The organism is Salinicola acroporae (assembly GCF_003206615.1).
Taxonomy (GTDB): Bacteria; Pseudomonadota; Gammaproteobacteria; order Pseudomonadales; family Halomonadaceae; genus Salinicola; species Salinicola acroporae.
The window spans coordinates 57,054-172,396 of record NZ_PZJW01000003.1; the positions used below are offsets into that span (position 1 = coordinate 57,054).

Annotated in this window: 98 protein-coding genes and 1 other RNA gene (2 of these 99 cut by a window edge); 57 read left to right on the forward strand and 42 right to left on the reverse strand. The window is 64.3% G+C overall.

What is annotated here, in order from left to right:
* A protein-coding gene (locus DOM54_RS04380) for a S41 family peptidase (RefSeq protein ID WP_110715185.1) crosses the window boundary here: on the forward strand, positions 1-1,072 show its 3' portion. The gene continues 332 nt to the left of window position 1, outside the view; 1,072 of the gene's 1,404 nt are visible here — the last part of the coding sequence; the start codon falls outside the window, past its left edge; it ends in the stop codon at positions 1,070-1,072.
* 63 nt (positions 1,073-1,135) lie between these two features.
* On the opposite strand, the gene DOM54_RS20575 is transcribed toward DOM54_RS04380, so the two are convergent.
* From DOM54_RS20575 to DOM54_RS04405, 5 genes are all read right to left on the reverse strand, one after another.
* A complete protein-coding gene (locus DOM54_RS20575; protein WP_110715186.1) occupies positions 1,136-1,534 on the reverse strand; it encodes a nuclear transport factor 2 family protein in 399 nt (132 codons plus the stop codon).
* Complete coding sequence (locus DOM54_RS04390) at positions 1,531-2,805, reverse strand: FAD-dependent oxidoreductase (RefSeq protein WP_110715187.1); 1,275 nt, start codon at positions 2,803-2,805, stop codon at positions 1,531-1,533. The genes DOM54_RS20575 and DOM54_RS04390 overlap by 4 nt, the downstream gene beginning before the upstream one ends.
* 76 nt (positions 2,806-2,881) lie before the next feature.
* Entirely contained in the window at positions 2,882-4,123 is a 1,242-nt protein-coding gene (gene ubiH, locus DOM54_RS04395; protein ID WP_110715188.1) for a 2-octaprenyl-6-methoxyphenyl hydroxylase, read from the reverse strand.
* A gap of 117 nt (positions 4,124-4,240) precedes the next feature.
* Complete coding sequence (gene pepP, locus DOM54_RS04400) at positions 4,241-5,578, reverse strand: Xaa-Pro aminopeptidase (protein WP_110715189.1); 1,338 nt, start codon at positions 5,576-5,578, stop codon at positions 4,241-4,243.
* An 84-nt stretch (positions 5,579-5,662) separates the two neighbouring features.
* Entirely contained in the window at positions 5,663-6,280 is a 618-nt protein-coding gene (locus DOM54_RS04405; protein WP_110715190.1) for a UPF0149 family protein, read from the reverse strand.
* 238 nt (positions 6,281-6,518) lie between these two features.
* Here DOM54_RS04405 and DOM54_RS04410 point away from each other — a divergent pair, with 238 nt between their 5' ends.
* From DOM54_RS04410 to DOM54_RS04420, 3 genes are all read left to right on the forward strand, one after another.
* A complete protein-coding gene (locus tag DOM54_RS04410) occupies positions 6,519-6,833 on the forward strand; it encodes a cell division protein ZapA (protein ID WP_110601556.1) in 315 nt (104 codons plus the stop codon).
* A 67-nt stretch (positions 6,834-6,900) separates the two neighbouring features.
* Positions 6,901-7,085, forward strand: a non-coding RNA gene (gene ssrS / locus DOM54_RS04415) — 6S RNA.
* 62 nt (positions 7,086-7,147) lie between these two features.
* Entirely contained in the window at positions 7,148-7,768 is a 621-nt protein-coding gene (locus tag DOM54_RS04420) for a 5-formyltetrahydrofolate cyclo-ligase (RefSeq protein ID WP_110715373.1), read from the forward strand.
* Between the two features lie 479 nt (positions 7,769-8,247).
* Here DOM54_RS04420 and ilvA read toward each other — a convergent pair whose 3' ends face one another.
* Positions 8,248-9,765: a threonine ammonia-lyase, biosynthetic gene (gene ilvA / locus DOM54_RS04425; RefSeq protein WP_110715191.1), complete on the reverse strand. Its 1,518-nt coding sequence runs from the start codon at positions 9,763-9,765 to the stop codon at positions 8,248-8,250.
* A 197-nt stretch (positions 9,766-9,962) separates the two neighbouring features.
* On the opposite strand from ilvA, the gene rpiA reads away from it, so the two are divergent.
* On the forward strand, positions 9,963-10,634 hold the full coding sequence (rpiA, locus tag DOM54_RS04430; protein ID WP_110715192.1) for a ribose-5-phosphate isomerase RpiA: 672 nt from the start codon (positions 9,963-9,965) through the stop codon (positions 10,632-10,634).
* Positions 10,635-10,643: 9 nt separating this feature from the next.
* On the opposite strand, the gene DOM54_RS04435 is transcribed toward rpiA, so the two are convergent.
* The gene (locus DOM54_RS04435) at positions 10,644-11,639 is read right to left on the reverse strand and encodes a 2-hydroxyacid dehydrogenase (RefSeq protein ID WP_110715193.1); all 996 of its coding nucleotides are present in this window, start codon (positions 11,637-11,639) and stop codon (positions 10,644-10,646) included.
* 127 nt (positions 11,640-11,766) lie between these two features.
* On the opposite strand from DOM54_RS04435, the gene DOM54_RS04440 reads away from it, so the two are divergent.
* Positions 11,767-12,678, forward strand: a complete 912-nt coding sequence (locus tag DOM54_RS04440; RefSeq protein WP_240613765.1) for a histone deacetylase family protein — start codon at positions 11,767-11,769, stop codon at positions 12,676-12,678.
* Here DOM54_RS04440 and DOM54_RS04445 read toward each other — a convergent pair.
* Positions 12,633-13,628: a glycosyl transferase family 90 gene (locus DOM54_RS04445; RefSeq protein ID WP_240613766.1), complete on the reverse strand. Its 996-nt coding sequence runs from the start codon at positions 13,626-13,628 to the stop codon at positions 12,633-12,635. The two genes, DOM54_RS04440 and DOM54_RS04445, sit on opposite strands and share 46 nt — an antisense overlap.
* A gap of 155 nt (positions 13,629-13,783) precedes the next feature.
* Entirely contained in the window at positions 13,784-14,179 is a 396-nt protein-coding gene (locus tag DOM54_RS04450) for a winged helix-turn-helix transcriptional regulator (protein ID WP_110715196.1), read from the reverse strand.
* A 120-nt stretch (positions 14,180-14,299) separates the two neighbouring features.
* On the opposite strand from DOM54_RS04450, the gene DOM54_RS04455 reads away from it, so the two are divergent.
* Positions 14,300-15,313: a zinc-binding alcohol dehydrogenase family protein gene (locus DOM54_RS04455; protein ID WP_110715197.1), complete on the forward strand. Its 1,014-nt coding sequence runs from the start codon at positions 14,300-14,302 to the stop codon at positions 15,311-15,313.
* 210 nt (positions 15,314-15,523) lie between these two features.
* On the opposite strand, the gene waaA is transcribed toward DOM54_RS04455, so the two are convergent.
* From waaA to DOM54_RS04470, 3 genes are read right to left on the reverse strand one after another with little or no spacing between them, the layout of a single operon-like run.
* Positions 15,524-16,822, reverse strand: a complete 1,299-nt coding sequence (gene waaA, locus DOM54_RS04460; RefSeq protein ID WP_110715198.1) for a lipid IV(A) 3-deoxy-D-manno-octulosonic acid transferase — start codon at positions 16,820-16,822, stop codon at positions 15,524-15,526.
* Between the two features lie 6 nt (positions 16,823-16,828).
* Positions 16,829-18,259 carry a bifunctional D-glycero-beta-D-manno-heptose-7-phosphate kinase/D-glycero-beta-D-manno-heptose 1-phosphate adenylyltransferase HldE gene (gene hldE / locus DOM54_RS04465; protein ID WP_110715199.1) on the reverse strand — a complete coding sequence of 477 codons (1,431 nt, stop codon included), beginning with the start codon at positions 18,257-18,259 and terminating at the stop codon, positions 16,829-16,831.
* Complete coding sequence (locus DOM54_RS04470; protein WP_110715200.1) at positions 18,249-19,358, reverse strand: glycosyltransferase family 9 protein; 1,110 nt, start codon at positions 19,356-19,358, stop codon at positions 18,249-18,251. The genes hldE and DOM54_RS04470 overlap by 11 nt, the downstream gene beginning before the upstream one ends.
* 255 nt (positions 19,359-19,613) lie before the next feature.
* On the opposite strand from DOM54_RS04470, the gene DOM54_RS04475 reads away from it, so the two are divergent.
* Positions 19,614-20,693 (forward strand): glycosyltransferase family 4 protein, encoded by a 1,080-nt coding sequence (locus DOM54_RS04475; RefSeq protein ID WP_110715201.1) that lies wholly within the window; start codon positions 19,614-19,616, stop codon positions 20,691-20,693.
* Between the two features lie 160 nt (positions 20,694-20,853).
* Here the strand turns inward: DOM54_RS04475 and DOM54_RS04480 are convergent, their stop codons facing one another.
* Positions 20,854-21,981 (reverse strand): glycosyltransferase family 4 protein, encoded by a 1,128-nt coding sequence (locus tag DOM54_RS04480; protein ID WP_240613767.1) that lies wholly within the window; start codon positions 21,979-21,981, stop codon positions 20,854-20,856.
* Positions 21,982-22,164: 183 nt separating this feature from the next.
* Between DOM54_RS04480 and DOM54_RS04485 the strand changes: the two genes are divergently transcribed.
* From DOM54_RS04485 to DOM54_RS04510, 6 genes are all read left to right on the forward strand, one after another.
* The gene (locus DOM54_RS04485) at positions 22,165-22,902 is read left to right on the forward strand and encodes a 3-deoxy-D-manno-octulosonic acid kinase (RefSeq protein ID WP_110715203.1); all 738 of its coding nucleotides are present in this window, start codon (positions 22,165-22,167) and stop codon (positions 22,900-22,902) included.
* Positions 22,903-22,908: 6 nt separating this feature from the next.
* Positions 22,909-24,750, forward strand: a complete 1,842-nt coding sequence (locus DOM54_RS04490) for a DUF3413 domain-containing protein (RefSeq protein ID WP_110715204.1) — start codon at positions 22,909-22,911, stop codon at positions 24,748-24,750.
* A 118-nt stretch (positions 24,751-24,868) separates the two neighbouring features.
* The gene (locus tag DOM54_RS04495) at positions 24,869-25,657 is read left to right on the forward strand and encodes a glycosyltransferase family 2 protein (RefSeq protein ID WP_110715205.1); all 789 of its coding nucleotides are present in this window, start codon (positions 24,869-24,871) and stop codon (positions 25,655-25,657) included.
* A 4-nt stretch (positions 25,658-25,661) separates the two neighbouring features.
* Positions 25,662-26,732: a glycosyltransferase gene (locus tag DOM54_RS04500; RefSeq protein ID WP_110715206.1), complete on the forward strand. Its 1,071-nt coding sequence runs from the start codon at positions 25,662-25,664 to the stop codon at positions 26,730-26,732.
* Between the two features lie 110 nt (positions 26,733-26,842).
* Positions 26,843-27,940: a D-alanine--D-alanine ligase gene (gene ddlA, locus DOM54_RS04505; RefSeq protein WP_110715207.1), complete on the forward strand. Its 1,098-nt coding sequence runs from the start codon at positions 26,843-26,845 to the stop codon at positions 27,938-27,940.
* A 125-nt stretch (positions 27,941-28,065) separates the two neighbouring features.
* Positions 28,066-29,628 carry a sulfatase-like hydrolase/transferase gene (locus DOM54_RS04510; RefSeq protein ID WP_110715374.1) on the forward strand — a complete coding sequence of 521 codons (1,563 nt, stop codon included), beginning with the start codon at positions 28,066-28,068 and terminating at the stop codon, positions 29,626-29,628.
* 171 nt (positions 29,629-29,799) lie between these two features.
* On the opposite strand, the gene DOM54_RS04515 is transcribed toward DOM54_RS04510, so the two are convergent.
* From DOM54_RS04515 to rfaD, 5 genes are all read right to left on the reverse strand, one after another.
* Entirely contained in the window at positions 29,800-30,744 is a 945-nt protein-coding gene (locus DOM54_RS04515) for a hypothetical protein (RefSeq protein WP_206019015.1), read from the reverse strand.
* 107 nt (positions 30,745-30,851) lie between these two features.
* The gene (locus DOM54_RS04520; protein ID WP_110715208.1) at positions 30,852-32,024 is read right to left on the reverse strand and encodes a glycosyltransferase; all 1,173 of its coding nucleotides are present in this window, start codon (positions 32,022-32,024) and stop codon (positions 30,852-30,854) included.
* Positions 32,025-32,049: 25 nt separating this feature from the next.
* Positions 32,050-32,937 carry a glycosyltransferase family A protein gene (locus DOM54_RS04525; RefSeq protein WP_110715209.1) on the reverse strand — a complete coding sequence of 296 codons (888 nt, stop codon included), beginning with the start codon at positions 32,935-32,937 and terminating at the stop codon, positions 32,050-32,052.
* Between the two features lie 81 nt (positions 32,938-33,018).
* Positions 33,019-34,065, reverse strand: a complete 1,047-nt coding sequence (gene waaF / locus DOM54_RS04530) for a lipopolysaccharide heptosyltransferase II (RefSeq protein WP_110715210.1) — start codon at positions 34,063-34,065, stop codon at positions 33,019-33,021.
* Positions 34,058-35,026 (reverse strand): ADP-glyceromanno-heptose 6-epimerase, encoded by a 969-nt coding sequence (gene rfaD / locus DOM54_RS04535; RefSeq protein ID WP_110715211.1) that lies wholly within the window; start codon positions 35,024-35,026, stop codon positions 34,058-34,060. Before rfaD ends, waaF begins: the two co-directional genes overlap by 8 nt.
* 181 nt (positions 35,027-35,207) lie before the next feature.
* On the opposite strand from rfaD, the gene glyQ reads away from it, so the two are divergent.
* From glyQ to DOM54_RS04555, 4 genes are all read left to right on the forward strand, one after another.
* Positions 35,208-36,170, forward strand: a complete 963-nt coding sequence (gene glyQ / locus DOM54_RS04540) for a glycine--tRNA ligase subunit alpha (protein ID WP_110715375.1) — start codon at positions 35,208-35,210, stop codon at positions 36,168-36,170.
* A 2-nt stretch (positions 36,171-36,172) separates the two neighbouring features.
* Positions 36,173-38,239 carry a glycine--tRNA ligase subunit beta gene (gene glyS, locus DOM54_RS04545; RefSeq protein ID WP_110715212.1) on the forward strand — a complete coding sequence of 689 codons (2,067 nt, stop codon included), beginning with the start codon at positions 36,173-36,175 and terminating at the stop codon, positions 38,237-38,239.
* 269 nt (positions 38,240-38,508) lie between these two features.
* A complete protein-coding gene (gmhB, locus tag DOM54_RS04550) occupies positions 38,509-39,054 on the forward strand; it encodes a D-glycero-beta-D-manno-heptose 1,7-bisphosphate 7-phosphatase (RefSeq protein WP_420852731.1) in 546 nt (181 codons plus the stop codon).
* A gap of 165 nt (positions 39,055-39,219) precedes the next feature.
* Positions 39,220-41,292: an AsmA family protein gene (locus tag DOM54_RS04555; protein WP_206019016.1), complete on the forward strand. Its 2,073-nt coding sequence runs from the start codon at positions 39,220-39,222 to the stop codon at positions 41,290-41,292.
* 249 nt (positions 41,293-41,541) lie between these two features.
* On the opposite strand, the gene DOM54_RS04560 is transcribed toward DOM54_RS04555, so the two are convergent.
* Positions 41,542-41,940 carry a hypothetical protein gene (locus tag DOM54_RS04560; RefSeq protein ID WP_110715215.1) on the reverse strand — a complete coding sequence of 133 codons (399 nt, stop codon included), beginning with the start codon at positions 41,938-41,940 and terminating at the stop codon, positions 41,542-41,544.
* A 204-nt stretch (positions 41,941-42,144) separates the two neighbouring features.
* Here DOM54_RS04560 and exaC point away from each other — a divergent pair, with 204 nt between their 5' ends.
* Both exaC and DOM54_RS04570 read left to right on the forward strand, forming a co-directional pair.
* Positions 42,145-43,665, forward strand: coding sequence for an acetaldehyde dehydrogenase ExaC (gene exaC / locus DOM54_RS04565; protein ID WP_110715216.1), 1,521 nt, complete (start codon positions 42,145-42,147; stop codon positions 43,663-43,665).
* Between the two features lie 186 nt (positions 43,666-43,851).
* Complete coding sequence (locus DOM54_RS04570; protein ID WP_162302631.1) at positions 43,852-44,160, forward strand: hypothetical protein; 309 nt, start codon at positions 43,852-43,854, stop codon at positions 44,158-44,160.
* 18 nt (positions 44,161-44,178) lie between these two features.
* Here the strand turns inward: DOM54_RS04570 and DOM54_RS04575 are convergent, their stop codons facing one another.
* Positions 44,179-45,153, reverse strand: coding sequence for a threo-3-hydroxy-L-aspartate ammonia-lyase (locus DOM54_RS04575; RefSeq protein ID WP_110715217.1), 975 nt, complete (start codon positions 45,151-45,153; stop codon positions 44,179-44,181).
* 107 nt (positions 45,154-45,260) lie between these two features.
* Between DOM54_RS04575 and DOM54_RS04580 the strand changes: the two genes are divergently transcribed.
* A complete protein-coding gene (locus tag DOM54_RS04580; protein WP_110715218.1) occupies positions 45,261-45,734 on the forward strand; it encodes a GNAT family N-acetyltransferase in 474 nt (157 codons plus the stop codon).
* Positions 45,735-45,832: 98 nt separating this feature from the next.
* Here DOM54_RS04580 and gabT read toward each other — a convergent pair whose 3' ends face one another.
* Together gabT and DOM54_RS04590 are read right to left on the reverse strand one after the other, a co-directional pair.
* Positions 45,833-47,110: a 4-aminobutyrate--2-oxoglutarate transaminase gene (gene gabT, locus DOM54_RS04585; protein ID WP_110601610.1), complete on the reverse strand. Its 1,278-nt coding sequence runs from the start codon at positions 47,108-47,110 to the stop codon at positions 45,833-45,835.
* A 91-nt stretch (positions 47,111-47,201) separates the two neighbouring features.
* A complete protein-coding gene (locus DOM54_RS04590) occupies positions 47,202-48,623 on the reverse strand; it encodes an APC family permease (protein WP_110715219.1) in 1,422 nt (473 codons plus the stop codon).
* Between the two features lie 178 nt (positions 48,624-48,801).
* Here DOM54_RS04590 and DOM54_RS04595 point away from each other — a divergent pair, with 178 nt between their 5' ends.
* Entirely contained in the window at positions 48,802-50,238 is a 1,437-nt protein-coding gene (locus DOM54_RS04595) for an aminotransferase-like domain-containing protein (protein ID WP_110715220.1), read from the forward strand.
* 32 nt (positions 50,239-50,270) lie between these two features.
* On the opposite strand, the gene DOM54_RS04600 is transcribed toward DOM54_RS04595, so the two are convergent.
* From DOM54_RS04600 to dnaA, 8 genes are all read right to left on the reverse strand, one after another.
* On the reverse strand, positions 50,271-51,425 hold the full coding sequence (locus DOM54_RS04600; RefSeq protein ID WP_110715221.1) for an ABC transporter ATP-binding protein: 1,155 nt from the start codon (positions 51,423-51,425) through the stop codon (positions 50,271-50,273).
* Between the two features lie 7 nt (positions 51,426-51,432).
* Complete coding sequence (locus tag DOM54_RS04605; RefSeq protein ID WP_110715222.1) at positions 51,433-52,308, reverse strand: carbohydrate ABC transporter permease; 876 nt, start codon at positions 52,306-52,308, stop codon at positions 51,433-51,435.
* A complete protein-coding gene (locus tag DOM54_RS04610) occupies positions 52,305-53,210 on the reverse strand; it encodes a carbohydrate ABC transporter permease (RefSeq protein ID WP_110715223.1) in 906 nt (301 codons plus the stop codon). Before DOM54_RS04610 ends, DOM54_RS04605 begins: the two co-directional genes overlap by 4 nt.
* Before the next feature lie 54 nt (positions 53,211-53,264).
* On the reverse strand, positions 53,265-54,557 hold the full coding sequence (locus tag DOM54_RS04615; protein WP_240613769.1) for an ABC transporter substrate-binding protein: 1,293 nt from the start codon (positions 54,555-54,557) through the stop codon (positions 53,265-53,267).
* Between the two features lie 441 nt (positions 54,558-54,998).
* The gene (gene gyrB, locus DOM54_RS04620) at positions 54,999-57,413 is read right to left on the reverse strand and encodes a DNA topoisomerase (ATP-hydrolyzing) subunit B (RefSeq protein ID WP_110715224.1); all 2,415 of its coding nucleotides are present in this window, start codon (positions 57,411-57,413) and stop codon (positions 54,999-55,001) included.
* A 19-nt stretch (positions 57,414-57,432) separates the two neighbouring features.
* Positions 57,433-58,518 (reverse strand): DNA replication/repair protein RecF, encoded by a 1,086-nt coding sequence (recF, locus tag DOM54_RS04625; RefSeq protein WP_110715225.1) that lies wholly within the window; start codon positions 58,516-58,518, stop codon positions 57,433-57,435.
* A 220-nt stretch (positions 58,519-58,738) separates the two neighbouring features.
* A complete protein-coding gene (dnaN, locus tag DOM54_RS04630) occupies positions 58,739-59,842 on the reverse strand; it encodes a DNA polymerase III subunit beta (RefSeq protein WP_110601626.1) in 1,104 nt (367 codons plus the stop codon).
* 166 nt (positions 59,843-60,008) lie between these two features.
* On the reverse strand, positions 60,009-61,487 hold the full coding sequence (gene dnaA / locus DOM54_RS04635) for a chromosomal replication initiator protein DnaA (protein WP_110715226.1): 1,479 nt from the start codon (positions 61,485-61,487) through the stop codon (positions 60,009-60,011).
* A 604-nt stretch (positions 61,488-62,091) separates the two neighbouring features.
* Between dnaA and rpmH the strand changes: the two genes are divergently transcribed.
* The 4 genes from rpmH to mnmE all read left to right on the forward strand — a co-directional run bounded on the left by rpmH (position 62,092) and on the right by mnmE (position 65,951).
* A complete protein-coding gene (gene rpmH, locus DOM54_RS04640) occupies positions 62,092-62,226 on the forward strand; it encodes a 50S ribosomal protein L34 (RefSeq protein WP_019019264.1) in 135 nt (44 codons plus the stop codon).
* Positions 62,227-62,237: 11 nt separating this feature from the next.
* Positions 62,238-62,621: a ribonuclease P protein component gene (gene rnpA, locus DOM54_RS04645; protein ID WP_110601631.1), complete on the forward strand. Its 384-nt coding sequence runs from the start codon at positions 62,238-62,240 to the stop codon at positions 62,619-62,621.
* A gap of 105 nt (positions 62,622-62,726) precedes the next feature.
* Positions 62,727-64,415: a membrane protein insertase YidC gene (yidC, locus tag DOM54_RS04650; protein WP_110715227.1), complete on the forward strand. Its 1,689-nt coding sequence runs from the start codon at positions 62,727-62,729 to the stop codon at positions 64,413-64,415.
* 144 nt (positions 64,416-64,559) lie between these two features.
* Positions 64,560-65,951, forward strand: coding sequence for a tRNA uridine-5-carboxymethylaminomethyl(34) synthesis GTPase MnmE (mnmE, locus tag DOM54_RS04655; protein WP_110715228.1), 1,392 nt, complete (start codon positions 64,560-64,562; stop codon positions 65,949-65,951).
* 59 nt (positions 65,952-66,010) lie between these two features.
* Here the strand turns inward: mnmE and DOM54_RS04660 are convergent, their stop codons facing one another.
* Positions 66,011-67,447: an aminotransferase-like domain-containing protein gene (locus tag DOM54_RS04660; protein WP_110715229.1), complete on the reverse strand. Its 1,437-nt coding sequence runs from the start codon at positions 67,445-67,447 to the stop codon at positions 66,011-66,013.
* 193 nt (positions 67,448-67,640) lie between these two features.
* Between DOM54_RS04660 and DOM54_RS04665 the strand changes: the two genes are divergently transcribed.
* The 5 genes from DOM54_RS04665 (at position 67,641) to ggpS (ending at position 73,887) form a co-directional block, all read left to right on the forward strand.
* Complete coding sequence (locus DOM54_RS04665; RefSeq protein ID WP_110715230.1) at positions 67,641-67,874, forward strand: DUF1127 domain-containing protein; 234 nt, start codon at positions 67,641-67,643, stop codon at positions 67,872-67,874.
* A gap of 43 nt (positions 67,875-67,917) precedes the next feature.
* The gene (locus tag DOM54_RS04670; RefSeq protein ID WP_110715231.1) at positions 67,918-68,817 is read left to right on the forward strand and encodes a PhzF family phenazine biosynthesis protein; all 900 of its coding nucleotides are present in this window, start codon (positions 67,918-67,920) and stop codon (positions 68,815-68,817) included.
* Positions 68,818-68,885: 68 nt separating this feature from the next.
* Positions 68,886-69,965 (forward strand): lipoate-protein ligase LplAB, encoded by a 1,080-nt coding sequence (locus DOM54_RS04675; protein ID WP_110715232.1) that lies wholly within the window; start codon positions 68,886-68,888, stop codon positions 69,963-69,965.
* 208 nt (positions 69,966-70,173) lie between these two features.
* Positions 70,174-71,469, forward strand: a complete 1,296-nt coding sequence (locus DOM54_RS04680) for an MFS transporter (protein WP_110715233.1) — start codon at positions 70,174-70,176, stop codon at positions 71,467-71,469.
* 138 nt (positions 71,470-71,607) lie between these two features.
* Positions 71,608-73,887, forward strand: a complete 2,280-nt coding sequence (gene ggpS / locus DOM54_RS04685) for a glucosylglycerol-phosphate synthase (protein WP_110715234.1) — start codon at positions 71,608-71,610, stop codon at positions 73,885-73,887.
* 113 nt (positions 73,888-74,000) lie between these two features.
* Here ggpS and DOM54_RS04690 read toward each other — a convergent pair whose 3' ends face one another.
* From DOM54_RS04690 to rdgB, 4 genes are all read right to left on the reverse strand, one after another.
* On the reverse strand, positions 74,001-74,852 hold the full coding sequence (locus DOM54_RS04690) for a 23S rRNA (adenine(2030)-N(6))-methyltransferase RlmJ (protein WP_110715235.1): 852 nt from the start codon (positions 74,850-74,852) through the stop codon (positions 74,001-74,003).
* 88 nt (positions 74,853-74,940) lie between these two features.
* Positions 74,941-75,624 (reverse strand): YiaD family glycine zipper/OmpA-like lipoprotein, encoded by a 684-nt coding sequence (locus DOM54_RS20515; RefSeq protein ID WP_110715377.1) that lies wholly within the window; start codon positions 75,622-75,624, stop codon positions 74,941-74,943.
* Between the two features lie 108 nt (positions 75,625-75,732).
* A complete protein-coding gene (gene hemW / locus DOM54_RS04700; protein WP_110715236.1) occupies positions 75,733-76,905 on the reverse strand; it encodes a radical SAM family heme chaperone HemW in 1,173 nt (390 codons plus the stop codon).
* Entirely contained in the window at positions 76,902-77,534 is a 633-nt protein-coding gene (rdgB, locus tag DOM54_RS04705; RefSeq protein ID WP_110715237.1) for an RdgB/HAM1 family non-canonical purine NTP pyrophosphatase, read from the reverse strand. The genes hemW and rdgB overlap by 4 nt, the downstream gene beginning before the upstream one ends.
* 432 nt (positions 77,535-77,966) lie before the next feature.
* Between rdgB and DOM54_RS04710 the strand changes: the two genes are divergently transcribed.
* Positions 77,967-78,644 (forward strand): LuxR C-terminal-related transcriptional regulator, encoded by a 678-nt coding sequence (locus DOM54_RS04710; RefSeq protein ID WP_110715238.1) that lies wholly within the window; start codon positions 77,967-77,969, stop codon positions 78,642-78,644.
* Positions 78,645-78,707: 63 nt separating this feature from the next.
* On the opposite strand, the gene DOM54_RS04715 is transcribed toward DOM54_RS04710, so the two are convergent.
* The 5 genes from DOM54_RS04715 to DOM54_RS04735 form a co-directional block, all read right to left on the reverse strand.
* Complete coding sequence (locus DOM54_RS04715; protein ID WP_110715239.1) at positions 78,708-80,270, reverse strand: bifunctional aminoglycoside phosphotransferase/ATP-binding protein; 1,563 nt, start codon at positions 80,268-80,270, stop codon at positions 78,708-78,710.
* A 31-nt stretch (positions 80,271-80,301) separates the two neighbouring features.
* The gene (gene hemL, locus DOM54_RS04720; RefSeq protein ID WP_110715240.1) at positions 80,302-81,591 is read right to left on the reverse strand and encodes a glutamate-1-semialdehyde 2,1-aminomutase; all 1,290 of its coding nucleotides are present in this window, start codon (positions 81,589-81,591) and stop codon (positions 80,302-80,304) included.
* 10 nt (positions 81,592-81,601) lie between these two features.
* On the reverse strand, positions 81,602-82,309 hold the full coding sequence (gene thiE, locus DOM54_RS04725; protein WP_110715241.1) for a thiamine phosphate synthase: 708 nt from the start codon (positions 82,307-82,309) through the stop codon (positions 81,602-81,604).
* Positions 82,310-82,311: 2 nt separating this feature from the next.
* The gene (gene thiD, locus DOM54_RS04730; RefSeq protein ID WP_110715242.1) at positions 82,312-83,139 is read right to left on the reverse strand and encodes a bifunctional hydroxymethylpyrimidine kinase/phosphomethylpyrimidine kinase; all 828 of its coding nucleotides are present in this window, start codon (positions 83,137-83,139) and stop codon (positions 82,312-82,314) included.
* Between the two features lie 132 nt (positions 83,140-83,271).
* On the reverse strand, positions 83,272-85,026 hold the full coding sequence (locus DOM54_RS04735) for a chloride channel protein (RefSeq protein WP_420852730.1): 1,755 nt from the start codon (positions 85,024-85,026) through the stop codon (positions 83,272-83,274).
* Between the two features lie 260 nt (positions 85,027-85,286).
* On the opposite strand from DOM54_RS04735, the gene erpA reads away from it, so the two are divergent.
* From erpA to glmU, 18 genes are all read left to right on the forward strand, one after another.
* The gene (gene erpA / locus DOM54_RS04740) at positions 85,287-85,640 is read left to right on the forward strand and encodes an iron-sulfur cluster insertion protein ErpA (RefSeq protein ID WP_110602104.1); all 354 of its coding nucleotides are present in this window, start codon (positions 85,287-85,289) and stop codon (positions 85,638-85,640) included.
* A gap of 120 nt (positions 85,641-85,760) precedes the next feature.
* A complete protein-coding gene (locus DOM54_RS04745) occupies positions 85,761-86,534 on the forward strand; it encodes a transporter substrate-binding domain-containing protein (protein WP_240613770.1) in 774 nt (257 codons plus the stop codon).
* Positions 86,535-86,670: 136 nt separating this feature from the next.
* Positions 86,671-87,339 carry an amino acid ABC transporter permease gene (locus tag DOM54_RS04750; RefSeq protein WP_110601654.1) on the forward strand — a complete coding sequence of 223 codons (669 nt, stop codon included), beginning with the start codon at positions 86,671-86,673 and terminating at the stop codon, positions 87,337-87,339.
* Positions 87,336-88,127, forward strand: coding sequence for an amino acid ABC transporter ATP-binding protein (locus DOM54_RS04755; protein ID WP_110715243.1), 792 nt, complete (start codon positions 87,336-87,338; stop codon positions 88,125-88,127). Before DOM54_RS04750 ends, DOM54_RS04755 begins: the two co-directional genes overlap by 4 nt.
* Positions 88,128-88,875: 748 nt before the next feature.
* Positions 88,876-90,771 (forward strand): tRNA uridine-5-carboxymethylaminomethyl(34) synthesis enzyme MnmG, encoded by a 1,896-nt coding sequence (gene mnmG / locus DOM54_RS04760; RefSeq protein ID WP_110715244.1) that lies wholly within the window; start codon positions 88,876-88,878, stop codon positions 90,769-90,771.
* Positions 90,768-91,415 (forward strand): 16S rRNA (guanine(527)-N(7))-methyltransferase RsmG, encoded by a 648-nt coding sequence (gene rsmG, locus DOM54_RS04765; protein ID WP_110715245.1) that lies wholly within the window; start codon positions 90,768-90,770, stop codon positions 91,413-91,415. Before mnmG ends, rsmG begins: the two co-directional genes overlap by 4 nt.
* Before the next feature lie 111 nt (positions 91,416-91,526).
* Complete coding sequence (locus DOM54_RS04770; protein WP_110715246.1) at positions 91,527-92,294, forward strand: ParA family protein; 768 nt, start codon at positions 91,527-91,529, stop codon at positions 92,292-92,294.
* A 28-nt stretch (positions 92,295-92,322) separates the two neighbouring features.
* Positions 92,323-93,237 (forward strand): ParB/RepB/Spo0J family partition protein, encoded by a 915-nt coding sequence (locus DOM54_RS04775; protein ID WP_110715247.1) that lies wholly within the window; start codon positions 92,323-92,325, stop codon positions 93,235-93,237.
* 234 nt (positions 93,238-93,471) lie between these two features.
* Positions 93,472-93,882, forward strand: a complete 411-nt coding sequence (locus DOM54_RS04780; protein ID WP_110707372.1) for a F0F1 ATP synthase subunit I — start codon at positions 93,472-93,474, stop codon at positions 93,880-93,882.
* 3 nt (positions 93,883-93,885) lie between these two features.
* Positions 93,886-94,752: a F0F1 ATP synthase subunit A gene (gene atpB / locus DOM54_RS04785; protein WP_110715248.1), complete on the forward strand. Its 867-nt coding sequence runs from the start codon at positions 93,886-93,888 to the stop codon at positions 94,750-94,752.
* A 74-nt stretch (positions 94,753-94,826) separates the two neighbouring features.
* Positions 94,827-95,075, forward strand: a complete 249-nt coding sequence (atpE, locus tag DOM54_RS04790) for a F0F1 ATP synthase subunit C (RefSeq protein WP_011508579.1) — start codon at positions 94,827-94,829, stop codon at positions 95,073-95,075.
* Between the two features lie 67 nt (positions 95,076-95,142).
* Positions 95,143-95,613 carry a F0F1 ATP synthase subunit B gene (locus tag DOM54_RS04795; protein WP_110601664.1) on the forward strand — a complete coding sequence of 157 codons (471 nt, stop codon included), beginning with the start codon at positions 95,143-95,145 and terminating at the stop codon, positions 95,611-95,613.
* A gap of 11 nt (positions 95,614-95,624) precedes the next feature.
* Positions 95,625-96,167 (forward strand): F0F1 ATP synthase subunit delta, encoded by a 543-nt coding sequence (locus DOM54_RS04800; RefSeq protein ID WP_110715249.1) that lies wholly within the window; start codon positions 95,625-95,627, stop codon positions 96,165-96,167.
* A 16-nt stretch (positions 96,168-96,183) separates the two neighbouring features.
* Positions 96,184-97,728: a F0F1 ATP synthase subunit alpha gene (atpA, locus tag DOM54_RS04805; protein ID WP_110707370.1), complete on the forward strand. Its 1,545-nt coding sequence runs from the start codon at positions 96,184-96,186 to the stop codon at positions 97,726-97,728.
* Between the two features lie 81 nt (positions 97,729-97,809).
* Positions 97,810-98,700 (forward strand): F0F1 ATP synthase subunit gamma, encoded by an 891-nt coding sequence (gene atpG, locus DOM54_RS04810; RefSeq protein ID WP_110715250.1) that lies wholly within the window; start codon positions 97,810-97,812, stop codon positions 98,698-98,700.
* Positions 98,701-98,781: 81 nt separating this feature from the next.
* A complete protein-coding gene (atpD, locus tag DOM54_RS04815) occupies positions 98,782-100,161 on the forward strand; it encodes a F0F1 ATP synthase subunit beta (protein ID WP_110601669.1) in 1,380 nt (459 codons plus the stop codon).
* Between the two features lie 176 nt (positions 100,162-100,337).
* Positions 100,338-100,763 (forward strand): F0F1 ATP synthase subunit epsilon, encoded by a 426-nt coding sequence (locus DOM54_RS04820; RefSeq protein WP_110601671.1) that lies wholly within the window; start codon positions 100,338-100,340, stop codon positions 100,761-100,763.
* Positions 100,764-100,924: 161 nt separating this feature from the next.
* The gene (gene glmU, locus DOM54_RS04825) at positions 100,925-102,301 is read left to right on the forward strand and encodes a bifunctional UDP-N-acetylglucosamine diphosphorylase/glucosamine-1-phosphate N-acetyltransferase GlmU (RefSeq protein WP_110715251.1); all 1,377 of its coding nucleotides are present in this window, start codon (positions 100,925-100,927) and stop codon (positions 102,299-102,301) included.
* Between the two features lie 384 nt (positions 102,302-102,685).
* On the opposite strand, the gene DOM54_RS04830 is transcribed toward glmU, so the two are convergent.
* Positions 102,686-103,774: a DUF1615 domain-containing protein gene (locus tag DOM54_RS04830; RefSeq protein ID WP_110715252.1), complete on the reverse strand. Its 1,089-nt coding sequence runs from the start codon at positions 103,772-103,774 to the stop codon at positions 102,686-102,688.
* Positions 103,771-104,943: an acetylornithine deacetylase gene (argE, locus tag DOM54_RS04835; RefSeq protein WP_110715253.1), complete on the reverse strand. Its 1,173-nt coding sequence runs from the start codon at positions 104,941-104,943 to the stop codon at positions 103,771-103,773. The genes DOM54_RS04830 and argE overlap by 4 nt, the downstream gene beginning before the upstream one ends.
* 259 nt (positions 104,944-105,202) lie before the next feature.
* On the opposite strand from argE, the gene kdpA reads away from it, so the two are divergent.
* From kdpA to glmS, 7 genes are all read left to right on the forward strand, one after another.
* Complete coding sequence (kdpA, locus tag DOM54_RS04845; protein WP_110715254.1) at positions 105,203-106,897, forward strand: potassium-transporting ATPase subunit KdpA; 1,695 nt, start codon at positions 105,203-105,205, stop codon at positions 106,895-106,897.
* 74 nt (positions 106,898-106,971) lie between these two features.
* Entirely contained in the window at positions 106,972-109,038 is a 2,067-nt protein-coding gene (gene kdpB, locus DOM54_RS04850) for a potassium-transporting ATPase subunit KdpB (protein ID WP_276309665.1), read from the forward strand.
* Between the two features lie 32 nt (positions 109,039-109,070).
* Positions 109,071-109,667, forward strand: a complete 597-nt coding sequence (kdpC, locus tag DOM54_RS04855) for a potassium-transporting ATPase subunit KdpC (protein WP_110715256.1) — start codon at positions 109,071-109,073, stop codon at positions 109,665-109,667.
* Between the two features lie 70 nt (positions 109,668-109,737).
* On the forward strand, positions 109,738-112,488 hold the full coding sequence (locus DOM54_RS04860) for a sensor histidine kinase (RefSeq protein ID WP_240613771.1): 2,751 nt from the start codon (positions 109,738-109,740) through the stop codon (positions 112,486-112,488).
* Between the two features lie 57 nt (positions 112,489-112,545).
* The gene (locus DOM54_RS04865; protein ID WP_110715258.1) at positions 112,546-113,250 is read left to right on the forward strand and encodes a response regulator; all 705 of its coding nucleotides are present in this window, start codon (positions 112,546-112,548) and stop codon (positions 113,248-113,250) included.
* Positions 113,251-113,493: 243 nt separating this feature from the next.
* Positions 113,494-114,264 (forward strand): DeoR/GlpR family DNA-binding transcription regulator, encoded by a 771-nt coding sequence (locus DOM54_RS04870; protein WP_110715259.1) that lies wholly within the window; start codon positions 113,494-113,496, stop codon positions 114,262-114,264.
* Positions 114,265-114,281: 17 nt separating this feature from the next.
* On the forward strand, positions 114,282-115,343 hold the 5' portion of the coding sequence (glmS, locus tag DOM54_RS04875; protein ID WP_110715260.1) for a glutamine--fructose-6-phosphate transaminase (isomerizing). 780 nt of this gene lie beyond the right edge of the window; the window shows 1,062 of its 1,842 coding nt (coding positions 1-1,062); its start codon is at positions 114,282-114,284; its stop codon lies off the right edge, out of view.

Sequence of the window (115,343 nt, forward strand, 5' to 3'; positions counted from 1 at the left end):
CGATGCCTTCCAGAACCTGCGCGAGACCACCGAGGGCGAGTTCAGCGGCGTCGGCATCGAGGTCGGCCTGCGTGACGACCAGTTGACCGTCATCGCGCCCATCGACGACACCCCGGCCGCCCGGGCCGGCATTCAGCCGGGCGATCGCATCGTGGCCATCGACGGCACGCCGACCAGCAATCTGAGCCTGCAGGAAGCCGTGGACCTGATGCGCGGCGAGGCCGGCACCGATATCGAGCTGTTGCTGTTGCGGGACGGCGATCAGGAGCCCCGCAACCTGACGCTGACCCGCGAATCGATCCAGTCCGAGAGCGTATCCAACCGCGTGCTGGAACCCGGTTACGGCTATCTGCGGATCAGCCAGTTCCAGAGCCGGACCGGCCAGCAGACGCATGACGCGTTGGAGTCGTTGCTGAAACCGGGGCCGCTGAAGGGCCTGGTGCTCGACCTGCGCAACAATCCCGGCGGCGTGCTCTCCAGCGCCGTCGACGTGGCCGACCAGTTCCTCTCCAGCGGCCTGGTGGTCTACACCAAGGGCCGGCTGGTCGATGACGACATGCGCTTTACCGCCCACGCCGATACGACCGCTCCCGACGTGCCACTGGTGGTGCTGATCAACGGGGGCAGCGCCTCAGCCGCCGAGATCGTCGCCGGAGCGCTGCAGGATCAGGGACGTGGCGTGCTGATGGGCACGCGCAGCTTCGGCAAGGGTTCGGTGCAGCAGGTGATGCCGCTGGGCAACGGCGACGGGCTCAAGCTCACCACGGCGCGCTACTACACCCCCAGCGGGCGTTCGATCCAGGCCGAGGGCATCGCACCCGACGTTCGCGTCGTCAGCGGTCGCCTGGAGATCGAGGAGAACAGCGGCTTCCAGCTGCGCGAGTCCAACCTTCGCGGGCACCTGCTGAACGGCAATCCCGACCAGGCGGAGGACAACCCCGACACCCCGGTCGCGGCCAACGACTACCAGCTGGGGGAGGCGCTGAACCTGCTCAAGGCGCTCAACGTGGTGCAGCGACCCCGGGCGGCGGCGGCCCCCGCCACCCAGGAGAGCGCCAAGCCCGCTCCCTGACGAGCCGCGAGCCGGCATCGGTCGGACAAGAACGGCGAGACGGCTGCCCAAACGGCAGCCGTTTCACGATAGGGATCCGATGGGCGCTCCCTGATGGAATCGCAACTGCCAGCCATGTGGCGTCAACCACCACAACGAGCAGCGTCTGGCCCAACGCTCGCACGATCCATCGGCACGAAGATTGGCGGAACGATAGAAAAGCAGCGCGGAGCCTGCCGAAAGACGCCGGCAATAATCTCCTTCTGCATGGATTCTGATATCCAAGCCCGCCTGGTCCTCGTACGCTGATTTGAGCACGTCGTCACGCGTGTAATGCTGCCCGGAGCGACCCACTTCATAGAAATCAGGGTGCAAATACTGGCAAATGGCCTTCGGCGAGCGTCTGACCATTGGCTGATGCAGCCCTCTCTCTCGCGCAGCGAGAACTGTCAGAAGTGTCGAATCTTCGGACCAGCCCTTCATCGACACCGCTCGGGTAGATCGCCGTACTCCCCCAGTGCCTGGCGGATCAGCAACCGCTTCACCGGCATGAAGCGGTTCACGCCGGAGAGCCCCCAATTGCGGGCGAGCCGAAGCGCGGGTTGCCGGCTGCCGAACAACCGCTGGAAGCCCTGCATGGCGGCGAGCATGGCCGCGTTTTCGTTGCGGCGACGACGCTCGTAGCGAACCAGGATTCGCCGATCCCCCGGCGGCGCACCGCGCCGTCTGGCGCGCACCCACTCCTCGGCGAGCACGGCGGCATCCATCAAGCCGAGATTGACGCCCTGCCCTGCCAGCGGGTGCAGGCTGTGTGCGGCATCGCCGACCAGCGCCAGGCCGTCGTCGACGTAACGCTGCGCATGGCGCTGGGTGATCGGAAAGTGCGGCGCGGCATCGATGACCTCGACGTCGCCCAGCCTCTCCCCCAACCCGTGGGCGAGTTCGATGCCCAGTTGTGCGCGCCCCTCCTCGGTGTCGGCCAGGGCCGTCAACCGCCGGGCCTCGCCGGGAGTGGTCGACCATACGATTGAACAGTGGTCATCCCGCCCGTCGACAGTCAGCGGCAGGAAGGCCAGCGGACCGGTGGCGAGAAAAGCCTGGCGCGCAACGGCGCCATGGCCGACAGCGGTGCGCACGGTGGTGACCACGGCAGCCTGGCCGGTCTCGCGTTCGCTGACCGGGATACCAGCCAGGCTGCGCAGCGGGGAGTGGGCGCCATCGGCGCCGACGATCAGCGGCGCCCGTCGCTGGGTGCCACTGTCCAGGGTTATCACGGCATCGCTGGCATGGCAGGCACCGTCGCGAGCCGCGCTCTGCTGGCGCTCGTAGTCGGTCACTCGCACACCCTGCAGCCACTCGACGTTGGGTAGCGATTGCAAGCGTCGGGCCAGTCCGGCCAACAGCAGGTCGTTCTCGACGATATGTCCCAGCGCATCGACACCGACCTCGTCGGCATCGAAGTCGATCTCGCCGCTACCTTCGGCGTCCCAGACCTGCATGCCCCGGTAGGCGGACACCCGGCGGGAGGCGACCCAGGGCCAGACGTCCAGGGCCATCAGCAGACGCTGCGATGCCGCCGTCAATGCGCTGACGCGAAGCGCCGGTTTCCCCTGCCCCAGGCGCGCATCGCCTGCGGGCGCCGGTGCCGCATCGACCACGGCCACCTGCCAGCCGGCTTCGCCCAGGAGCAGGGCCAGCGTGGAGCCGACGACCCCGCCACCGACGATGATGACATCACTCTCGCTCTGGTCCATTACGCGTACTCCTTGTCTCGTCGCATGCCGCGCCACCTGCCGGCCCGTTCATATCCAGGCTCATTCACCGCCAGCGCTAGCGCTCGATGCCCATCGCGTGTCTCGCCAAGGTCCGGCGCAACGGCCCCAGCGCATTGAGGCCGACCAATCCGGCGGCCCGAGCCGACCCCAATGCCACATGATCGATGCCGAATAGCCGGATCAGCCCGTCACTGAAGCGCACGATCCGATGCGTGTCCGCCGTTCGTCTCGCCTCGAAGCTCGCCAGCGTTCGGGGGTCGCCGGCGGCAACGCCGTCCGCGCGCGCCGCGCCGATGGCGCCGGCCAAGTCCATCACGCCACGCAGGGCCAGGTTGAAACCCTGCCCGGCAACCGGGTGCAGCGCATGTGCCGCGTTGCCCAGTATGGCCAGATGCGGGCGAACCGTCTCCCGCGCCGTGATCAACGACAGTGGATAGGTGTGCCGCTGCCCCACCCGCCGAAAGCGGCCCGCCCGATCGCCGAAGGCCTGCTGCAGGCGCTCCAGAAAGGCGCCGTCGGAAAGCGCCAGGGTCTCGTCGAACGCGCCCTCCCGGTGGGTCCAGACCAGTTCCATCCGGCGTCCGTCGAGTGGCAGCAGGGCCATCGGCCCTTCGCGGGTGAAGCGTTCGAAGGCCCAGCCGCCATGGGCACGGCTGACCTCGACGTTGGCGATCAGCGCGGTCTGCTCATAGGAATGATGATCGCTCTCGATACCGAGGCGCTCCTTGAAACCGGCTCGTCCGCCGTCTGCCAGCACGGTCAGGCCGGCGTGAATCACCTCGCCGCTGTCCAGCGCGAGCCGATAGCCCCCGCTCTCGGGCTCCAGCGATTCGACGCGTGCCGGACAGCGCCAGTCGATGGGCAGCGACTCGAGGCGAGCATGCAGCGCTCGCCCCATCCAGGCGTTGGGGATGACATAGCCCAGCGCCTCCACGCCCAGCTCGGCGGCGTGCAGCCGGGTCGCGCCCAGCCGGCCACGCTCGCTGACGTGGATATGGCGGATCGCGGACGCCTCCGACGCCATCGCCGACCACACGCCGAGCCGCTCGAAGTGGCGTCGCGAGCCGTAGGCGATGGCGCTGGCCCGGGCGTCGAAGCTGGGTTGATACGTGCTCGCCTCGACGCTGCTGGGCAGCGGCCGAGGTTCGATGATGGCCACGCGCAGTTGCGCCCGCTCCTCGCCAAGCTCGCGCTCCGCCGCGATGGCCTCGCCTAGGGCGCAGGCGAGACTGGCGCCCACCAGACCACCGCCGATGATGGCCACGTCGACCGTGGTGGATTGCCGTGTCTGAGACATCTGCACCAGCCACTCCCTTACGATTGAAAATTCAGACGCCAGTATTCACGCACCCTACACCTGAATTACATCGGTTACGTAATTTTCTGGCGCGGTTGGCGATAGATCAAAAAATGATCAATCTCGCCCCTGCATCAGCGCCTCGATATCCGCTGGCGCCTTGGGTACCTCCGAGGTCAGGACCTCGCGGCCGGACTCGGTGACCACGACGTCGTCCTCGATACGAATCCCGATGCCGCGATAGGCCGACGGCACGTCTTCGACATCCGGGATGTAGAGCCCGGGCTCGATCGTCAACACCATGCCCGGCTCGAGCCGGCGGGGTTCGCCATCGACCCGATAGCTGCCGACATCGTGGACATCGAGGCCGAGCCAGTGCGAGGTCGAGTGCAGATAGAAGCGGCGGAAGCGCTGGGACTCGATATTCTCCTCCAGCTCGCCTTCCAGCAGGCCGAGTTCGATCAGGCCGGCGGTCAGATCGCGCACCACGCCCTGGTGGATGGCCTCCAGCGTGACGCCGGGTTCCACCGCGGCCACGGCACGCTCTTCTGCCGCCAGCACGACGTCGTACAACGCCCGCTGAGCGTCGCTGAAACGGCCGTTGACCGGAAAGGTACGGGTAATGTCACCGGCGTAGAGGTCGAACTCGCCACCCGCGTCGATCAGTACCAGCTCGCCATCCTTCAGCGGCGCGGCGTTCTCGATATAGTGCAGCACACAGGCGTTGGCCCCGCCGCCGACGATGGTGCCGTAGGCGGGGGCGCGCGCGCCGTGCCAGAGGAACTCGTGCTCGAGCTCGGCCTGCAGCTGGTATTCGAAGCGTCCGGGGCGGCTCGCCTGCATGGCGCGCCGGTGCGCCAGCGCGCTGATCCGCGCGGCGTGTCGCATCAGCGCCAGCTCGGCCTCGCTCTTGGTCAGGCGAAGTTCGTGGATCAAGGCACTGACGTCGGCAAACCGGGTGGGGGCGACGGCACCCCGTCGCGCCCGGGCGCTCAGCTGTCCACGCACGCCCTCGGCGATGCCCATGGCGGCGGTGTCGGCCAGCGGCAGGTAGAGGGTTTGACGACCATCCAGCAGTTCGGTGAGGTTGTGGCGCTGGGTGTTATCGAACGCCTCGTCCATGCCGTAATCGCGCACGGCCCCTTCGGGGCCGATACGAATGCCGGTCCAGGCCTCCTTCTCGGGATCCTTCTCCTGGCAGTAGAGGATGGCCTCGCCGGCTTCCCGGCCGGGCAGCAGCACCAGCAGCGCGTCGGGTTCGGGAAAACCGCACAGATAGTGGAAGTCGCTGTTCTGGCGGAACGCGTATTCGCTGTCGTGATTGCGCGTCTTGAGCGCGGCACCCGGCAACAGCACGGCGCTGTGTGCCGGCAATTCGGCCATCAGGCGCTCGCGACGGGCCGCAAACTCCTCTGGCGAGATGGGGGCGGGACGCGGCAACGGCTCGGGTCGCATGTCTCTCTCCTTGAGCGAAGCGTCTCGGGATTCGCCGGGACGCCTGGAATATCGTCGATCACGCGCCTCGCGGCGCGGGCGGGCTCAGTGCAGCGCCGACGGCATCTCGTCCTCGCCGCCGGCGGTATCGCCACTCTCGTTATCCACCTGCTCTACCTGGGGTTCTCCAGGGTGCTGTTCGGTGTAGAGCAGCATCGCTGCCATCCGGGCATGTTCGGTCAGCGCGAAGAGATCGTTCTCGTTTTCGGGGTCGTCGGCGATATCGACATCGATCGCCGACAGCTGGCCGAGATCCTCCAGCGCCTCTTTCAACGGCGAGGACCAGTTCTCGTAGGTTTCGCCATCCACTTCGTTGACGACCTCGAGAAAGCCCTGGGTCCACTCCTTGAGCCCCTGGGCCCGCTCGGAGAGCGAAAACAGCTCGTCCGGCAACAGCGGCTCGAAATTGAGCTCGGCGGCGGAGAGCGCGTCCAGCGTCTGGCGGCGCCAGCCCAGCAGCACGTCCGCATCCTCACGGTTTTCCGGCTGTTCCACGTTGAGCGACAGGCAGACTTCCTCCAGCCATCCCTCGGCACTCAAATCGTGCAAACCGAGCTCGGCGCACAGTCGGCCGTCGAGAAACGCTGGCGACTGCATGCTGCCATGGGCCAGGAAGACATTGGCGACGGTGGAAAAGTCGAGCTGGTCGTTGATGATCGACATGTCGGCATCCATGATTGGGTGATCGCAAGAGCCGGCGGGCGCGAGGCGGCGCGTTGACCGCCAATAACCGGCTCTCTATAGTGATTCCTCAATCGCGGCGGCACGCTCCCCGGGCCCTCGACCCCGCCCGGCGCAGCCGGTCACCGACCGCGGGCAGGGTAACGAATCCGGACGCGCTCGGCGCGAATGCCTGCCATCTTACCGCATCGATCTTCACCGCCCACCCCGGAGCGACAACATGAGCGACACGTCTCGCCCGACGACCGAAGTCACCCTGCTGGGCAAACCCTACGTGATCGCCTGCCCGCCCGAGGAGCAGGATCAACTGAAGCGCTCCGCCCGCTACCTGGATCGCGCCATGCACGGCATCCATTCGCGGGGCAAGGTGCTGGGTGCCGAAAAGATCGCGATCATGGCCGCCCTCAATATCACCCACGAGCTGCTGACGGCGCTGGACTCGCATCGCGCCGGCGAGCAGAGCCTGAGTGATTTGAGCGAGAGACTGGAACGCGCGCTGGCCAAGGCGGGCGAACCCGGCCGGCAGGCACCGTGATATCGAAAGCGCCACCGGCATCGCAATCCGCCATTGGGCAACGGGGGCCGCTCTGCTACGATGGTGGAGTTTCCTGGAGTGTGCGCCAGTCATTACAAGTCCCTCGAGCCTATGCGCAGTACCCAGGGGGCCAATTGCTAGGCAGGCCCGTGTGCATGTCCGCGCGTCGGAAAGCCTGAAGGCCTGCCTGCGGCCACCCACCTTGAACCAATAGGTTCAGGGCCAGAATGACAGCGGCACTCTGGGGAACTCTCTTGTCGTTCAACAAGCCTACCGCCACGATCGACCCTGACGCAGCCCAGGCTGCCACGACCCTGTCGTCGGCCGTCGATGGCCGTCTCGATCGGCGCGAGCTTCGACGTGAACTGCGTCGTCGCCGTCGCGCACTGACCCCGGATCAACGACGCCACGCCTCCCGCGAGCTCTGCCGCCGCCTCAGGTGCCTGCCCGAACTGCAGCGCGCCCGCCGCGTGGCGCTCTATCTGCCCAACGATGGCGAGATCGATCCGCGCCCGCTGATCGACTGGTTCACAGCCCGTCGCGCCCACGTCTATCTCCCGGTATTACGCCCCCTGGTCGAGAACCGGCTGTGGTTCGTGCGTTATCGCGCCGGCACCCGGATGACCCGCAATCGCTTCGGTATCGCCGAGCCGGACACCCGCTTCGGCGCCCATCGCGCCAACCGATTGCCCGCCTGGGCGTTGGATACCGTGCTGCTGCCACTGGTGGGATTCGACGACGATGGCCAGCGAATCGGCATGGGCGGTGGATTCTACGATCGCACGTTCGCCTTTGCCCGACGCCAGCGCCCCAGGCCCCGGCTGATCGGGCTCGCCCACGACTGCCAACGGGTCGACTCGCTGCCCATCGAGGGCTGGGACGTGCCGCTGGATGCCATCGTCAGCGACCGGCGCATCGTCCGACCCGGTCGCTGAAGCACGAGGCTAGCCGGCACTGAATGGTCGACGGCGGCAGCGCCTGCAACGAAAACGGCCGGCAGCGTTTCCGCTACCGGCCGTTTCGAGCCACACCCCACCAGCCGATCCTCTTCACCACGCCCTCATTCGCCGGCCGTCGCCAGCCGAATGATCCGGCGTGTTCCCGGCCTCAGGCGCCCAGCAGCGTCTGCGCGTAGCCTGTTGCCACCACGCCGACGCCGAAGATCAGTACCAATGCCATTACCAAGTCGGGCTTGCGTCTCATGTCGACTCCGCTGCGTTGGGTTCGGTCGCTGCCCCCCGCAGCGACGCGCACGACTATAGGGTCAGGCCAAAAACTTGACAAGAGTGTTTCCGGCCCGGATGACACCTTTTTTCGTTACCCAATAGTATCGGCACCAACACAAAAAGTTTGAGATCGGATTCAGGGACTTTTAGCGCCTATTTCATCCTTTCACGACGATTACCGACGAAGTCTAGGCCATGAACAGCCGGTAGGCCGTATTGTCAGTCTCCTTCCAGTAACGATAGCCGATGCGATCGAAGTGTTCCTCGGCATGGGCACGGTCGCCATTGGGCATCTGCAGTCCCACCAGCACCCGGCCGTAGGCGGCGCCGTGATTGCGGTAGTGGAACAGCGAGATGTTCCAGTCCGCCGGCAGGTGGGTGAGAAAGTTCATCAGCGCGCCAGGGCGTTCGGGGAATTCGAAGCGATAGACCTCCTCCTCGAAACGCTCCCGGGGTCGACCGCCGCCCAGATGGCGGATGTGAAGCTTGGCCAGTTCGTTGTCGGTGAGATCCTCGACCGGATAGTCTGCCTCGCGCAGGCGGCGGATCAGCTCTTCGCGATCCTCGCCCCCCGGTTTGACCTGAACACCGACGAAGATGTGCGCGTTCTCCGGATCGGCGTAGCGATAGTTGAATTCGGTCACCATGCGCCGCCCGATCACCCGGCAGAACTGCTTGAAGCTGCCCGGCCGCTCGGGGATCTCCACCGCCAGGATCGCCTCGCGCTGCTCGCCCAGCTCGGTGCGCTCGGCGACGTGCTGGAGCCGGTCGAAATTGATATTGGCGCCCGAGTTGATGCACATCAGTGTCTGGTCACGCGCCTGGGTCTGCTGGATATACTTCTTGAGCCCCGCCAGCGACAGCGCACCGGAGGTTTCCGCCACCGCCCGCGTGTCATCGAACGTGTCCTTCACCGCCGCGCACATCTCGTCGGTGTTGACGGTGATCACGCCGTCGACGTGATGACGCAGGATCTCGAACGGCGCCTCGCCGATCTGCGCCACCGCGACGCCCTCGGCAAACACCCCGACCTGCTCCAGCGTCACCCGCTCGCCGGCCTCCATGGCCGCCTTGAGACAGGCGGAGTCCTCGGCTTCGACACCGAACACCTTGATCTCCGGTCGCAGATACTTGATGTAGGCCGCGATGCCCGCCAGCAGCCCCCCGCCACCGACGGGGACGAAGATCGCATCGAGCGGACCGGCGTGCTGGCGCAGGATCTCCATCGCCACCGTCCCCTGGCCGGCGATCACGTCGAAATCGTCGTAGGGCGGGATATAGGTATAGCCATGTTCGGCGATCAGCTCCCGGGCGTGGCTCAGCGCATCACCGAAGGCGTCGCCCTTGAGCACCACCCTGGCGCCCCAGCCCCGGACCGCCGACACCTTGATATCCGGCGTGACCCGCGGCATCACGATCACCGCCTTGACCCCCATCTGCCTGGCCGCCATCGCCAGCCCCTGGGCATGATTGCCCGCGGACGCCGCGATCACGCCGTTGGCCTTCTGCTCGTCACTCAGTTGCGCCATCTTGTTGTAGGCGCCGCGAATCTTGAACGAAAAGACCGGCTGCAGGTCTTCGCGCTTGATCAGAATCCGGTTGGAAAAGCGGCGGGAGAGCGCGGGCAGCGGGGAAATCGGAGTCTCCCGGGCCGCCTCGTAGACACGGGCCTGGAGGATCTTCTTGACGATGTCTTCGAGTTGCATTCGGGTATGTCCTGGCGAACAGCTGGGGTGCAGCGCTCCCGCCTCGAGAGCGGCGGGCTTTGATGGACCCGTATTGTTAGCAGACCCCGGCCCCGAGCGTCCAGCGACATCGGCAGCGTGTGCCGCTTGCTTTATACTGGCCGCGCTCCGAGCGTACCCCAATCGAACCCTTCTCCACTCAGCCTGCCGGAACCGACATGACCCAGGACGATCTCAAGCGCGCCGTCGCCGCCGCAGCCCTAGAAGACATCGACAACCTGCTGACCCCGGATGCGGTGATCGGCGTGGGCACGGGCTCCACGGCCAACCACTTCATCGACCTGCTGGCCGCCCGCCGACACGACTTCCGCGGCGCGGTCGCAAGTTCGGAAGCGACGGCAGCGCGGCTGAAATCCCACGGTATCGACGTGCTGGAGCTCAACCATGTCGGCACCGTCCCGGTCTATGTCGACGGCGCCGACGAGATCGATGCCAGACTGCGCATGATCAAGGGCGGCGGCGCGGCGCTGACCCGGGAAAAGATCGTGGCCGCCTGCGCCGAGCGCTTCATCTGCATCGCCGATGCCAGCAAGCGGGTCGAGGTGCTGGGTGGCTTCCCGCTGCCGATCGAGGTGATTCCGATGGCGCGCTCCTATGTCGCCCGCGAAATGGTCAAGCTGGGCATCACGCCGGTCTATCGGGATGGCGTGCTGACCGACAACGGCAACCGCATCCTCGACGGTTACGACAAGCTGTTCGACGAGCCCGAGGCGATGGAAGCGGCGCTGGATGCGCTGGTCGGCGTGGTCACCAACGGCTTGTTCGCCAAACGCCCGGCCGATGTGCTGATGCTGGGCAGCAACGCTGGGGTGGAGCGCCTGACCCGCTGACCCGGCCCGCTACAGCCGGTTGGGGCACTCGATACCTTCGGCGAAGGCCATCAGGTTGGCGCGGGTCACCTGGGCGATCTCGCGCAGCGCCTCGACGGTGAAAAACCCCTGGTGTCCGGTGATCAGCACATTGGGAAAACTCGCCAGGCGCGCGAACACGTCATCGTCGATGATCTCCGCCGAGTGGTCGCGGAAGAACAGCTCACTCTCCTGCTCGTAGACATCGATGGCCAGCGCGCCCAGTTGACGCGACTTCAGCGCGCCAATGACCGCGGGCGTATCGATCAGCGCCCCTCGCGAGGTATTGACCAGCATGGCGCCCGGCTTCATCGCCGCCAAGGTCCCGTCATCGATCAGGTGATGGGTCTGCTCGGTCAGCGGACAGTGCAGCGAGACGATATCGGAGCGAGCCAGCAGCGCCTCGAGCGGGACCGCTTCCCCGTAGGCCTGGAACGCCTCGGCCGGATAGGGATCATGGCCCAGCACCTCGCAGCCGAGTCCTTTCAGGATGCGTGCCATGCACAGTCCGATCCGGCCCGTCCCGATCACGCCCGCCGTCTTGCCATGAAGGGTGACGCCCAGCAGCCCGTCGAGTGCGAAGTTGCCCTCGCGCACGCGGTTGAAGGCCCGGTGAGTCTTGCGGTTCAGGGTCATGATCATCGCCAGCGCGTGCTCCGCCACCGCCTCCGGCGAGTAGGCCGGCACCCGCGCCACGAACAGCCCGAGCCGATGGGCAGCCGCGAGATCGATGTTGTTGAAACCGGCGCAGCGCAGCACGATCGCACGGATCCCGAGGGTGGCCAGCGTGTCGAGCACGGCGGCGTCCAGGCAGTCGTTGACGAACACGCAGACCGCATCGCTGCCCGCTGCCAGCGTAACGGTGCCGGCATCGAGACTGGCTTCCTGGTAGTGCCACTCGATGTCGTCATCGGCATCTTGAACGGCAGCAAGTTCGTCGAAAAAGCGTCGATCGTAGGGCTGGGCACTGAAAACGGTAACTCGCATGGCGAAAAACTCGCGGCAACGGAGGGCATCTCCCAGCGTAGCGATCCCTGGCGCCGCCGCCAGGGACCAAATGCCGCGGCCCAGTCCCGGCGGCTTTTCCATCGACCCGAGCGGAGGTCACTCGAGCGTGCTCCCTATCGTCCATCATCCCGGCTATAGCATCGAATGGCCCGAGCGCCATCCGTTCCCGATGGCGAAATTCCGAGTCCTGCGCCGACGCCTGTCGACGCTGGCGTTCGACGACCGTGACGACGTTTGCTGGATCACCCCTGCCCCGGCGACAAGTCAAGCGCTATTGCGTGGGCACACCGCCGACTACCTGCAGCGTTTTTATCTGGGCGAGATGGCGACCACGCGGCGTACGCCGAGCGGCTTCCCCTGGTCACCCGCGCTGGTCGACCGCACCCTGCTGGAAGTCGGCGGGACGCTCGCCGCGGTGGACAGCGCCATGGAGACCGGGCTGGCGCTCAACACCGCCGGCGGCACCCACCACGCCTACGCCGATCGTGCCAGCGGCTACTGCCTGCTCAACGATCTCGCGGTAGCCGCCCATCACCTGCTGGCCGAGTATCGTCTCGAGCGGGTCCTGATCGTCGACTGCGACGTGCACCAAGGGGATGGAACGGCCTGGATCTTCCGCGACGAGCCACGGGTCTTCACGCTGTCGCTCCACGGCGAGGCCAACTTTCCGTTCGAGAAGCGCCAGAGCGATCGCGACGTGGCGCTGCCGCGCGGTACCGGGGACGACGCCTATCTGGCGCGGCTCGAGGCGGCGCTGGACCCGATTCTGAACGACTTCCAGCCGCAGTTCGTGCTGTTCGATGCCGGCGCCGACGTCCACGCCGACGATCGGCTGGGCCACCTGGCGTTGAGCGACCACGGTCTCTATCGTCGCGATCACCGGGTGCTGGCGGACTGTCGCAGGCGCGGCATTCCCGTCGCCGGCGTCATCGGCGGTGGCTATGACCGCGACCTCGAGGCACTGGCCGAGCGTCACGCCCAGTTGTTTCTCGCCGCGCTGGCGTTGACCTCCGAATGAAGGGGCAGCGGGGCGTCACGGGGCGAGAGCTGTCCGGAAAGCACGAAATAGCGGTGCATCACCAGCAGCGCGATCAGGTGCTCGAGACGCGTGTCGCGAAATCGATCCACGTGGGCGTTGGCGTTGCGGATGATCGCTTCGGCTTCCCCCGGACGCGCCGTGTAATAGTCCATCTTCTCCTCGAGGTCGTGGCAATCCTCGGCCAGCGGCACGTAGTGGACATAGGGTTCCAGCGTGCCTTCCATGAACCAGGTCTCGTAACGCGGAGGCGGCATCAGGCAGAGCGAGTTCGACGACAGGATCCACTTCAGATTGGTGGCAACGTCCTTGCCCTCGAGACTCAGTACGAACTTGTACTGCAGTTGCGCCTCGATCGACAGGTAGGGACGATAATCCGGTTGATGGTGCCGCCTGGCATGGCTCTGGCCGATATCCATCCGCGGGTGCCGGCATAACTGGCGCAGCACCGCTGCCCGGTGCTCGTGGAAACACTTTCCCCGCCAGACGACGCCGGTCTTCTTGTCGGCGTACCGCAACCGGTCGTTGGCGAAATGAAAGTGGCGCACGCTGTTGAGTTTCAACAGCAGATTGTTGGCGTTGCTCGGCGGGGTCTGGCGACAGATCGGACGGCTCTTGACGATCGTCGGCGTCTCGGCCACCCAGGTCACATCGCCGAAGCGGTAGTTGAAACGCAGCTCGGGGTCGAAATGACGAACCACCCGCTTGGCATCCAGATAGTAGGCGCCGCGTCGTTCGTAGCGGAAATCGCCGATGCGCACCGCGGCCTCGTCGAGATCGAAGGGGCTCTGCTGACGATGGTAGTAGTCGACCCGCGCCAGCACGGCCTGGCGCTGCATGGGAGAGAGCGGCTCCACCAGCCGGTCCAGGCGCAGGCGATACAGACTGTCGGGCAGTAGCAGGCTGGCGATACCGCCAGCGTAGAATCGCAATTTGCGACTCCTGAAGCGCAGGTTCATGGAGTGATACCGGAAGAGGGATTCAGGTCGTCCCACGATTGTCGTCGCCGGCGATGACAAGCGTCTGACACACCGACCCGGCATCCGCCCGACGATTCAGCGCCCGGCGATAGCTCCCGAAGGCACGCTCACGCCTGCCCTGCCGCGCCCCCTTCACGGGGCTCTGCTGGCGTCCCCGACGGCCCGAACAGATCGAGATGCGCATCGCCCCAGTTCTTGAGCGCCATCAGCACCGGCGTCAGCTCGCGCCCCAACGCCGTCAGACTGTACTCCACCCTGGGCGGCACCTCGGCGTGGACCTCGCGATGGATCAGGCCATCGACCTCGAGTTCGCGCAACTGGTTGGTCAGCATGCGTTGGGTGACGCCACCGATGCGCCGCCGCAGCTCACTGAAGCGCAACGTGCCCTCGTCGAGCAGATACCACAGCACGACACCTTTCCATTTACCGCAGATCAGACTCACCGCCGCCTCCACGGCGCAGCCGGGGCTACCATCGAAACGGGAAAATCGCGCTTTGGCCATCCAGGTATCCTTTTTGACACTAGGGTAACGACAGGGAACTAACAGCGTTCGTTGTACGTACGTTGCCTCCGCGATTTTACTCTAGGATTCACGCAGACACCTCATGACTGGAGAACCCGAATGAAAGCCGTCGCCTACCGCAACGCCGGGGCCATCGACCGCGATGACGCCCTGATCGACATCGAACTCGACGAACCCACGCCCGGTGACCGCGACCTGCTGGTCGAGATTCACGCCGTGTCGGTCAACCCGGTCGATACCAAGGTGCGCGGCAATATGGCACCCGAGGCCGGCACGGCCCGGGTACTGGGTTGGGACGCGGCCGGCGTGGTCAAGGCCGTCGGCCGCGACGTGAAGGGCTTCACACCGGGAGACGAGGTCTGGTACTCGGGCGATCTGCAGCGCCCGGGGACCAATGCCGAATATCACCTCGTCGACGAGCGGCTGGTGAGCAGGAAGCCGACATCGCTGAGCTTCGCCGAGGCGGCTGCCCTGCCGCTGACCTCCCTCACCGCCTGGGAGATGCTGTTCGACCGGCTCGACGTGACGCGTTCCGTTCCCGGCGCGGCCAACGCCGTGCTCATCGTCGGCGGCGCTGGCGGCGTGGGTTCGATCGCCATCCAACTGCTGAAACGGCGGACCGATCTCACGGTCATCGCCACCGCCTCGCGCCCGGAAACCCGTGAGTGGGTGGAAAGCCTGGGAGCCGAAGCCGTGATCGATCATCGCCAGCCGCTGCCCGCGCAGATCGAGGCGCTGGGGTTCGGTGCCCCCGGCCTGGTCTTCTCGACCACCCACAGCGACAAGCATCGCGATGACATCATCGCGCTGATGGCGCCCCAGGGCCGGTTCGGATTGATCGATGACCCGGTCGGCTTCGTGATCGACGACTTCAAGCGCAAGTCGATCTCGATCCACTGGGAGCTGATGTACACCCGCTCGCTGTTCCAGACTCCGGACATGCACGCTCAGGGTGACATTCTCGAGCGGGTGGCGGCGATGGTCGATCGTGGCGAGATTCGCACGACGCTGACCGAGACGCTGGGCACCATCGACGCAGCCAATCTCAAACGAGCCCATGCCCTGATCGAAAGCGGGCGGGCACGAGGCAAGGTGGTGCTGGAAGGCTTCTAGGCACTGTCTGAAGAGTAGTGTGCTCGCCCATGTGACGTTAAAAACCGGCTCGCTGAACAACGTTCAGAACGTCCGAAGGGCGAGCGGAGCGAGTCACATGCTCATTGACACCCCGGTAAACGGGTGTGCCAGTCCGGTCCGTTCTCGCCGGTTTTTGCCTTAGCTGCGCGCCCCGGCCTGGCCTTCGCTCGTCGACTTTTCGGACAGCACCTAGGTCTCGTTTGTCGAGGCGACGAGCATCGCCGCCACCGCCCGGCGGGTCTGCCGGAGCGCTCCCCGGTTGGCCTCGACCACGGCCCGCCCGGCCGCGCCAAGGCGGTGGCGGCGATCGTCGTCCTCGAACAGCGAGATCAGCGTGGTGCCTAGCGCTCCACCATCGGCGACCTCGAGCCTGGCCTCGCTGGCCGCCAGGGTGTCGGCGATCTCACGCAAGTTGTCGAGATAGGGGCCGCTCACCACCGCCACACCCAGCGCCGCCGGTTCGAGCAGGTTGTGACCGCCGATCGGCTCGAGCGAGCCACCGACGAAGGCGACGTCGGCGCAGCCGTAGAGCCGCATCAGGTCGCCCATGGTATCGCCCAGCAGTACCGTGGTTTCCGCGGTGACCGGCCGCTGCGCGCCCAATCGCACGACCGACTCCCCTCGCTCGCGGCAGATCGCGTCGACGGCATCGAAGCGCTGGGGATGGCGCGGCACCAGAATCAGCAGCGCATCGGGGAAACGGCGTCTGAGCGCGGCATGCGCGATCAGCGCCTGTTCGTCTTCTCCCGGATGGGTGGAGCCCGCGATCCAGACTGGCCGCGCGCCCCAGCTCGCCCGTAATCGCCGGCTCACGGCCACCGTCTCGTCGTCGACGGCGAGGTCGAATTTCAACGCCCCAGTGACCGTCACCCGCGTCGTCGGGGCGCCCAGCGAGACGAAACGCTCGGCGTCCAGTGGCGACTTGGCACCGATCCAGGCCACCGTTTCGAGCATACCCCGGCTCAGGGCGCCGAAGCGCTGGTAGAGCCGAAAGGCACTGGCGCTCAAGCGGCCATTGGCCACCACCACCGGCACGCCCCGGCGTCGGCACGCCGCCAGCAGGTTTGGCCAGAGCTCGGTTTCGGCGATGACCGCCAGGCGAGGATTCAGTCGGGCGATGAAACGTCGCGCGCTGATCGGAAAATCCAGCGGCAGGAAGTGGTGGGAGACCCGTTCGCCGAACGCCTGGCGAACGCGCTCGGCACCGGTGGCGGTCATGGTGGTGACGACCAGGTCGTGATCCGGGTGATCATCGAGCAGCGAGCGGATCAGGGGCGCCGCCGTGACGACTTCACCCACCGATGCGGCATGCAGCCACAGCCGCGGACGATCACCCTCCACGGTAATGAAGCCCAGCCGCTCGCGACGGGGGTGAGTGGGTAACCACTCACGCCACACCCGCCACCAGATCAGCGGCGACAACAGGTAGGCGGCCAGCGAGTAGAGCCAGCGCGCGAGCCGCGACGGGAGGCCGTGTCGAGCGCGCACCGCGACTCAGCGCTCGCGGTCGAGAATGGTATCGATCATGGTGGTGGTCGAGACGCCATCCTCGAAGCCCAGCACCAGGACCTCGCCGCCATTGGCGATGACCGCCTCGCCGCCGGCGATATCCTCCGGCCGGTAGTCGCCCCCCTTGACCAGCCGATCCGGCAGGATCGCCTCGATCAGCCGCGCCGGCGTGTCCTCGCCGAAGGGAACGACCCAGTCCACCGCGGCCAACCCCGCCAGCACCTGTGCCCGGCGCGCCAACGTGTTGATGGGCCGCTTCGGCCCCTTGAGCCGCGCCACCGAGGCGTCGTCGTTGACCGCCACGATCAGGCGGTCGCCGAGGCGCTTGGCCTGTTCCAGGTACGCCACGTGGCCGGCATGCAGGATGTCGAAGCAGCCGTTGGTCATCACCACGCGCTCGCCACGGGCCTGCGCGGCACGCACCGCCCCGATGAGCGGGCCCTCCCCGATGACGCCGTATTCGGCCAGACTGTCGCCGTGCAGTGCCGTGTAGAGCTCCGCTACCGACAGCACTGCGGTGCCGGGTTTCGCCACCACCAGCCCGGCGGCGAGATTGGCCAGCATCACCGCCTCGCCGAAGCCGTGGCCGGCGGCCAGCGCCAGCCCCAGTACCCCGATCACGGTATCGCCGGCGCCGGTGACGTCGAACACCTCCCGCGCATGGGTCGGCAGGTGGAGCGGGGCGAGGCCCTCACGAATCAGGGTCATGCCGCGCTCGCTGCGAGTGACCAGCAGCGCTTCCAGCGCCAGCGACGCCCGCAGCGCCTCGCCCTTTTCCGCCAGTTCGGCATCGTCGGCACAGGGCCCGACGATCGCCTCGAATTCGGCCAGGTTGGGCGTGATCACGCTGGCACCGCGATAGCGGCTGAAATCGCTGCCCTTGGGATCGACCAGCACCCGCTTGCCCGCCGCCCGGGCCGTGGCGATCAGCGCCTCGACCCGGTTCAGGCTGCCCTTGCCGTAGTCGGAGAGAATCACCACTTCGGCATCGCCCAGCGCGGCCTCGACCTTGGCGATCAGCGGCGCGGTATCGACATTCCACAGCGGCGATTCGAAGTCGAGACGGATCAACTGCTGGTTGCGACTCATGACGCGCAGCTTGGTGATCGTCGGTACTTCCGGGCTACGCTGAAAGTGAGCGCTTACATTCGCGGCTTCCAGCGCCCGTTCGAGATGGTCGGCATTGTCGTCGTGCCCCACCACGCCCGCCAGACTGGCGTGGCCTCCCAGCGATGCGATGTTGAGGGCCACGTTGGCCGCCCCGCCCGGACGGTCGTCGGCATCCTCCACCTTCACCACCGGCACCGGCGCTTCGGGCGAGATCCGCGACGTCGCGCCATGCCAGTAGCGGTCGAGCATGACATCGCCCACCACCAGCAGACGGGCGTGCTCCAACTGCGAGAGATCAACCTTCATGCGGCGGCTCCGTTACGTCATCGGCGTTGGCGGTATCGCGTGTCGCGGTCATCAGTCCATCCAGGTGCTCGACCACGTCGTCCAGCGTGATCAGTGCCATGGCATCGGCGTGGCGCACCCGCGTGCCCCAGTTGACGCTCTCGACGGACTTCTTCAGGTAGCGGCGCACGGCGTCAGGGTAGCGATTGACGACGTGACTGCGCCAGCAGTACGGGGCCGCGCGATCCGGGTTGGTGGTGGCGTATAGCCCCAGCGTCGGCGTGCCCAGCGCATTGGCCATGTGGACCGGGCCGGAGTCGGGTGCGATCACCACGCGCGCCCGATCCAGCAGGGCCAGCAGGCCCTTGAGCGAGGTCCGCCCGATGGCGTCGATGATCTCGACCCCGGGCACCAGCCGGCGGATCTGCTCGCCCATGTCGCGCTCCAGGGGACTGCCGCCGCCACTCATGACGGTTCTCAACCCGTAGCGCTGCCAGGCGTGCTCGATCACGGCGGCGTAGCCCTCGGCGGACCAGTTGCGGAAATTGCGCAGGCGCGGGTTGGCGCAAGGGCTGATCACCAGATAGGGCCGATCGCCGGTCAACTGGCGCGCTTCCTGGTAGGCGGCATCCGGCACCGGTAGCGACCAGTCGAGGCGGGTATCCTCGACCCCCAGCAGGCGGGCGAAATCCATGAAGGATTCGAGCACGTGCGCGCGCGGATGGGGGGCCAGCTGGCGATGGGTGAACCAGTGCTGCCAATCCTTGGCCCGCGCCTTGTCGTAACCCACCCGCACGTCGCATTTCAGTCCCAACGACAGTACGCTTGCGCGCAGCGCCTGCTGCATGTGCAACAGCACATCGAAGCGGACGTCCTCGAGCTGACGCCAAATCGCTCGCATGCCCTGAAAACCGGTGGACTTGTCGTAGGTCACCAGATCGACGCCATCGAGACCGTCCAGCAGGGCATGTTCGGCCTTGCCGACGATCCAGGTGATCCGCGCCTCGGGCCATTGACGCTGCAGCGCGCGCACCGTGGGCACCAGGTTGCAGACATCGCCCAACGCGGAGAGACGCAGGATACCGATATGTCGCGGGCGCTCTGGCAGAGATTGCTTCATGGGCCTGAATGAATTCCCATTGGGTAAAACGCCCATTCTAACGGAAGTTGACCGGGCATGACTCGCAACCCGACCAACGCGCGTCAATCATGGCGCCTCGACCGAACCCTCCAGATAAGACATTCATGATCGAAGAATCTGCTCGCGGCACCACCAGCCGCATCGGCCATCTCGTCAGCCTCAGGAACCTGGGCGGCGTGGAACGCTACTTCACCCGCTTCTACGCCCGTCATACCCCCCCAGCACGACCACCACGTGCTGTTGCAGACCGACGAGGTCCATTCACTGCTTGAGCCGGCTTACGCCCCTCACCGCACGGGGCGGATGCACAGCATCAAGGGCGGGCGCTGGCGGATTCCCAAGTTCCTGCCGAGCGTGCGCCAGCGTTATCAGCTCGCCATGATGCAGCGCCTGGGCCTGGACGCCGTGGTGGTCTGGAACAAGATCGTCAATCATCCGCTGGCGTTCGACGACAACATCCCGCTGATCCACTTCGAACGCGGGAGTGCATGGCTGGCAGCGGATGCACCCGGCCTGAGGCGTTATCTGGCGCGCCTAGACGGCGTGCTATGCAACTCCTACGCCGGCCTGCGGATGCTCCAGCTCAAGTGGCAGCTCGATCCCGATATTCCCTATCGCGTGCTGCAGAACGCCATCCGCCTCCCGGACCAGGCCTCCACTCACCCCGGCGATCGCTTCAGGCTCGGTTTCGCGGGTCGAATGACGGGCCTGAAGGCGCCGATGGTCGCCCTGGAAACCTTTGCCGAACTCAAGCAGCGCTGCCCCGAGGCGGAGCTGTGGATCGCGGGGAGCGGACCGCTGGAGCCGGTATTGAAGCGGTGGACGGCGCAATGGGGATTGAACGACAGCGTTCACTTCAAGGGCCTGGTCGACGACATGTCGGGCTTCTACGCCTCGCTTGACGCCTTCATCTGCCCCTCCTGGCGCGAACCCTTCGGCAACGTGGTCCAGGAGGCCCTGGCTCACGGCCTGCCCACGCTGGTCGGCAATGCCGATGGCCTGCCGGAGCTCGTGCACCACGGCGTCAACGGGGCCGTCCTGACCCCCGGCCGTTCGCGCCAAAGCCTGGCGCGCTATGATCCCCGCTGCGCCCAGGGGCCCGACGAGATCTACGACCCGACCACCGACCGCCTCGTCGAGGCTGGTGTTCTCGAGCCGACGGAGGCCGCCACAGTCCTCGAAGGCTGGGCCCGTGATCCGGCGCTGCGACGGCGCATGGCGCTTGCCGCACGCGAGCAGGTCGCACGCGAGTTCGATCTTGACCGCTACGGGGAGACGCTGGTGGATTTCGTCGACAGCGTAATCCGTTCCTAGGGTTTGTACGAAAAGTCAGCGAGCGAGGGCAAGACAAGGCAAAAATCGGCGAAAACGGACCGGGCTGGCGCACCAGTTTACGGGGTGTAAATGAGCATTTTGAGCCGATTTTTAACGCCGTATTGCCGAGCGCAGCTAGTTTTCGTACAAAGCCCAGCGCTCACAGTGAGGCGAAGGAGTCCCGCAACTTCTCGGTCTGACGGCGATAGGAGTAATCGCTTACCAGCTCGGCCAGCTCGGCGCCAAGCGACTCGAGGTCCGATGTCGTCATCAACTCCTCGAGGCGGTCGACCCAGCCTCGGGTATCGCGACTGTCCAGCATCAGCTCGGCATGGTCGGCCTCGAGCAATTCGGCGGCACCGGTGGTGGACGAAAGCAACACCGGCGTGCCGCAGGCCATGGCCTCGAGCGACACGCGCCCGAACTCCTCGATGTGCGCCGGCAGCACGAACAGGTCGAGCGCGCCATAGATCGTCTCGACATCGCTGACCGTGCTGCGCCAGAGAAACCGCTCGGCGATGCCGGCTCGTTCGGCCTGGCGCTGGTAGGGGGCGAAATCGTCCTTGCCGACGACGAGAAAACGGCACCGCCCCGGCAGGCGTTGCTCCAGCCCGGCGGCCATCTCGATGAAGCCGGCCACGTTGCGCTTGGTGAAATTGCCCGAGGTGATCAGCCCGATCAGGCGGGTGTCGTCCTCGATGCCCAGTTCGCGCCGCCGCGCCGCGCGGCCTGCCGTGGCCCGCTCGAGATTGAATATCTCGGGATCGTAGCCGGGGTAGCTGATCTCGATTCGCGAGTCGTCGATGCCGTAGCGATCGCGAAAATCCTTCGCCATCATTTGCGAATTGACCGCCAGGCGACGAAACCGGGCCCCCGTCAGCACCTGATCGTGAATGGCGGCCACCTCGTGCCCGGCGGGCAGATCGCGGCCATGGATGCGCTGGCTGGCGAGGTGCACGCAGTTGTGCATGTAGACGACATCGGGCGTCTCGACATCGCCGTGGCTGACCAGCATCGCCGGCCGATGACGTCGGCACCAGGCCTGCACGCGGCGGTTGAACCAGAACCGCCGAAAGGGTCCCTTGAATGGCCAGCGCTTGAGCCGAACCAGCTCGGCACCGGCGGCTTCCGCCAGCTCGCGCCGGCCTCGCTCGGCCAAAATCGTCACCCGATAGCCCAGGGTTTTCAGTGCCGCGGCCTGCTCGAAGGCATTGCGGCTGGCGCCGGTGCTCTTCTCCACCTGGCGAATGGCGATCACGGCCAGTGGCGCTTGCGAATCTTCGGTCACGACAGCTTCCTCGAGTTCAATGAACGCCCGACGGGTCGACCAATGCTCGGCGGTCCGAGACGCCGACATGCGACAGCGGGTCCGCCCGGTTACAATGCGTCCCGCGGCTCGTCGCCGCCCTGCATGTCGCCACGCTTTCGGCGCCATGCCAACCCCGCTTCGGCCCTACGTCAAGGATCGGCCATGTCGCTATCGACCTACCATCATCGGGACGCGCATATCTTATACGATCCGACGCGCCTCACTCAGCCCGACCTGCCGATTCTGCCCGAATTCGGCGAGGCCTGGCTCGACCCGGCTGCCTGGGCCGAACGCGGCCTGGTGGTCGGCTCGGCGCCCGGCCGCGGCGACAGCCAGTTCCTGGCCGTCGACGGGGCCGACTGGGTGCTGCGGCCCTATCGCCGGGGCGGCATGGCCGCCAAGGTCAGTCAAAGCAACTATCTCTGGACGGGGCTCGAGCGCACCCGCGGTTTCCGCGAGATGCGCCTGACCCGCGCGCTCCACCAACGGGGCCTGCCCGTTCCGGCGCCGGTGGCGACCATCGTGTCGAGACGCGCCCTGCGCTACCGCGCGGCGCTGATCACCGAGCGCCTGCCTGGCAGCCGGGCGCTGGCGGACCGCCTGCCCGATGCTTCGCCGGCACTGCTCGCCGATGTCGGCGCCACCATCCGCCGGTTTCACGATGCCGGGCTCGACCATGTCGACCTCAATGCGCGCAACCTGCTGGTTTCAGACGACGATAAGGTCTGGCTGATAGATTTCGACCGCTGCCGACTGCGCCCGGGAGGCGCCTGGCGTCAGCGCAATCTGTCACGACTCGAACGTTCCCTCGTTCGTTTCTCGCCCGCCAACGCGGAATCACTCTTCACCGCCATCGTCGAGGGTTACCAAGACACTCCGGTGGATCACCACAAGGCCTGACCCTTCATGCAAGATACGCTGAGGCGCCGTTGGCGTGGCACGCTCCTTTTCGCCCTGGTCCAACTGCCGCTGGTATGGCTGATCGCCCTGCGTTACTCGCCCTACCTCGCCATGCCGCACGACCCCATGGGGATCGCCTATCTGATCCTGACCTGGATCGGCCACTTCGGCATGCTGGTCCTGCTCGGCTGGCTCCCGCTGGCCGTGCTGGCGCTGGTGCTCAAGGCACGCTGGCTGTGGCTGCCGGCAACCCTGCTCGGGGCACTGGGGCTGAGCGCGCTGCTGCTGGACACGATCGTCTACGCCCAGTACCGCTTCCACGTGAATGCTTTCATGGTGTCGCTGTTCCTCAACGACAAGGATGGCGAGATCTTCAGCTTCACCACCACCACCTGGCTGATGGTGGTCGGCAGTGTGGTCGCGGCGCTGGCGCTCGAGGGCTGGCTCGCCCGGCGCCTGATCGTGGCCAACCTTGGCCGCCGCGTGCCGGTGGGTGTCTGCTGCGGGGTAGTGCTGGTAACGCTGCTCGGCAGCCACGGCTTGCACATCGTTGCCGACGCCCGCTACCACCGCAGCGTGACCCAGCAAGTCGGTATCTATCCGCTGCTGTTTCCGGCCACCGCCAAGGATTTCATGGAGCGGCACGGCTGGCTCGACCCCCGAGCCGCACGGGCCGAACGAGCCGACATCGACGCCAAGCAGGCACAGAATCTCGACTGGCCGAAGAACCCGCTGAGCTGCCAGCCCGGCACCAAGCCCAACGTCATGGTCGTCCTGATAGACTCCTGGCGCGCCGACGAATACGGCCCCCAGAACACACCCCATCTATACGCCGCATTGAACGACAGCGGCCGCCGCTATCTCGAGCACTACAGCGGCGGCAATGCCACCCGAAACGGAACCATGAGCCTGTTCTACGGCCTCAGCGGCAACTATTACGCCTATCTGGACGACACTCAGACGCCCCCGCTTCTGATCACGCAGCTGCAGAAACAGGGCTACGCGCTGGGCGTCTTCTCCTCGGCCAGCCTCGACAGCATCGGCTTCGACCGCACGATCTTCAGCTCGGTCGACCCGCTGCGACTGAGCACGCCAGGGGATTCTCCCGCCAGTCGCGACCGGCGAATGACCGAGGACTGGCTGGCCTGGTTCGACCACCAGGCACAGCAGGATGACACCCCCTGGTTCAGCATGCTGTTCTACGATGCGCCCCACGGCTACGACGTTCCCGAAGGCGCCGCCCAGCCCTACCAGCCTTCGGTGAAGGGCATGGATTATCTGGACCTGGGCCCGGACACCGACCCGGTCCCCTACGCCAACCGCCACCGCAATGCCGTGCACTACGACGACGAGCTGCTCGGCCGGGTGATCGACGATCTCAAGGCCAAGGGCGAGTGGGACGACACGATGCTGGTGGTCACCGCCGATCACGGCCAGTCGTTCAACGATTTCGGCAAGAACTACTGGGGCCACAACAGCAACTTCGCCTCGCCGCAGACCCACGTGCCGATGATCGTCACCGGCCCGGGGGTCGAGCCCGGACGCGTCGAGGGCATGACCAGCCATCTCGATGTCGCGCCGATGCTGATGCGCCACGCCCTGGGCTGCACCAACCCGCTCGCCGATTACGCCCAGGGCCAGGATCTGCTGACGCCGGGCATCGATCACCCCTGGGTCGAGGCCAGCAGCTACATCGACTACGGGATCATCGAGCCGGACCGCATCACCGTGGTCGATGGCACCGGCCAGTGGAGCATCGTCGACCGCCAGCTCGATCCCATCGACGACGCCGAGTTCTCGCCGGCGGTGTTCGAAGCGATGCAGTGGTTCCGTCAGTTCTACCGCTGACGAACCCCGCGCTACAATGCCTCAGGCGCCGACCGGCGGCGACGCATCGCGTGGCTCGCGATGCCCCGCCGCCGGTCGCCGAATGACGCTCCACTCCCCCAACGATCCAGGACTGCCCATGGCCGCCATTACCGGCGTGGTGATCACGCTCGACGAAGCCGACAACATCGAGGCCTGCCTGGCCTCGCTCGCGCGCGTCTGCGACGAACTGATCGTGGTCGACTCCGGGTCCCGCGACGACACCGTCGTACGGGCCGAGATGTTCGGCGCCCGCGTGATCCATCAGCCTTACCTGGGCGATGGCCCCCAGAAGCGGGTCGGACCGCAGGCCGCCAGCCACCGCTGGGTGCTGTCGCTGGACGCGGACGAGCGGCTCACCGACGAGGCCGTGGCAACGATTCGCGCACTCGACCTGGACGGCGCCGGCCACGATGCCTATGCGCTGCGCCGACGCAATTTCATCGGCAGTCGCTGGATCCGTCACTGCGGCTGGTATCCGGACTACTGCATCCGGCTGTTCGATCGCGATCGCACCGGCTTCTCCGACAGCCGCCAGCACGCGTCGGTGCCAGCGACGAATCCGCAGCGCCTGGACGCCGACCTGGAACACTATTCGTTCGCCAATCTGGCCGAACTGTTCGGCAAGGCCAGCGGCCGCTTCTCCAATCGCGCGGCCAAGATCATGTACCTCAAGGGCAAGCGAACCAACGGCTGGTCGCCGGCACTGCACGGCGCCAATGCCTTCGTGCGCAAGTACCTGTTCCAGCGTGGATTCGCCGGCGGCCTCGACGGCGTCTCGGTGGCACTGTCGGCGGCGGTCAACGCCTACCTGAAATACGCCAAGCTGCTCGAGCTGCAGCGTGATGCCAAGGTGCGCGACGCCGAAGACTTCGACCGGATCTGGTGAATCGATGGAACGTCACCCGCTGCATATTCGTCACGTCAACCTGGCCCGCGGCTTTCGCGGTGGCGAGCGCCAGACGCTGCTGCTGATCGAGGCACTGGCCCAGGTCGAAGATGCGAAGCTCGAGATCACGCAGAGCCTGGCCTGCCGGCGCGACTCGCCGATGCGCACGGCGCTGGCCGACCGGGCACTCGGCACCGAGATCGAACTGATCGACGCCGATCATGCCCTGGCCGGGCATGGCCGACACCCGCGGGCGACCCTGGTCCACGCCCACGAGGCCAAGGCGGTGCACTGGGCGTGGATCGAGCGTCGCCTGCGCGGCACGCCCTACCTCCTGACACGGCGTGTCCCCCAGCCGGTCAAGGACAAGCGCTTCAACCGTTGGACCTACCGCGCCGCGGCAAGCGCCGTGGCGATCTCGTCGGTGATCGAGCACCATCTTCGCGATCGCGACTGGTGTCCCGTCACGCGCATTCCCAGCGTGCTCTCCGGCCACCCAGGCGATCCCGCCAAGGTGGCCGCACTGCGCGAGCGTTTCGCCGGCCACCGTATCATCGGCCATATCGGCGCGCTGGTGGATCGCCACAAGGGGCAGCGGGTCCTGCTGGCGGCGGCGCGGCGACTGCGCGAGACACACCCGGACGTTCGCTTTCTGCTGCTGGGCGAAGGCGGCGACGGCGCAGCGCTGAAAGCCGAAAGCGCCGATCTGGACAACGTCATCTGGGAGGGCTTCCAGCGCGATGTCGGTGACTATCTCGAGGTGATGACCCTGTTCGCGTTCCCCTCCCGCAACGAAGGGTTGGGCTCCACCCTGCTCGATGCCATGGATCATGGCGTGGCGATCGTGGCCAGCGATGTCGATGGCATTCCCGACCTGATCGAGGACGACGTCAGCGGCCTGCTGGTGCCTGCCGGCGATGCCGATGCGCTGACGGCGGCGCTGGTCGCGCTGCTGGCGGATCCCGTCCGTCGGCAACGGCTGGCGGCCACCGCCAGCCAGCGGCTCGCCGCCTTCACCCCCGAAGCCATGGCAGCGGCCTACCTGGCGCTCTATCGCCGGATCATCGGCCGCTAGCGCGCCCTCGGCGCGGGGCGCAATACTTGCACGGCGGGATCGTGGCATCATGACGCCCGAGTGGCCGCGCCCGAGCGGCACCGAGATCGTCAGCGAAGCGGAGCATAACCATGAGCAAAATTCGGGTCGGCGTCATCTGCGGCGGCAAATCGGCGGAGCACGAGGTCTCGTTGCAGTCGGCCAGGAACATCGTCGACGCGCTGGATCGCGAGCGTTTCGAGGTCACGGTCATCGGGATCGACAAGCAGGGGCAGTGGCATATCAACGATGCCGCGGACTTCCTGCTGAACGCGGACGACCCGAGCCGGATCGCCCTCAATCCGTCCGCCGGCGATCTCGCACTGGTGCCAGGTCGCGAGCGCCAGCAGTTGATCGCCACCGAGTCGTCCCAAGGCACGCTGGGACAACTCGACGTGGTGTTTCCCATCGTCCACGGCACCCTCGGCGAGGACGGTTCTCTGCAAGGCCTGCTGCGCATGGCCAACCTGCCCTTCGTCGGCTCCGGCGTGCTCGGCTCGGCCGCCGGCATGGACAAGGACGTCGCCAAGCGCCTGCTGCGCGATGCTGGTATCCCGGTGGCGCCCTTCGTCACCCTGACCCGTCGTACGGCCGCCGAGGCCGATTTCGACACCCTCAGCGCGACACTTGGCTCGCCGCTATTCGTCAAACCCGCCAACCAGGGCTCGTCGGTGGGTGTCAGCCGGGTCGAGACCGCGCTCGAATTCCAGCAAGCGTTGGCGCTGGCGCTGGCCTTCGACCACAAGGTGCTGGTCGAATCCGCCGTGGTCGGCCGCGAGATCGAGTGCGCGGTACTGGGTAACGACGAGCCGGAGGCGAGCGTCTGCGGCGAGATCGTGGTCGAGAACGGCTTCTACTCCTATGACACCAAATACATCGACGACGACGCGGCCACCGTTGCCGTACCCGCCGACATCGAGGCCGGCGCGAGTGAAGCGATTCGCGAGATCGCGATTCGTACCTTCCAGGTGCTGGAGTGCGCCGGCCTGGCGCGGGTCGATGTCTTCCTCACCCCAGAGGGAAACATCGTCGTCAATGAAATCAACACGCTGCCGGGTTTCACGCGCATCAGCATGTATCCCAAGCTATGGCAGGCCAGCGGCTTGAACTACCCGGCTCTTGTCACCCGCCTGATCGAACTGGCCATGGCGAGACACGCCGGCGACATGGCGTTGAAGAGCGCGCGCTGAAACCGCCGGGAACTCGTCGATAACCTGCTTGTCTCGGATTGGTCATGATAGAGTCATGATGACTCCTCATGCGGTGCCTGGAATCGGCATCGAACGAATACGACGTTCACGGATCGAAGCGCGTCATGACCATCTCTCGCGACACTCGACGTTGGTGTGCACTCACCTACATCGGCCTCTGTATCGGTTACGCCATCATGGTGGTCTGGGTGCTGCCCTGGTGGACACCCCTCGTCATCGCGCTCGCCTGGCTCGCCATCGGCCATCGCTTTCATTGGGGCCACGTCTCCCAGCGCGCCACCCAGCGCAAGGCGTGGCCATGGTCCGCTCTGCCACTGGTCCTGTGGTGGGTCTATATCTACCTCGACGACAGTTTCGGCCAACTCGACCTGGGGGCCGTGATCTTCCATCTCCAGGCCGGCATCGAGGAGAACGGCAGCACTGATCGCCAGATCGCCGGGGTCCTCTACACCGTGGCCGCCATCGCCATGCTGGTCGCCGTGACCTGGCTGGTCCGGTCCGATCATCGCTGGCGCCTGTGGGAACGGGTGCTGAGCCTGTTCCTGCTGGCGTTCAATCCGCTGCTGTTCGGGTTGTCGCTGCGCGGCGCCTCGGTGATCGACGACGACGAGAGCTGGCTCGACGATCGCTACCAGCCACCCGAGATCGTCGCCGAAGCGTCCCAGCCACCCAACCTGATCTATCTCTACATGGAGAGCACCGAGCGCACCTATGGCGATACCCAGCGCTTCGGCAACGCCTACGAGGACCTTGCCAGGCTGGGCCAGGAGGGCGTGGTGTTCCATGGCGTCAAGCAGCTCGACAACACCGGCTGGACGATGGCCGGCATGGTCGCCAGCCAGTGCGGGGTGCCATTGATGCCCGCCGGGCTGATGCACGACAACCAGTTCGAGCCGCTGTCGGACGTGCTGCCGGGGGTCGACTGTCTGGGCGACCTGCTGCACGCACGGGGCTACGATCTCACCTACATGGGCGGTGCCAGCACCAAGTTCGCGGGCAAGGCGAAGTTCTATCATGGTCACGGCTTCGATACCGTCCTCGGCCGCGATGAACTGGAGGACAAGGCACCGGCCGGGTATCTCAACGACTGGGGACTCTACGACGATACGCTGCTCGACCTCGCCGAGAAGCGGATTCGACAGCTGCACGACAGCCGCAAGCCCTACGCCTTCTTCGGACTCACCCTGGCGGGCCACCCACCGTTCGGCAATCCGTCGCAATCCTGTATCGACAACCAAGGCGACTTCGACGGCACCGATATCCTCTATTCGGTCAAATGCACGGGTTGGCTGGTCAGGAATTTCATCGAGCGGCTTCGAGCCGAGGGGCTGCTGGACAACACCCTGGTGGTGGTCGCCAGCGACCATCTCTCGATGAAGAATTCGGCGTGGGAGGACCTGATCGCCGAAGAACGCGAGAACACGCTGATGATGCTGGGCAACGGCCTGCGTCCCCGCGTCATCGAACGCCCGGCAAGCATGGTCGATGTCCTGCCGACGCTGCTGGAAGCCATGGGTTATACCATCCCGAACCATCGGGCCGGGCTGGGCGTCTCGCTGTTCTCCTCGTCTCCCACCCTGATCGAGCGCTACTCGCTGGACGAGATGAACCAGCGCATGCGCAGCGAGAACCGTCTGCAGGAGCAGCTCTGGAACGGCGTCAACTGAGACGCCGGGAGTGATCCGCGTGGCTGGATTGGTCCAGCCACACCCGGGGCCGTCTGGACCATCGACGGCCTGGCCGAAGGCGGCTGAGACCGGCGCGGAGGATCGGGGGAAGCGTCTCCGTTCACGCCGGTAGGGTGAGCCTGGTGACCGGGCTGGCGCGCCAGCCGATGATCAAAGTCGCCCGGGTGAGCGCCGGCGATCTTCGGATGAGGCGTAACGGGGCCGTGGCCACTCGATCGGCCCCAGCTCGTCGCCGGGATCCAGCATCCCCGGTTCGGTTTCCGGCGCACACGAGCCCAACGCCTCGGCCACGCGAGTCAGGGCTTCCTCGCCACGGCAGTCGCCGACCACGCGTTCCCACCACTGCCGATGCACGGCGCGGACGACAACGGGTATCGACGCCAGCCCCAGACGCTGCGCCATCGCCAGCCGGTGGAGCCCCCGGTTTACCTTGAGCAACCGGCCCTCGCGGGTGACCGCAACACCCAGATCGTCCTTTCCCAGCTCGACGTCGAATCCCCGGACCGCCATGTCATCGAGGAAGCCGAGGTAGGTTCGCAGGTAGGCGAGTATCTTCTCTTCCGTGTCGAGCAGGATGCCCTGCTGGTAGGAAGACCAGGGGTGGCCCGACTCGAGCCGGGAGCGGTACTGACGAAAGCGTTCGGTCTGGGTCAGATCGCCCCGGTGCTCGTCGATATCGCTGATGAAGCGATAGCGCGAACCCCGGCGCAGATCGCCACGACTCAAATCCCAGTCACCTTCCCAGAGGAAAGCCGAGGAGGAGGGGCGCTTCCCCCCAACCCCCTTGGCGTTGAGATCGCGGATCAGCTCGCGCGGATCGACGTGGACCACCAGCGCCTCCGCCAGCCTCGCCTCGATCGAGCGCCGCGGCAGGCCGCGGCGCTCGATCCACCGGCCACCGGCCTTGCCTTGGGCCCAGCACCGGTAGAGCGCTTCTTCCAGGGGCACGCCGACGCCCCGTTGGAAACCGTCACGAAACGCCGCCTGCCACCGCGCCCGACGAACGCCCCACTTCATGCGGGGATCGTGCAGTTCGCTGAACGCGTCATCCTCGGCGGGTAGACGCGGGGAAACGGGCGAAGAGGGCCGAGACATGAGCAGTTTACACGGTCGGAGGGAAAGGAATCGGTATTATCAAACACTGTTCGTGATCGATACAGTCTAGCATACCACATTAATAAGCATGCTATGCAATTTCCTGCCTACGGCTCCTGTTCGCTCGTTGCACCAGGCGTCGTCGGCAGGTCGAGAAACTGCTGCATGATCCGGGTATCCCGAAATCGCTCGATCAACTCCGGATCGGCTGCCAGCGATGGCGGATTCGCCAGTCCTTCCCGGATCTTGGCTGCCAGTCCGGTGACGGTGTTATCGGCGATCAGGCGTGCCTGGTCATGAATCAACACGTCGCGCACACCGCCGGGACAGTCGACCGCCACGCAGGGCGTGCCGCAGATCATGCTCTCAGCCAGCACGATACCGAAGGCTTCACTGCGCGAGCTCAACACGAACAGCCGGGCGTGTTTCATCCAGGGGTAGGGATTGGGCCGGCTGCCGACGAAATGGATCCGCTCACCCGCCCCTCGCTCCGCGACCAGCGCCTCCAGGCTCTCTCGCTTGGGTCCATCGCCGACGATGACCAGATCCTCTTCGATCTCCGCCTCGAGATAGGCCAGGATCAGCCACTCCTGGCGCTTGACGTCAGAGAGCCGCGAGACGTGGACGATGAACGGCCTGGCCGGCAGCTCCACCGGCTCCTCGGCCTGGCGACGGATGGCCTCGATATCGCACGGGTTCATGATGGTCGCCCATCGATGAGGCCGAATCCCGTGATGGCCGAGCTGCTTCTCCAACTGCGCCCGCACGTTGGGGGTGTTGCAGACCACCTGCTTGCCCTCATAGAGCCGCCGGAGATAGAACCCCTTCAGCCTGCCCCCCTCGCTTCCGGGCCAGGAGACCGTCACCTGCCACAAGCGCGGATCGCGCCAGGACCAGACTGTCTCGAACGCCCCCTGTCCGCGCATGATGACGCGGTCGATCGGGCCGTGTTCGCCTTCGAGCCTGGCAACGAAACGCTGAAGGTAGCGGCCACCGTAGAAGCCGCGCCACAGGAAACCCGATCCCGGTAGCACGGGTTTCAGCAGCGCCCGCGTGACCAGGTCGTACACCAATCCCAGCCCGGTCTTGCGAAACGCCTTGTCGAAGTCGAGACGATGGACCGTCACCGCGTCGTCCGGGGCGAGTTCGTGCCCCCCCTTGAGCACCAGGACATGCACATCGTGTCCCTCCCGAGCCAGCACGTTGGCCAGATTGACCGTGACACGCTCGATGCCACCGATACTCAATTTGCGTACGACCAGCAATACTCTCTGGGTCATGAAGTCATCATCCGTGTCATGTCGTTCACTCGCGCCTTGGCGACCCACCGAATATCAGCGGCTTGAGCTCAGGATAGCGGGCGAGACAGTTGGCGAACTGCACATCGTTACCGCCGCGCTTGATATTATCTTCATGCAGTGCCGACTCCCCTGCTGCCGGGGTCGGTAGAAAGTCCACATTGTGCGGATTGATTCTGACGCAGCGCGTACCGGCCTTGAGAGAAGCCATCTTGAACCAGATGTCGTCAGCATTGGGCGCCAGAGCCCGAAAGGCCTCGACATCGAACACCATGAGGTCCAGTGCACCGGGCGGGTACAGCACGCCTCCGCTTCCGGTGGGCATCAGCGCGAAGTTGGGATGGATCGCGCCGGGGTCTCGGCGACTCTTGACCATCTGATAGGAAATTTCACCCGAGCCGGGCGAGCTCTCGCAGAGCATATGGCCGCGGTGGCAGACGATACAGCCGGGAAAGCGGGTCGCGCCGTCGACCAGCCGCCGCGCCCAATCCGAGGGATAGAGCATATCGTCGTCGGCGGTGATGATCGTGGCTGCCGGATAAGCTTCCAGCGCATGCACTAACTTGTCGTAGGAGCGGTAGTCTTCCTCGGTCACGACGATTTTCACTCCCCGTCGCACCAGCCGCTGCAACGACCCCGGCAGGCTGCCAATCGTCTCTCTATCGCGACGGGAAAGATAAAGGTGGATGTCGAAGGTGTCGAGATCCTGCTCGCAGAGGGATTCCAGTGTGGCGAAGACCTGAAGAATACGCGGCGGGTGGGTGGTCAATGAAATGATGAGCCGATCACCGCTGGAAGGGACGCGGCGAGATGACCATGGATTCTTCATTCGATAGTGCAGGAAACGAAGCGCTGATCGCAGTTTGCGTTTTCGCTTGGCAGTCAGTAGCGGCATGCTCGCTCTCGATGGATATGACGGACGATCAACGTCACGGACAGTGGACAGTAGCTAGCCGACCGGCCGCCGCTCGCGTCGTCAGCCTTGGATCGCCTGCTGAATGCTGTCAGGCAGCATCTGCTTGAGACAGTTGCGGTGCCCCAGCGGGCAAGTGCGCTCGAAACAGGGCGAGCAGGACAACGCCAGATAGTGGATATCGGCATTGTCGGTCAACGGCGGCGTATAGGCGGGCGACGACGAGCCATAGAGCGCTTGGATGCGGGTGCCGACCGCCGCGGCCACGTGCATCAACCCGGAGTCGTTGGTGACCACCTGCTCGCAGGCGGCCAACAGGTCGACGGCATCCGCCAGCCGGGTCTTGCCGCACAGATTGTGGGCATGATCCAGGTCCCGGGTGATGACGTCGCCAGCCTCGGCATCCTTGGGACCACCCAGCACCCAGACGGCGTACCCCCGCGCGATCAACGATTCGGCCAGCTCGCGGAAATAGTCGAGCGGCCACTGCTTGGCCGGGCCGTACTCCGCGCCGGGCATCATGCCGATGGCGGGCCGCTCGCCCAATGCCAGCTCGCCACGCAGCGCTGCCTGGCGCGCCGTATCGACTCGGAGCCGCGGGTGCGGCGTTTCGAAATCGCCGCTGACCGCCGCGCGGGCGTCCAGCCCCAGCGCGACGAAGCGCTTGACGGTCTGATCGAGCACCGTCTTGTCGAGCCTGCGCCGGTCGTTGAGCAGCACATAGCGCTGTTCGCCGATGAAACCCGTGCGGCGCGGGATACCGGCCAGAAACGGCACCAGTGCCGACTTCAGCGAACGCGGCAGCACGATGGCGTGGTCGAAGCGCCCCCTCAGCGAGCGTGCGACATCGCGCCGTGTCTTCCAGCCGAACTCGCCATGTTTCACGTCCAGCGCGATGGCTTCGTCGACTTCCGGCATGCGCTCGAGAATCGGCAGCGACCAGCCCGGCGCCAGCACGCCGATCGTCGCGCCCGGATGGCGCCGTTTCAGCGTGATGAACAGACTCTGTGCCATGACCATGTCGCCAACCCAGGAGGGGCCGACAACGAGAAACCGTGGCGCGGCGTCGATCTCGACGACCTTGGCGTCGGCGAGCGGCGAATCAACCATTCAGCCATTCCAGATAGGCGGAAACGCCCTCGCGCACGGTCTTGAACTCGGCGCTGTAACCGGCGTCGCGCAGGCGACCGATATCGGCCCGAGTGTAGCTCTGATAGCGCCCCTTGAGCTCGTCGGGGAAGTCGATGTACTCGATCTGCCCCTTGCCGTAGAAGTCGATCGCGGTCTCGGCAATGGCCTTGAACGGCTCGGCGCGTCCGGTGCCCAGGTTGAAGATGCCGGAGACCTCCGGGTTGTCCAGGAACCACAGGTTGACGTCGACCACGTCGCCCACATAGACGAAGTCGCGGCTTTGCATGCCGGCCTCATAGCCGTCCCAGGCGCCGAACAGCCTGGGATTCTCGCCGCGCTGCACTTGGGTGTGATGATGGTAGGCGACGCTGGCCATCTTGCCCTTGTGCTGTTCCCTGGGGCCGTAAACGTTGAAGTAGCGAAAGCCCACGACCTGGCTGTCGAAATCGTCCCAGCGCGCGCGGACATACTGGTCGAACAGCAGCTTGGAGTAGCCGTAGACGTTGAGCGGCTTCTCGTGCTCGGGCGCCTCGACGAATACTTCGCTGCCGCCGTAGGTGGCGGCGGATGACGCATAGAGGAAGGGAATCCGCTTGCTCTGGCAGTACTCGAGCAGCACCTTCGAGTATTCGAAGTTGTTCTCCAGCATGAAGCGACCATCCCACTCGGTGGTATCCGAGCAGGCGCCTTCGTGAAAGATCGCCTCGATCGGGGGCAGGCCGCCGATCCCGCCGCGCATCTCCCCGCTGAGCTCTGCCTTCACCCGGGCCAGGAAATCATCCTTGTCGAGATAGTCACCCAGCGTGCAGTCCGCCAGGTTGACGAACTTGGTGCCATCGCTGAGATCGTCGACCACCATGACGTCCTGATGGCCGCGTGCGTTGAGTGCCTTGACCAGATTGGCCCCGATGAAGCCGGCCCCGCCCGTGACAACGATCATGTCGTAACTCCTCTTCGATCGACCCGGTTATCGGGCATGACGACTCCGACCCCGCGAGTCGCCCGACGTTCGATGACACGCCGCCAACGATAGCGTCCGATCGTCGCCGGTGCCTATAACCGATTGAGCGCTAATTGTATACTTGGCGGCTCACGAATTCATGGGCAACGGTGCGCAGTCAATGACAGACTCGACGGCAGATGCGAAAACCTTTCAGGGGCTGATACTCGCCCTTCAGCAATACTGGGCGGAACGGGGCTGCGTGATCATGCAGCCACTCGACATGGAAGTGGGTGCCGGCACCTTTCATCCGGCCACGTTCCTGCGTTCGATCGGCCCGGAGAGCTGGAATGCCGCCTACGTCCAGCCGTCGCGCCGCCCCACCGACGGCCGCTATGGGGAAAACCCCAATCGTCTGCAGCACTACTACCAGTTCCAGGTGGTGATGAAGCCATCTCCGCAGGACCTTCAGGATCTCTATCTGGGATCGCTGGAGCGGCTGGGGATCGACCCGCGGGTTCACGACATCCGCTTCGTCGAGGACAACTGGGAATCCCCGACCCTCGGCGCCTGGGGACTGGGATGGGAAGTCTGGCTCAACGGCATGGAAGTGACCCAGTTCACCTATTTCCAGCAGGCCGGAGGCATCGAGTGCTATCCGGTGACCGGCGAGCTGACCTATGGACTCGAGCGGATCGCGATGTATCTGCAGGACGTCGACAGCGTCTACGACCTGGTCTGGACGATCGCCCCCGACGGCACCCGAGTCACCTATGGCGACGTCTATCTGCAGAACGAGCGCGAGCAGTCTACCTACAACTTCGAACATGCCGATGTTCCCTATCTGTTCGAGGCCTTCGATCACTGCGAGAGCGAATGCAACAAGTTGCTCGAGGCCAACCTGCCTTTACCGGCCTACGAGCAGGTACTGAAGGCTTCCCACACCTTCAACCTGCTGGATGCCCGCCACGCCATCTCGGTGACCGAGCGCCAACGCTATATCCTGAGGGTTCGCACCCTGGCTCGTGACGTCGCTCACGCCTACTACGGCTCACGGGAAGCCGCCGGCTTCCCGCTGGCACCCGAAGCGCTGCGTCGAGAGCTCACGCAGGCAACCTCGGAAACTCAACAGGGAGACGCATGAGCATGGCAGTCAACACGCTACTGATCGAACTGGGCGTCGAAGAGCTGCCGCCGGGAGCGCTGGCCAACCTCGCCTTCGCCCTGCGCGACGGTGTCGCCAAGGGGCTCGACGAGGCCGAGATTCCCCATGGTACGGCGCACGCCCTCGCCTCGCCGCGGCGTCTTGCCGTGCGCATCGAGGCGCTCGCCGACAAGCAGCCTGATCGGGAGGTCGAAAAGCGCGGCCCGGCGCTGGCAGCCGCCTACAAGGGCGGCCAGCCGACCAAGGCAGCCGAAGGTTTCGCACGCTCCTGTGGCGTCACGGTAGACGATCTGATCCACCTGGAGACCGACAAGGGCACCTGGCTCGGCTACCGTGAACGACAGCAGGGAGACACCGTCGAGACACTGCTGCCTGCTATCGTCAATGCCGCCATCAGCGCCCTGCCGGTCCCCAAGAACATGCGCTGGGGCGCCTCGCGCATCGAGTTTTCGCGTCCGGTCCACTGGCTGGTGCTGCTTTACGGCGATCAGGTCGTGCCGGCCAGCGTACTCGGCCTGGAGTCCGGTCGTACGACACAGGGGCATCGCTTCCACGCCCCGGCCCCGATCGAACTCGCCCACGCCGACGACTATGAGTCCGTGCTCGAGAATGCTTACGTGCTGGTGAGTCTGGAACGCCGTCGCGAGCGTATCCGCGAGCAGGTACTCGCCGAAGCGGAAGTGCACGACGCCCAGGCGGTCATCGACGACGATCTGCTCGAGGAGGTCAATGGCCTGGTCGAGTGGCCGGTAGCGCTCACCGGCAGCTTCGACGAGCGCTTCCTCGAGGTGCCCGCCGAGTGCCTGATCTCCTCGATGAAGGCCAACCAGAAGTACTTCCACCTGCTCGATGCCGACGGCAAGCTCAAGCCGCAGTTCATCACGCTGGCCAATATCGACAGCGAAGACCCGCAGCAGGTCATCTACGGCAACGAGAAGGTGATCCGCCCACGCCTGGCCGATGCCGCCTTCTTCTTCGAGACCGACCGTAAGAAGACACTGGAGGCCCGCCGCGAATCCCTGGCCAGCGTCGTGTTCCAGCGCGAGCTGGGATCTCTCGCCGACAAGGCCGCGCGCAGCGAGGTCGTCGCACGGTTCATCGCCGGCAAGATAGGCGGAGATTCCCAGGCGGCGGCCCGCGCCGCCCAACTGGCGAAGTGCGATCTGGTCACGGAGATGGTGCTCGAATTCCCCGAACTGCAGGGCATCATGGGCACCTACTACGCCCGTCACGACGGTGAATCGGAAGCCGTTGCCGAAGCCATCCACGAGCAGTACCTGCCGCGTTTCGCCAGTGACGGGATTCCGAGCACGCCCACCGGCATGGCGATCGCCCTGGCGGACCGCCTGGATACGTTGACCGGCATCTTCGGTATCGGCCAGCGCCCCACCGGCGCCAAGGACCCGTTTGCTCTGCGTCGTGCCACCATCGGCGTGCTCAACATCCTGATCAAGGGTGAGCTGGATCTGGACCTGCGCGAGCTGCTGGAACTTGCCGCATCCCAGCACCGGGCCCTGCCCAAGGCCGACGGCCTGGTAGACGACGTCATGGCCTATATGCTCGACCGGTTCCGCGCCTGGGCCCAGGACGAAGGCTTCCCGGTGGACGTCTACCTGGCCGTCCGGGCCCGGCCGGTGACGCGCCCGCTGGACTTCGCACGTCGTCTCCGCGCCGTCCACCGTTTCAGCCAGCGCGAAGAAGCCTCCTCGCTGGCCGCCGCCAACAAGCGGGTCTCCAACATTCTGGCCAAACAGGCACACGATGCCGGTGCCAACGTGGATGCCAAGCTCCTCACCGAGGAGGCCGAGATCGCCCTGGCCAACGCCGTCGCCGATTGCCGGAGCCAGGTCGACCCCCTATTCCGCGAAGCAGCCTACGCGGAGGCTCTCGACATTCTCGCCACCCTGAGGGCCCCGGTGGATCGCTTCTTCGACGAGGTCATGGTCGCCGTGGAGGACGACGCCGTGCGGACCAACCGACTGGCGCTGCTGGCCAGCCTGCAGGCGCTGTTCCTCGAAGTCGCCGACATCTCGGAACTGCAGCAGTAGCCGCTGGCTTCACTGTTTCACGTGAAACAGCAGGGCCCGGCGTTCTGATCTAAGATCAGGGCGCCGGGCTTTTTCGTATTCGGGCGGGGTACCGCAAAGTCCAGGCAAAAGTTTGGCCGCCCGGGACCTGAGCCCGTCGGCGCCAAGCTCAAGCCGATGTTTCACGTGGAACAAGTTCGCCATCCAGACGTATCCGTTTTTACGTTATTGTCAGCTGGTAAAATCGTGGACTCAAAGTCCTGGCCCATGGAGGCTGCAGCTTGAAGAAAGTGATCATTCTGGATCGGGACGGCGTCATCAACGAAGACTCCGACGCCTACATCAAGTCAGTGGATGAGTGGCACCCCTACCCCACGGCGTTCCAAGCCATTGCAAGGCTGGGAGCCGCGGGCTGGACGGTCGCGGTAGCAACCAACCAGTCTGGCGTTGGCCGCGGCTATTACAGCGGAGAGACCTTGACGGCCATCCATGAAACGATGCTGGAAAAGGCTCGCCTGGCCGGTGGTGAGATAACCCGAGTGCTTCACTGCCCTCATCGCCCGGAGGCCGGATGCGACTGTCGCAAGCCCAAGCCAGGCATGCTGTTGCAACTGCAGCGGGATCTCGCCATACCAAGCCTCGAGGGGAGCTGGATGGTCGGCGACAGCCTGCGCGATATTCAAGCTGGTATCGCGGCGGGCTGTCGTACGGCACTGGTAGAGACCGGCAAGGGCCAGCGCTACGTGGATCAGGTGCGATCCGCATTCCCTTCGACGTGGATATGCCACGACCTCGATGATTTCGTGACCAGGATCACTCGCGATCAGGCTGGCTAGGACCGGAACCCTTCGTGATGCCCGATCCGAGATGGTGTCCACGGCTTGTTTCACGTGAAACAGGTCACTGAGGCCAGTGGCTGTCGTCACTTTAAATCACAAACGCAACCCTCGTCCTGAACTACCCTTGGGTTATCCCCAACGGACGGGCTTACGGAAATGACTTTGGGAAAGAAGATCAGCCTCTGGGTAGTGGCGGTCGTCATGATCATCCTGGTGGCGATGATCGTCATCATTCTCACCTTCGACTGGAACCGCCTGAAGCCGACTATCAATCAGCGCGTGTCGGAAGCCATTCACCGCCCCTTCGCCATCGAGGGGGATCTCAGTCTCGATTGGCAGCGCCCGGAAGGCGAGTCCGGTTGGCATAGCTGGGTACCATGGCCCCATCTGCGTGCCGAGGATATCCATCTGGGCAGCCCTGACACGGTTACCGACGCCGATCTGGCGAGCCTGACTGCACTCGACATCGTGCTGTCACCGCTCCCGCTGCTGCACAAGACGCTTTCCATACCCAATATCGAGATCACCGGCGGTGAGGCGACACTGGTCCGCCTCCAGGATGGCAGCAATAACTGGACATTCGATCTCGGTACCGGCGATGACGCATCGCAGCCGGATGACAGTGATCAGCAAGGCGGCTGGACTGTCGACGTGGGGGAGATTGCCTTCGACCCCATCGACCTTCATTACCAGGATGCAACGCTGGCGGCCAATGTCGATGCCACGGTGGAGCTACTGGGTGAACCGATCGCCTTCGACGCGCTGACCGACAGCGAGAGTGCCGCCGGCCAGGCCGTCGCCGAGCAGCAGGTCGCCGACTATCGTTTCGGATGGCGCGCCCAGGGCAGCTACCAAAATCAGACTTTCGAGGGCAGTGGTCGGCTGGGCGACCTGGCGGCGTTACGTCAGCGCGGTGCTGCCTACCCCGTACAGGCAGATCTCCAGGCGGGGGCGACCCGGGTGTCGGTCAACGGCACACTCACCGATCCTCTCGCTCCCAAGAAGATCGACATGGATCTCAGTTTCTCCGGCCAGAACCTGGGGGATCTCTACAACGTGATCGGCGTGACCTTGCCGGACACGCCCCCCTACTCTACCCGAGGGCATCTCACCGCAAACCTGGACAGCCAGGAAGCGCTGTCGTTTCGTTATCAGGACTTTGACGGCCAGATCGGGGAGAGCGATATCCATGGTGATCTCACCTACCTGCTCGGCGAGCCGCGACCGTCTCTCACCGGCGAGGTCGTATCGCGCCAGCTGAGATTCGCCGATCTGGCGCCGCTGATCGGTGCCGATACCGGCACCGAAGATCAGAGCGAAGGGAACCAGAGTGGGGAGAGCCAGCAGCCGCCGGACAAGGTGCTACCGGTCAGCGAGTTCCAGACTGCCCAGTGGCGGACCATGGATGCCGACGTCAAGTTTACGGCTCAACGTATCGAACATGGTGATTCGCTGCCGCTGGACGACCTCTATACCCACGTGACCCTGAAAGACGGCGAGATCCTGCTGGATCCACTGCGTTTCGGCGTTGCTAGCGGCAACCTCAATACCACGCTGCGGCTCGATGGTAGCCAGGAGCCGATGCAGAGTCGTGTGGACATGCACATTCGCCGCCTGCTGCTCAGCGAGATGTTTCCCGATGTTGACCTGATGCAGAACAGCCGTGGCGAACTCAACGGCGATGCCACGCTCAGTGGCACGGGCAACTCGGTGGCCGCCATTCTCGGCAGCAGCAACGGCAGTTTGCAGATGTTGATCAGCGATGGCGTCATCAGCCAGAACCTGATGGAACTGGCCGGGCTCAACGTCGGGAACTATCTCGTGGGCCAGCTGTTCGGCGACGAGCAGGTCGATATCAACTGTGCGGCCACCAACCTGGAGGTCGACGACGGCTTGGCGAAGACCCGCTTCTTCGTCATCGACACGGAGAACGCTCTGATCCGGGTCGACGGCACGGTCAATTTCAAGACGGAAGGCCTGGATCTGAATATCGAACCGGAGAGCAAGGGCGCGCGCGTGTTCACCTTGCGCTCACCGCTCTATGTGCACGGCACCATGAAGAATCCGTCACCCGGGGTCGATGCCGGCTCGCTGTTGGCACGGGGTGCGGTAGGGGCATTCCTCGGGACCGTGGCGACGCCAGCGGCAGCGCTGTTGGCATTAGTATCGCCGAGCGCCGATGAAACCACGCCATGTAACGACTTCCTGAGTCAGATTCAGACCGACTCCCATTGAGAGGAATGTTTCACGTGAAACCTGATGAACGGAGGGTTTCACGTGAAACACCTCACTCTTGTATACGTCAAAACCCAGAGCACCGATGCCGCGGAAGGAGGGGCCGGAGCTAGCCGGCCGAGTCAGGGGGCTAGTACCCGACAAGCATATTGCCGAGCTGGGTGATGCCAAGGGAGCGACAATACGAAATCCGCCATGGCTGAACGCGAACTACTCACCGTGGCGGATTTCCAAGCGGTAGGGATGACATTATTGAGAGTTCTTGCGGTACTGCTCGCCCAACGATTCCAGCGCACCAATGAGCTTCTCGATCTCGGCATTGAAGCGCTGCTGCTGTTGAGCATAGAAATGGCGGGTGTACGAGGAGCCTTTATGCTTGTTCACCAAGTTGGAAAACTGTGATTCCAGCTGCTCGGTATGGAAACGCAGACGCTCGGTCAGGAATTCGGCATGCCCCTGATGGCAGGCCACGTCCATCAATGCCCTGACCTGAACCGTCAGCAGATAAAGCTGCAGCACATTACGGTCCTGCACCTCTTTCTGAGTGGAGACGCTATCGTCCAGCAGGTTGATCGAACTCATCTGACAGCAGCCGCTATCGTCGGTCAGCGGGCGATTCTGGGCATTCTCTTGCTGAGTCTGGAACATGGTCAGACCCTCCTTTTAGGTCGCTGAACCATACGATCCATGGTACCACCAGCATGTTTCCTGACCGTTCGCCATTGGTCGAACCCTCCGCCGGCTCATTGGTCGAGGAAGTCGCCTAAAGCGTAATGGCACGAAGGCAGTGGAGAGCGCAGATTGGGAGAGAAAGCTAGAGGTCGCTACCCTCAATAATCGGAGACGCTCATCATGCGCTACGCCAACCCCAACACAGCCGATGCCATCGTCGGCTTCGAGAAGCGGTACGAGAACTACATCGGCGGTGAATGGATACCGCCGGCCGAGGGGCGGTACTTCGAGAACATCACCCCGGTTACCGGGGAAGTGTTCTGCGAGGTCGCCAGATCCAGTCAGAAGGATATCGATACCGCGCTGGACGCCGCCCACAAGGCTGCTCCGGCGTGGGGAAAGGCCTCCGTACAGGAGCGTTCGACGTTGCTGCTGAAGATCGCCGATCGCATGGAGCAGAATCTGGAAATGCTGGCGGTCGCCGAGACCTGGGACAACGGCAAGGCAGTGCGCGAGACGCTGGCAGCCGACATCCCGCTGGCGATCGACCATTTCCGCTATTTCGCCGGCTGCATTCGGGCCCAGGAAGGGACCACCGCCGAGATCGAAGACAACACGGCGTCCTACCATTTCCACGAACCGCTGGGCGTCGTCGGTCAGATCATTCCGTGGAACTTCCCGATCCTGATGGCCACCTGGAAACTGGCGCCCGCACTGGCCGCCGGCAACTGTGCCGTGCTCAAGCCCGCCGAACAGACCCCGGTCTCGATCTTCAAGGTCATCGAGATCATCCATGATCTCCTGCCGAAGGGCGTCATCAATATCGTCAACGGCTATGGCGAAGAGGCCGGCCAGGCGCTGGCCACCAGCAAGCGCATCGCCAAGATCGCCTTCACCGGTTCGACGCCCATCGGCTCGCACATCATGAAATGCGCCGCCGAGAACATCATTCCCTCCACGGTGGAGCTGGGCGGCAAATCCCCGAACATCTACTTCGAGGACATCATGTCCGCCGAACCGGCGTTCATCGACAAGTGCGCCGAAGGGCTGGTGATGGGCTTTCTCAACCAGGGCGAAGTCTGCACCTGCCCTTCCCGCGCCCTGGTCCAGGAGTGCATCTACGACGAGTTCATGGCCAAGGTCCTCGAGCGAGTCAAGAAGATCAAGCGTGGTCACCCACTGGATACCGAGACCCAGGTCGGCGCCCAGGCCTCCCAGGAGCAGTTCGACAAGATCATGTCGTACATGGACGTGGCGCGGGACGAAGGTGCGGAGTTCCTCTCCGGCGGCGAGCGGGAATCGCTCTCCGACGATCTCTCTCGGGGTTACTACATCCAGCCCACGCTGCTGAAGGGCAACAACAAGATGCGCGTGTTCCAGGAGGAGATCTTCGGCCCGGTGGTCTCGGTCACGACCTTCAAGGACGAGGAAGAAGCCCTGGCCATCGCCAACGACACCGAATTCGGACTGGGTGCCGGGGTCTGGACCCGCGACATCAACCGCGCCTATCGCATGGGCCGGGGCATCCAGGCCGGCCGGGTCTGGACCAACTGCTACCACCAATATCCAGCCCATGCCGCCTTCGGAGGGTACAAGAAGTCCGGTGTGGGTCGGGAAACCCACAAGATGGCGCTGGAGCATTATCAGCAGACCAAGAACCTGCTGATCAGCTACGACATCAATCCCATGGGTTTCTTCTAGACCGACCGATGAGGTCCGGGGTCCGCAAGGGCCCCGGCGCGCGGGTGGTAGGGGTGGCGAGCTCGACGGCTTCGCCACCCTTCGGCGCGCCCGGTTCACGGACGCCGGCTTGATCCACGTTGTGTCGGGCCGATCTTTACTTGGCTACAGTGAGATGAGGACAGACTACAGAAGAGGGACAGCGCCATGACCAACATGACGACCTTCCTGGGCAGTCTCGATCGACCGTCTCCCCCCGCCGATCTGAATCGCGAGCTGCGCGCACTCTGGTGGGCCGGCAAGTCCGAGTGGTCCAAAGCCCACGATCAGGTGGATTCCGCAGCCGGCCGACGGGCCGCCTGGGTGCACGCCTATCTTCACCGCTGGGAAGGCGATATCGGCAATGCCGGTTACTGGTATCGGCAGGCGGGACGCCAGGTGCCGGACCAGAGCCTCGACGACGAGTGGCAGGAGATCACCCGGTCACTGCTCCGAGAACTCGCGCCTCAACTTTGATCCACGCCGGACAGCGGATTACGCCTGGGCCGACTGGATCAGTTCGGCGAAGCGGTTCAGGTCGACGTTGCCGCCAGAGAGCACGATCCCGACACGCTGCCCCTCGATCCTCGTATGGCCGGCCAAAGCCGCCGCCGCCGCCAGGCAGCCCGTGGGCTCGACGAACTGCTTCATGCGACCGGCCAGGAAGCCCATCGTCTCGACCAGCTCGGCGTCGGTGACGGTCATGATCTCGTCGACGCACTGCTGCAGTACCGGGAACGTCAGGCTGCCCAGCGCCTGGGTCTGGGCGCCATCGGCGATCGTGCGCGGGGTGGCAATCGAGACGATCTCGCCACTGGCCAGGCTTCTCTGGGCATCGTTGCCGGCTTCCGGCTCGACCCCGATGATCCGGCAGCTCGGGTAGCGCGCCCTGGCGACCGTGGCACAGCCCGACAACAGCCCGCCACCGCCCAGCGGCACGATCAGCGCATCCAGCTCACCGACATCGTCGAACAGCTCCTTGGCGGCGGTGCCCTGCCCGGCCATGACGTGTGGGTGATTGAACGGCGGAATCAGCGTCAGGCCCTCGGCCTCGGCCAGTTCCCGGCCCAGCGCCTCGCGATCCTGGGTATAGCGGTCGTAGAGCACCACTTCGGCACCGTAGCCCCGCGTGGCCGCGATCTTGATCGCCGGCGCATCCTCGGGCATCACGATGACGGCGCGAATGCCATGCAGCCTGGCCGAGAGCGCGATCGCCTGGGCATGATTGCCGGAGGAGAAGGCGATCACTCCCGCGGCCTTCTGCTCACGATCGAACTGGCTGATGGCGTTGTAGCCACCCCGAAACTTGAAGGCGCCGATGCGCTGGAGATGTTCCGCCTTGAAATGCAGCGAAGCGCCGCTGCGCTCGTCTGCCGCCGTCGAACGCAGCACGGGGGTGTGGTGGGCAATGCCCGCCAGCCGCCGGTGCGCCGCCGCCACGTCGTCGTAATCGATCGCCAGGTTGGTCATGCTCTCTCCTGTCTCCGGCGCCACTGACATTCCGCGGCGCGCTGCGTAATATGCCAGCCAAAGTGTCATCGATGATGATGGCTCGACGGCTGCAAGGAAAGGGACAGATGCGATCATACGACTGGATATGGCAGACCGGGCCAGAGCTCGACCCCGCCGGGCTGTATACCCTGCTGTCGCTGCGCGAGGCGGTGTTCGTGGTCGAACAGCAGTGTGCCTATCAGGAGCTGGACGGCCGCGACCTGGCGGCATCGACGCACCACCTGCAGGTCCTGGCGGCGAACCAGCTTGCAGCCACCCTGCGGCTGCTGGTGCCCGATCCGGTCGACCAACCGGCCTCCATCGGGCGCGTCGTCATCCACCCCGCCCATCGCGGTGGCGGCCTGGGCCACGACCTGATGCGAGCCGCGCTGACGCGCATCGAATCGCTGTGGCCCGGCCGCAGCGCCCGGCTGTCCGCCCAGGCGCATCTACAAGCCTACTACGGCCGTCACGGCTTCGAACCGATCGGCGATATCTATGTGGAAGACGGGATTCCGCATATCGATATGCAGCGGACGCGAGACACACAAGGTAAGTAAGCGCTCACTTTTATCGAGGCGAAAAAAGCCGACGCTGGACAACAGCGTCGGCTCGTTTCGGCGTGCCACCCCGCCAGGCGGGGTGGACATCGCGCCGTTCAGGCGCCGAATTCGCTCAGCATCGATTCGATCAGGTCGAGCCCCTCCTCCAGCACGTCGTCGCCGATGGTGACCGGCATCAGGAAACGGATGGTGTTGGCGTAGAGACCACAGGAGAGCAGGATCAGGCCGCGCTCGCGAGCGGTCTTGCAGAGCTTGCCCGCCAGTTCGGCATTGGGCACGCCGCTCTTCTTGTCGCTGACCAGATCGAACGCCGCCATGGCACCCAGGTTGCGCGCGTTGGCGACCGAGGCGTAGTCCTGCTGCCACTTGTCGAAGCGCACCTTGAGCTTCTCGCCCAGCGCCTGGCTCTGTTCCAGGATGCGCTCTTCCTCGAACACTTCCAGCACGGCCAGTACCGCGGCGCAGGAAACGGGGCTACCGGTGTAGGTGCCGCCCAGCGAGTTGCCGCCGGAGGCGTCCATGACCTTGTCGGTACCTACCACGGCCGAGATCGGCATGCCGTCGGCCATGCTCTTGGCCATGGTCATGATGTCCGGCTCGACGCCGCTGTGCTCGATGGCGAACAACTTGCCGGTACGGCCGAAGCCGGACTGCACCTCGTCGACGATCAGCAGGATGCCGTGCTCGTCGCAGATCTCGCGAAGCGCTTTCAGGAAGCTGGCCGGCGCCGCATGGAAGCCACCCTCGCCCAGCACCGGCTCGATCACGATGGCGGCGGTATCGCTGGGGTTGGCATCGGTCTTCAGCACCATCTTGAGGTGGCGTAGCGCCTCTTCCTCGCTGACGCCGATGGACGGCACCGGATAGGGCGCGCGGTAGACCTGGCCCGGCATCGGGCCGAAGTCGTTGCGGTACGGCGCCACCTTGCCGTTCATCGCCATGGTCATGAAGGTACGCCCGTGGTAACCGCCGGTGAAGCAGATCACACTGGAGCGCCCGGTGGCGGCCCGCGCCACCTTGACCGCATTTTCCAGCGCCTCGGCGCCGGAGTTGGCCAGCATCACCTTGGCGTGGCCACGGACCGGCGTCACTTCACTGAGCTTCTGCGCCACGCGCACATAGCCCTCGTAGGGCATGACCGTCTGGCAGGTGTGCATGACACGGTCGAGCTGCGCCTTGACCGCCTCGACCACCTTGGGGTGGCGATGGCCGATGTTGAGTACGCCGATGCCGCCAGCGAAGTCGATGAAGCGCTTGCCGTCCTCGTCCCACAGTTCGGCGTTCTCCGCCCGCGCGGCGAACTCGACCGCCGGGCTGGCCGCACCGCTGGCCACGTAGCGCTGCTTGAGTTCGTTGAGTTCTGCATTGGTCATGGATCACTCCTCCTGACACGGCATCGGATGCCGTTAACGTGAATCGCGCGTCGTCGTCGGTTTCGGCAGGCGGCGCGCCATGAAATCGGGATCAGGCTTTATCGTAGGCTGCCCGAATGAGGCGATCGCCCATCTCTCGACCGTAGTGCCGCCGAGCCCATCCGTACAGTGCCAATCCGGCGATCATCCAGCCAGCGAAGATGGACCACTCGACGGAAGTCAGCGCCGAAGGGCTGCCTGGCAGGTAGAGACAGGTCATGCCCAGCGACAGCAGCACTGCCAGCACACCGACCAGCTTGCCGGCACCGACATGATAGGGACGCGGCATGTCAGGCTCGCGATAGCGCAGGATGACGAACGATAGCGCCACGAACAGATAGGCGAGCACGATACCCAGGCCGCCGGCATCGACCAGCCATACCAGCGCCGGACGCCCGAAGAACGGCGCCGCGGTGGAGAGCACGCCGATCAGGATGATCGCGTTGGTCGGAGTCTTGTAGCGTGGATGCAGCTTGCCCAGGAACGCGGGCAGCATGCCGGAGTGCGCCAGGGCGTAGATCGCCCGTGATCCGCCGATGTAGAACGCGTTCCAGCTGGTGATGATCCCGGCGATCCCCGCCAGCACCATCAGATTGCCGGCCCAGTCCCCGTCGAACACCGCCGTCATCGCGTCCGGGACGCTGAGCGAACTCCCCTTGAGCGTCTCGTTGTCGAGCATCAGACTGGTGCCGAGAATGATCAGGGTGTACCAGCACACCGCCATGATGACCGAGAGCACCAGCACCTTGCCGATATCGCGGAATGGCAGGTTGATCTCCTCGGCCGCCTGGGGAATCACGTCGAAGCCGACGAACAGGAACGGGACCAGCACCAGTACCGCCACGATGCCGCCGAAGGCGCCGTGCTCGCCGCTGGCGAACAGCGGCTGCATGTTGCCGCCGTCGCCGGTGAACAGCGATCCGGTCACGAACATCACGCCCGCCACCAGGATCAGCCCGGTAACGACCTTCTGCAGCAGCGCCGCGGTGGAGATCCCCACGTAGTTGACGGCCATCATCACCAGCGAACCGAGTACGCCCACCGCGACCCAGGTCGCCTTGACGTCCCAGCCGGCGATGGTCCACAGGTCGCCGACGGCGTAGCCGGGGAACAGGTGCTCGACGACCGTCGGCAGCGCCACCGCCTCGAACGACGCCACGCTGACATACCCCAGCACGATGCTCCAGGTGCAGACGAACGAGGCGAAATGGCCCAGCGCGCGATAGCTGTAGACGTGCTCGCCACCGACCTGGGGCATCGCCGACGCCAGCTCGGCATAGGTCAGCCCCACCAGCAGCACCGCAATGCCGCCGATGACGAAAGCGAGTATCGCGCCCACGCTGCCGCCATCGAGGATGGCGCTACCGGTCAGGACTATCCAGCCCCAGCCGATCATGGCGCCGAAAGCCAGGGCCAGGACATCCGCTCGTGCGAGGACTCGCACGAGCTCCGCGGGTTGAGGAGCATTCGACATGAGGGGGTCTCTTCAGGTTGTTTTTGATAGGCCGGATCCCGCCGCGGGACTCGGCCCTGACGCCACGCTATCACTCCGCTGGGCAAGCGGGACTAGACCACTTCCCGACGGCGGTGGACCACATGGAGCTCTCCCCGCATAATCCGCGGACGTTTCCGCGTCTCTCGTGAGGTAGGCCATGGACGACCGTCGTCAGGCGCTGGACCACATCCGGCAAGGCTACCTGGCCCAGCCCGACCACCTGACCAAGTACTGCCGTCTCGAGCAGACCCTGCTGACGCTCATCGAGCAGCGGTGGCAGAACGGCCAGCGGCTGCCCGGGCATCGCACCCTGTGTGGCGCGCTCGGCATGGCCCGCAACACGCTGGCCGGCGTCGTCGAGAGTCTGATCCGCCAGGGTCATCTGGTGACCGACCACGGCAAGGGCACCTGGGTATGCAAGCACTCACCCCTGCGAGAGCAACGGGTTGCCGACATCGGGCCGATCTCCCGCCGCGCCGGTGATCTGCTGAATGACGTGGGGGCCAGCCCGCTGCAGAGCGGCGCCTTCGTGCCGGGCGTTCCGGATATCGCGCACTTCCCCATTGCCCGCTGGCGACAGCTCTACTCGCGGATCACCGTACCCCACAACACGCTGCTGCTCGCCTACGCATCCGGCGGCTACGGCCCCTTGAAACGTGCCATCGCCGGCTACCTCGCCCGGTGGCGGGGCATCGACTGCGGACTGGACCAGATCGTCATCACCGAGGGCGCCCATCATGGCTTGCAGCTATGCGCCCTGACGCTGGCCGACCATGGCGATCGTGCGGTCATGGACTCGCCGTTCTACTGGGGCGCGCGCAACGTCTTCCAGGCCGCCGGCCTCGAGATAGACCACGCCATCTGGGAGCCGCATCACGGGTATGTCGGTTCGCTGCCTCGGCCACACCCCAGACTGCTCTACTTCACCGGCGCCCACCATTATCCGTTGGGGGTGTCATCAGTAAGCACTCACAAACATGGATTGATCGACGCTCTCGAACCGGACTGGATTCTGGAGGACGACTACGAGTTCGGCGACGGCGGGCACCACGAGCTGGCCTTCGATCCCGAGCGCGGCAACCAGATCCTGGTCGGATCCTTTTCCAAGCTGATGTTTCCGGGCCTGCGTCTGGGATACCTGATCGTGCCGAGGGGGCTGAGCACCGCGATCAACCGGGTACGCACCGGCGTCTTTCGCGAAGGGCGCCTGCTGGACCAGGCGGTGCTGGCCACGTTCATCGACGACGGCGATCTCGACCGCTGGTGTCGACGCATGGCGCAGGAGTACCTGGAGCGCCAGCAACGGCTGCACGAGCTGCTGGCCGACGTCCCCGGGGTCACCGATCTCTCGCCGCCGGCCGGCAATATCAGCTTGAGTCTGGCACTCTCGCCCACACTCGACGACGAGCGCCTGGCGCAACATCTGCTGAACCGGCACCACCTGGTCACCCGGCCGCTGAGCCGGGTCTGCGGACCGGGCGACCCTCGCCGCGGGCTGATACTCGGTGTCGGCATGGTCGAAGGCAAAGCACTGGAGCGCCAGGGCCGGCGCCTGGCCGAGGGCATCCGCGAGTTCGTCGCCCAGCAGCGCTGAGCGGCTCTCGGCGCCGCTGCCCCCTGCCCCTGTCAGGCCGTCTCCCCGATCGGGGTGGCCTCGGCGACGCGCTCGTCGCGAATACGCCGCTCGGACTCGGGGTCGAACACCACCATGCGCGAGACGTCGAAGGCGAACCGGGTCCGCTCGCCCGGACGTAACGGCGTGCCGGGGCGCATGCGAGCGTTGACATGGGTTCCACCCAGCGTCGTCACCACATAGAGATCCGCCCCGGTCGGCTCGACCAGCGCGACCGGCAGCTCCGCCTCGTGGATGTTGCCCTCGCGATGATTGGCACTGGCCGGGTCGGTGATCGCCTCGGGCCGCAGCCCCAGGATGACGTCGCGGTCGCGCCAGTCACGCAGTGCGTCACGGTCGCGCACGATCGGCAGTGTCAGGGTGGACGCCTCCGTCGCCACCTGGGCAACCGGCAGCCCATCCTGCTCGACGATCCGCGCCTTGACCAGGTTCATCGACGGCGAGCCCATGAAGCCGGCGACGAACAGGTTGTTGGGGTCGTCGTAGACCGCCTGCGGCGTCCCCAGCTGCTGCAGCTCGCCGCCACGCATGACCGCGATCCGGGAGGCCAGTGTCATTGCCTCGATCTGGTCGTGGGTGACGTAGACGATCGTGGTGCCCAGGCGCTGGTGCAGCTGCTTGATCTCGGTGCGCATGTCGACGCGCAGCTTGGCATCCAGGTTCGACAACGGCTCGTCGAACAGGAACAGCTGCGGATCGCGCACCAGCGCCCGCCCCATCGCCACCCGCTGGCGCTGGCCGCCGGAGAGCTGGCCCGGCTTGCGGTCGAGCAGGTTCTCGATCTGCAGCAGCTTGGCGACCCGGTCGATCGCTTCACGGCGCTGCTTGCGCGGGACCTTGCGCATCTCCAGCCCGAAGCCGATGTTGCCGGCCACGGTCATGCTCGGGTAGAGCGCATAGGACTGGAACACCATGGCGATATCGCGCCGGGAGGGGTGCACGTCGTTGATGCAGCGGCCGTCGAGCAGCAGCTCGCCCTCGCTGATCGAGTCGAGGCCGGCGATCATGTTCAAGAGCGTCGACTTGCCGCAGCCCGATGGCCCCACCAGGACCAGGAAGTCGCCCTGCTCGATCGCGATGTCGATGCCCTTCAGGACATGGGTCTCGCCGAAGCGCTTGTGAACGTTGTTGATATGCAGAAAGCTCATGTGATCCTCAACCCTTGACCGATCCCGACATCAACCCGCGCAGGAAATACTTGCCCGCGAGGATATAGACGATGAGCGTCGGCACCGCCGCCACCATCGCTGCCGCCATGTTGACGTTGTAGGCCTTCACCCCGGTGGAGCTGTTGACCAGATTGTTGAGTGCCACCGTGATCGGCGCGCTGTCGCCGGAAGCGAACGAGACGCCGAACAGGAAGTCGTTCCAGACGTTGGTGAACTGCCAGATGATGGTGACCACGATGATCGGTACCGACGCCGGCAGCAGGATCCGGAAGAAGATGGTGAAGAAACCGGCACCGTCGAGTTGCGCCGCCCGAACCAGTTCGTCCGGAAAGCTGGCATAGAAGTTGCGGAAGAACAGGGTCGTGAACCCGATGCCATAGACGATGTGGACCAGCACCAGCCCACCGGTGCTGTTGGCCAGATGCAGAATGCCCAGCACCCGGGCCATCGGCAGCAGGATGATCTGGAACGGGATGAAGCAACTGAACAGCATCAGGCCGAACACGATCTTGTGGCCGCGGAACTTCCACTTGGTCAGCACGTAGCCGTTGAACGCGCCCAGCAGCCCGGAGATCAGCACCGCCGGTACCACGATCTTGATGCTGTTGAAGAAGTAGCCGTGCACCCCGTTGCACTCGAGGCCGATGCAGGCACTGCCCCAGGCTTCGCGCCAGGGATCCAGGGTCCATTCGCCGGGCAGCGCCAGCATGTTGCCCTGATGGATCTCCTCCAGCGTCTTGAACGACGTGGTCAGCATCACGTAGAGGGGCATCAGATAGACGACCGCAAACAGCACCAGGATCGCGTAGAGCACCGCCCGGGTCGCCAGACCCCGGCGTGCCGTGAAGGAAGCGGCACTCATGATCGGGGCTCCCGCAGCTCGGAGTAGAGATAGGGGATGATCAGCGCGGCGATCACCGCCAGCATGAACACCGCGCTGGCCGCGGCGATACCCATTTCGTTACGCGAGAAAGCGTAGGAGTACATGAAGGTCGCCGGCACCGCGGTGGCATTGCCCGGCCCGCCGCCGGTCATCGCCACGATCAGGTCGAAGCTCTTGATCGCCAGATGCGCCAGTACCACGACTGCGCTCAGGAAGACCGGTCGCAGCTGGGGGATGATGATGCGGGCATAGATCTTCCAGGCCGGGGCGCCGTCGATCTGGGCGGCCTTGATCATCTCGCCGTCGATGCCGCGCAACCCCGCCAGGAACATCGCCATGACGAAGCCGGTGGCCTGCCAGACCGCGGCGATCACCACGGTGTAGATCGCCATGTTGGAATCGATCAGCCAGTTGAAGCTGAAGCTCTGCCAGCCCAGGTCGTGCATGGTTTTCTCCAGCCCCAGCCCGGGGTTGAGAAACCACTGCCAGGCGGTACCGGTGACGATGAACGAGAGCGCCATCGGGTAGAGATAGATGGTGCGCAGCACGCCCTCGGCCCGGATCCGCTGATCGAGCAGAATCGCCAGTATCAGGCCCAGCACGATACAGCTGATGATATAGAGCAGCCCGAAGACCCAGATGTTGTGCAGCGCGATCCCCCAGGTCCAGGAGGTCCACAACCGCGACCACTGGTGCAACCCGACCCAGGTGTAGTCCGGCATCATGCCGGAGTCGCTGAACGAGATGTAGCTGGTCCAGGCGATGAAGCCATAGACGAAGAACAGGACCAGAACGCAGGAGGGCGACAGCACCAGCTTGGGTAGCCAGCGCTGCAGGCGCTCCCGCGCACCACCGTCCTGCTCCGGAGAAGCATTGGACATCACATCACTCTCGGCTCGTGAACGAGACGCCCCGCCTGGCGGCGGGGCCAATCATCAGGACGTTGCGCCCTGCACCGCCATCGCCAGTTGCTCGGCGGCGACATCGCTGGGCATGTCGCTGTTGACGAACGAGGAGATGATGTCGAAGACGGCGTTCTTGACCGACGCCGGTGCGGCATAGCCGTGCGCCATGCTACCCATCAGGGTGTGGTTCTTGGCCGCAGCCTTGACCTGTTCGTAACCGCGCTGGGCGCAGGCGTCCAGCTTGTCGGCGGAGAGGTCCATCCGCGCCGGCACGGAGCCCTTGATCTGGCTGAAGGCGATCTGGAACTCGGGCGAGCCGATGATCGTGGCCATGGTCTGCTGCATCTGCTGCTGCTGGGCATCGTCGGTATCGAACATGATCATCAGGTCGCTGTTGAAGGTCACGGCGTCCTGGGTGCCCGGGGTACGGAAGCACATGAAGTCCTTGCCCGGCGTGAGATTGGCATTGAGGAACTCGCCTTTCGCCCAGTCGCCCATGATCTGGTAGAGCGCCTTGCCGTTGATCACCATCGCCGTGGCCAAGTTCCAGTCACGGCCGGGCGAGTTGTCGTCCTTGTACTGCAGCAGCTCGCGCAGATGGTCGAACGCCTGGGCCATGGTGGCGGAGTTCAGCGCCTCGGGATCGAGGTCGATCATCGCCTTGCGGTAGAAGTCGGCGCCCCCGGTGGCCAGCACCACGTTCTCGAACACCGTGGTGTCCTGCCATGGCTGGCCGCCATAGGCCAGGCCGGTGTAGCCCGCGTCCTTGGCCTTCTTCAGCGACGCGATGAAGTCGTCCCAGGTCTTGGGCTGCTCGATATCCAGTTCATCCATCAACGACTTGTTGGCCCAGACCCAGTTGGTCGAATGGATCTCGAACGGCGCACCGATCCAGTGGCCCTCGTACTTGGCGAACTGCTGCAACGGCTGCGGGAAGACCTCATCCCATTTGCCTGCCTCGGCGACCTCGTCGAGCGAGCTCAAGGCGTCGCGCTTGGCCCAGTCCTGGGCATCGTAGCCGAGCACCTGGGCCGCCGTCGGCGGGTTGCCCGAGGTGATCCGCGAGCGCAGCACGGCCATGGCGTTGGTGCCGGCGCCGCCCGCTACCGGCATGTTCTTCCAGCCGATTCCCTGCTCCGACAACCCATCCTTGAGCGCACCCAGCGCCTTGGCCTCGCTGCCCGAGGTCCACCAGTTGAGCACCTCGACCTCGCCGTTGGTAGCGGTATCGGCAGCCATTACACTCGTCGGCAGCGCAAGCGCGAATGGCAGCAGAGCCAGTCCCAGGCAGTTCATGAAGATCTTGTTTCGATTGGCATGCATCCCTTCGATTCCTCTTCTTGTTGGGGAGCGGTATCTCGTTCTTTTACGAAACGGCCCACTTTATTCGATGCCTTGGTGGGGTGATCGCGACTATTGCCCAACCGCTTTTGCCTAACAATACAACCATGGATGCACGCCCGGTCGCGTCGGGTGCCACTGGCCGACGCCACCGCGCATGGTGGTGCGCTTTCCGGCCAGACGGGCTCGGCTTCTCCACCCAAAGTCGCATCGACCAATGCGCTATATCGCGGGGCCGAGGTCACGGCCGATTGAATTCGACAAGGCGGGCTGCCGCGCCAACGACAGGCAAAAAAAACGGCCCATCCCGAGGGATGAGCCGCTGGTTCGACAGGCCCGCGCTGGCGGACCCGGTACTAGGGCCTTGTCCAGTCACGCAACGAAGCCTGAGCGGATTCGACGTGTAACCCGAAGGGACGGCCCTTAGATGTCCAGATTGGCCACCAGCGCGAAGCGCTCGATGAAATCACGACGCGGCTCGACCTCGTCGCCCATCAGGGTGTTGAACATCTGGTCGGCGGCGACGGCATCCTCGATGGAGACCCGCAGCATGCGCCGTGAGCCCGGATCCATGGTGGTCTCCCACAGCTGATCCGGGTTCATCTCCCCCAGCCCCTTGTAGCGCTGGATGCTGAGCCCGCGTTGCGCTTCCAGCATCAGCCACTCGAGCGCATCGTAGAAGTTGCCGATCGGCTTCTGGCGCTCGCCACGGGCGATATAGGCGCCCTCTTCGATCAGGCCATCGAGGGTCTCGCCCAGGGTGGCCAGCGCGCGATAGTCGGCGCTGCGGAAGAAGTCGATACCCCAGACATAATCCGTGGTCACGCCGTGAGCCGTCAGCGCCACGCTCGGCATCCACAGGCCGCGCTCGGTGTCTTCCTGCAGTTGGAAGGTATAGCGCGGGCCGCCCTCATGGGCGATCAGCGAGTCCATCGCCACCTGGAGCTCGTCGATCCAGTTCTGCATGGTGTTGCGGTCGTCGAGATTGGTTTCGTCGAGCTTGACCGCGTGAACCATCTTGCGCAGCACGGCGTTGGGATAGACCCGTGACAGCCGGTCGATGCGCTTCATCACGTCACGATACTGGTTGACCAGCGCTTCCAGATTCTCGCCCGCGATGCCCGGCGAGTCCGCATTGACGTAGAGCCGCCCGCCATCCAGCGCCGTGGTGGTGAGGTAGTCGGTCATCGCCTGCTCGTCCTTCAGGTACATCTCCTGCTTGCCACGCTTGATCTTGTAGAGCGGCGGCTGGGCGATGAAGACGTGGCCACGCTCGATCAGCTCCGGCATCTGGCGGAAGAAGAACGTCAGCAGCAGCGTGCGGATGTGCGAGCCGTCGACGTCGGCATCGGTCATGATGATGATCGAGTGGTAGCGCAGCTTGTCCGGATTGAACTCCTCGCGCCCGATGCCGCAGCCCAGCGCGGTAATCAGCGTGCCCACTTCGGCGGACGAGAGCATCTTGTCGAAGCGCGCCTTCTCGACGTTGAGGATCTTGCCCTTGAGCGGCAGGATCGCCTGGGTACGCCGGTCGCGACCCTGCTTGGCGCTGCCGCCGGCGGAGTCGCCCTCCACCAGGTAGAGCTCGGAGAGACCGGGGTCCTTCTCCTGGCAGTCGGCCAGCTTGCCGGGCAGCCCGGCGATATCCAGCGCACCCTTGCGCCGGGTCATGTCGCGGGCCTTGCGCGCCGCTTCCCGGGCACGCGCGGCATCGATCATCTTGCTGACGATCGCCTTGGCCTCGTTGGGATGCTCGATCAGGTAGTCGGAGAATTGACGGCTCAGCTCCTGGTCGACCGCGGTCTTGACCTCGGAAGAGACCAGCTTGTCCTTGGTCTGCGACGAGAACTTGGGATCCGGCACCTTGACCGAGATGATCGCGGTGAGACCTTCACGGGCGTCGTCGCCGGCGGTCGCCACCTTGGCCTTCTTCTGGATTTCTTCCGCTTCGATGTAACTGTTGAGGGTGCGCGTCAGCGCCGCGCGGAAGCCCGCCATGTGGGTGCCGCCGTCACGCTGCGGAATGTTGTTGGTGTAGCAGAACACGTTCTCGGTGAAGGTGTCGTTCCACTGCATCGCCACTTCCACGGCGATACCGTCTTCACGCTGGATCTCGAAGTGGAAGACCGGGTTGATCGCGGTGCGATTGGTGTTGAGATGGTCGACGAAGGCGCGCAGGCCGCCTTCGTAGTGGAACAGCTCCTCGCGGCCGTCGCGCTCGTCGAGCAGGCGAATGGCGACGCCGGAGTTCAGAAACGACAGCTCGCGCAGGCGCTTGGCAAGGATGTCGTAATGAAACTCGATATTGGCGAAGGTATCGCTGGACGGCTTGAAGCTGATCTGGGTACCGGACTTCTCGGTCTCGCCGACGATGGCGAGCGGCGCCTGCGGCACACCGTGATGATAGATCTGTTCGTGGACCTGGTTGTTGCGCCAGATGGTCAGCTTGAGCTGCTCCGAGAGCGCGTTGACCACCGAGACCCCCACGCCGTGCAGGCCACCGGACACCTTGTAGGAGTTGTCGTCGAACTTACCGCCGGCGTGGAGCACGGTCATGATGACCTCGGCCGCGGAGACGCCTTCGGCGTGGATATCGGTGGGGATGCCGCGGCCGTCGTCGGAGACGGTCACCGACTCGTCCGGATGGATGACGATCCGGATCTCGCTGCAATGACCGGCCAGCGCTTCGTCGATGGAGTTGTCGACGATCTCGAACACCATATGGTGCAGCCCGGTACCGTCATCGGTATCGCCGATGTACATGCCGGGACGCTTGCGCACCGCGTCCAATCCCTTGAGGACCTTGATGCTCGATGAATCGTAGGCCTGTTCGCTCATTGCTCACTCCATGGTGAAATCATTCCGAATGCAGCCGCCCGCCGGCCAGTTTCGATGCCACGACATCCGTTTGTGGCTGCCAGACGTCGGCCAGCGCCGCGCGATCGACGCTGGTGATGAAGACCTGGCAGTTGAGCCGCTCCAACCATTGGCAGAAGATCCGCCGATGATCGCCGTCGAGCTCCGCCGGCAGGTCGTCGATCAGGTAAAGGCAGGTGCCTCCCGTCAACTGCTCGAGCAGGCGTCCCTGGGCCAGTTTCATGGCGCTGACCACCAGCTTCTGCTGACCGCGCGACAATACCTCCACCGCGGGATGGCGGCCGACGCGAATGCGCAGGTCGGCACGCTGTGGCCCCTGCTGGGTAAAGCCCATCTGGCGATCGGTATCGCGCCCGGCCTCGAAGACCTCGAGCAGGGCCCGCTGCCGATCCCATCCCCGCGAGTAGCGCAGCGTCAGATCCGGCAATGGCAGCAGCGCCGCCAGGGTCTCTTCGAACACCGGCAAGAAGCGCGTCATGTAGCTCGCGCGCAGCCCGTCCAGACGCTCGCTCCAGTGGGCGAGTTCACGCTCCCAGACATGGATCGACTGGACGTCGATTCTATCATGTCTGAGCAGGGCATTCCGATGTTTCAAGGCCCTTCTGACCCGCTTCCAGCTGTCCAGAAACTCCCGCTCGGCGTGAAACACGCCCCAGTCGAGGAACTCGCGTCGGGCGGCCGGCGAGCCTTCGAGAAGACGGAAGGCATCGGGGTTGATCAACTGCAGCGGCAGCGCCTCGGCCAACTGGGTGATGCGCGCGGCGCGTTCGCCATTGACCCGCAGCTCGAGCTCGGTGCCATCGCGGCGGCGACGCACCCCGACCGGCAGTGGCGGGTCGCCGGCCAGCCGCCCGAACAGCGTCACTTCATCGGCGTCGTGGTCGATCAGCGCCTTGAGCTTCTGGGTCCGGAACGACCGCGCCATCCCCAGCACGTGGATGCCCTCCAGCAGCGACGTCTTGCCGCTGCCGTTGGGCCCGGTGATCAGATTGATGTGCGGCCCGGGTGCCATCTCGAGCGCCCCCAGATTGCGCAGGCCGTGGAAACTCAACCGATCGAGCGGCATGGCACGTGACAACTCATGGCAAGAGACGAGAGGAAACGCCCGGACTGCGGGCAGCGTGGAAAGAAGCACCCGAACATTTAACCGCCGAGATGGAAGAAGTTGGCGAGCGACGATCAGGCGCGGCAAAAATCGGCGAACCAGCGGAGCTTATGTGGGTATAAGTGAGCAAGGTTCGCCGGTTTTTAACAAAGCATGATCGAGCGCAGCCACTTCCCTGCACTCAGAGGCGCATCGGCATGACGACGTAGCGCGCATCCCCACCACCCGGCTCTTCCATCAGGGCCGAGCTGTTGGCGTCCGACAGCGTCATCTGCATGCGGTCGGCATCCAGCACGTTGAGCACGTCGATCAGATAACCGACGTTGAAGCCGATCTCCAACGCATCGCCCGAGTACTCGATGCTGACGTTCTCCTCGGCCTCTTCCTGCTCGGGATTGTTGGCCATCACCTTGAGGTTGTTCTCCTCGAGGTGGAGGCGCACGCCGCGGTACTTCTCGTTGGAGAGGATCGCCGTACGCGCCAGGTTCTGGCGCAGTTCGCCGCGCTCGGCGATGAAGACCTTGTCGCCGCCTTTGGGAATGACCCGGTCGTAATCGGGGAACTTGCCATCGACCAGCTTCGAGGTGAAGGTGAATTCACCGGTGTTGGCGCGGATGTGGTTGGAGCCCAGCATCAGCTCGACCGGCTCGTCGCTGCCGTCGAGCAGACGCGTCAGCTCCAGCACGCCCTTGCGCGGCACGATCAGCTTGCGCGGTGCCTCCATCTCGATCTCGGCGCTGCGTTCGCAGACCGCCAGACGGTGGCCATCGGTGGCGACCGTGCGCACCAGATGGTCGGCCAGTTCGAGCAGCATGCCGTTGAGGTAGTAGCGCACGTCCTGCTGGGCCATGGCGAACGAGGTCGAGTCGATCAGGTACTTCAGCGTGCCGCGCGGCAGCGACAGGGTGGTGTCGTTCTGACCATCTTCGATGTTGGGGAACTCGGCTACCGGCAGCGTGGAGAGCGTGAAGCGCGAACGCCCGGCGCGCAGCACGACACGGCCGTCCTCCAGCGAGAAGCTGATGTCGGACTGGTCCGGCAACGATTTGCAGATATCCATCAGCTTGCGCGCCGGCACCGTGACGGAGCCTGGCTCGTCCACCAGCGCCGGCGTGGCACGGCCGATCAATTCCACCTCGAGATCGGTACCAGTCAATGCCAGTTGCTCGTTCTGGACTTCGATCAGCACATTGGAGAGCACCGGCAGGGTCTGGCGGCGCTCGACCACCCCGGCCACCAGTGTCAGCGGGCGCAGCAGGGCTTCGCGAGAGATGGAAAATTTCATTGGGGCTCCGTTGTTGGTTCAATAAGCCTGAAGTTGAATCCGGTAACCGGTGGATCGCTTTGCATCATGGGACGGACGAGGAAACCGTCGGGCCGCGCCGTCTCATTCTTGCCGTGCCGGTCGTCGCTAGCAATCCCCGAGGCCAGGGAATTCGTTACACGCCGACTCAACTGGTCAGCAGTCGCATCAGATTCTTGTAGTCCTCGCGGATGTCCGCGCTCTCCTCCTTCAGCGCCACCACCTTGCGACAGGCGTGCAGCACCGTCGTGTGGTCGCGGCCGCCGAAGGCGTCACCGATCTCGGGCAAACTGTGGTTGGTCAGTTCCTTGGCCAGCGCCATCGCCACCTGGCGCGGCCGCGCCACCGAACGCGAGCGACGTTTGGAGAGCAGGTCGGCCAGCTTGATCTTGTAATATTCCGCCACCGTGCGCTGGATGTTCTCGATGCCGACCTGCTTGTCCTGCAGCGCCAGCAAGTCCTTGAGCGATTCGCGGATGAAATCCTGGGTGATCGGCTTGCCCATGAAGTGGGAGTCGGCAATCACCTTCTTGAGCGCCCCCTCCAGCTCGCGCACGTTGGAGCGGATCTTCTGGGCAATGAAGAACGCCGCATCGTGGGGCAGATCGACCTCGGCCTGATCCGCCTTCTTCATCAGGATCGCCACCCGGGTTTCGAGTTCCGGCGGCTCGATCGCGACCGTCAACCCCCAGCCGAAACGCGACTTCAGGCGCTCCTCGACGCCGCTGATCTCCTTGGGATAGCGATCAGAGGTCAGGATCATCTGCTGCCCGCCTTCCAGCAAGGCGTTGAACGTGTGGAAAAACTCCTCCTGGGAGCGCTCCTTGCCGGCAAAGAACTGGATATCGTCGATCAGCAGCGCATCGACGCTGCGATAGAAGCGCTTGAAATCGTTGATCGCGTTGAGCTGCAGCGCCTTGACCATGTCGGCGACGAAACGCTCGGAGTGAAGATAGACCACCTTGGCGTTGTCTCTGAGACCCGCGAGATGGTTGCCCACCGCATGCATCAGGTGGGTCTTGCCCAGACCCACGCCACCGTAGAGAAACAGCGGATTGTAGGCCCCGCCTGGGTTCTCGGATACCTGACGCGAAGCGGCCCGCGCCAGTTGGTTCGACTTGCCCTCGACGAAGGTTTCGAAGGTGAAATTGGGGTTGAGTCCGCTGCCGTGCTTGAGGCTGCCCTCGACCTGGACCTGGCGCTCGCTGCCCCGCCGTCCACTCTCCTCGCGTTCACGGGCTCGATCGAGCTGCTTCTCCTCGGCCGCCTCGTTGGAGCGCGGGCTCGTCTGTATCCCCGGGGCCGCGGATCGCTGAGGCTGACGACTCGGGGCGGAAACCGGCGCACCAAGATCCCGCGGCGACACCGCCGCGGCCCGTCGGCTACCCACCGTCAGATGGACCTTGGGAGGCTTGCTGCTGGAGGCAACCTCGCGCAACAGTTCGTTGATCCGCTTCAGGTACTTGTCGCTGACCCAGTCACGGACGAATCGATTGGGGGCCAACAGACAGAGTTCGTCCACTTCGCCGTCCTCCGCCTGCAGAGGACGAATCCAGGTATTGAATTGCTGAGAGCTCAACTCATCCTGCAGCGAGTTCAGACATTGTTGCCAGAGAGCGACAGACACACGACCTCACCGAACGTTGAGAGAGAATGGAAAAAACGGCCGCACATTGTAGCGTCGGCCTGCCAGGTTATCCACACGAAGTCGATTTTCCAACGACTGTGGATAAGTCGACGCTCATCGCTGGCAATGCTGTGGATGTCCAGGGCAATCCGCGTGGACAAGACGGTGTGGGCGGTCTTGTCGCCAGTTGGCGATCCTCACCCTATGCACGGCTCATGCGCAACTTCCCCACAACCCAAAAAACCTAACAACTTCATGATACAAAATGAATTTTATGGGTTATCCACAAAGGTTATCCCCGTCGTTAACCACATGGTGTGATTGACACTCTCGCGGAACTGCGATCTCGCATCTCCATCCGGTTGCCGGCATCGCCACCACAATCGTCGATGGCCGCCCACGTCATCGGTCTTCCGTCCAAGGCATGACGGCTGGTGATTCACTCACAACGGGGTGTGGATAATTCACGGAAAAATTGCACCCGAACCGCGGATTCACTAGAATTCCCGCTCTTGAGTCGAGTGAGCCCGCTTCCCGCGAATGCGTCGGGCGTCCCGCTTCAACCAGTTTTCTTTAGAAATCAACTAATTGGGAATCAGCAACTATGAAACGCACCTTCCAGCCCAGCGTTCTGAAGCGTAAGCGCGTCCACGGTTTTCGCGCCCGCATGGCCACCAAGAACGGTCGCCAGGTCATTGCCCGTCGCCGTGCCAAAGGCCGTAAACGCCTGAGCGCCTGATCGGACGCCGGGTGTCCGATCAGCGTTTTCCCCGGCAACTGCGATTGCTGAATGCCGGGGACTACAAGCACGTCTTCGACCACGCTCCCTACAAGGTCCATGGTAAAGGATTGCTGGCGTTGGCCCGACCCAACGCGCTTGGCCATCCACGGATCGGGTTGATCTTCAGCAAGAAGAACGTGCGCCGTGCCGTCGACCGCAATCGCCTCAAGCGCCTCGTGCGCGAATCCATTCGCCATCAACAGCATCGTTTACCGGCAGTGGATATCGTCATACTCGCGCGACGAGGGGTACATGAGCTGGACAACGCCAGCGTCGCCCGCCAGCTCAATGGCATGTGGCGACGGCTGGAGAAGTCCGCTCGCCAGATGCGTCAAGACGTTTCGTCTTCCTGATCGGACATCCCCGCGCCGAAGGCCGGGGAGCACCGGCGAACCTCGCCGGTCGATCGCCGATGCCCGGCGCCCACCGACCCATTCCCTTACCGGGCAGACCCCTATATGGATTTGAAACGACTCCTTTTCGTGATTCCGTTGGCCGTGCTGGCCTACCTGCTGATCATGCAGTGGAATCAGGACTACGGTCAGCACGTCGTGAACAACCCGGCGCCGGAGATGGCGGCTTCATCGGGTAACGGCAATGACGGCGAGAGCAGCGCCCTGTCCGCACCGACGGGTAGCAACGGCAAAGCCAAGCCGATTCAGGACGACATGCCTGCCGACGCCGATCCGGCCAAAGGCAGCAACCTGATCCAGGTCCAGAGCGACGTGCTGGACCTGCGTATCAATCCCAACGGCGGCGATATCGTCTACGCCGCGCTGTTCGGTCATGATCAGGCGCTCGACTCCGACACCCCCTTCGTTCTGCTCAGCGACAACAACGTGCGCAGCTACGTGGCCAAGTCGGGGCTGCAGATCGAGGGCCACTCCGGTCGGATCCCGTTCACCGCCGACCAGAACAGCTACCAGCTCAGCCAGGGTGAAGACTCGATCAACGTCGACCTGCATGGCAGTGTCAACGGCGTCGATATCATCAAGCGCTTCGTGATCGACCGCGACAGCTACGCGATCAAGGTCGAATACCTGATCGACAACGAGAGCCAGCAGCCGGTCACCGCCCGCTTCATCGGCCAGCTCGCCCGCGATCAGAGCGCCGACCCGACCAATGGCCAGGGTGTCGGCATGCACTCGTTCCTGGGCGCCGCGTTCTCCTCGCCGGACGAGAAGTACAGCAAGGTCGACTTCGACGACATCCGCAAGGGCAACTTCCAGAACCGCGACGTGAAGGGTGGCTGGGTCGCGATGATCCAGCACTACTTCACCTCGGCCTGGGTGCCCAATCCGGACCAGCAGAACCTTTATTACGGCAGCGTCGACAATCGCGACCGGACCGTCGCCGCCTTCGCCGGACCCAACCAGACCCTCGAGCCGGGCCAGCAGGCGACGCTCGCGGCCACCCTGTTCGTGGGCCCGAAGGTTCAGGATCGTCTCGAGGCCGTGGCACCGAACCTGGAGCTGACCGTCGATTTCGGCTGGTTGTGGTTCCTGGCCAACCCGCTGTTCTGGCTGCTGGAGAAGATCCATGGCCTGATCGGCAACTGGGGCTGGTCCATCGTCCTGCTGACCGTCTGCGTCAAGATCGTGCTGTTCCCGCTGGCGGCCAAGGCCTACAAGTCGATGGCCCGGATGCGCAAGATGGGCCCGGAGATGAAACGGCTCAAGGAGCAGTACGGCGACGATCGCCAGAAGATGTCGCAGGAGATGATGAAGTTCTACCAGAAGGAGAAGATCAATCCTCTGGGAGGCTGCCTGCCGATGGTGATCCAGATGCCGGTGTTCATCGCGCTCTACTGGATGCTGATGGAGTCGGTGGAGCTGCGCCATGCGCCGTTCATGCTGTGGATCAACGATCTCTCGGCCAAGGACCCCTACTTCATCCTGCCGATCATCATGGGCGCCACCATGCTGCTGCAGCAGTTCCTGAACCCGACCCCGCCGGACCCGATGCAGGCGAAGATCATGAAGATGCTGCCGGTGGTCTTCACCTTCTTCTTCCTGTGGTTCCCGGCCGGCCTGGTGATCTACTGGATCGTCAACAACTCGATTTCGATCCTGCAGCAGTGGTTCATCACCAACAAGGTGCTCAAGGAGGATGCCGGCAACGGCAAGGCCGTGAAAGCCAAGGGCTGACACGGATCTCCCCCGCACCTCCAGACCCCCGCCCCGGCGGGGGTCTGGCGTTTCAGGCTCTGGCTTTTCCACACTGGCATTCCACGGAGCGCCCCCGGACAATGCCCGCCAAGCCGGCCACGATATCGATTCTCGGAGAAGCTCATGAACGCGCCGTCCCCCTCTTCCCACGCGCCGCTCTACCGCCAGGACACCATCGCGGCCCTGGCCACGCCGCCCGGGCGCGGCGGCGTCGGCATCGTCCGCGTTTCGGGGCCGTCGGCAAAGACCCTGGCGGAGCGCATTCTCGGGCATCATCCGACGCCGCGTTACGCTCACTACGGGCCGTTCCACGGCGAGGATAGCGTCATCGACGAGGGCATCGCCCTCTACTTCCCCGGCCCCCACTCCTTCACCGGCGAGGACGTGCTGGAGCTTCAGGGCCACGGCGGCCCGGTACTGATGGACATGCTGCTGGAGCGCTGCGTGCAACTGGGCGCACGGCTGGCCCGGCCGGGCGAATTCTCTGAGCGCGCCTTCCTCAACGACAAGCTCGACCTGGCCCAGGCCGAGGCGATCGCCGACCTGATCGACGCCAGCTCACGGGCCGCAGCTGAAAATGCCCTGCGTTCGCTACAGGGCGAATTCTCGCAGCGCGTCTCGCAGTTGGTCAGCGAGTTGATTCAACTGCGTCTCTACGTCGAGGCGGCCATCGACTTCCCCGAGGAGGAGATCGATTTCCTCGCCGACGGCGTGGTCGCCGCCAGGCTGGCGACGCTGCGCCAGACGCTGGAAACCGTCCGAGCCGCCGCCAACCAGGGTGCACTGATGCGCGAGGGCATGAACGTGGTGATCGCGGGGCGCCCCAACGCCGGCAAGTCGAGCCTGCTCAACCGGCTGACCGAGCGCGACAGCGCCATCGTCACCGAGATCGAGGGCACCACCCGCGACGTGCTGCGCGAGCATATTCATCTCGACGGCATGCCACTGCACGTGATCGATACTGCCGGCCTGCGCGACACGCCGGATGCCGTGGAAAGGATCGGCGTCCAGCGCGCCTGGGCGGAGATCGAGAAGGCGGATCGGGTGCTGCTGCTGGTCGATGGACGCGAGACGGCATCGCTCGACCCCACGAGAATCTGGCCGGAGTTCGTCGCGCGCCTGCCCGACCCCAGCCGGTTGACCCTGGTGCGCAACAAGATCGACCAGAGCGGCGAGGGTAGCGACTTCGACCTGTCCACAACGCCTCCGGTGATCCGGATATCGGCGGAGACCGGCGCCGGTGTGGATAACCTGAAAGCCCATCTCAAGGCGGTGATGGGCTTCGATGCCACCACCGAAGGCCGCTTCTCCGCCCGCCGCCGCCATCTCGATGCGCTCGACCGGGCGGCCCAGGCATTGTCCAGCGGCACGGCCCAGCTCGAGGGTGCGGCTGCCGGCGAACTGCTCGCCGAGGACCTGCGCGACGCCCAGCAGTCGCTCAACGAGATCACCGGCGAATTCACCGCCGACGATCTGCTCGGCGAGATCTTCGGCAGCTTCTGCATCGGCAAGTAGAACAGCAAGTGAGCCGTATATGCTTACTGGGCGTGTCGCCAGCAGCCGGTCCAGATGTCTCAGGCCAGACGCCTGGGCCGGCACCCCTCGCTCGCCTGCTGGCCCACCATCTCACCTACCCGCGCGACCGCCCGGGCGGTCGCGGTATCGAACACGGCGTGGTTGAGGCGCAGGCAGTGGCGATACTTGCCGGTGGCGGAGAACATCACGCCGGGGGCGATACGAATGTCCTCCGCCATCAGCCGCTCGTTGAGCGCGACGGTGTCGATACCTCCCTCGCACTGCAGCCATAGCATGAAGCCTCCGGCCGGATAGCTGACCCGGGTCGAGGCCGGAAAGGCGTCGGCGATCAGGTCCAGCATCAGATTGCGATTGCGCTGATACTGGGCCCGCATCCGGCGCAGGTGGGGATCGTGGTGCCCCTCGCGGATGAACTCGGCCACCGCCATCTGCCCGTGGGTGGCGGTGGCGCCGGTACCGACGTACTTCATGTGCAGCGCCCGCTCGTGATAGCGGCCCGGCACGATCCAGCCGAGGCGCAGCCCCGGGGCCAGGGTCTTGGAGAACGAACTGCACAACAGCACCCGCCCATCCTCGTCGAAGGACTTGATCGTCGCCGGGCGTGGAAAGGCGTAGCTGAGGTCGCCATAGACATCGTCTTCGATGATCGCCACGTCGAAGCGCTGCGCCAGGGCGTAGAGCGCCCGCTTGCGCTCGAGCGACAGCGTATAACCGAGCGGGTTGTTGCAGGTCGGCGTCACCTGGATGGCACGAATCGGCCACTGCTCCAGGGCCAGCTCCAGCGCTTCGAGGCTGATCCCGGTTTCGGGGTCGGTGGGGATCTCCATCGCCTTCATGCCGTAGGCGCGAATCGACTGCAGGGCGCCATAGAAGCTCGGCGAATCCACCGCGATGATACCGCCGGGTTCGCACACCGCGCGCATGGCGATCGAGATCGCCTCGTGGCAGCCGGTGGTGACCACGATGTCGTCCGGGTGCAGCCGGCAGCCGTGACCGACCGCGAGGCGCGCGATCTGCTCGCGCAATTCGGGGCGCCCGTGCAGGGTATCGTAGTTGAGCCCGATCAGGTCCTGACGCCGAATGACACGGGACAGCGCCCGGAGCAGCGGCTTGAGCGTCGGCGCATCGATGTCCGGCATCCCTCGGCCCAGGTTGTCCATGCTGGCGTCCGGCAGTACGCAGGTGCCCTCGCGCACCTGTTCCCACTGCGAGACTTCCACTGGCCGCTGCGCCGTTCGTCCAGCCGGTGGCGGCAGCGGCCGCTCCCGCTGAGGCGAGACGAAATAACCTGACTTGGGCCGCGCCTCGATCAGTTGTGCATCTTCCAGTTGATGGTAGGCGTGCTGCACGGTGGAGAGGCTGACCCCATGTGCCTGTGCCAGGGCGCGCACCGAGGGCAACCGGTCGGCGGGCCGGTAATAGCCCTTCTGGATGCGCTCGCGCAGATGATCGGCCAGTCGTTCGTAGCGGTGCATGGGACCTCCGGAGACTATGGCCTCATTGTGTATGCTCGCTGCCGTCACTTCACGATACAGATGCTGTCGAAGTCGGGCATACAGATGGCCTCATCGGGTTTCTGTATCCTCGATATAGCATTTTTCTGGATCTGTATGGAGCCATCTTCTCGCCGTAGTCTGGATCCATCGTTCAGATACCGGGAGTCGTCCCATGCGCCTTGCCCTGTTTTCTCCTCTGTTTCCGGCTTTTTCCCGCTGGAGAGCCGCGTCGAGCACAACTCAGAAGTCCGGCATCCAGGACACCCGACGCATCTACCGGCCCGGGCCCTGGGTGCGCTGGCGTACCCGCCAGCAGTTGGCACAATTGGATGCGCGACAGCTAGCGGATATCGGGCTCACGCCGGCCCAGGCACGACACGAGATCCATCAGCCGTTCTGGCGCTAGTCCCCAACCCCGAGAAGAGGTCCATCCACGACAAGGAGAAGGCATGACCCAAACGTTACAAACTCAGATACCGGTCGGGAAACGCGAGCCCTATCGCTACATTCTGCTGGATGTCTTCACCGATACCCCTTTCGCGGGCAACCCGCTGGCGGTATTCCCCGATGCAGCCGACCTGGATGGCGATGCCATGAAGCGCATCGCCAAGGAGCTTAATCTTTCGGAAACCGTGTTCATTACCGATCGCCGGCAGATCGATAACGTCAGCATTCGGATATTCACGCCCGTGGGAGAAATTCCTTTTGCAGGGCACCCCACCGTGGGTACCGCTTGCTTGCTGAAAGCGCTGGGTTGGCACGATGGTGAACGTCCCCTGCTGTTGAGGGAAGGCGTTGGTGATGTGCCGATCCGCTTCATGGGCAAACGTGCGCGCCTGACCACGGCGATGCCGCTCGAGATCAGCCCGTGTCCTCTCACGATCGAGATGGCAGCAGAATCACTTGGTCTGCCGACGATTGCCATTGCCTCACCACCCGTGGCCGCGTCCTGCGGTATACGCTTCAATCTGATCGAGATAACCGACCTCGACAGTCTCCGACAGGCCCAGGTCAATGTTGCCAGGCTTCAAAGCGTGTTCCCGAATCCCGCTGATCGCGACCTCTATCTTTATGTTCGCCAATCGGCGCAGCAGTTGCGCACACGCATGTTCGCACCTGCGATGGGGATTCCCGAAGATCCCGCAACGGGTAGCGCAGCGGCGCCTTTGATCGGTTATCTCTCCCGCCAAGCGTCCTTCGATCGAACGCTGGATTGGCATCTGATACAGGGCGTCGAGATGGAGCGCCCCAGCCATATCTACGGCCAGGTCGAGCATGGGACCCACGGAGATCTCATTCATATCGAAGGCGAAGCCGTCATCGTCGGCGAGGGAACTCTCTATCTCTGAGCGACACGATTCCGCACCAGCCAGCGCTATACTGGCGGCAATGCAAGCGTTCAGGGCGAGGCGAGACGATGTCGGAAGCGGTCAACGGTGACGCAGGGGTTTACCACGGCGAATACAAGGTACCAGGCGGGAAACTGCTGGTGGCGGATGTCACGGTCCGCGACGGGCGACTGGCCTCGGTGCAGCTGTCCGGGGATTTCTTCCTCGAGCCCGACGATGCGCTGGAAGCGATCGACCGCGCCCTCGAGGGCGAATCGGTCGATGCCGCTACCAACACCCTGATCGCGACGATTCAATCCGCGCTGCCATCGCAGACCGAAATGGTCGGGCTGTCCGTGCCGGCCATCGCCACCGTGATACGACGCGCGCTCTCCCGGACCTCGGATTGGCGCGACCACCGGTTCGGCCTGATTCACCGCGCGCCGGAGCCACCCTTGCTGCACATGGCGCTGGACGAAGTGCTGACCCTCGAAGTGGCCGAAGGTCGCCGCGGCCCGACGCTGAGGGTGTGGGAGTGGGATCGCGCCGCCATCATCATCGGCGTGTTCCAGTCGCTGACCAACGAGGTCGACAGCGATGCGGCGGCTGCCGAGGGCATCGAAGTGGTCAGGCGCATCAGCGGCGGCGGCGCCATGTTCGTCGAGCCGGGCAACACCATCACCTGGTCGCTGATCGTGCCGGAGACCCTCGTCCAAGGGCTTACCTTCGTTGAAAGCTACGCCTTTCTCGACGACTGGGTGATCCAGGCACTGGGCGACATGGGCATCAAGGCCTGGTACGTGCCGATCAACGACATCACTTCGCCGGGCGGCAAGATCGCCGGCGCCGCGCAGAAGCGCATCAATGGCGCCGTTCTCCATCATGTCACCATGGCCTACGACATCGACGCCGACAAACTGACCCGCGTGCTGCGGATCGGGCGCGAGAAGCTCTCCGACAAGGGCACCGCCAGTGCCGGCAAGCGCGTCGATCCCCTCAGGCGCCAGACCGGGCTCGAGCGCGAGACGATCATCCAGCGCATGGTCGACTCGTTCGCCGCACGCTTTACCCTGATGCCAGCCTCCCTCACCGAAGACGAGCTGGAGCAGGCACATGCCCTGGCCAACGACAAGTTCTCGAGCGAGGCCTGGTTGCGACGCGTTCCCTGACCCAATACGGCGGTTTCGCTCACGGCTGCTAAGCTGAATCGGGTCAGCCGATATGCACCCTGCGAGTGCACGGCATCGAATAACATCGGTTATGGTTATGGCTAAAAATCGATAATATCATCTTATAATAAAGGCGGTTTTTGCGATCGCCAGCCCCTTCGGCACGCTTACTGCATGGATTGATTCGAGCGATGGCAAGGAGAAGGCTATGTGGTCGTTACTGCGACCCATTCGGGCGTTGCTGGGAAGTGTGGCGCTACTGCTGCTCGGCAATGGCCTGATCAACACCCTGTTGACACTGCGTGGCGCCGATGAGGGATTCTCGACCAGCCTGATCGGCATCATCATGTCCGGTTACTTCATCGGCTTCATTGGCGGTACCTGGATCAGCGGCCGGCTTATCAAACGCATGGGCCACATCCGGACCTTCGCGTTCTGTGCCGGCCTATGCGCCTCGTCCGCGCTGCTTCACCTGATCTTCATCAACCCTTGGGTCTGGCTGGGTCTGAGGGTGATCTACGGCCTCTCCTTCATCACCCTGATGACGGTGATCGAGAGCTGGTTGAACAGCCAGGCCTCCAGCCACCAGCGGGGGCGGGTCTTCGCGATTTACATGGTGGTCAACCTGGGGGCGCTGGCTATCGCCCAGCAGATCCTGCGCCTGGATACCCCGGACGGCTTCCTGCTGTTCGCGCTGACGTCGATCCTGATCAGTTGGGCGCTGTTGCCGATCACGATCACCAAACGCAGCCAGCCGGTCATGAGCGCTCGCCCGAAAAGCAGCCTCAAGGCGCTGCTGAACTTCGCACCGCTGGCCGTTGCCGCCTCGATGATGTCCGGGCTGGCGATGGGCGCTTTCTGGACGATGACACCAGTGTATGCGCGCGGCGTCGGCTTCGACGTGGCCGGGGTCGGCGTGGTGATGAGTTGCGCCATTCTCGGTGGTGCGCTGCTGCAGATTCCCATCGGTCGATTTTCCGATACTCACGACCGCCCCCGGGTCATGACCTACGTCGTGATTCTGGCTGCCATCGCAGCGGTCGCCATGCCATTCGCCCCCAACCAGATGACGCTGCTCGGACTATATTTCGTCTGGGGCGGTCTGTCGTTCTCGATCTACCCGATTGCCGTGGCCCAACTGGTCGATCAGTTGCATCCCGATGAAATCGTCGCCGGTTCAGCTGATATGCTGGTCGTACAAGGTGCCGGCAGTGCCGTTGCCCCGATTCTGGCCGGAGTGATCATGCATAACGTCGGCAACCAGGGATTACCGCTCTACATTGCCGCCGTCCTGGCGATGCTCGCTGGCTACGCCATCTACCGCCGACGTCGTGTATCGGTGCTGGTCAGCGGCGATACGGCCCATTTCGAACCCATGACACCCACCAGTAGCCAAGCCCTGGAGATGATGTACGACGACGTGCAGAGGGATCTGTTCGCCGACCCCAGTTTCTACGAAGAGCACGAACGCCAGCGAATCGTCGAGATGGCCAGCAAGGCCTGACCCCGAATTCAGGGACTGTCGCCATGCACGGCGGCGCCAAACGGCAACAGCCCCTACGCCACAGCCACTCGACGAACGCGCGAACCGCTCGCGCAGGGAAAATCGTCCCGGCCCCCTGAGGCCGGACAGGAGGAAAACATGCTACTTGCAACCGATCTCGACGGCACCTTTCTGGGCGGCGACTCCGAAGCCCGCCTGAGCCTTTACCAGACCATTGCCGCGCATCCGGACATCAAGCTCGCCTACATCAGTGGCCGCAGTCTGGAAGCGATCCTGCCGCTGCTGTCCGACCCAACGCTGCCTCAGCCGGACTATATCGTCGCCGATGTCGGCGCCAGCCTCTATCTGGGTGACAGCCTGCAGCCGATCCAGCCGCTGCAGAACGAGATCGATTCCCGCTGGCCCGGCGAATCCCGGATCGCCAGCGCCATGCAACGCTTTCCCGACGTGGTGCGCCAGGACGAACCGCAGCTGCGACGCTGTTCCTACTACTGCCCGCCCGAGCGCGCCACGGACGAGGCCCTGGTCGCCCTCGCCCGGGAACTGGACTGCGAGATGCTCTACTCGGCCGAGCGCTACCTCGATTTCCTGCCGAAAGGGGTCAACAAGGGCAGCAGCCTGCAGAAACTGGTCGAATGGCTCGAGATCGACGAGGAAGAAGTACTGGTGGCCGGCGACACCATGAACGATCTCGCCATGCTCACCGCCGGTTTCAAATCCGTCTGCGTCGGCGGATCCGAACCCAAACTGCTCGAGCAGACCCAGAACCAGACGCGGGTGATGCACGCCGAGAACACCGGCTGTGCCGGCATCATCGAAGCGTTTGCCCACTTCGGCTTTCTCGGCGCCCATGGCGTGGCGGCGGAGAACCGTCGCGACGAAACCCAGACCGGCAAGGCCGAGCTGGTGATGGTCTACCACCGCCTGCCTTACGAGGAGTATCGGGTCGACGGCAAGATCCAGCGCCGCCGTCCGACCTCGCCCAACGGCATCATCCCGACGCTACTGAGTTTCTTCGCCGACCAACGCGGTTCGTGGATCGCGTGGTCGATCTACGAGGAGGAGGACGAAGAGGAATTCGTCACCCACACCAGCGTCGATGCCAAGCAGTATCCGCTGCTGACGGCTGCCCGCGTTCCGCTGACCAAGGTCCAGGTCGACACTTTCTACAAACGCTTCTCCAAGGAGGCGTTCTGGCCGACCTTGCACACCTTCTGGGAGCGTGCGCACTTCCGCGAGGACGACTGGGAAGTCTACTGCGAGGTGAACCGCGCCTTCGCCGAACGCACCGCCGAAGAGGCCGCCGAGGGGGCGCTGATCTGGATTCACGATTACAACCTGTGGATGGTGCCGGCCTATCTCCGCGAGATGCGTCCCGATCTGCGTATCGCCTTCTTCCATCACACCTATTTCCCTTCGGCGGATGTCTTCAATGTGCTGCCATGGCGCCGCGAGATCATCGGCAGCCTGCTGCAGTGCGACTATGTCGCCTTCCACATCCCGCGCCAGGTCGAGAATTTCGTCGATGTCGCCCGCGGGGTCGTCCCGCTGACCACGTTGTCCCGCCAGGGCTGCGCGCCGCGATTCCTGACCTACGGCTGCGCGGTGGGACTCGAGACCATGACCACGGCGGTCGATACCGGCTCACGGGTGGTGAGGCTCGGCGCGCACCCGGTAGGACTGGATCTCAACCGGATCAGGAACGCGCTCGACCAGGAGGGCGCCAGTTCGCGCATGGCCGAACTGCGCCAGGAGTTCGAAGGCGTCAAACTGATTCTGTCGGTCGAACGACTCGATTACACCAAGGGCATTCTCGAGAAGCTCCAGGCCTACGAGCTCCTGCTCGACGAGAATCCCGAGCTGCGCGGCAAGGTCACCCTGGTCAGCATCTGCGTGCCCGCCGCCCGCGAGATGACCATCTACAACGAACTGCAGACCCAGATCGAGCAGACCATCGGTCATATCAACGGCCGCTTCGCCGATGTCGGCTGGACGCCGGTTCAATTCTACTTCCGCGGGTTCCCGTTCGAGGAGGTCGTCGCCTGGTACGCGATGGCCGACGTGATGTGGATAACACCGCTGCGTGACGGCCTCAATCTGGTCGCCAAGGAGTTCGCTGCCACCCAAGGCATGACCCAGGGCTGCGGCGTGCTGGTGCTGTCGGAGTTCGCCGGCGCAGCGGCGGAGTTGAAGGGCGCGATCCTGACCAACCCCCACGATCTTCACGATCTGGCCCGGACCTGCTACCTGGGGCTCAACCTGCCTCGCGCGGAAGCGGAGGCACGCCTGCGCCAGTTGAACGACATCGTCAGCTACAACGATATCCGACGCTGGGGCGACGAATTCATCGCCGCCATTCAGGGCCAGGAACCCGAAGGCACCGAAAGCCCGGCCAATCCGACCAGCGATCTGGTCTGACGGGCTCAGGGGCTACGGGCTACGGGCTACGGGCTACGGGCTACGGGCTACGGGCTACGGGCTACGGGCTACGGGCTACGAAAGCAGCAGGATGACGGCGCCGGGCGGCGCCGTCACGTTTCCTCGGTCCACCATTGGCCCTGGTGCCTGGCGTCATCGGCCAATACCGAGGCCAGCGTGGTGAAAGCCTGGTCGAGCTCGATGTCGAGCTGCCAGGGCGGGTTGAGCATCAGCAGCCCGCTGCCGTACATGCCACGCTCGGCAGCCGGCTCACGGATTTTCAATTCGCTGCGCCACAGCTTGGGAATGCCGGCTTGTCGCAGCGTGTCCAGCATCAGTCGATGGCGTCCGGCCGGCAGCAGCGGATACCAGATCAACACCACCGCATGCCGCACCTTTCGCACCACCTGAATCAGCGTCTCGGCGACCTCTTCGTACTCATCTTTTCTCTCGTAGCTGGGATCGACCAGCACGCACAGCCGCGGCGTGGAAACCGGCACCAGCTTCACTAGCCCCTTGAGACCATCCGCATGTCGGTGCTGCACGCCGGCGTGGGGCGATACCGTCTGATCCGACAGGTGCCGGTGCTCGCCCGGGTGCAGCTCGAACAGCGTCAGCCGGTCCTGGGGGCGCAGCATCGAGCCCAGCCACCAGGGAGAGCCGGGATAGCGACTCAGTTCGGTCCCGGACTGCAGTGTCGACAACGAGGTCAGCCACTCCCCGACGGGCGACTCGACGGCAAAGCTGCGACGCCTCTGCCACAGTCGCTCGACACCGTCACGAAACTCGCCGAGCTTCTGCGTTTCTGCTGCAGCCAACGGATAGAGACCGCGGCCGGCATGGGTATCGACGAAGCTGATGGCGGAGGATTTTCGCATCATCGCCGAGATGAGTCGCCTCAGGCCGAGATGCTTGTGAACATCGGCAAAATTGCCGGCGTGATAAGCGTGCTGGTAGGCAAGCATGTGCGTCTGTCCATCAAAAAGGGCGCGGCTCTTGGCCACGCCCGGATCCGAGATCGGTACGTCGACCGTCCCGGTAAGGCTGGTCGTCTCAGGACTGCCGGGTCGGCGTCAGGGTGATTTCGACGCGACGATTCTGGGCGCGCCCGGCATCGGTATCGTTGCTGGCGACCGGGCGTGTTTCGCCATAGCCGACCGCGTTGATCCGGCCGGCTTCGACACCACCCTGCTCGAGGTAGGTCGCCACCGACTGTGCGCGGCGCTCGGACAGCTTCTGGTTGTAGCTTTCCGAACCGGTGCTGTCGGTGTAGCCGGCCACGTTGATGCGAGTTTCCGGATAGGAGCGTAGCACCGCGTTGACATCGTTGAGGGCCTGTCTTGCCGGCGTCTGCAGATCGCTGGAATCGACTTCGAACGTCACGCTGCTCGGCATGTTGAGGATCAGGTCGTTGCCGTTACGCTCGACGCCGATGCCCGTGCCGTCCAGGCGATTGCGCAGTTCCTTCTCCTGGGAATCCATGTAGGCGCCGACGCCACCGCCAATCGCCGCGCCCGCTGCCGCACCGATCAATGCACGGTCCCGCGTGCTGCTGCCGCCATCACCGGTGAGCGCCCCGACGACGGCACCCGCCACCGCACCGATGCCGGCGCCGCCCCAGGTATTGGAGTTGCCGCCACCCTGCTGCTGCTGCTGGGTATCGGCACCGTTGGAGGCGCAGCCTGCCACCCCGACCGCCACGGCAACCGGAATGGACAACCAGAACGTCTTTTTCATCATCTTCATGCTTGGAGAGCTCCTTGCTTGCCGACCGTCACGCCTCGCCCAGTCACGAGGTGCGTGACGATGAATCCATCACTGCCCGGCCTTGGCCGGCGGGGAGAGCTACGCCTCCTCGTCGAACAGTGCGAGCAGATCGTTCAAGAATAACAGGCCTTGCGGGGTCGCTTGCAGACGTGATGGCGAAGTCATCAGCAGACCTTTGCGTCGCGCCGCGTCCAGGCGAGGCGTTAGCTCAGACAGCGGTCGCCCGGTATGGTTTTCCCAATCCTCGGCATCGACGCCTTCGGTCAGGCGCAGAGCGTTCATCAGGAATTCCAGGGGCAATGCCTGCCCCTCCACGTGCTGGCTTCCCGCCACGAATCCCCGCGGGTCGTTCATTCGGCGCAGATAGGCTTCCGGCTGCCGAGTCTTCCAGCGCCGCTCGATCCGCCACTGCCCTGCCGGGTCGATAGAGGACAGTTTGCCGTGGGCCCCGGCGCCGATTCCCAGATAGTCGCCGAAGCGCCAGTAGTTGAGATTGTGACGCGCTTGTCGCCCGGGTCGGGCGTAGGCGGAAATCTCGTAGCGCGAGAAGCCGGCCGACTCGAGCAGATCATGCCCCGCATCCTGGATATCCCAGAGCCTATCCTCATCGGGAAGCGACGGCGGATGGGAGAAGAACTCGGTGTTGGGCTCCAGCGTCAGTTGGTACCACGACAGATGTGTCGGCTCCAGCGCCAACGCCTGCTCGATGTCGCCCAGCGCGGTCGCCAGCGTCTGTCCCGGCAGACCGTGCATCAGATCGAGGTTGACGTTGTCGAAGCCCGCCTCCCGGGCGCTGGACATCGCGCGCTTCGCTTCCTCGCCACTGTGGATACGTCCCAGTGCTTCGAGTTGACCGGCGGCAAAACTCTGTACGCCAATGGAGAGCCGATTGATCCCCGAGCGCCGATACCCCTCGAAGCGCGCCTGCTCCACCGTCCCCGGATTGGCTTCCAGCGTGATCTCGATGTCCGGGGCAAAGACGAGACGCTGGCGCAGACCGTCGAACAGACGCTGGTAGGCCGCGGGGGAGAACAGGCTCGGCGTCCCGCCACCGATGAAGATGCTGACGATCTCGCGACCCTGCACTGCCACCAGATCCTGTTCGAGATCGGCCAGCAAGGCATCGACGTACCGACGTTCCGGCAACTCGGCGCCTCGACCCACGCTGTGCGAATTGAAGTCGCAATAGGGGCACTTGCGCACGCACCAAGGGACGTGGATGTATAGCGCCAGCGGTGGTAGATCCATCATTCCCGTTGCTTTTCCGATTCCCTGAGTTGCGCCAACAGTGCCTGCAGCGCACGTCCCCGGTGGCTCAGCCGATTCTTCTCCTCGGCGCTCAGTTCGGCAACGCTCATGCCCCGTTCGGGAACCCAGAACAGCGGGTCGTAGCCGAATCCCCCCTCGCCACGCGGGTAAGCCAGGATATCGCCAGGCCAGTCGCACTGGACGATCAGCGGTACCGGGTCATCCGCATGACGCAGGTAGACCAGCACACACCAGTATCGCGCCGTTCGCTTCCCCTCGGGGATCTCCTTGAGCGCTTCCAGCAGCTTGGCGTTGTTGGCGCTGTCCCTGGACTCGCCACTTCCGGAGTCCCCGGCATAGCGCGCCGAGTAGATACCTGGCGCGCCCGCGAGGGCATCGACCGCCAGACCGGAGTCGTCGGCCAGCGCCGGTAGACCACTGGCACGGGCGGCGGCGCGCGCCTTGAGGATGGCATTTTCGACGAACGTCAATCCGGTCTCCTCGACGTCGTCGACGCCGAAGTCCGACTGCGGCTGGACCTGCAGCCCCAACGGACTGAGAAGCTGTTGAAATTCAACCAGCTTTCCAGGATTGCCACTGGCGACGACCAAATTTTCTGTGGGCGGGTTCATGGAGTAGATTCCTGGCAAAACGTTCATTCTACGGGGCGTGGCATTCGAGGCATAGGAAACCTGGGCCGGGAAGCCATCAACCACTCATCATATCGGGATGAGAAACCTCAGTAATTTTCCTGTCGAAGTTTCCGAACCCTCGCGAGCGCTAGCGTGTTTTTTCTCGAAAAGGAAACATTGGTTTTTAAAAAGGCTACGAAAAAATGAAACCTAAGCGATTGATTCAAAATGTAAAAAAAGAAAAATTAAGGAACGCTTAGCTGTCGTCTCCATGTCACTTTTTGAAAACCTCAATACCCTATATTTACAACGCATGGGTTTTATTAACACTATTGAGCTCCAACAATCACGGAGCCGCAGTAGGTTGCTCAGCCAAGGGTCACAGCGAAAAAGCGTAAAACACTAATTAAAATCCTTCGAAGGGATCAGACCATGAACACCGAACACACCGATATCGTTCTTGTTACGGATTGTAACTCTCAATCCGTACTATTTCTGGATTACATACATCAGAAAACGGGTTGCCGAGTTTCGGCACTCAGCCCCCAGGATCGTTTCCCGGTACCCGAGGGCAGCAGGGTACTCGTACTACTGGATGGAGATCACGTTCAAGAGAAAGACCTGCTGGCCTGGAACACCAGAGCCGAGGAGAACGATGCCATCATCCTGTCGGCTTTCAATGTCCGCGACAACAAGCAGGTCATGGAGCTGCTGATCGGCATCCACCTCCGCGGCGTTTTCTATCGTCAGGACAGTCTCGAGCTCATCTGTAAGGGGATCATCAAGCTTCTCGGCGGAGAACTCTGGATCTCCCGGCCACTCTCGGCAATGTTGATCGACTTCTATCGCCGCCAACAGGTCAACACCTACCGGCCCGTGTGCGGTCTGACACGAAGGGAACTGGAGATCGTCACGCTGCTGGTTTCCGGAGCGAGCAATACGGAGATCGCGGAAAAGCTGTTCGTGAGCGAGCATACAGTCAAGTCGCACCTCTACAACCTCTTCCGCAAGATCAACGTCCACAACCGCATTCAGGCAACCAACTGGGCACGGCAGAACCTGGGAACGATTCCGGTCATGGCCTCGCGCTATGCCAACGGGCGTCGCTAAACCTGCCGAGTAACACCCTGTCACCTAGCCGGGAAGCCAGTGAAACATGGCTTCCCGGCTCTCTCAGTTAAGCCGCATCCTCTCCTGAATCAGAGACGCGAGCGTCAGATTGGCATCCGGCGCGGTGGTATCGAGATGTACCAGGTGGGTCGTCTCGTCACTGGCGAACGGCTCGAAACGCTGAAGCTGCCGTTCCAGAATCGAAAGACTCCGCTCGGAAGGCTCTCCGCTACGCCTGGCACGTTTGACGATACGGGCCCGCAATGTCGCCCGGTCGGCCTCGAAACTGACGATCAGTACCGGCAGGCCACGCTTCTCGGCTTCGAAACGTAGCCGCTTGCGCTGTTCCAGCAGCAGGCAGGTGGCATCGATGCATGCCGGCAACCCCGCTTCGAGTACCGTCCCTGTCAGTTCGGCCAGGCGACGATAGGTCTGGTCGGTCGCTGTCTCGCTGTAGACGGCTTTTGCATCGTCGGGTGCCGCGGTGAAATCGAAAAGCCGCTTGCGTTCGACATCGGACCGGATCCGCACCCCGCCCAGCCGCCGCACGATCTCCTCGGTGAACCGGCTCTTGCCACTGCCGGAGACGCCGACCGCCAGGATCAGGTAAGGAAAGCGGAACTCGCTGTACTCCTGAGCCATTGTCAGATAACGGCGGAAGACCTCTATCGGTTCGCCACCGGGCAGATCGTCCATCACCCCGGCATCGTGGTCCCGTACCAGCTCGATCCGGGCTCTCAGCAAGGCTCGATAACGCTTGTAGAAGTTGAGCAGCCGCACCGCCTGGTAGTCGCCGGACAGCTCGAGATACCGGTTGAGCGCATAATGGGCGAATTCCCGCTCGCCACGGGCTTCCAGATCCATGATCAGGAAGGCGAGCTCGCAGGCCACGTCGCACCAGCGCAGTCGATCGTTGAACTCGATGCCGTTGAACAGGATCGCCTTGCCTTCGAACCGCACCGCATTGCCAAGATGGATGTCACCATGGCTCTCGCGGATGAAGCCCTCTCTCCAGCGCGATGCCAGAATGGGTTCCAGGCGCGCGAAGCTCTCGAGCGTCAACGTCTTGACGTTGGCTAGCTGCTCGAGATCGCGAGGCGATTCCAGCAGCGGCTCGATCACGTCGAATTCGTCGACCAGCATTTCGTGAATGCTCGACGGCGACCCCAGGGGATTGTCCCCCGAGGCGCTGGGAGCGGATTCGTGAAGCGCCACCAGTTGGTCGATGAGATCGTCGATCAGCTCCGCCGACAGTTCTCCACTGGCCTGCAGCGAACTCAGCAGATGACGGGTGCTGAACTGGCGCATCTTGACCGCGTACTCGATCGGCGCGCTGTCGTCGTTGACCCTGGGCGCCTCCTCGGTGCCCGAGATGGCCACACAGCCAAGGTAGAGCGCCGGCGCCACGCGGCGATTCAGCGCGACCTCCTGCTCGCAGAGGCGCCGGCGCTTCTCCAGCGTCGAGAAATCGAGAAAGCTACCGTAATCCAGCGACTTCTTGATCTTGTAAGCATAATCGCCGGTCGATACCACCCAGGAGATGGGGGTTTCGAACACTTCGACGGCGCCGATCGGATGATCGAAACAATCACTCTCCTTGAGCGCCTGTATCAGCGTTCGGCTCATGCGTCGTCTCCCTGTCAGTGGCGTTCGTGACTCATTGTTGACGCATGGCGGCGAAGGCACGCTCGCTGGCCATCAAGGTCGTCTGAATATGGTCATGGGTGTGAGCGCTGGACATGAATCCGGCCTCGAATGCCGAGGGTGCCAGGTAGACGCCGGACTCGAGCATGTGCGAGAAGAAATCGCGGAACGCCTGGGCATCGCACGCCATGGTCTGGCCAAAATTATCGACCCGCTGTTGGGCGGTGAAGAACAAGCCGAACATGCCGCCGGCACGCTGGGTGATCATCTCGATACCGGCATCGCGGGCGCGTGTCTCGAGCCCGTCGCAGAGCGTCTCGACCCGGGTGGACAGCGCCTCGTGAAAGCCTGGCTGGCGTACCTTCTCGAGCAGCGTGATACCGGCCGCCATCGCCAGCGGATTCCCCGATAGCGTGCCGGCCTGATAGACCGGACCCAGCGGTGATATCTGTTCCATGATGTCGCGCTTGCCACCGAAGGCGCCGACCGGCATGCCACCGCCGACGATCTTGCCGAGGCAGGTCAGATCCGGCGTGATCCCGTAGTGCGCCTGGGCACCGCCCAGCGCCACCCGGAAGCCGGTCATCACCTCATCGAAGATCAATACGCTGCCGTGGCTGTCGCACACCTCGCGCAGGGCTTCCAGGAAACCGGGCTGCGGCGGTATGCAGTTCATGTTGCCGGCCACCGGCTCGACGATGATGCAGGCGATCTGTTCGCCCATGGCCTCGAAGCATTCATGCACGGCTTCGATGTCATTGTAAGAGAGCGTTATGGTGTGTTCGGCCAGTGACGCCGGCACGCCGGGCGAACTGGGCTCGCCGTGGGTCAAGGCACCGGAACCGGCTTTCACCAGCAGCGAGTCCGAGTGACCATGGTAGTTGCCCTCGAACTTGACGATCTTGTCGCGTCCGGTATATCCCCGCGCCAGCCGGATCGCCGACATGGTCGCCTCGGTACCGGAGTTGACCATGCGTACCATGTCGATGGAGGGAAGGATCTCGCAGATCAGGTCGGCCATGGTGGTCTCGATCGCTGTCGGCGTCCCGAACGAGAGCCCACTGTCGAGCCGCTCGCGGACGGCGTTGAGCACCTCGGGATCGGCATGTCCTGTGATCATCGGCCCCCAGGAGCCCACGTAGTCGATATAACGCTTGCCCTCGACGTCGAACAGATAGGCACCCTGAGCGCGCTCGATGAAGACCGGCGGCTGGGACATGCCCTTGAAGGCTCTTACCGGAGAGTTTACGCCGCCGGGAATGTGGCGGCAGGCACGCTCGAAGAGTTCGGCGGATGTGGTCATGGTGTTCTCTCTAGCGTTGATCGATGACAGAGTGACGGTCGATCGTGGTATTCGGCGAAGCGCCATCGCCAATCTGGAGTTGGAGTTCGCGCACCGCCCGCGCGACATCCGGCCTACCGAAAACGGCATGGACCACCGCCAGGATCTCGGCACCGGCCTGTCGTGCCTCGGAGGCGGTGCGAGCATCGATGCCACCGATGGCGACCCGGGGCAACCCCAGATGAGCCACCTCCTCGAGTATCGATAGCGACGCCGGCGCAGCCTCCGGCTTGGTGCGCGAGGCGAAGAAGCGCCCGAACGCCAGATAGCTGGCACCCGATTCGGCCGCTTGGCGCGCCAGGACCGGTGAATCATGGCAGGTGGCACCGACGATGGCTCGGTCGCCCAGCCGTTGCCTGGCGGTTGCCAGCGAGACGTCGTCCTGACCGACGTGCAATCCGACGATATCCCCCCAACGCTGCTGCAGTCGCAGCGCCAGTTCCAGATCGTCGTTGACGATCAGCGGCACCGCATGGCGCTCGCACAGTGCGGCCAAGGCATCGCCCTGCCGCCAACGCCGCGCGGTATCCGCGGATTTGTCACGGTACTGCAGCAGCGCGATCCCCTCGCTCAGCGCCGATTCGCAGGCCGCGAGCAGCGTGCGATCATCCGGCAACAGCTGGCTGTCGGTGATCGCGTAAAGTCCATTCAGGGTCGATGAAGGCGGGCGCGTCGACATCATCACTCCAGCGTGGCATCGAAGTCCGGCGCACGCCAGACCCGGTCCGGTAGATACTGGCCCTGACCCAGCGCCAGACCATTGTCCAGCGTATCCCAGGTGAACCGCTGCGCCTGGGCGCAGGCTGCCGCGAGTCCCTCGCCGGCGGCCAGCCGGGTCGCCAACGCCGACGCCAGCGTGCAGCCGGAGCCGTGATAGTCGGCAGGCAGGCGCGGCCACTGCCACTGCCGGTTGAGCTCGGGCGTGTGCAAGGTGTGAACCACGTGGGCCTGCGTCGATTCCTGCCCCAGGGGATCGGTACCGGTCACCAGCACCGCGGCGCACCCCAGCGACATCACCTCGACCACTCGAGCCACTTCATCGGCGTCGTCGATCGTGGAAAGCAGCGCCAGTTCGCGACGGTTGGGTGTCAAGATATCCACAAGAGGTAGCAGACGATGGCGAATCGGTTCGATCAGAGCGGGTGTGGATAAATCGGAACCGCGACCACTGCGCAGGACCGGGTCGACGATCAGCGGCGTGCCGGGGCTCATCCGGGCGACATCGATCACCGCTTCCAGCACCTCGAGATCGGGGATCAACCCCACCTTGATCGCCGCGATACGAAAATCGTCGAACAGCACGCGGGCCGCACGGCGAATGAAATCGCCGCTGCACGATTCGACGCTGACCACGTCGCGGGTCGACTGGACGGTCATGGCGGTGGGCACGGTCACCGGCCAGCCACCGCAGCCGCGCACGGCCTCGGCATCCGCGACCAGCCCCGCGCCACCGCTGGGATCGTGGCCCGCCAGCACCATGACCACGGGCTTGTCCTCGTAGCGAATCATGACGTCCCTCCCGGGACGCTCGTCACCGCCAGGGAGCGTGTGGCGAGATGGCCGTTCATCTCTCGCATGGGTGCTCTCCTCATCGATCGCTTCGGTGTGTCCTGAGTCTCGACACCAGGCGCGTTCATCCTATCAACGTTTACGTCGATAATAGTTCTCGATCGCCTCGCGAGTGATGATACCGGAAATCTTGCGAATCATCGGCGCCGTGGTGTGCTCGACGTAAAGCGCGTCGACACCGGATTCGTTGAGCGTGTCGTAAGCCTCGGAGAGCGTCGCCTCCAAGTGTACCGGCGCCAGATCGAGACGCTGCCCCGGCACCTCCTCGAGATCGATACGCTCATGCTCCGCGAGCCAGTCCTCATCGTGCAGCACCCGCGCCAGGTGGGCAGCCTTCATCGCCAGTGGCGGCTTGTCCTTGTTGTCCTGGATGATCACCAGCCAGGTCGGCTTGGAATCGAGCAGCGCCTTGGCCCTGTCATGATCGATGATCCTCGGCGTGCGGACCAGATTGCGCTCCATCACTGCCGGTACGGCGACCCGCGACAACGCCTGCATCAGCGGTTGCTGCAGCGGATGGAGCCCTTGCTGGGTCAGGCTGGAGAGAAAGAATCCCTGACAGCGGCAGAGCTGGCGTGCGGTGAGAACGGCGACCACCACCGCCAGCATGCCCGGCAGCATGATCGATGAGTTGCGGGTCAGTTCCAGCAACGCCAACAGGGCTGCCAGCGGGGCCTGAAGCGCCGCCGCCATCATCGCCGCCATGCCAAGTACCGCGTAGAGATTGGGCGTGGTGACCACGCTCGGCAGCAGCGCCCCGCCGACCATGCCCATCACCGCGCCGACCGCCGCACCGGAAACCAGCATCGGCCCGATCACCCCGACCGGCACGCCACCCGCCATGCAGAGTCCGGTCAGCGCCAGCTTGACCACCGCCAGCACCAGCAGCACGTCCAACGCCATCGGCCCGTTGAGCATCTGCTCAAGACTGTCGTAGCCGATCCCCTGTACCTGCGGGTACCACCATGCCACGGCTCCGGTGAGCAGACCGATGGTCGCCAGCCGCAGGGCGAAGGGGACTCGGGCGATCGATGGATGCCCCTGGGCCAGGCGCACGAATCCACCGGCCAGGACACCGACGACCAGCGCGGTCAACACGATCCAGGGGAGGTCCAGCAACGAATTGAGCTGCAGCGGCGGCACGCTGAACGCCGGCTCCGACCCGTAGACCGCCCACGACACCAGCGCGCCCATGGTAGCGGCGAGTATCACCGGCATGAAGCCGGCGATGGTGTACTCCATCATCACCACTTCCATGGCGAAGATGACACCGGCGATGGGCGTGTTGAACGACGCGGAAATGCCCGCTGCGGTGCCACAGGCCACCAACACGCGCAGGCTGTTGTGCGGCAGCCGCAACCGCGAGCCAATCCAGCTCGAGGCCGCGGAGCCGAGATGGATCGCCGGCCCCTCGCGGCCAGCCGACAGCCCGCCGATGACCGAGATCACCCCGACCCACCACTGGTTGATCCAGTTGCGCAGCGGCATCTTGCCCTGGTGGTAGGCGAGGCGCTCGATGACATGGCCGATCCCCATCTTCAGCGCCCGGCTGGGCTGCGGCCACAGCCAGAGTCCGATCAAGGCGACCGCGATCAGCGGGAGCACCGCGCGAAACGTTGGCGGCAGCGTCTCGAAGGCTTCGGGATTGTCACCGGGGATGAATAACAAGGCCCCGAACTCCAGCAACAGCCGGAAGACGACCATCACGGAACCCGTCAGAATGCCGGCGAAAATCCCCAGCAGGCAGAGTTGGGGCATGGCATCCACGCTCGCCAACTGGCGTCGGAAACGTTCGAGGCTGGGACGTCGTGGGACGAACCGCGGCACGCGTGACAAACTCTCCTCCTTGCCCGATCTCGACCGCTCGTCTTTGGTGCGCGATACCTGCCATGGTGGGCGGTCACATCGTGCGAGCGTTACGTAACTGACATCATACACCGATCCACGACTGTCGGCGGTGAGTGCCGCCGACACTAAAGTTGACCCTTTTACTCGGTATTAACGATAATGGAGCTGTGATGGCGGCCCCGCCGCCCTACGTCATTATCGACAGTCCGGTCACGGCCGGCACCAACGGGAGCGTGACGATGAGTACAGTGGAGTCCTTCGCTCCAACCCCGATGTTCTTCACTGATGCCGCCGCCAGGCGGGTCAGGGCACTGGTCGCCGAAGAGAACAACCCCGAGCTGAAGCTGCGGGTCTATGTCACGGGTGGTGGCTGTTCGGGGTTCCAGTATGGATTCGACCTCGGCGACAAGACGGCCGAGGACGATACCGTCATCGACAACGGCGACGTCAGTCTGGTGGTGGATCCTCTCTCCTATCAGTATCTGGTGGGTTCGACGGTGGATTTCGAGGAGGGGCTCGCTGGCGCCCGATTCGTCATCAAGAACCCCAACGCCCAGTCCACCTGCGGCTGTGGGGCCTCGTTTTCTGTCTGAACCGGCAGTGACTAACGGTCCGCCGTCCCTGGCTGCGGCCTAGGTCGACTTGACCTTCAGTAACAATCTTCCTCAAGGTAGTCATTGATTGTCCCGATCGAACAATGACTTGAGGAACTTATGAAAAACAACATGACGCCGAGCCACTGGCTCGCCATCCCCGCCGTCGCACTCTCCCTGAGCGTTTCCGGGCTGGCCTCTGCTCAGGACACCACGCTCAAGGCCGTCACCGATCCCAGCTTCGTCCCGTTCGAGATGATGGATCAGGAGAGCGGAGAGATGGTCGGTTTCGATATGGACATCCTTCACGAGATCGCCGATCGCGCAGGTTTCGACGTCGATCTCAACACCATGGATTTCAACGGCATCATCCCCGCCGTGCAAACCGGCAACGTCGACCTGGCCATCGCCGGCATCACCATCACCGACGAGCGCCAGCAGATCGTCGACTTCAGCGATCCCTACTACGATTCCGGCCTGCGCATCCTGGTTGCCGATGGCAGCGACGTCAGCTCGCTGGACGACCTCGAAGGCAAGCGCATCGCCACCAAGATCGGCTCCACCAGCTACGACTACCTGCAGGAAAAACTGGGCGATAGCGCCGAAATCACGCCCTATCCGGGCAGTTCCGACATGTACATGGCCCTGATGGGCGGCAGCGCCGATGCGGTCTTCTACGACGCCCCCAACGTGGGCTATTTCGCCCAGACCAAGGGCGAGGGCAAGGTCAAGACGGTCGGTCCGCTCTACGAGGGCCAGCAGTACGGTATCGCCTTCGCCAAGGGGAGCGACTGGGTCGAGCCGGCCAATGAGGCGCTCGAGGCCATGCATGAGGACGGCACCTACGACGATATCCACAAGAAGTGGTTCGGCGAAGCACCGGAATCCGAGTGACCGCACCCGCCTGACCGGGGGCCGACGCCAGTGGCGCGGCCCCCGGATGGTTTGTGGAGAACGCCACTCCCAGAGTGGCCGGAGATCTCTCGTCGTGACGCGATGAGAGATCTCATCGTTGCCAACGGAGATCCCCGTGGAATTCAACTTCCAGTTCGACTGGCAGGCGGCCATCGATTCGCTGCCGTTCCTGCTCAAGGGCTTGCCCTACACCCTGCTCATCTCCTTCGCCGGCCTCGCCATCGGCTTCGTCATCGGCATCGTCTTCGGATTGATGCGAATCGGCCCTTCACGCTGGATACGCTGGCCCGCCGTCGTCTACGTGGAGGTGTTTCGCGGCACCCCAGTGCTGGTCCAGGTCCTGTTCATCTTCTATGGCCTGCCGACGCTACTCGGTGGCCCCATCGACGCATTGACCGCCGGGATCGCGGCCATCGCCCTCAACGCCGGCGCCTATATCTCCGAGATCGTGCGCGGCGGCGTGCAATCGATCGAGCGGGGCCAGCGCGAGGCCGGGCTGTCGCTGGGGCTTTCCCCGCCCCAGACCTTTCGCTACGTGATCTGGCCACAGGCGCTACGCCGGATGATTCCCGCACTCGGCAACCAGGGCATCGTCAGTATCAAGGACACTTCGCTGTTCTCGGTCATCGGTGTGGGCGAGCTGGTCCGCCAGGGTCAGGTCTATATCGCCAATACCTTCACCGCGCTGGAGGTCTATTTCATGATCGCCCTGCTCTACCTGGCGATTACCCTGAGTCTGTCGTTGGCTCTGAGTCTGCTCGAACGCAAGGGGTTAGTGGGATGAACGATAGCGCAAACCGGCAAGAGACCGCCCAATCGTCCGGCTCATCGCCGATCGTGCGTCTCGAAGGGGTCAACAAGCACTTTGGCCGCCTGCACGTGATGCAGGACATCGACCTGAGCGTGGCCCAGGGCGAGGTCGTGGTAATCATCGGCGCCAGTGGCTCGGGAAAATCGACGCTGATCCGCTGCGTCAATGGTCTCGAGCCATTCCAGTCCGGTCGTATCGAGGTCGACGGCAAGACGCTGCTGCCCAATGGCGCCAGCGGCAAGTCGCTGCAGGCAGTCCGTACCGAGGTCGGCATGGTGTTCCAGCAGTTCAACCTGTTCCCGCATCTGTCGATCCGCGACAACGTCACCCTGGCGCCACGCAAGGTCCGCGGCATGACCCGGCGGCAGGCCAATGCCATCGCCGACAGGCTACTGGAGCGGGTCGGCATCTCGGATCAGGCCGACAAACATCCGACTCAACTCTCCGGGGGACAGCAACAGCGGGTGGCGCTGGCCCGGGCGTTGGCCATGGAACCTCGCCTGATGCTGTTCGACGAGCCGACCTCCGCGCTGGATCCGGAGATGATCGGTGAAGTGCTGGATGCCATGCGGGAACTGGTCAACGACGGCATGACCATGATGATCGTCACCCACGAAATGGGCTTCGCCCGCGAGGTCGCCGATCGCGTGGTATTCGTCCACGGCGGCCAGATCGTCGAACAAGGCCCACCCGATCAGCTGTTCGATCAGCCCCGCCACGAGCGCACCCAAGCGTTTCTCTCCCGCGTGCTCAAGCACTAGCGCTCGGTTCACAAACAGAAAGCGCGGATGGGTCTCCTCCGCGCCTCCCCCGATCCCTCTTTGTCTCCTCCCTTTTATTGGCTCATCCAGACCGGATTCGGTCCCAGGCGTCGTGCGATCGAGCTCGTCGGGGCCGGAAAAATCGATAGCGTGCCCCGGATTTCATCACCCGTGGGTTATCCCGAAGCGTATTTTTTGCCTGTGGACAGTTTTTTCACCGATCTGCCTCCAGCCCTGACGCCTCAGGCACCTCGGCACGATCGGGGGTTTGTTGACCGTCGCGGTAACAGCTACCGTATGCAGCGGTGGATAACCCGTGCGCGGTCGTGCCTGTGTACAAGAGACAAAGCTGTCCACAGGAATCAACGCCCTTGTCAGCAGGCTCGTCAGAGCTTGTCAAGCAATCGAATAACAATCCAAGAGCATGATTTTGTTATCGAATTTTTACTTATCCACGGAAAGTGTCCACACCAATAGTCACTATCACAACAGAACTTCTTTATATATTTTTCATTTTTTTATAATGAATCTGATGACTGACCGATCGCCTCGATCCCGGTGTGGAAAACCCCTGACGGTTACCCACAGGAGGTTTATACTGGGCGGCTTTCGTGGCCACCGAACCCTAGGGGCCATGCCATCGCCGTCGTGAACAGGACGGTAAAATCGGCTTGGCCGATTTCGTGATCCATTCATCGTCGGGTGCCCGCTCGAGCCAGAGCGCCGCGGGCACCTCGTGAGGTAAACCGTGGAGTATCCCGACCGTTTTCAGGTCATCGTGATCGGCGGTGGCCATGCCGGAACCGAAGCTGCGCTGGCGTCGGCGCGAAGTGGTGCCCGTACGCTGCTGCTGACACACAACATCGAGACCCTCGGCCAGATGTCCTGCAATCCCGCCATCGGCGGGATTGGCAAAAGCCACCTGGTCAAGGAGATCGATGCCCTGGGTGGGGCCATGGCCAAGGCCACCGATCTGGCCGGCATCCAGTTTCGCGTGCTCAACTCGCGCAAGGGCCCGGCGGTTCGGGCCACCCGGGCCCAGGCCGATCGGATCCGCTACAAGGCCGCCATTCGCGGCATGCTGGAAAATCAGCCCAACCTCACGCTGTTCCAGCAGGGTGTCGACGATCTGGTTGTGGAAAACGATACCGTTGTCGGCGTCACCACCCAGACCGGCATTCGCTTCATGGCGGATACCGTGGTGCTGTGTACCGGGACCTTCCTGGGCGGCGTGATCCATATCGGTCTGGACCACCATGCCGGCGGTCGCGCCGGCGATCCGCCCGCCAATGCGCTGGCCCAGCGGCTGCGAGCGCTCCCGTTCCGGGTCGATCGGCTGAAGACCGGCACGCCGCCGCGGATCGATGCCAAGAGCGTCGATTTCTCCAGGCTCGAGCGCCAGCCCGGTGACACGCCGCTGCCGGTGATGTCCTACCTGGGCAGCCGCGAGCAGCATCCGCGTCAGGTCGATTGCCATATCGCCCATACCAACGAACGCACCCACGAGATCATCTTCGCCAATCTCGATCGTTCGCCGATGTATTCCGGCGTGATCGAAGGCGTGGGCCCGCGTTACTGCCCGTCGATCGAGGACAAGGTCCACCGCTTCGCCGACAAGACCAGCCATCAGGTATTCGTCGAACCGGAAGGCCTGGATACCCACGAGCTCTATCCCAACGGGATCTCCACGTCACTGCCATTCGATGTCCAGTTGCAGGTCGTGCGTTCGATCGAGGGGCTGGAGAATGCGCATATCACGCGCCCGGGTTATGCGATCGAGTACGATTTCTTCGATCCGCGGGATCTCAAGCACTCGCTGGAAACCAAATTTATCCACAACCTGTTCTTTGCCGGCCAGATCAATGGCACCACGGGTTACGAGGAAGCCGGCGCCCAGGGGCTGTTGGCGGGGATCAACGCCGCTCGCCGAGCGCAGGGCGAATCGCTCTGGTGGCCGCGCCGCGACGAGGCGTACCTCGGGGTGCTGGTCGACGACCTGATCACCATGGGCACCCAGGAGCCCTATCGGATGTTCACCTCGCGGGCCGAATATCGTCTGCTGCTGCGCGAGGACAACGCCGACCTGCGCCTCACCGCCACCGGTCGCGAACTGGGGCTGGTCGACGATCATCGCTGGTCGGCCTTCGAGACCAAGCGCGACAAGATCGAGAAAGAGAGTGCTCGCCTGCGTGCGACGTGGATCCAGCCAAAGACCGAAGCCGGCCAGCGCGTTGCCGAAAAGCTCGGTCAGCCGCTGGCGCGTGAGTACAGCCTGATGGACCTGCTCAGGCGTCCCGAACTCGGTTACGCCGACGTCGCCTCGCTCAAGGGCGAGGCCGTCGGCGACGAGCCGGTCGCCGAGCAGGTGGAGATCGAGGCCAAGTACGAGGGCTACATCGCGCGGCAGCAGGACGAGATCGATCGCCTGCGCCGCCACGAAGCGACGCCACTGCCCGAATCGCTGGACTATGCCAGGGTCGAGGGGCTCTCCAACGAGATTCGCCAGAAGCTCGAGCAGGCACGTCCCCAGACCTTGGGTCAGGCCGGGCGCATCTCCGGCGTCACGCCGGCCGCGGTGTCGATTCTGCTGATCCATCTCAAGAAGCGGCGACTGATCGACGACAGCCGGGCATTGAGCGCATGACACCGAGGTGTGAACGGATTCTCGATGAGGGGCTGGCGGCGCTGAGCGTCCCTTGCGACGCCGGTCAGCGTCAGAGATTGCTGGCGCTGCTCGCGCTGTTGCACAAGTGGAATCGCGCCTATAACCTCACCGCAGTACGCTCGCCCGAGGCGATGGTCAGCCGTCATCTGCTGGATAGCGCCAGCGTCGCTTTCGCCGTGGGTGGCACCAACTTGCTGGACGTCGGCTCGGGGCCGGGTTTCCCGGGACTGGTATTGGCGATTCTGGATCCCGGCCTTCAGGTCACGCTGCTGGACAGTAACGGCAAGAAAGTCCGTTTTCAGCGCCAGGCGGTGATGGAGCTGGGGCTCGCGAACGTGCGCTGCGAGCAGGTCCGGGTCGAATCCTTCGATGCCACGTTCGACCAGATCATCTCGCGTGCCTTCGCCGCGCTGGGGGATTTCATCGGGCTTACCGAGCCGTTGCTGGCCCAGGGCGGCGAGTGGCTGGCGATGAAAGGGGGCCTGGAACCCCGGGAACTCGAATCGTTGCCGTCCCATGTCGTGGTGCGCGAGCAGCTTGCCCTGGCGGTACCCGGTGTGGACGACGCCGAACGTCAGCTGCTACGCCTCGGGCGGGACGAACAGGCGGGCCGTCGCCAGTAGGCTCGGCATGGGCCAGACGTGATGAATACCGGCGTCGTCGACGCCGGGCCGGATCAGCGCCAGCGGATCGCTCGCGATCCACAGGATCAGTCTCGACGAAGGGAGTCGCCAGTGACCAGAATCATTGCATTGACCAACCAGAAGGGCGGCGTGGGTAAGACGACGACCGCGGTCAATCTGGCGGCTTGCCTGGCGGCGCTCGATCGACGGGTATTGCTGATTGATCTTGACCCCCAGGGTCATGCCACCATGGGCAGCGGCGTCGACAAGCACGACCTCGACGGCAGCGTCCTTGACGTGCTGCTCGGTGAGAAAAGTGCCGCCGAGGTGATCGTCGATTGCGCGGTGGCCGGCTATGCACTGCTGCCGGGCAACGGCGACCTGACCGCCGCCGAGGTCGACCTGCTCGATCGCGATGGTCGCGAACGGGTGCTTCAGACCGCGATCCAGAGCGTTGCCGCCGACTACGACGTGGTGATGATCGACTGCCCCCCGTCCCTCAACATGTTGACGGTCAATGCGCTCACTGCCGCTCACGGTGTGTTGATCCCGGTACAGTGCGAATTCTATGCGCTGGAGGGATTGTCGGCGCTGCTCGACACCGTCGAGCAGATCCAGGAGAGCGTGAATCCCATCCTCGAGATCTTCGGCATCGTGCGCACCATGTACGACCCGCGCAACAGCCTGACCCGCGACGTCAGCAAGCAGCTCGGCCAGTATTTCGGCGATTCTCTACTCAAGACCACCATCCCGCGCAATGTGCGGGTGGCGGAAGCGCCCAGTCACGGCGTGCCCGTCACCAAGTACGCGCGGCTCTCGCGTGGCAGCCAGGCGCACCGCGTCCTGGCCAAGGAACTGATTCGCCGGCTGGCGCTGTAATGACGATGACTGCTGCGAGGAATACCCCATGACGACGCGCAAACGCCCGCTGGGCCGCGGTCTCGATGCCCTGATCGGTTCCAGTGCCCGTCGCCGCGACAGCCTGTCGCCGGAGTCGGGATCCGACAAGCCCTCGCCAGCCCAGGCGCCGCCGGGATTCGATGCTACCGAGGAGCGGCTCGAGCGCCTGCCGTTGCGGCAGCTGACCCGCGGCAAGTACCAGCCGCGGCGCGATATCCAGCCCGAGGCGCTGGAAGAGCTGGCCGATTCGATCCGTGCTCAGGGCGTGATGCAGCCGATCGTGGTGCGACAAATTGGCGCAGAGCGTTACGAGATCATCGCTGGCGAGCGCCGCTGGCGAGCGTCGCAGCTGGCCGAACTCGAGACCATCCCCGCCGTCATCCGCGAAGTCAGCGACGAGGTCGCCCTGGCGCTCGCCCTGATCGAGAACATCCAGCGCGAGAACCTCAATCCGGTCGAGGAGTCGATGGCGCTCAAGCGTCTGCTCGACGAGTTCGAGCTGACCCAGCAGCAGGTGGCCGATGCGGTCGGTCGGTCGCGGGCCCAGGTCGCCAATCTCCTCCGCCTGCTGGCGCTGGATCCGCAGGTGCTGACGCTACTCGAACGTGGCGATCTGGACATGGGCCACGCCCGTGCCCTGCTGAGTCTGCCGGCCGCCAAGCAGCGTCATGCGGCCCATGAAGTCGTGGCGCGCGAGCTCACCGTTCGCCAGACCGAGGCCCTGGTCAAACAGATTGCCAGTGGCCAGACCAAAGCCGATGCCAAGAAGCCGCCGGCGGACGTCGGCCGGCTCGAGAATCGTCTCGCCGATCTGCTGGGCGCGCCGGTCAAGATTCACCACAACAGTTCCGGCAAGGGACGAGTCACCATTCGTTACACCAGCCTCGATGAGCTAGATGGCATACTCGGACACATTCGCTGAATCCGCACCGGCCGTCGGTGTCCAGAGCTGTCAAAACATTTAGCGCGTTAACGGAAATTACGCACTTTTCGTGATCGTTTACTTGGGGAGACGCCTCAGATCGGTGCAGGTTCGGTTGAAGCGGCATGACCGCTTCTCTATAATCCGCCGAGATTTGCCAGGCTGACGCCGAACGCAGACAGCGCACGCGGAAATGTCACTATCATCCCAGGAATCAACGGCGAGACCGACGCCATGCAACCAGCGGCACCGGCCAAGCTTCCCAGACCGCGAATCGCGGGGTTGATCCTGTTACAGTGCGGCGTGGTGATGGGGCTGGTCCTCATCGGTTGGGGGTTCTGGGACCGCGGGACGGCGTTTTCCGCTTTGACCGGTGGTCTCGTTGCCGCCATGCCCAACGCCTTCTTCGCCTGGCGCGCCTTTCGCTATCAGGGGGCGGCGCAGGCGAGATACATAGTCAAGAGTTTCTACCACGCCGAGGCCGGCAAGTTCGGTTTGACGGCGGCACTGTTCACGCTGGTGTTCGTGACCGTGCCCCCCTCAAACCCCGCTTTCTTCTTTGGCGCTTATGTCGTGACGCTGCTGGCGCACTGGTTGGGGCCCTGGCTCCTGCGTCGCCCGTCACACATTCAATCTCGAGGCTGAACCATGGCTGGCAACAACATGACGAGTACGGAGTACATCCAGCACCATTTGCAGAACATGACCTATGGTCTGCATCCGGAAAACGGCTGGTCGATGGCTCATTCCGCTGCCGAGGCCAAGGCCATGGGATTCTGGGCCATTCACGTCGATACCATGCTGTGGTCGATCGGCCTCGGGGTGCTGTTCCTGTACCTGTTCCGCCTGGTCGCCAAGCGCGCTTCCACCGGCGTGCCCACCGGGCTGCAGAACTTCGTCGAGATGATGGTGGAGTTCGTCGACAACTCCGTGCGCGAAACGTTCCATGGCAAGAGCCGGCTGATAGCGCCGCTGTCGCTGACGATCTTCTGCTGGATCTTCCTGATGAACATCATGGACCTGGTGCCGGTGGACTTCCTGCCGATGCTGGCGCAGAAGATCGGCGCCTGGTTCGGTGCCGACCCGGCCCACGTCTATTTCAAGGTCGTGCCCACCACCGATGTCAACGCCACGCTCGGCATGTCGCTCTCCGTCTTCGCGCTGATCATTTTCTACTCCATCCGTACCAAGGGCCTGTCCGGTTTCGTCGCCGAACTGACGTTGCACCCTTTCAGCACGTCCAATACCTTCGCCCAGATCCTGTTGATTCCGGTCAATTTACTGCTTGAACTCGTTACCTTGTTGGCCAAACCGGTCTCGCTGGCGTTACGACTGTTCGGTAACCTCTACGCCGGCGAACTGATCTTCATCCTGATAGCCATGATCGGCCTGTGGCAGCTGCCGCTGCACTTCCCGTGGGCGGTGTTCCACATCCTGATCATCACGCTGCAGGCCTTCATCTTCATGATGCTCACCATCGTCTATCTCAGCATGGCGACGGAAGAGCAGCATTGAGTAGCGTTTCCCGTTAACCCCTGACCCTTAGCAAAACTCGACTGAGCAAGACTCGACTGAAACTGGAGAGAACCATGGAAGCACAAGTTCTGGGCATGACCGCGATTGCCGTTTCCCTGCTGATCGGCCTGGGTGCCCTCGGCACCGCTATCGGCTTCGGCATCCTCGGCGGCAAGTTTCTGGAAGGCGCCGCGCGTCAGCCGGAAATGATCCCGCAACTGCAGGTCAAGATGTTCATCGTCGCCGGCCTGCTCGACGCCGTGACCATGATCGGTGTCGGTATCGCTCTGTTCTTCACCTTCGCCAATCCGTTTGTCGGTTAACGTCGCCTCAAGGCCCTCGAGGCCCCGGTGACCCTAACCCCAAACCCGTGACGCGAGAGGTGCTGGCGTGAATCTGAACCTTACACTGATTGGTCAGGCCATTGCCTTTGCCGTCTTCGTCTGGTTCTGCATGAAGTATGTATGGCCGCCGGTCATGCAGGCGCTGCAGGAACGACAGAAGAAGATTGCCGATGGTCTGGATGCAGCCAGCCGTGCGACCCGTGATCTCGAACTGGCTCAGGAAAAAGCCGAAGAGACACTGCGGGAGAGCAAGGAGCAGGCGCAGCAGATCCTGGAACAGGCCAACAAGCGGGCCAATCAGATCGTCGAAGAAGCCCGTGACAACGCGCGGGCCGAAGGCGAGCGCATCATCGAGAGCGCTCGCAGCGAAATCGATCAGGAGATCAATCGCGCGAAGGAAGAGCTGCGTGCCCAGGTATCGCTGCTGGCCGTGGCCGGCGCCGAGCGTATCCTGGAGTCCTCCATCGACGAAGCCAAGCATCGTGAGCTCGTCGACAAGCTCGCTGCCGAGCTCTAAGGAGGCGCACCATGGCTGAATCGTCTACCGTCGCTCGACCCTACGCCAAGGCGGCGTTCGAGTTCGCGCGCGATAACAAGGCGCTCCAAGCGTGGTCCCAGAGTCTGTCACTGGTCGCCCAGGCGGCCGGTGACGCCGATGTCCGTGAACGCATACTCGGCAACCCGCGGCTGACCTTCGAGGACAAGACCCGGCTGCTGCTGGAAGTCTGCGAAGACCAACCCTTCGACGAGAGCGTGGGCAACTTCCTGCGCCTCGTCGGCGAAAAGGGGCGTCTGGCTGCGTTGCCCGACATCTTTGACGAGTTCGAGGCGCTGCGCGCCCAGGAAGAGAAGCGGGTCGATGTCACCATCGTCTCCGCCTTCGAACTGGACGATGCGCAGCAGAACGTGCTCGCCGAGGCTCTGAAGAAGCGCCTGAATCGTGAAATCTCCATTACCACTCAGGTGGACCGCGAGCTGCTAGGCGGCGTGATCCTGCGTACCGGCGACACCGTCATCGACGGTTCGGTACGCGGTCGATTGCAACGTCTGCGCGAAGCGCTCACCGCCTGAGTTCGAGGGACATGGCATGCAGCAACTGAATCCTTCCGAGATCAGCGACATCATCAAGCAGCGTATCGAAAAGCTGGATGTCGCCTCCGAGGCCCGTAATCAGGGCACCGTCGTCAGCGTCGCTGACGGCATCGTCCGCATCCACGGCCTGGCCGATGCGATGCTGGGCGAAATGATCGAATTCCCCGGTGGCGTCTTCGGCATGGCGCTCAACCTCGAGCGCGACAGCGTCGGCGCCGTGGTCCTGGGCGACTATCTCGAGCTCGAAGAGGGCATGACCGCGCAGTGTACCGGTCGTATCCTCGAAGTGCCGGTCGGTCGCGAACTGATCGGCCGCGTGGTCGACGCACTGGGCAACCCGATCGACGGCAAGGGCGACATCGACGCCAAGATGACCGACGCGATCGAGAAGGTTGCCCCGGGCGTCATCACCCGTCAGTCGGTCGACCAGCCGGTGCAGACCGGGCTCAAGTCGATCGACGCCATGGTGCCGATCGGTCGTGGCCAGCGCGAGCTGATCATCGGCGATCGCCAGATCGGTAAATCCGCGGTGGCGATCGACGCGATCATCAACCAGAAGGGTACGGGGATCACCTGTATCTACGTGGCCATCGGTCAGAAGCAGTCGACCATCGCCAACGTGGTGCGCAAGCTCGAACAGCACGGCGCCATGGATCACACCATCGTGGTTGCCGCCGGTGCCGCCGATCCGGCCGCCATGCAGTATCTGGCACCCTACGCCGGCTGCACCATGGGCGAGTACTTCCGCGACCGCGGCGAAGACGCGATGATCGTCTACGACGACCTCTCCAAGCAGGCCGTCGCCTATCGCCAGATCTCGCTGCTGCTGCGTCGTCCGCCGGGTCGTGAAGCCTATCCGGGTGATGTCTTCTACCTCCACTCGCGTCTGCTCGAGCGCGCCGCGCGCGTCAACGCCGAGTACGTCGAGAAGTTCACCAATGGTGAAGTGAAAGGCAAGACCGGTTCCTTGACCGCGCTGCCGATCATCGAGACCCAGGGCGGCGACGTCTCCGCGTTCGTTCCCACCAACGTGATCTCGATCACCGACGGCCAGATCTTCCTCGAGACGGGGCTGTTCAACTCCGGTATCCGTCCGGCGATCAACGCCGGTCTGTCGGTATCGCGTGTCGGCGGTTCGGCCCAGACCAAGATCATCAAGAAGCTCGGCGGCGGTGTACGTCTGGCCCTCGCCCAGTATCGCGAGCTGGCCGCGTTCTCGCAGTTCGCGTCGGATCTTGACGAAGCGACCCGCAAGCAGCTCGAGCATGGGCAGCGCGTCACCGAACTGATGAAGCAGAAGCAGTACTCGCCGTTGTCGGTGGCCGAGATGGGCGTCACGCTGTACGCCGCCAACGAAGGCTTCCTGGACGACGTCGCGGTCGACAAGGTGTTGGATTTCGAGCGTGCCCTGCACGACTACATGAAGTCCGAGCACGCCGATCTGCTCGACAAGATCAACCAGAGCGGCGGCTACGACGACGAGATCCAGAAGGGTCTCAAGTCGGGTCTCGAGTCGTTCAAGTCCACTCAGACCTGGTAAGTGGCATGGCCCGCCTTCTTGTCCACGGACGAGAACGGGCCGGCCCGCCCGACTGAGCGGCATGAATCAGGGTGATCCGAGATGGCAGCTGGAAAAGAGATCAAGTCCCAGATTGGGAGCATCAAGAACACGCAGAAAATCACCAGCGCCATGGAAATGGTCGCTGCGTCGAAAATGCGTCGGGCTCAGGAGCGCATGGCGGCCAGTCAGCCCTATGCCAAACTGATCCGCCGGGTGGTCGGCCACGTCGCCAAGGCCAATCCGGAATACCGTCACGACTACATGATCGAACGCGACGTCAAGCGCGTCGGTTATATCGTGGTCTCCAGTGATCGCGGGCTCGCCGGCGGCTTGAACGTCAACATGTTCAAGGCGGTGGTCAAGCACGCACGGGACTGGGACCAGAAGGGCGTGGGCGCCGATTTCGCGGCGATCGGCAGCAAGGCCGGTGGTTTCTTCCGCAAGCGCGGCGGCAACCTGCTGGCAGCCAAGAAAGGTCTTGGTGATGCGCCGGAAGCCCAGGATCTGGTCGGTAGCGTCAAGGTGATGCTCGATGCCTTCGATGAAGGCAGTCTGGATCGGCTCTACGTGGTGTACAACGAATTCGTCAACACCATGAGCCAGAAACCCGTCGTGCGTCAGTTGCTGCCTCTCGAGGCGGTCGATGACGAAGGTGATGGGGAAGAACAACCCGGTTCCGGCGACACGCACAAAAGCTGGGACTACCTGTATGAGCCGGATGCCAAGACCCTGCTCGATCACCTGCTGGTTCGCTATGTCGAATCCCAGGTGTACCAGGCCGTGGTGGAGAACGCGGCTTGTGAGCAGGCCGCGCGCATGATCGCGATGAAGAACGCGACCGACAACGCCGGCGATCTGATTGACGATCTTCAACTGGTGTACAACAAGGCGCGTCAGGCGGCCATTACCCAGGAAATTTCGGAAATCGTCGGTGGTGCCGCGGCGGTATGACGACATCGCCGTCTGCGTGACGGCGATCTCGAGTACGGCTTGGCCCAACAGGTTTCATTTGCAGGTTTACGAGGAACCACTATGAGCGGACGTATCGTACAAATCATAGGCGCGGTGGTTGACGTAGAATTCCCGCGGGACGACGTTCCCAAGGTCTACGACGCGCTGACGGTCTCGGGTAAAGAGGCCGTTCTCGAAGTGCAGCAGCAGCTCGGTGACGGCGTGGTTCGCGCCATCGTCATGGGCTCCAGCGAAGGTCTCCAGCGCGGTATCGAAGTGGTCAACACCGGTGCCCCGATCTCCGTACCGGTGGGTACCGAGACGCTGGGTCGTATCATGAACGTGCTGGGTGAGCCGATCGACGAAGCCGGCGACATCGGTTCGGATGCCAAGCGCATGCCGATCCACCGCCAAGCCCCCGGCTATGCGGATCAGGCCGCCTCCAGCGATCTGCTGGAGACCGGTATCAAGGTCATCGACCTGGTCTGCCCGTTCGCCAAGGGCGGCAAGGTCGGCCTGTTCGGCGGCGCCGGTGTCGGCAAGACCGTCAACATGATGGAGCTGATCCGTAACATCGCCACCGAGCACAGCGGTTATTCCGTGTTCGCCGGTGTCGGTGAGCGTACGCGTGAAGGTAACGACTTCTACCACGAGATGGACGAGTCCAACGTTCTCGACAAGGTCGCGCTGGTCTACGGCCAGATGAACGAGCCCCCGGGCAACCGTCTGCGCGTCGCCCTGACCGGCCTGACCATCGCCGAGAACTTCCGCGACGAAGGTCGTGACGTACTGCTGTTCGTCGACAACATCTACCGCTACACCCTGGCCGGTACCGAAGTGTCGGCACTGCTGGGTCGTATGCCGTCGGCGGTGGGCTATCAGCCGACCCTGGCCGAAGAGATGGGCGCCCTGCAGGAGCGTATCACCTCGACCAAGACCGGCTCGATCACCTCCGTCCAGGCCGTCTACGTGCCGGCGGATGACTTGACCGACCCGTCACCGGCGACCACCTTCGCTCACTTGGACTCCACCGTGACGCTGTCGCGCTCGATCGCCGAACTGGGTATCTACCCGGCCGTCGATCCGCTCGACTCCACGTCTCGCCAACTCGATCCGCTGGTGGTTGGCGAAGAGCACTACAACACCGCTCGCGGTGTCCAGAACGTGCTCCAGCGCTACAAGGAGCTCAAGGACATCATCGCCATCCTGGGGATGGACGAGCTCTCCGACGAAGACAAGCTGGCCGTGGCCCGGGCGCGTAAGATCCAGCGCTTCCTGTCGCAGCCGTTCTTCGTCGCCGAGGTCTTCACCGGTGCGCCGGGCAAGTACGTGTCGCTGCAGGAAACCATCCGTGGCTTCCAGGGCATCCTCAACGGCGACTACGACGACATGCCCGAACAGGCGTTCTACATGGTCGGCACCATCGACGAAGCCGTCGAGAAAGCCAAGAGCATGAAGTAAGGAAAATGCTGAATAAATCGACGAACAGGATGAAGCGCAAAGCGCACGGAGCGCAGAAGGCGAGACATAACATGGGGTTAGGCGAGTCTTCGAGCACCGCGCAACGCAGCGATTCGCCTGTGCAGTCATTTATGCAGTGTTTCCTAAGCCTGCAGACTCCCGGGAGATAAATCGCTATGGCCACATTTCAGTGTGACATCGTCAGTGCCGAGAAGGAGATCTTCTCGGGCAACGTCGAGCAGCTCATTGCTGCCGGCGTGGCCGGCGATCTGGGTATCCTGCGCGGTCACGCGCCGCTGCTGACCGAGCTCAAGCCCGGTCCGGTGCGCGTGATCCAGGAGAACGGCGAAGAAGAGCTCTACTACGTCACCGGCGGCTTCCTCGAAGTGCAGCCGGACGTGGTCTCGGTGCTGGCGGATACCGCCACCCGAGCCAGCGATCTCGATGAGGCGGAAGCCGAGCAGGCGCGGCAACATGCGCTGGCCTCGCTCAACGAGAAACAGAGCGAGCTCGACTACGCACGAGCCTCCGCCGAACTGGCCGAAGCCTCCGCTCAGCTGCGCACGCTGCAACAGCTGCGCCGCAAGGGCGGTCGCGGCTGACGCGGCAGGCGCCCAGGCAGCATGCGCTGATGGCAGTACCCGAAGGCGACTCCCTGGAGTCGCCTTTTTCATGCCTGGAGGCCAGACGATCGGATTCTGCCAGGTCGCCTCCGACACGCTAGAATGACGCCCGGTTTTCATTGATCAGAAGGAAGAACGCCATGACTCTCGACGTCGTGATACTGGCCGCCGGCCAGGGCTCCCGCATGCGCTCGAAGACACCGAAGGTGTTGCACAAGCTGGCGGGGCGCTCCTTGGTTCAGCACGTCGTCGACACGGCATCGGGGCTGGAGCACGCGCGGCTGCACGTGGTCGTCGGTCATGGTGGCGAGATGGTGCGCCAGGCGTTGTCGACGCCTGCGGATCGCGAGCTCGCCTTTTGCGAGCAGGCCGAGCAGAAGGGCACCGGGCACGCCGTGGGGCAGGCGCTGGATAGCCTCGGCGATGGCAAGGTGCTGGTGCTCTACGGCGATGTGCCGCTGATTCAAGCCAGAACCCTCGAGACCCTGCTGGAAGGCGTCGACGAGCGTCACATGGCGCTGCTGACGGTCACGTTGGACGACCCCACGGGCTACGGCCGCATCGTGCGTGACGGCAAGGGTTCGGTCGTCGCCATCGTCGAGCACAAGGATGCCGACAACCAGCAGCGTGCGATCCGCGAGTGCAATACCGGCATCATGGCCATGACCGCCGCCCAGCTCCGGCGCTGGCTGCCCGAGCTTTCCGCCGAGAACGCCCAGGGCGAATACTACCTGACCGATGTGATCGCCATGGCGGCCGCCGACGGCGTCGAGGTCACCGCCAGCCAGCCGGGTTCGCCGGTGGAGGTCGAGGGCGTCAACGACCGTCGCCAGCTCGCCTCGCTGGAGCGGGCCTTCCAGCGGCGTCAGGCCGATCGTCTGATGGCGGCGGGCGTGGGGCTGGCCGATCCCGAGCGATTCGATCTACGTGGTGATGTCACCGTCGGGCGCGATATCCAGATCGACATCAACGTGATCCTCGAAGGCCAGGTGATCCTGGAGGATGACGTCGTCATCGGCCCCAACTGCGTGATCAAGGACAGCGTGTTGCGTCGCGGTGCTGTGGTGAAGGCCAACAGTCATCTGGAAGGCGCCGAAATGGGGGTGGAGAGCGACTGCGGGCCGTTCGCTCGGCTGCGCCCCGGCACCCGGCTCGGCACGCGTGCCCATGTCGGTAACTTCGTCGAGACCAAGAACGCCAGCCTCGGCGAAGGCGTCAAGGCAGGGCATCTCAGCTATCTGGGCGATGCCGAGATCGGCCGCGACACCAATGTCGGTGCCGGCACCATCACCTGCAACTACGACGGTGCCAACAAGCACCTCACCCGGATCGGCGAAGCCGTGTTCATCGGCTCCAACAGTTCGTTGGTTGCACCGGTCACCATCGGCAACGGCGCCACCATCGGCGCTGGCTCCACGATCACTCGTGAGGTGAAGGATGGCGAGCTCGCCATCGGGCGCAGTCGTCAGGTGGCCAAGCCCGGCTGGCAGCGCCCGGTGAAAAAGCCAAAAAACTGATTCTAGGCATTGCCAACTTCACCAGCGCTGGGATTAGCCACCCGATAGCGCCTATCGAGCGCGCGCTGCGTATCACTCGCCAAGCTGGGTCTTGCGACATGGATGTCGCAAGAGGCGCGTTGGGACAGGGCAGAAAATTGCTCCTGCATTTTCTGCATTTTCTGCATTTTCTGCATTTCCGCCATCCATGGCGGTCAGATGTCCTTACGCGCCGACCCAAAGCGTGGGCGCGTGATACGCAGGGTTTCGTGCGCTTGTGGCGCGAAAAAGGGGAGCGCGAGGGGCTTGCCCCTCGCATTCACGAGCAGAAGGCTGGTCTATGAGCCCACAGTGGTAAGCGCTCGGCATTGAATCCAATCCGATACCTCCTCAAAGAGAATCTCCTCAACGACGCATACACTGCTGCCAGCGGTCGTCGACCCGCTTGGCGAACCATGCCGTGGTCAGGTTGCGGGTGATCTTGGGACTTTCGAGCTTGATTCCCGGCAGGCGTGCGTAGGGGATGGGCTGACCTTCCTGCTGTAGCGCCAGCGAATAGATCTTTTCGTAGAGCGCGGTCCGTTCGAATTCGAGGGAATCCTCTTTCTCCAGCGCATCGCGGATTTCACCGTCGTCCATATCCAACTGACGCTTCAAGGTGCGTACCGCCAACTCGGTCTGCCCGGCCTGACGCGAGCCGGGGATGATCAGGTCGCCGTCGAGGGCGAGCGGAATACCGGAAAGCTGGGTGACGGCGGCCTGGAAGGCGGCATTGCGACTGGCGTACCAGCCGGCGTTGAAGTCGGCGAAACGGTAGATCGGCTCGTCGTAGTTGGCCGGATAGCCGAGCAGGTGGGCGATACCAAAGAAGAGTCCGCCGCGCCGGGTGAACACCTCGTGACGGATCGAGCCGTCGATCGGGTAGGGGTAGTTGTCGGCGTGTTTTTCGGCGAAGTCGACGCTCACCTGCATCGGGCCGCCGGTGTGCACCGGGTTGAGGCTGCCGAACAGCTCCCGTCCGAGCGGCGCCATGTCGATGAAATCCTCGAAGATCTCGCTCATCTCTCGCTCGGTGGTGATGTGATCGAGGCGCTCGTTGTAGCTCTCGCCGGTGGGCGATTCGAGATTCAACCCGGCAGTCACCAGGAAACCGGGGATATGTAGTGCGCCAGCCCGGCGCTCGATCTCCTGGCGGGCAATGGCGGAGAGATTGGGCACGCTGGGATCGGCGTCGTAGGTCGATTCCTGCTCGATCACCGCCAGCGTGGCGCAGAGGTTGTCCTTCGTCGCGGGCAGGTTCTGGGCCGAGAAGGCGGCGGTGATATCCGTCGCCCAACCGTCACGCTCCTGCGTCGAGGCCGGGATCAACCTGACGAGTTCACGCTTCACGCTTGCCGGGCGCTGCTCGAAGCCGGGCTGCGGTGGCTGGGTGCTGCAACCGACCAGCAGCATCAGGCCAAGGGCAGGTGCCCAGCGGAGTCGCCCCGAAATCATGAATCTCCTCGCGCGCCGAGATGCTTCACCAGCCGCTGCATCATCGCGTCGCAGCGTTCGAGCTGCTCGATGGCGATGAACTCGTCCGGCTTGTGGCCCTGATCCATGCAGCCGGGGCCGCACACCACGGTAGGAATGCCCGCCTCGTGGAACAGTCCGCCCTCGGTGCCGTAGGCGACCGTGCCGAAGTCATCGCGATTCGCCAGGGTGGCGATCAATCGCGCCACGTCGCTAGAGGCCTCTGTGGTCAGCCCCGGATAGGCCTGCAGCGGCTCGAAGCGGATGTCGGTGTCGGGCTCGACGGCGCGCATGCGCGGGAGCAGTTCGGTGTCGGCGTAGTCGCGCATCTCGCGCTCGACCTCACCGGCATCGAAGCCTGGCAGCGAGCGCACTTCCCAGTCGAAGCGGCACTCAGACGGCACGATGTTGAGTGCCCGGCCTCCCTCGATCACGCCGGTCTGCACGGTCGAGAAGGGCGGATAGAAGCGCTCGTCGTGATGAGCTGGATCGGCCAGACGTTCACCGATCTCGGTGAGCTTGGTAATCATCTTCGCCGCGGTCTCGATGGCGTTGACCCCTTCCGGCGCATAGGCGGAGTGGCAGGGCGCGCCCTTCACCTGGCAGCGCACGCCGAGTTTGCCCTTGTGGCCAAGTACCGGCTTGAGTTCGGTCGGCTCGCCGATGATGCAGGCGATCGGCCGATGCGGCTTGTCTTCCAGCATCGAGATGATCGAACGCACGCCAAGGCAGCCCACCTCTTCGTCATAGGAGAACGCCAGATGAATCGGCGTTTCGAGTTCCGCCGCCTTGAAGCTCGGCACCGCCGCCAGCACGCAGGCGATATAGCCCTTCATGTCGGTCGATCCGCGGCCGTAGAGCTTGCCGTCCCGTTCGGTCATCTCGAAGGCCGGTACGGTCCATGGCTGGCCATCCACCGGCACCACGTCGGTGTGTCCGGAAAGCACCACGCCGCCACGGTCGGTGGGGCCGATCGTCGCCCACAGATTCGCCTTGCTGCCGTCCTCGTTGTGGATCAGTTCGCTATCGACTCCCTGTTCGGCAAGGTAATCGCGCACGAACTCGATCAGGGCAAGGTTGGAGTCGCGGCTGACGGTGGCGAAGCCGATCAGCTTTTCGAGGAGCGCTTGGCTGTTCAAAGAGGTCGACATGGCGCTTGTCCTTGTGAAGTCGGTGGTTATTGGTAGTCGATGATGCCGACCGCCGGCTCGTTGTGCCACCTGGCTTGGCATTTTTACGCTTTCTTGACGCCTTGCGCCGAATTTCCTCATCGAATTTTTACGCACCTCGACTCGACACTGGACCCTCTCGAACGAGGAGGTGAGCCATGTCCTACCTGATGCTGGCGGTCGCCCTCGCGACCGCCGTCTACCTGCTGGCGACGCTCTGCTGGCCGGAGCGATTCTAGCCATGAACGCGATGATGCTCTGCTACGCCCTGCTGATCGGGCTGGCGCTGCCGCTCGGGCTCTATATGGGTCGGGCGCTGGACAGCGATCGACCGAGCCCGCTGGATCGTCTCTTCGGGCCGGTGGAGTCGGTCCTGATGCGTCTCGCCGGCGTCGATCGCCGTGCCTCGATGTCCTGGTCGGCCTATCTGCTGGCGGTGTTGAAGCTTCATCTGCTGCTGGTCGCGCTGGCCTGGCTGGTCTTCATGGGCCAGGGCGTGCTGCCGCTCAACCCCGACGGGATCCCCGGCATGAACTGGGATACGGCGCTGCATACCGCTGTCTCGTTCGCCACCAACACCAACCAGCAGCACTATTCGGGCCAGGCCCAGCTCTCCTACCTGAGCCAGACACTGGCCATCGTCACCCTGCAGTTCCTGACCCCAGCGACGGGGCTGGCGGTGCTGCTCGCCATCACCCGGACGCTGCTGCGACGCCAGCCTGCCACCAACGCCGGGGGCGGGGTGGGCAACTACTATGTCGACCTCACGCGGATCGTGATGCGAGTGCTGCTGCCGCTATCGCTGATCGTGGCGCTACTGCTGGTGTGGCAGGGCGTGCCGGCGACGTACCAGGGCGCCGAGCGGGTCATGATGCTCGATGGCGGCGCGGCCCAGGTGATACCGCGCGGCCCGGTGGCGCCGATGGTGGCGATCAAGCAGCTTGGTACCAACGGTGGTGGCTGGTACGGCCCCAACTCGACCGTACCGCTGGAGAATCCGACTGGCCTGTCGAACCTGATCGAGACGATCGCGCTGATGCTGATACCGGTGGCCTCGCTGATCGCGGTGGGCGTCATCAGCGGTCGGCGTCGGCTGATGATGGGAATCGGCTCGGTGATGATCGTCTTCTCGCTGATCACCACCAGCCTGATCGTGGCGTCGGAGCGTCTGCCCAACGCCGCCCTGGCCGGGCTCGTCGTGGAAGGCAGCCCCAACCTCGAAGGCAAGGAGCTGCGCTTCGGTAGCGATCTCTCCGCGCTCTGGGGCAGCTGGACGACCCAGACCTCCAACGGCTCCGTCAACGCCATGCACGACAGCTTCAACCCGCTGGGCGGCCTGGGGCTGCTGATGGACATGTTCGTCAACGTCACCTTCGGCGGCATCGGCGTGGGCCTGATCGGCTATCTGCTCTACCTGATGCTGGCGGCGTTCATCGGCTCGCTGATGATCGGCCGTGCCCCGGAACTGTTCGGCAAGCCGCTGGAGACCCGTGAGATGCGTTGGATCTCGCTGGCGATCCTGGCTCAACCCCTGATCATTCTCGGCCTGAGCGCGATCACCGTGACCTTCCCCGGCCTGACCGGCAACTCCAACCCCGGCTTCCACGGCCTTTCCCAGGTGCTCTACGAATTCACCTCGGCGTTCGCCAACAACGGCTCGGGCTTCGAAGGGCTCGGCGACGCGACGCCGTGGTGGAACCTGACCTGCGTGGTGGCGCTGGCGGTCGGCCGCTTCCTGCCGATGCTGGTGCCGCTGGCGGTGGCCGGCTGGCTGGCCGGTAAACGCACGGCGCCGCAAGGGCGTGGCAGCCTGGCCGTGGAGAGCGGCGCCTTCGTCGGACTCACCGCCGGTGTCATCGTCATCGTCAATCTGCTCGGTTTCCTGCCCGCCCTGGTGCTGGGACCGATCGCCGAACAACTGGTACTCGCCCCATGAAGCCCATCGACGACAGTACCTTCGTTGCCCGTTCTCGCACGGGAAGAGACAGCGGGAGCGATAGGGAGAGCCCAGTGAAGCGTGACCTGACCAGACGCCGACCCCGTGCCACGACAACGACCCTGCAGGTGCAGCCGCTGCTCCTGCTGGTGGAGTCCTTCAAGCGCCTGAATCCGACCAGCCTGGCGCGCAACCCCGTGATGGCGGTGGTCGCCATCGGCACGCTGATCTGCGCGCTCTACACCGCCCTCGCCTTTGCCGAGTCCAACGGCCAGGGCGGTTTCGCCTTGAGCGTGACGCTGATCCTGCTGGCCACGGTGCTGTTCGCCAACGCCGCCGAGGCGGTGGCCGAGGCCCGTGGCAAGGCTCACGCCGGCAGCCTGCGCGCCACCCGCGGTGAGTTGAAGGCACGACGGTTGACCCACAGCGGCGAGGAGACGGTTGCCGCCGACCGACTTCGCCGCGGCGATCGTGTCCGCGTATCGGCCGGCGAGCTGATCCCCGCCGACGGCGAGATCGTCCAGGGTGCCGGTTCGATCAACGAGTCCGCCGTCACCGGCGAGTCCGCGCCGGTCCTGCGCGAGGCGGGCACCGACAACAGCGGCGTCAGTGCCGGGACCAAGCTGCTCTCCGACGAGCTGATCGTCGAGGTCAGCGTCGACCCCGGCGAGTCGCTGCTCGACCGGATGATCGCCCTGGTCGAGGGCGCCAGTCGCCAGAAGACGCCGAGCGAGCTGGCGCTGTCGGTGCTGCTCTCCACGCTGACGCTGGTGTTCCTGATCGTCGTGGTCACGCTGGTGCCGATGGCGCGATTCGTGGGGATAGAGACCTCGACGGTGATGCTGGTGGCGCTGCTGGTCTGTCTGATACCCACCACCATCGGTGGGCTGTTGCCGGCCATCGGCATCGCCGGGATGGAGCGGGCCATGCGCGCCAACCTCATCGCCAAGTCCGGCAAGGCGGTGGAGATCGCCGGCAGCATCGACACCCTGCTGCTCGACAAGACCGGCACCATCACCCTGGGCGATCGTCGCGCCACCGAGTTCGCGCCGTGCCACGGGATCGACATGAAGCGGCTGCGCGAGGTCGCCGGTATCTGCTCGCTCGAGGACCCGACGCCGGAGGGGCGCTCCATCGTCGTGCTGGCGCGGGAACAGGGCGCTTCGCTGGCGGACGAACAGGGCGCTTCGCTCACCCCCGCCGAAGACGCCGAAGTGGTGCCGTTTTCCGCCACCAGCCGGGTTTCCGGACTCGATTTCGCCGACGGCCGACGCTGGCGCAAGGGCGCGCCGAACGCTATCGCACGGCAGGTGGAGGAAGCCGGCGGGCGGCTACCGGATGATTACGAGGCGCTGGTCGAACGGATCTCGCGCCACGGCGCCACGCCGCTGGCGGTGGCCGAGGGCAACGTACTGTTGGGCGTGATTGCGCTGTCGGACGTGATCAAGCCAGGTATCGCCGAGCGCTTCATGCAACTGCGCGAGATGGGCGTGAAGACGGTGATGATCACCGGTGACAACCCGATCACCGCCTCGGCGATCGCCGCCGAGGCCGGGGTCGACGACTACATTGCCGAGGCAACGCCGGAGCGCAAGCTGGCACTGATCCGCGAGGAGCAGGCTGCCGGCCGCCTGGTGGCGATGATGGGAGATGGCACCAACGATGCCCCGGCGCTGGCCCAGGCGGATCTGGGCCTGGCGATGAACTCCGGCACCCAGGCGGCGCGGGAGGCGGCCAACATGGTCGACCTCGACTCCGACCCCGGCAAGCTGCTCGAGGCGGTGGAGATCGGCAAGCAACTGCTGATCACCCGCGGCGCGCTCACCACCTTCTCGCTGGCCAACGATGTCGCCAAGTATTTCGTCATCCTGCCGGCGATCTTCGCCGCCAGCGTGCCGGCATTGGGCGGTCTCGACGTGCTCGGCCTGCACTCGCCGGCCTCCGCCGTGCTGTCGGCGGTGATCTTCAACGCCCTGGTGATTCCCGCGTTGATTCCGTTCGCCTTGCGCGGGGTGCGGGTCCGTGCCACGGGTGCCAGCGCCATGCTGCGGCGCAACCTGTTGATCTACGGTCTCGGTGGCCTGCTGCTGCCGTTCCCCGCGATCAAGCTGATCGATCTGGTCGTCGGGCTGCTCATCTAGCCGATCGTCCCTTGCCAACGGAGGTTCTCGAAATGTCATTCGCCTCGTTCCTGAACAGCACCCGCCGCGACAACACCGGCGGCGCAGTGACGGCACTTCGCTTCACCCTGCTCATGGCCGGGCTGCTCGGTCTGCTCTATCCGCTGGTCATCGTCGGCCTGGGGCAACTGGCGTTTCCCCACCAGGCTGACGGCAGCCTGCTGAGCGACCGGGAAGGCCGGGTCGTCGGCTCCGCCTTGATCGGCCAGAAATTCTCCGGCGACCGCTATTTTCAGGGTCGCCCCTCGGCGGTCGACTACGCCGCCGATGCCGTCGCTGGCTCCAATCTGGCGCCGAGCAACCCGGCATTGCGGCAACGTGCCGAGGCCGACGCCCAGCGAATCACCGCCCGCGACGGAGTCCCGCCGGGGCGGATACCGGCGGATCTGCTGACCGCTTCGGGTTCCGGGGTCGACCCGCACATCAGCCCCGAGTCGGCCGCCGTTCAGGTTGCGCGTATCGCGAGGGTGCGCGGTCTGGCGCCGTCGGCTGTCACGGCGCTGGTCCAGCGCTATAGTGATCGCGGGAACCTTGGCGAGCCGAGAGTCAACGTGCTGGCGCTCAATCTGGCGCTGGACGGGCGCGAGTAACGCCATTCGCGAGACATCAACCGCCCGCAGGAGTGTCCCGGACGGGCGAGTGACCAAGGGAGATCGTACCGTGAATGAGCCTCTTGCCATGCGCCGCCCCGACCCGGACGCACTGCTGGATACCACCCGGGCCCGCGCCGGTGGCGCGCTGCGGATCTTTTTCGGCGCCGCCCCCGGCGTTGGCAAGACCAGCGCCATGCTGCGCACCGCGCGGGAGCGCTTCGACGCCGGGGATGACATCGTGCTGGGGGTGATCGAGGCCCACGGTCGCGAGGAGACCGAGCGGCTCTGCAACGGCCTGCCGAATCTGGCGCTGGCGCCCAGGGAACGCCACGGGCGCACCTTTCATGAATTCGATCTCGATGGGGCGCTGGCCCGGCGCCCGGCGATCCTGCTGGTCGACGAACTGGCCCACCGCAATATCCCCGGCGGGCGCCACACCCGGCGCTGGCAGGATATCGAGGAGCTGCTGGAGGCGGGGATCGAGGTCTGGACCACGCTCAACGTCCAGCACATCGAGAGTCTCAACGACGATGTTGCCCGGATCACCGGCATCCGCATGCGCGAGACCGTTCCCGATCGCCTGATCGCCCGGGCCCGGGACGTGTCTCTGATCGACCTCACCCCGCTGGAACTGATCGAGCGGCTCAAGCAGGGCAAGGTCTATGTTCCCGAGCAGGCACGCGCTGCGCTGGAGCACTACTTCTCCCCGGGCAACCTTACGGCGCTGCGCGAGCTGGCGTTGCGAGTGATGTCGGAGCGGCTGGACGCCGACGTTCGTCAGGTGATGGATGCCAGCGGCGTCGCCGGCCCATGGCCGGTACGGGCGCGGCTGCTGGTCGTCGTCGAAGGCCGCCGGGTCGATCACGTCCTGCTGCGGGCCGCCAGCCGCTGGGCACAGCGCCATCAGGCTCCGTGGCAGGTGGTGCAACTGACGCCGTTGCGGGACGCCGATCCGACCACCGAGAGCGAATCGAGCAATCTGCGTCAGCAGGCCGAGCAGCTTGGCGGCAGTTGGGAGACCCTGAGCGGCGACGATCCTATGGCGGAGCTGCTCGATCATGCCGCGCGTCACAACATCACCGCGTTGATGATCGGGCGTGGCGGTGCGGGTCGCCGTGCGGGTCGAGTCTCGAGCGAGATCGGCTGGCCCGCGAGCGGGTGGCGGCGTCCGCTGGTGGAGCGGTTGTTGGCGCGGCGCCCGCCGTTCGATCTGATCGTGCTGGCCGATGACGATAACCCCGCCCGGCGCTACCGGCCACGCTGGCAGTGGCCGCAGGCCCGCGAATGGCTGTGGCCGATCGCGACGACCGCGCTGGCGGCGCTGGCGGCACAGCTGCTCACGACCCAGGTACAGCTGGCCAACCTGTCGCTGATCTTTCTGACCGCCGTGCTGGCGAGCGCGCTGCGTGCCGGTACCCGGGCGGCGATGCTGACGGTGGCGTTCAGCACCCTGACCTACAACTTCCTGTTTACCGAGCCACGCTTCACCCTGGCGATGATCCAGCAGGACCAGATCCTGACGCTGGTGATCTTTCTGCTGGTGGCCGTGGTGGCGGGCCAACTGGCGGGCAAGGTGCGTCGACAGCTCGGTGCGCTGCGCCAGAGTCGTCACCAGATCCAGGAGATGCTGTCGATCTCACGTGCGCTGGCGGGGGCCGCCGATCATGATCGTGTTCGCGACATCGCGCTCAAGGCACTGGCCGATTCGCTGGCGCTACCCTGCGTATTCGTCGAGAGTGACGATCCGGCCGAGGCGCCTCGCGCCACCGCCGCCTATCCGGGAAGCCTCGCCCTCGAGCCCGCCGCGCTCCAGGCCGCCCGCTGGACCCACCAGCACGGCAAGCCGAGCGGGCACGGTACCCAGACACTCAGCGCCCAGCGCTGGCGATTCCTGCCGGTGGGCGGGAGTGGTGCCACGCGCGGCGTACTGGGGCTGGCGCTGGGCGATCGCCAACAGCCGCTCGGCGTCGCCGAAGAGGCGTTGGTCGACAGTCTGGTCAATCAACTGGCCAGCGCGCTGGCGCGCACCCGGCTGGTCGCCGATCTCGGCGCCGCCCGGCTGGCGGAGGAAAACGAACGCCTGCGCTCGGCGCTGCTGTCGTCGGTCTCCCACGATCTGCGCACGCCGCTGGCCTCGATCATCGGTTCGGCCAGTTCGCTGCGGGAGCTTTGGTCGCAGCTCGACGATGGCGACCGGGAGGAACTGCTGGATGGCATTCTCGGTGAGAGCGAGCGGCTCAACCGTTACATCCAGAACCTGCTCGACATGACCCGACTCGGTCACGGTGGGCTCAAGCTCGAGCGGGACTGGGTAGCGCTGTCGGACATCGTCGCCTCGGCGCTGAAGCGTCTCGGCTCGGTGGTCGAAACGCTCGATATCGAGCGCCACATCGCTGCCGACCTGCCGCTGCTCTACGTACACCCCGCGCTGATCGAACAGGCGCTGATCAACGTCATCGAGAATGCGGCCCGCTTCTCGCCGCCGGGCGGTCGGCTGCGGATCACCGCGGAGCGGGAGGCCGATCGCATCGCGATCCAGGTCAGCGACCAGGGGCCGGGTATTCCGGAAGCGCTGCGCGAGCGTATCTTCGACATGTTCTTCAGCGGTGGCGAGGGGGATCGCGGTCCTCAGGGCAGCGGCCTGGGGCTCGCTATCTGCCGTGGCATGATCGGTGCCCACGGTGGCGAGATCAGCGCCGGCCCGGCAGCATGGGGGCAGGGCACCACGATCCGGATCCTGCTGCCGATCTGGACGCCGCCAGCGGAGGAAGCGACAGTCGGGGACGGCGTCGAGAATGCCAGCGAAAGCGGGATCTAACGTCCAACCCACAACGAGAAGGCAGCGCATGCAGCAACCACCCACGGGGCTTGAGCCATGAGCGATTCGACGCCCGGCCAGCACGGTCCGCGCATTCTGCTGATCGAGGACGAGCGCCAGATCCGGCGATTTCTGCGCATCAGCCTGACCTCGCAAGGGTTCGAGGTCGTCGAAACGGAGCATGGCAATGCCGGGATGGCGGCGTTCAACCGCCAGCGTCCGGATCTGGTGCTGCTCGATCTCGGGCTGCCCGACATGGATGGCATGGAGGTGCTAGACGCCCTGCGGGCCCAGAGCGAGGTGCCGGTGATCGTGGTCTCGGTGCGGGCCAGCGAAGCGGAGAAAGTCGCCGCCCTGGATGCCGGTGCCAATGATTACATCACCAAGCCGTTCGGGGTGCAGGAACTGCTGGCACGAGTGCGGGCGGCGCTGCGCAAGGCTACGCCCGGCACCGCCGGCGAAGGGCTCAGCCTCGGCGACGTGGTCATTGACCTGGCCGGACGCCGGGTCACCCGGCACGGCGAGAGCATTCACCTCACGCCGCGAGAGTTCAGCGTGCTGGCCGCGCTCGCCCGCCAGCCCGATCGGGTCATCACCCAGCACCAACTGCTGTCGGATATCTGGGGGCCGGTGCATGTCCATGACACCCACTATCTGCGCATCGTCATCAGCCGGCTGCGCCAGAAGCTTGGCGACGACCCGGACACCCCCGCGCTGATCCAGACCGAGGCCGGGATCGGCTATCGCCTGCTCTTGCGCTGAGAGGCAGGCACGTCGAAGCGATCTATCCACAGCCGGAAGGCAGCGTGGCCCGTGCCTTGTGTTGTCCACACCCGCTTTTTCCCGCCTCGCACGACCTCACTGTTCTGTGCACGGTCGCTCTATTCGTCGTCATTTCGCGCCGACGCCGAGCACCGATGCTTGACCCGATGATGCGTTTGGGTTTTGATTCGAACCTATTATCTTTCGAATCGAAACTTAAAAACGGAATTCGAAACTCACGCCATGCCGAAACGCGATACCGCCCAGCGACGTCACGCCATCCTTGCCTACGTCAACGCCCATGGCGAGACGCCGGTCGAGGTGCTGGCGTCGCGCTTCGCCATCTCCGAGGTCACGGTGCGCAAGGATCTCTCCTCACTGGAGAGCAGCGGCCTGTTGCTGCGCCGCTACGGCGGGGCGGCACCGCTACCTCAGGAGATGCTGGCCGAACCGGCGCAGACGCTCTCGCCCCACAAGCGCGCCATCGCGCGGGCGGCCCGCGCTCGCATCCGCGAGCACAACCGCATCATCGTCGACAGCGGCACCACCACGGCGGCGCTGATCGGTGAGCTCGGCGGCTTGCGCGGGCTGGTGGTGATGACCAATTCGCTCGCCGTGGCCGGCGCCCTGCGTGAGCTCGAACCCGAGCCGGCGCTGCTGATGACCGGCGGCACCTGGGACCCGCACTCCGAATCCTTTCAGGGGCAGGTCGCCGAACAGGTGCTGCGCGCCTATGACTTCGATCAGCTCTTCGTCGGTGCCGACGGCATCGACATCGACCGCGGCACCACCACCTACAACGAGCTGTTCGGCCTTACCCGCGTGATGGCGGAGGTCGCGCGTGAAGTGGTGGTGATGGTCGAGGCCGACAAGCTCGGCCGCCGTATTCCCAATCTGGAACTCCCCTGGGCACGTATCGACACCCTGGTGACCGACTGGCGCCTCGCGACGGCGGATGCCGCCGCCATCGAGGCCCAGGGCGTGACGCTGGTGGTCGCCGACGCGCCCCAATAGCTTCGAGGACATCGGACATGTGTGGAATCGTCGCCGCGCTGGCAGCGCGCAACGTGCAGGGCATCCTGCTGGAAGGGCTCAAGCGGCTCGAGTACCGCGGCTACGACAGCGCCGGCATGGCGGTGCTGGGCGGCGATGGTGCGCTGGCACGCCGGCGCGCGCTGGGCAAGGTCGCGGCGCTGGAAGAGAAGCTCGCTGCGGAGGATCTCAAGGGGCATATCGGTATCGCCCACACCCGCTGGGCGACCCACGGCAAACCCTCCGAGGCCAATGCCCACCCGCACGTCGCCGGACGCCGTCTGGCGCTGGTGCACAACGGCATCATCGAAAACTATGAACCGCTCAAGCGCGCTCTCGAGGCCGAAGGCGTGACCTTCCACTCCGAGACCGACACCGAGGTGGTGGCGCATCTGCTCGAACGCGCCTTCGACGCCCACGGTGATCTGCTCGCCGCGGTTCAGGCGACCCTGGCCCGGATCGACGGCGCCTACGCGCTGGCGGTGATGCACGTGGAGGCGCCGCGCGAGATCGTCGGCGCGCGCAAGGGCAGCCCGCTGGTGGTCGGCGTAGGGATCGACGAGCACTTCCTCGCCTCCGACGCCCTGGCGCTTTTGCAGGTCACCGACCGCTTCATCTATCTGCAGGAGGGCGACGTGGTGCGCCTCTCCGACGCCCACGGTATCGAGATCCACAGTGCCGACGGCGAACGCGTCGAGCGCGAAGCCCACGTCTTCGAACATGGTGACGGCGCCGCCAGCCGCGGCGAGTATCGCCACTTCATGCTCAAGGAGATCCATGAGCAACCGGCGGTAGTCGCCGCCACCCTGGAGGGGCGCCTCAGCGGTAGCCGGGTACTGGAGAACAGCTTCGGGGTCGACGCCAATGCACTGTTCGAGCGCGTCGAGCAGATCCATATCATCGCCTGCGGCACCAGCTATCATGCGGGTCTGGTGGCGCGCTACTGGCTGGAAAAGCTGGCCGGCATCCCGACCCAGGTGGAGGTCGCCTCGGAGTATCGCTACCGCGAGGTGGTGGTGCCGAAGAATACCCTTTTCGTCACCCTCTCCCAGTCCGGCGAA

Bases quoted from the DNA above. Each gene is read 5' to 3' on its own strand.
- glyQ (WP_110715375.1), top strand. From the start codon at position 35,208: ATGACAGACTCGACGGCAGATGCGAAAACCTTTCAGGGGCTGATACTC.
- DOM54_RS04455 (WP_110715197.1), top strand. From the start codon at position 14,300: ATGAAAGCCGTCGCCTACCGCAACGCCGGGGCCATCGACCGCGATGAC.
- DOM54_RS04615 (WP_240613769.1), bottom strand. From the start codon at position 54,557: ATGCATGCCAATCGAAACAAGATCTTCATGAACTGCCTGGGACTGGCT.
- glmU (WP_110715251.1), top strand. From the start codon at position 100,925: ATGACTCTCGACGTCGTGATACTGGCCGCCGGCCAGGGCTCCCGCATG.
- DOM54_RS04780 (WP_110707372.1), top strand. From the start codon at position 93,472: ATGCAACCAGCGGCACCGGCCAAGCTTCCCAGACCGCGAATCGCGGGG.
- DOM54_RS04405 (WP_110715190.1), bottom strand. From the start codon at position 6,280: ATGTCGATCATCAACGACCAGCTCGACTTTTCCACCGTCGCCAATGTC.
- DOM54_RS20515 (WP_110715377.1), bottom strand. From the start codon at position 75,624: ATGAAAAAGACGTTCTGGTTGTCCATTCCGGTTGCCGTGGCGGTCGGG.
- DOM54_RS04870 (WP_110715259.1), top strand. From the start codon at position 113,494: ATGCCGAAACGCGATACCGCCCAGCGACGTCACGCCATCCTTGCCTAC.
- recF (WP_110715225.1), bottom strand. From the start codon at position 58,518: ATGCCGCTCGATCGGTTGAGTTTCCACGGCCTGCGCAATCTGGGGGCG.
- rpiA (WP_110715192.1), top strand. From the start codon at position 9,963: ATGACCCAGGACGATCTCAAGCGCGCCGTCGCCGCCGCAGCCCTAGAA.
- DOM54_RS04470 (WP_110715200.1), bottom strand. From the start codon at position 19,358: ATGAAGCAATCTCTGCCAGAGCGCCCGCGACATATCGGTATCCTGCGT.
- thiD (WP_110715242.1), bottom strand. From the start codon at position 83,139: ATGATTCGCTACGAGGACAAGCCCGTGGTCATGGTGCTGGCGGGCCAC.
- DOM54_RS04500 (WP_110715206.1), top strand. From the start codon at position 25,662: ATGGAACGTCACCCGCTGCATATTCGTCACGTCAACCTGGCCCGCGGC.
- hldE (WP_110715199.1), bottom strand. From the start codon at position 18,259: ATGAAGGTTGATCTCTCGCAGTTGGAGCACGCCCGTCTGCTGGTGGTG.
- hemW (WP_110715236.1), bottom strand. From the start codon at position 76,905: ATGATGGATCTACCACCGCTGGCGCTATACATCCACGTCCCTTGGTGC.
- DOM54_RS04745 (WP_240613770.1), top strand. From the start codon at position 85,761: ATGAAAAACAACATGACGCCGAGCCACTGGCTCGCCATCCCCGCCGTC.
- DOM54_RS04390 (WP_110715187.1), bottom strand. From the start codon at position 2,805: ATGGACCAGAGCGAGAGTGATGTCATCATCGTCGGTGGCGGGGTCGTC.
- ddlA (WP_110715207.1), top strand. From the start codon at position 26,843: ATGAGCAAAATTCGGGTCGGCGTCATCTGCGGCGGCAAATCGGCGGAG.
- DOM54_RS04865 (WP_110715258.1), top strand. From the start codon at position 112,546: ATGAGCGATTCGACGCCCGGCCAGCACGGTCCGCGCATTCTGCTGATC.
- DOM54_RS04485 (WP_110715203.1), top strand. From the start codon at position 22,165: ATGTCGCTATCGACCTACCATCATCGGGACGCGCATATCTTATACGAT.
- dnaN (WP_110601626.1), bottom strand. From the start codon at position 59,842: ATGAAATTTTCCATCTCTCGCGAAGCCCTGCTGCGCCCGCTGACACTG.
- DOM54_RS04595 (WP_110715220.1), top strand. From the start codon at position 48,802: ATGGACGACCGTCGTCAGGCGCTGGACCACATCCGGCAAGGCTACCTG.
- DOM54_RS04800 (WP_110715249.1), top strand. From the start codon at position 95,625: ATGGCTGAATCGTCTACCGTCGCTCGACCCTACGCCAAGGCGGCGTTC.
- waaF (WP_110715210.1), bottom strand. From the start codon at position 34,065: ATGGTTGATTCGCCGCTCGCCGACGCCAAGGTCGTCGAGATCGACGCC.
- rfaD (WP_110715211.1), bottom strand. From the start codon at position 35,026: ATGATCGTTGTCACGGGCGGGGCCGGCTTCATCGGGGCCAATCTGGTC.
- DOM54_RS04675 (WP_110715232.1), top strand. From the start codon at position 68,886: ATGTCGGAAGCGGTCAACGGTGACGCAGGGGTTTACCACGGCGAATAC.
- DOM54_RS04515 (WP_206019015.1), bottom strand. From the start codon at position 30,744: ATGTCTCGGCCCTCTTCGCCCGTTTCCCCGCGTCTACCCGCCGAGGAT.
- DOM54_RS04755 (WP_110715243.1), top strand. From the start codon at position 87,336: ATGAACGATAGCGCAAACCGGCAAGAGACCGCCCAATCGTCCGGCTCA.
- DOM54_RS04560 (WP_110715215.1), bottom strand. From the start codon at position 41,940: ATGTTCCAGACTCAGCAAGAGAATGCCCAGAATCGCCCGCTGACCGAC.
- hemL (WP_110715240.1), bottom strand. From the start codon at position 81,591: ATGACCACATCCGCCGAACTCTTCGAGCGTGCCTGCCGCCACATTCCC.
- atpB (WP_110715248.1), top strand. From the start codon at position 93,886: ATGGCTGGCAACAACATGACGAGTACGGAGTACATCCAGCACCATTTG.
- gyrB (WP_110715224.1), bottom strand. From the start codon at position 57,413: ATGAGCGAACAGGCCTACGATTCATCGAGCATCAAGGTCCTCAAGGGA.
- DOM54_RS04830 (WP_110715252.1), bottom strand. From the start codon at position 103,774: ATGATTTCGGGGCGACTCCGCTGGGCACCTGCCCTTGGCCTGATGCTG.
- rpmH (WP_019019264.1), top strand. From the start codon at position 62,092: ATGAAACGCACCTTCCAGCCCAGCGTTCTGAAGCGTAAGCGCGTCCAC.
- erpA (WP_110602104.1), top strand. From the start codon at position 85,287: ATGAGTACAGTGGAGTCCTTCGCTCCAACCCCGATGTTCTTCACTGAT.
- DOM54_RS04510 (WP_110715374.1), top strand. From the start codon at position 28,066: ATGACCATCTCTCGCGACACTCGACGTTGGTGTGCACTCACCTACATC.
- atpD (WP_110601669.1), top strand. From the start codon at position 98,782: ATGAGCGGACGTATCGTACAAATCATAGGCGCGGTGGTTGACGTAGAA.
- DOM54_RS04410 (WP_110601556.1), top strand. From the start codon at position 6,519: ATGAGCGACACGTCTCGCCCGACGACCGAAGTCACCCTGCTGGGCAAA.
- DOM54_RS04820 (WP_110601671.1), top strand. From the start codon at position 100,338: ATGGCCACATTTCAGTGTGACATCGTCAGTGCCGAGAAGGAGATCTTC.
- kdpC (WP_110715256.1), top strand. From the start codon at position 109,071: ATGTCATTCGCCTCGTTCCTGAACAGCACCCGCCGCGACAACACCGGC.
- DOM54_RS04590 (WP_110715219.1), bottom strand. From the start codon at position 48,623: ATGTCGAATGCTCCTCAACCCGCGGAGCTCGTGCGAGTCCTCGCACGA.
- rsmG (WP_110715245.1), top strand. From the start codon at position 90,768: ATGACACCGAGGTGTGAACGGATTCTCGATGAGGGGCTGGCGGCGCTG.
- rdgB (WP_110715237.1), bottom strand. From the start codon at position 77,534: ATGAACCCGCCCACAGAAAATTTGGTCGTCGCCAGTGGCAATCCTGGA.
- yidC (WP_110715227.1), top strand. From the start codon at position 62,727: ATGGATTTGAAACGACTCCTTTTCGTGATTCCGTTGGCCGTGCTGGCC.
- DOM54_RS04775 (WP_110715247.1), top strand. From the start codon at position 92,323: ATGACGACGCGCAAACGCCCGCTGGGCCGCGGTCTCGATGCCCTGATC.
- DOM54_RS04605 (WP_110715222.1), bottom strand. From the start codon at position 52,308: ATGAGTGCCGCTTCCTTCACGGCACGCCGGGGTCTGGCGACCCGGGCG.
- DOM54_RS04570 (WP_162302631.1), top strand. From the start codon at position 43,852: ATGACCAACATGACGACCTTCCTGGGCAGTCTCGATCGACCGTCTCCC.
- thiE (WP_110715241.1), bottom strand. From the start codon at position 82,309: ATGTCGACGCGCCCGCCTTCATCGACCCTGAATGGACTTTACGCGATC.
- DOM54_RS04490 (WP_110715204.1), top strand. From the start codon at position 22,909: ATGCAAGATACGCTGAGGCGCCGTTGGCGTGGCACGCTCCTTTTCGCC.
- ilvA (WP_110715191.1), bottom strand. From the start codon at position 9,765: ATGCAACTCGAAGACATCGTCAAGAAGATCCTCCAGGCCCGTGTCTAC.
- argE (WP_110715253.1), bottom strand. From the start codon at position 104,943: ATGTCGACCTCTTTGAACAGCCAAGCGCTCCTCGAAAAGCTGATCGGC.
- DOM54_RS04580 (WP_110715218.1), top strand. From the start codon at position 45,261: ATGCGATCATACGACTGGATATGGCAGACCGGGCCAGAGCTCGACCCC.
- pepP (WP_110715189.1), bottom strand. From the start codon at position 5,578: ATGCGACCCGAGCCGTTGCCGCGTCCCGCCCCCATCTCGCCAGAGGAG.
- atpA (WP_110707370.1), top strand. From the start codon at position 96,184: ATGCAGCAACTGAATCCTTCCGAGATCAGCGACATCATCAAGCAGCGT.
- ggpS (WP_110715234.1), top strand. From the start codon at position 71,608: ATGCTACTTGCAACCGATCTCGACGGCACCTTTCTGGGCGGCGACTCC.
- DOM54_RS04435 (WP_110715193.1), bottom strand. From the start codon at position 11,639: ATGCGAGTTACCGTTTTCAGTGCCCAGCCCTACGATCGACGCTTTTTC.
- DOM54_RS04665 (WP_110715230.1), top strand. From the start codon at position 67,641: ATGCGCCTTGCCCTGTTTTCTCCTCTGTTTCCGGCTTTTTCCCGCTGG.
- gabT (WP_110601610.1), bottom strand. From the start codon at position 47,110: ATGACCAATGCAGAACTCAACGAACTCAAGCAGCGCTACGTGGCCAGC.
- DOM54_RS04670 (WP_110715231.1), top strand. From the start codon at position 67,918: ATGACCCAAACGTTACAAACTCAGATACCGGTCGGGAAACGCGAGCCC.
- DOM54_RS04660 (WP_110715229.1), bottom strand. From the start codon at position 67,447: ATGCACCGCTACGAACGACTGGCCGATCATCTGCGCGAGCGCATCCAG.
- DOM54_RS04680 (WP_110715233.1), top strand. From the start codon at position 70,174: ATGTGGTCGTTACTGCGACCCATTCGGGCGTTGCTGGGAAGTGTGGCG.
- DOM54_RS04715 (WP_110715239.1), bottom strand. From the start codon at position 80,270: ATGAGCCGAACGCTGATACAGGCGCTCAAGGAGAGTGATTGTTTCGAT.
- DOM54_RS04520 (WP_110715208.1), bottom strand. From the start codon at position 32,024: ATGACCCAGAGAGTATTGCTGGTCGTACGCAAATTGAGTATCGGTGGC.
- DOM54_RS04495 (WP_110715205.1), top strand. From the start codon at position 24,869: ATGGCCGCCATTACCGGCGTGGTGATCACGCTCGACGAAGCCGACAAC.
- atpG (WP_110715250.1), top strand. From the start codon at position 97,810: ATGGCAGCTGGAAAAGAGATCAAGTCCCAGATTGGGAGCATCAAGAAC.
- DOM54_RS04575 (WP_110715217.1), bottom strand. From the start codon at position 45,153: ATGACCAACCTGGCGATCGATTACGACGACGTGGCGGCGGCGCACCGG.
- DOM54_RS04450 (WP_110715196.1), bottom strand. From the start codon at position 14,179: ATGGCCAAAGCGCGATTTTCCCGTTTCGATGGTAGCCCCGGCTGCGCC.
- DOM54_RS04610 (WP_110715223.1), bottom strand. From the start codon at position 53,210: ATGTCCAATGCTTCTCCGGAGCAGGACGGTGGTGCGCGGGAGCGCCTG.
- DOM54_RS04525 (WP_110715209.1), bottom strand. From the start codon at position 32,937: ATGCCGCTACTGACTGCCAAGCGAAAACGCAAACTGCGATCAGCGCTT.
- DOM54_RS04690 (WP_110715235.1), bottom strand. From the start codon at position 74,852: ATGCTTGCCTACCAGCACGCTTATCACGCCGGCAATTTTGCCGATGTT.
- DOM54_RS04600 (WP_110715221.1), bottom strand. From the start codon at position 51,425: ATGAGCTTTCTGCATATCAACAACGTTCACAAGCGCTTCGGCGAGACC.
- glyS (WP_110715212.1), top strand. From the start codon at position 36,173: ATGGCAGTCAACACGCTACTGATCGAACTGGGCGTCGAAGAGCTGCCG.
- mnmE (WP_110715228.1), top strand. From the start codon at position 64,560: ATGAACGCGCCGTCCCCCTCTTCCCACGCGCCGCTCTACCGCCAGGAC.
- DOM54_RS04710 (WP_110715238.1), top strand. From the start codon at position 77,967: ATGAACACCGAACACACCGATATCGTTCTTGTTACGGATTGTAACTCT.
- atpE (WP_011508579.1), top strand. From the start codon at position 94,827: ATGGAAGCACAAGTTCTGGGCATGACCGCGATTGCCGTTTCCCTGCTG.
- exaC (WP_110715216.1), top strand. From the start codon at position 42,145: ATGCGCTACGCCAACCCCAACACAGCCGATGCCATCGTCGGCTTCGAG.
- kdpA (WP_110715254.1), top strand. From the start codon at position 105,203: ATGAACGCGATGATGCTCTGCTACGCCCTGCTGATCGGGCTGGCGCTG.
- DOM54_RS20575 (WP_110715186.1), bottom strand. From the start codon at position 1,534: ATGAAGGGCTGGTCCGAAGATTCGACACTTCTGACAGTTCTCGCTGCG.
- ubiH (WP_110715188.1), bottom strand. From the start codon at position 4,123: ATGTCTCAGACACGGCAATCCACCACGGTCGACGTGGCCATCATCGGC.